Annotated in this window: 101 protein-coding genes, 2 tRNA genes, 1 pseudogene and 2 riboswitches (2 of these 106 only partly in view); of the genes and pseudogenes, 65 read left to right on the forward strand and 39 right to left on the reverse strand. The window is 72.7% G+C overall.

The window, feature by feature from the left end:
- The 4 genes from lgt to pyk form a co-directional block, all read left to right on the forward strand.
- A protein-coding gene (gene lgt / locus ACWAT2_RS00275) for a prolipoprotein diacylglyceryl transferase (protein WP_402372095.1) crosses the window boundary here: on the forward strand, positions 1-566 show its 3' portion. It extends 424 nt beyond the left edge of the window; the window shows 566 of its 990 coding nt (coding positions 425-990); its start codon lies beyond the left edge, outside the window; the stop codon is at positions 564-566.
- 122 nt (positions 567-688) lie between these two features.
- A complete protein-coding gene (gene gltB / locus ACWAT2_RS00280; protein WP_402371992.1) occupies positions 689-5,257 on the forward strand; it encodes a glutamate synthase large subunit in 4,569 nt (1,522 codons plus the stop codon).
- Positions 5,250-6,728: a glutamate synthase subunit beta gene (locus tag ACWAT2_RS00285; protein ID WP_402371991.1), complete on the forward strand. Its 1,479-nt coding sequence runs from the start codon at positions 5,250-5,252 to the stop codon at positions 6,726-6,728. The genes gltB and ACWAT2_RS00285 overlap by 8 nt, the downstream gene beginning before the upstream one ends.
- A gap of 77 nt (positions 6,729-6,805) precedes the next feature.
- Positions 6,806-8,245, forward strand: a complete 1,440-nt coding sequence (gene pyk / locus ACWAT2_RS00290) for a pyruvate kinase (RefSeq protein WP_402372094.1) — start codon at positions 6,806-6,808, stop codon at positions 8,243-8,245.
- A gap of 92 nt (positions 8,246-8,337) precedes the next feature.
- Here the strand turns inward: pyk and ACWAT2_RS00295 are convergent.
- A tRNA-Leu gene (locus ACWAT2_RS00295) sits at positions 8,338-8,411 on the reverse strand.
- Between the two features lie 132 nt (positions 8,412-8,543).
- Here ACWAT2_RS00295 and ACWAT2_RS00300 point away from each other — a divergent pair.
- The gene (locus ACWAT2_RS00300) at positions 8,544-9,209 is read left to right on the forward strand and encodes an ANTAR domain-containing response regulator (RefSeq protein WP_402371990.1); all 666 of its coding nucleotides are present in this window, start codon (positions 8,544-8,546) and stop codon (positions 9,207-9,209) included.
- 108 nt (positions 9,210-9,317) lie between these two features.
- Positions 9,318-10,022 (forward strand): GNAT family N-acetyltransferase, encoded by a 705-nt coding sequence (locus tag ACWAT2_RS00305; RefSeq protein WP_402371989.1) that lies wholly within the window; start codon positions 9,318-9,320, stop codon positions 10,020-10,022.
- Between the two features lie 36 nt (positions 10,023-10,058).
- Here ACWAT2_RS00305 and ACWAT2_RS00310 read toward each other — a convergent pair whose 3' ends face one another.
- Complete coding sequence (locus ACWAT2_RS00310) at positions 10,059-10,481, reverse strand: hotdog fold thioesterase (RefSeq protein WP_402371987.1); 423 nt, start codon at positions 10,479-10,481, stop codon at positions 10,059-10,061.
- Here ACWAT2_RS00310 and polA point away from each other — a divergent pair.
- A complete protein-coding gene (polA, locus tag ACWAT2_RS00315) occupies positions 10,480-13,194 on the forward strand; it encodes a DNA polymerase I (RefSeq protein ID WP_402371985.1) in 2,715 nt (904 codons plus the stop codon). The two genes, ACWAT2_RS00310 and polA, sit on opposite strands and share 2 nt — an antisense overlap.
- 19 nt (positions 13,195-13,213) lie before the next feature.
- Here the strand turns inward: polA and ACWAT2_RS00320 are convergent, their stop codons facing one another.
- Positions 13,214-14,005, reverse strand: a complete 792-nt coding sequence (locus tag ACWAT2_RS00320; protein ID WP_402371983.1) for a class I SAM-dependent methyltransferase — start codon at positions 14,003-14,005, stop codon at positions 13,214-13,216.
- 228 nt (positions 14,006-14,233) lie between these two features.
- On the opposite strand from ACWAT2_RS00320, the gene rpsA reads away from it, so the two are divergent.
- Positions 14,234-15,739 carry a 30S ribosomal protein S1 gene (rpsA, locus tag ACWAT2_RS00325; RefSeq protein ID WP_402371982.1) on the forward strand — a complete coding sequence of 502 codons (1,506 nt, stop codon included), beginning with the start codon at positions 14,234-14,236 and terminating at the stop codon, positions 15,737-15,739.
- Between the two features lie 93 nt (positions 15,740-15,832).
- Here the strand turns inward: rpsA and ACWAT2_RS00330 are convergent, their stop codons facing one another.
- The gene (locus ACWAT2_RS00330; protein WP_402371980.1) at positions 15,833-17,755 is read right to left on the reverse strand and encodes an ABC transporter ATP-binding protein; all 1,923 of its coding nucleotides are present in this window, start codon (positions 17,753-17,755) and stop codon (positions 15,833-15,835) included.
- Positions 17,756-17,789: 34 nt separating this feature from the next.
- Between ACWAT2_RS00330 and coaE the strand changes: the two genes are divergently transcribed.
- The 5 genes from coaE to ACWAT2_RS00355 all read left to right on the forward strand — a co-directional run bounded on the left by coaE (position 17,790) and on the right by ACWAT2_RS00355 (position 22,677).
- A complete protein-coding gene (gene coaE / locus ACWAT2_RS00335) occupies positions 17,790-18,428 on the forward strand; it encodes a dephospho-CoA kinase (RefSeq protein ID WP_402371979.1) in 639 nt (212 codons plus the stop codon).
- Complete coding sequence (locus ACWAT2_RS00340) at positions 18,425-19,054, forward strand: pyroglutamyl-peptidase I (protein WP_402371978.1); 630 nt, start codon at positions 18,425-18,427, stop codon at positions 19,052-19,054. The genes coaE and ACWAT2_RS00340 overlap by 4 nt, the downstream gene beginning before the upstream one ends.
- A 97-nt stretch (positions 19,055-19,151) precedes the next feature.
- A complete protein-coding gene (gene uvrB / locus ACWAT2_RS00345; protein WP_402371976.1) occupies positions 19,152-21,260 on the forward strand; it encodes an excinuclease ABC subunit UvrB in 2,109 nt (702 codons plus the stop codon).
- Positions 21,202-21,480, forward strand: a complete 279-nt coding sequence (locus ACWAT2_RS00350; RefSeq protein ID WP_402371974.1) for a VOC family protein — start codon at positions 21,202-21,204, stop codon at positions 21,478-21,480. Before uvrB ends, ACWAT2_RS00350 begins: the two co-directional genes overlap by 59 nt.
- 192 nt (positions 21,481-21,672) lie before the next feature.
- A complete protein-coding gene (locus ACWAT2_RS00355) occupies positions 21,673-22,677 on the forward strand; it encodes a TerC family protein (RefSeq protein WP_402371973.1) in 1,005 nt (334 codons plus the stop codon).
- Positions 22,678-22,686: 9 nt separating this feature from the next.
- Here the strand turns inward: ACWAT2_RS00355 and ACWAT2_RS00360 are convergent, their stop codons facing one another.
- The gene (locus tag ACWAT2_RS00360) at positions 22,687-22,983 is read right to left on the reverse strand and encodes a YciI family protein (protein WP_402371972.1); all 297 of its coding nucleotides are present in this window, start codon (positions 22,981-22,983) and stop codon (positions 22,687-22,689) included.
- A 115-nt stretch (positions 22,984-23,098) separates the two neighbouring features.
- Between ACWAT2_RS00360 and uvrA the strand changes: the two genes are divergently transcribed.
- The 11 genes from uvrA to ACWAT2_RS00415 all read left to right on the forward strand — a co-directional run bounded on the left by uvrA (position 23,099) and on the right by ACWAT2_RS00415 (position 35,953).
- On the forward strand, positions 23,099-26,062 hold the full coding sequence (gene uvrA, locus ACWAT2_RS00365; protein ID WP_402371970.1) for an excinuclease ABC subunit UvrA: 2,964 nt from the start codon (positions 23,099-23,101) through the stop codon (positions 26,060-26,062).
- An 18-nt stretch (positions 26,063-26,080) separates the two neighbouring features.
- Entirely contained in the window at positions 26,081-26,590 is a 510-nt protein-coding gene (locus ACWAT2_RS00370) for an OsmC family protein (RefSeq protein WP_402371969.1), read from the forward strand.
- Positions 26,591-26,631: 41 nt separating this feature from the next.
- Complete coding sequence (gene uvrC, locus ACWAT2_RS00375) at positions 26,632-28,653, forward strand: excinuclease ABC subunit UvrC (RefSeq protein ID WP_402371967.1); 2,022 nt, start codon at positions 26,632-26,634, stop codon at positions 28,651-28,653.
- Positions 28,650-29,585 (forward strand): RNase adapter RapZ, encoded by a 936-nt coding sequence (gene rapZ, locus ACWAT2_RS00380; protein WP_402371966.1) that lies wholly within the window; start codon positions 28,650-28,652, stop codon positions 29,583-29,585. Before uvrC ends, rapZ begins: the two co-directional genes overlap by 4 nt.
- A gap of 85 nt (positions 29,586-29,670) precedes the next feature.
- Positions 29,671-30,612: a gluconeogenesis factor YvcK family protein gene (locus tag ACWAT2_RS00385; RefSeq protein ID WP_402371964.1), complete on the forward strand. Its 942-nt coding sequence runs from the start codon at positions 29,671-29,673 to the stop codon at positions 30,610-30,612.
- A 35-nt stretch (positions 30,613-30,647) separates the two neighbouring features.
- Positions 30,648-31,628, forward strand: coding sequence for a DNA-binding protein WhiA (gene whiA / locus ACWAT2_RS00390; protein ID WP_402371963.1), 981 nt, complete (start codon positions 30,648-30,650; stop codon positions 31,626-31,628).
- A 242-nt stretch (positions 31,629-31,870) separates the two neighbouring features.
- Entirely contained in the window at positions 31,871-32,875 is a 1,005-nt protein-coding gene (gene gap / locus ACWAT2_RS00395) for a type I glyceraldehyde-3-phosphate dehydrogenase (RefSeq protein ID WP_402371962.1), read from the forward strand.
- A 141-nt stretch (positions 32,876-33,016) separates the two neighbouring features.
- Positions 33,017-34,216 carry a phosphoglycerate kinase gene (locus ACWAT2_RS00400; protein WP_402371960.1) on the forward strand — a complete coding sequence of 400 codons (1,200 nt, stop codon included), beginning with the start codon at positions 33,017-33,019 and terminating at the stop codon, positions 34,214-34,216.
- Between the two features lie 80 nt (positions 34,217-34,296).
- Positions 34,297-35,064 (forward strand): triose-phosphate isomerase, encoded by a 768-nt coding sequence (tpiA, locus tag ACWAT2_RS00405; RefSeq protein ID WP_402372093.1) that lies wholly within the window; start codon positions 34,297-34,299, stop codon positions 35,062-35,064.
- Between the two features lie 169 nt (positions 35,065-35,233).
- On the forward strand, positions 35,234-35,479 hold the full coding sequence (secG, locus tag ACWAT2_RS00410; RefSeq protein ID WP_402371958.1) for a preprotein translocase subunit SecG: 246 nt from the start codon (positions 35,234-35,236) through the stop codon (positions 35,477-35,479).
- Between the two features lie 108 nt (positions 35,480-35,587).
- Entirely contained in the window at positions 35,588-35,953 is a 366-nt protein-coding gene (locus ACWAT2_RS00415) for an RNA polymerase-binding protein RbpA (protein ID WP_402371956.1), read from the forward strand.
- A 58-nt stretch (positions 35,954-36,011) separates the two neighbouring features.
- Here ACWAT2_RS00415 and pgl read toward each other — a convergent pair whose 3' ends face one another.
- The 5 genes from pgl to tkt all read right to left on the reverse strand — a co-directional run bounded on the left by pgl (position 36,012) and on the right by tkt (position 42,752).
- Positions 36,012-36,776, reverse strand: a complete 765-nt coding sequence (gene pgl / locus ACWAT2_RS00420; protein WP_402371955.1) for a 6-phosphogluconolactonase — start codon at positions 36,774-36,776, stop codon at positions 36,012-36,014.
- Between the two features lie 85 nt (positions 36,777-36,861).
- Positions 36,862-37,797 carry a glucose-6-phosphate dehydrogenase assembly protein OpcA gene (locus tag ACWAT2_RS00425; protein WP_402371954.1) on the reverse strand — a complete coding sequence of 312 codons (936 nt, stop codon included), beginning with the start codon at positions 37,795-37,797 and terminating at the stop codon, positions 36,862-36,864.
- 28 nt (positions 37,798-37,825) lie between these two features.
- A complete protein-coding gene (gene zwf, locus ACWAT2_RS00430; RefSeq protein ID WP_402371953.1) occupies positions 37,826-39,367 on the reverse strand; it encodes a glucose-6-phosphate dehydrogenase in 1,542 nt (513 codons plus the stop codon).
- 59 nt (positions 39,368-39,426) lie between these two features.
- Positions 39,427-40,539 carry a transaldolase gene (tal, locus tag ACWAT2_RS00435; RefSeq protein WP_402371951.1) on the reverse strand — a complete coding sequence of 371 codons (1,113 nt, stop codon included), beginning with the start codon at positions 40,537-40,539 and terminating at the stop codon, positions 39,427-39,429.
- Between the two features lie 101 nt (positions 40,540-40,640).
- A complete protein-coding gene (tkt, locus tag ACWAT2_RS00440; RefSeq protein ID WP_402371949.1) occupies positions 40,641-42,752 on the reverse strand; it encodes a transketolase in 2,112 nt (703 codons plus the stop codon).
- A gap of 337 nt (positions 42,753-43,089) precedes the next feature.
- Here tkt and ACWAT2_RS00445 point away from each other — a divergent pair, with 337 nt between their 5' ends.
- The 13 genes from ACWAT2_RS00445 to ACWAT2_RS00505 all read left to right on the forward strand — a co-directional run bounded on the left by ACWAT2_RS00445 (position 43,090) and on the right by ACWAT2_RS00505 (position 54,849).
- Entirely contained in the window at positions 43,090-44,064 is a 975-nt protein-coding gene (locus tag ACWAT2_RS00445) for a heme o synthase (RefSeq protein WP_402371948.1), read from the forward strand.
- A 34-nt stretch (positions 44,065-44,098) separates the two neighbouring features.
- Positions 44,099-45,049, forward strand: a complete 951-nt coding sequence (gene xerD / locus ACWAT2_RS00450; protein WP_402371947.1) for a site-specific tyrosine recombinase XerD — start codon at positions 44,099-44,101, stop codon at positions 45,047-45,049.
- Positions 45,050-45,177: 128 nt separating this feature from the next.
- Complete coding sequence (locus tag ACWAT2_RS00455) at positions 45,178-46,086, forward strand: ParA family protein (protein WP_402372091.1); 909 nt, start codon at positions 45,178-45,180, stop codon at positions 46,084-46,086.
- Entirely contained in the window at positions 46,070-46,945 is an 876-nt protein-coding gene (locus ACWAT2_RS00460; protein ID WP_402371946.1) for a segregation and condensation protein A, read from the forward strand. The genes ACWAT2_RS00455 and ACWAT2_RS00460 overlap by 17 nt, the downstream gene beginning before the upstream one ends.
- Positions 46,942-47,616: an SMC-Scp complex subunit ScpB gene (scpB, locus tag ACWAT2_RS00465; protein ID WP_402371944.1), complete on the forward strand. Its 675-nt coding sequence runs from the start codon at positions 46,942-46,944 to the stop codon at positions 47,614-47,616. The genes ACWAT2_RS00460 and scpB overlap by 4 nt, the downstream gene beginning before the upstream one ends.
- 19 nt (positions 47,617-47,635) lie before the next feature.
- Positions 47,636-48,445: a pseudouridine synthase gene (locus ACWAT2_RS00470; protein ID WP_402371943.1), complete on the forward strand. Its 810-nt coding sequence runs from the start codon at positions 47,636-47,638 to the stop codon at positions 48,443-48,445.
- Positions 48,446-48,484: 39 nt separating this feature from the next.
- Positions 48,485-49,174, forward strand: coding sequence for a (d)CMP kinase (gene cmk / locus ACWAT2_RS00475; protein ID WP_402371942.1), 690 nt, complete (start codon positions 48,485-48,487; stop codon positions 49,172-49,174).
- Between the two features lie 99 nt (positions 49,175-49,273).
- Positions 49,274-50,812: a ribosome biogenesis GTPase Der gene (der, locus tag ACWAT2_RS00480; RefSeq protein ID WP_402371941.1), complete on the forward strand. Its 1,539-nt coding sequence runs from the start codon at positions 49,274-49,276 to the stop codon at positions 50,810-50,812.
- 88 nt (positions 50,813-50,900) lie between these two features.
- A riboswitch (FMN riboswitch) is annotated at positions 50,901-51,031 on the forward strand.
- Positions 51,032-51,159: 128 nt separating this feature from the next.
- Entirely contained in the window at positions 51,160-52,272 is a 1,113-nt protein-coding gene (gene ribD, locus ACWAT2_RS00485; protein WP_402371940.1) for a bifunctional diaminohydroxyphosphoribosylaminopyrimidine deaminase/5-amino-6-(5-phosphoribosylamino)uracil reductase RibD, read from the forward strand.
- A complete protein-coding gene (locus ACWAT2_RS00490) occupies positions 52,272-52,874 on the forward strand; it encodes a riboflavin synthase (RefSeq protein ID WP_402371938.1) in 603 nt (200 codons plus the stop codon). Before ribD ends, ACWAT2_RS00490 begins: the two co-directional genes overlap by 1 nt.
- Complete coding sequence (locus tag ACWAT2_RS00495; protein WP_402371936.1) at positions 52,871-54,166, forward strand: bifunctional 3,4-dihydroxy-2-butanone-4-phosphate synthase/GTP cyclohydrolase II; 1,296 nt, start codon at positions 52,871-52,873, stop codon at positions 54,164-54,166. Before ACWAT2_RS00490 ends, ACWAT2_RS00495 begins: the two co-directional genes overlap by 4 nt.
- Positions 54,163-54,657 carry a 6,7-dimethyl-8-ribityllumazine synthase gene (ribH, locus tag ACWAT2_RS00500; protein ID WP_402371935.1) on the forward strand — a complete coding sequence of 165 codons (495 nt, stop codon included), beginning with the start codon at positions 54,163-54,165 and terminating at the stop codon, positions 54,655-54,657. The genes ACWAT2_RS00495 and ribH overlap by 4 nt, the downstream gene beginning before the upstream one ends.
- Before the next feature lie 118 nt (positions 54,658-54,775).
- Positions 54,776-54,849 (forward strand) — tRNA-Pro (locus ACWAT2_RS00505).
- Between the two features lie 91 nt (positions 54,850-54,940).
- On the opposite strand, the gene ACWAT2_RS00510 is transcribed toward ACWAT2_RS00505, so the two are convergent.
- On the reverse strand, positions 54,941-55,570 hold the full coding sequence (locus tag ACWAT2_RS00510; protein ID WP_402371933.1) for a dihydrofolate reductase family protein: 630 nt from the start codon (positions 55,568-55,570) through the stop codon (positions 54,941-54,943).
- Between the two features lie 132 nt (positions 55,571-55,702).
- On the opposite strand from ACWAT2_RS00510, the gene ACWAT2_RS00515 reads away from it, so the two are divergent.
- Entirely contained in the window at positions 55,703-56,011 is a 309-nt protein-coding gene (locus tag ACWAT2_RS00515; RefSeq protein WP_402371932.1) for a DUF2249 domain-containing protein, read from the forward strand.
- Positions 56,012-56,034: 23 nt separating this feature from the next.
- Here ACWAT2_RS00515 and ACWAT2_RS00520 read toward each other — a convergent pair whose 3' ends face one another.
- From ACWAT2_RS00520 to ACWAT2_RS00540, 5 genes are all read right to left on the reverse strand, one after another.
- A complete protein-coding gene (locus ACWAT2_RS00520) occupies positions 56,035-58,587 on the reverse strand; it encodes a multicopper oxidase domain-containing protein (RefSeq protein ID WP_402371931.1) in 2,553 nt (850 codons plus the stop codon).
- The gene (locus ACWAT2_RS00525) at positions 58,584-59,705 is read right to left on the reverse strand and encodes a hypothetical protein (protein ID WP_402371930.1); all 1,122 of its coding nucleotides are present in this window, start codon (positions 59,703-59,705) and stop codon (positions 58,584-58,586) included. Before ACWAT2_RS00525 ends, ACWAT2_RS00520 begins: the two co-directional genes overlap by 4 nt.
- Before the next feature lie 111 nt (positions 59,706-59,816).
- Positions 59,817-60,575, reverse strand: coding sequence for a 5'/3'-nucleotidase SurE (gene surE / locus ACWAT2_RS00530; protein WP_402371929.1), 759 nt, complete (start codon positions 60,573-60,575; stop codon positions 59,817-59,819).
- Between the two features lie 11 nt (positions 60,576-60,586).
- Positions 60,587-61,528: a PfkB family carbohydrate kinase gene (locus tag ACWAT2_RS00535; RefSeq protein WP_402371928.1), complete on the reverse strand. Its 942-nt coding sequence runs from the start codon at positions 61,526-61,528 to the stop codon at positions 60,587-60,589.
- Positions 61,529-61,713: 185 nt separating this feature from the next.
- Complete coding sequence (locus tag ACWAT2_RS00540) at positions 61,714-63,030, reverse strand: APC family permease (protein WP_402371927.1); 1,317 nt, start codon at positions 63,028-63,030, stop codon at positions 61,714-61,716.
- 116 nt (positions 63,031-63,146) lie between these two features.
- Between ACWAT2_RS00540 and ACWAT2_RS00545 the strand changes: the two genes are divergently transcribed.
- On the forward strand, positions 63,147-63,509 hold the full coding sequence (locus ACWAT2_RS00545; RefSeq protein ID WP_402371926.1) for a DUF2200 domain-containing protein: 363 nt from the start codon (positions 63,147-63,149) through the stop codon (positions 63,507-63,509).
- Positions 63,510-63,525: 16 nt separating this feature from the next.
- Here the strand turns inward: ACWAT2_RS00545 and ACWAT2_RS00550 are convergent, their stop codons facing one another.
- Together ACWAT2_RS00550 and ACWAT2_RS00555 are read right to left on the reverse strand one after the other, a co-directional pair.
- The gene (locus ACWAT2_RS00550) at positions 63,526-63,945 is read right to left on the reverse strand and encodes a ScoMcrA-related endonuclease (RefSeq protein ID WP_402371925.1); all 420 of its coding nucleotides are present in this window, start codon (positions 63,943-63,945) and stop codon (positions 63,526-63,528) included.
- A 58-nt stretch (positions 63,946-64,003) separates the two neighbouring features.
- Positions 64,004-64,939 carry an NAD(P)-dependent oxidoreductase gene (locus ACWAT2_RS00555; RefSeq protein ID WP_402371924.1) on the reverse strand — a complete coding sequence of 312 codons (936 nt, stop codon included), beginning with the start codon at positions 64,937-64,939 and terminating at the stop codon, positions 64,004-64,006.
- 146 nt (positions 64,940-65,085) lie between these two features.
- Between ACWAT2_RS00555 and ACWAT2_RS00560 the strand changes: the two genes are divergently transcribed.
- The 3 genes and pseudogenes from ACWAT2_RS00560 (at position 65,086) to ACWAT2_RS00570 (ending at position 67,721) form a co-directional block, all read left to right on the forward strand.
- Complete coding sequence (locus ACWAT2_RS00560; RefSeq protein ID WP_402371922.1) at positions 65,086-66,132, forward strand: glucose 1-dehydrogenase; 1,047 nt, start codon at positions 65,086-65,088, stop codon at positions 66,130-66,132.
- 94 nt (positions 66,133-66,226) lie between these two features.
- Positions 66,227-66,829, forward strand: a complete 603-nt coding sequence (locus ACWAT2_RS00565) for a flavodoxin family protein (protein WP_402371921.1) — start codon at positions 66,227-66,229, stop codon at positions 66,827-66,829.
- A 30-nt stretch (positions 66,830-66,859) separates the two neighbouring features.
- Positions 66,860-67,721: pseudogene (locus ACWAT2_RS00570) on the forward strand (manganese catalase).
- Between the two features lie 549 nt (positions 67,722-68,270).
- On the opposite strand, the gene ACWAT2_RS00575 reads toward ACWAT2_RS00570, so the two are convergent.
- The gene (locus tag ACWAT2_RS00575) at positions 68,271-68,816 is read right to left on the reverse strand and encodes a DUF2231 domain-containing protein (protein WP_402371919.1); all 546 of its coding nucleotides are present in this window, start codon (positions 68,814-68,816) and stop codon (positions 68,271-68,273) included.
- A complete protein-coding gene (locus tag ACWAT2_RS00580; protein WP_402371917.1) occupies positions 68,813-69,478 on the reverse strand; it encodes a PAS and ANTAR domain-containing protein in 666 nt (221 codons plus the stop codon). Before ACWAT2_RS00580 ends, ACWAT2_RS00575 begins: the two co-directional genes overlap by 4 nt.
- 182 nt (positions 69,479-69,660) lie before the next feature.
- Between ACWAT2_RS00580 and ACWAT2_RS00585 the strand changes: the two genes are divergently transcribed.
- Positions 69,661-70,431 carry a PAS and ANTAR domain-containing protein gene (locus ACWAT2_RS00585; RefSeq protein ID WP_402371915.1) on the forward strand — a complete coding sequence of 257 codons (771 nt, stop codon included), beginning with the start codon at positions 69,661-69,663 and terminating at the stop codon, positions 70,429-70,431.
- A gap of 33 nt (positions 70,432-70,464) precedes the next feature.
- Positions 70,465-71,328 (forward strand): SDR family oxidoreductase, encoded by an 864-nt coding sequence (locus tag ACWAT2_RS00590; RefSeq protein WP_402371914.1) that lies wholly within the window; start codon positions 70,465-70,467, stop codon positions 71,326-71,328.
- A gap of 55 nt (positions 71,329-71,383) precedes the next feature.
- Here ACWAT2_RS00590 and ACWAT2_RS00595 read toward each other — a convergent pair whose 3' ends face one another.
- The 4 genes from ACWAT2_RS00595 to ACWAT2_RS00610 form a co-directional block, all read right to left on the reverse strand.
- Positions 71,384-72,577, reverse strand: a complete 1,194-nt coding sequence (locus ACWAT2_RS00595; RefSeq protein WP_402371912.1) for an alcohol dehydrogenase catalytic domain-containing protein — start codon at positions 72,575-72,577, stop codon at positions 71,384-71,386.
- 126 nt (positions 72,578-72,703) lie between these two features.
- On the reverse strand, positions 72,704-73,138 hold the full coding sequence (locus tag ACWAT2_RS00600) for an ANTAR domain-containing protein (RefSeq protein WP_402371911.1): 435 nt from the start codon (positions 73,136-73,138) through the stop codon (positions 72,704-72,706).
- Between the two features lie 62 nt (positions 73,139-73,200).
- Entirely contained in the window at positions 73,201-73,908 is a 708-nt protein-coding gene (locus ACWAT2_RS00605; RefSeq protein ID WP_402371909.1) for a GAF and ANTAR domain-containing protein, read from the reverse strand.
- A 7-nt stretch (positions 73,909-73,915) separates the two neighbouring features.
- A complete protein-coding gene (locus ACWAT2_RS00610; protein WP_402371907.1) occupies positions 73,916-74,275 on the reverse strand; it encodes an ANTAR domain-containing protein in 360 nt (119 codons plus the stop codon).
- A 552-nt stretch (positions 74,276-74,827) separates the two neighbouring features.
- Here ACWAT2_RS00610 and ACWAT2_RS00615 point away from each other — a divergent pair.
- Positions 74,828-76,615 (forward strand): ABC transporter ATP-binding protein, encoded by a 1,788-nt coding sequence (locus tag ACWAT2_RS00615; protein ID WP_402371906.1) that lies wholly within the window; start codon positions 74,828-74,830, stop codon positions 76,613-76,615.
- 34 nt (positions 76,616-76,649) lie between these two features.
- Here the strand turns inward: ACWAT2_RS00615 and ACWAT2_RS00620 are convergent, their stop codons facing one another.
- A complete protein-coding gene (locus tag ACWAT2_RS00620; protein ID WP_402371905.1) occupies positions 76,650-76,919 on the reverse strand; it encodes an acylphosphatase in 270 nt (89 codons plus the stop codon).
- 66 nt (positions 76,920-76,985) lie between these two features.
- Here ACWAT2_RS00620 and ACWAT2_RS00625 point away from each other — a divergent pair, with 66 nt between their 5' ends.
- The 3 genes from ACWAT2_RS00625 (at position 76,986) to ACWAT2_RS00635 (ending at position 81,947) form a co-directional block, all read left to right on the forward strand.
- The gene (locus ACWAT2_RS00625; protein WP_402372089.1) at positions 76,986-79,415 is read left to right on the forward strand and encodes a beta-glucosidase; all 2,430 of its coding nucleotides are present in this window, start codon (positions 76,986-76,988) and stop codon (positions 79,413-79,415) included.
- Positions 79,416-79,539: 124 nt separating this feature from the next.
- A complete protein-coding gene (locus ACWAT2_RS00630; RefSeq protein WP_402371903.1) occupies positions 79,540-80,919 on the forward strand; it encodes a hemolysin family protein in 1,380 nt (459 codons plus the stop codon).
- Positions 80,919-81,947 (forward strand): CNNM domain-containing protein, encoded by a 1,029-nt coding sequence (locus ACWAT2_RS00635; protein WP_402371901.1) that lies wholly within the window; start codon positions 80,919-80,921, stop codon positions 81,945-81,947. Before ACWAT2_RS00630 ends, ACWAT2_RS00635 begins: the two co-directional genes overlap by 1 nt.
- On the opposite strand, the gene ACWAT2_RS00640 is transcribed toward ACWAT2_RS00635, so the two are convergent.
- From ACWAT2_RS00640 to ACWAT2_RS00650, 3 genes are all read right to left on the reverse strand, one after another.
- Positions 81,938-82,723: a PucR family transcriptional regulator gene (locus tag ACWAT2_RS00640; protein ID WP_402371899.1), complete on the reverse strand. Its 786-nt coding sequence runs from the start codon at positions 82,721-82,723 to the stop codon at positions 81,938-81,940. The genes ACWAT2_RS00635 and ACWAT2_RS00640 overlap by 10 nt on opposite strands.
- A gap of 70 nt (positions 82,724-82,793) precedes the next feature.
- Positions 82,794-84,236, reverse strand: coding sequence for a LuxR C-terminal-related transcriptional regulator (locus tag ACWAT2_RS00645; protein ID WP_402371897.1), 1,443 nt, complete (start codon positions 84,234-84,236; stop codon positions 82,794-82,796).
- A gap of 167 nt (positions 84,237-84,403) precedes the next feature.
- Positions 84,404-85,300: an alpha/beta hydrolase family protein gene (locus tag ACWAT2_RS00650; protein WP_402371896.1), complete on the reverse strand. Its 897-nt coding sequence runs from the start codon at positions 85,298-85,300 to the stop codon at positions 84,404-84,406.
- Positions 85,301-85,459: 159 nt separating this feature from the next.
- Positions 85,460-85,554, forward strand: a riboswitch (TPP riboswitch).
- Here ACWAT2_RS00650 and thiD point away from each other — a divergent pair.
- Positions 85,546-86,421 (forward strand): bifunctional hydroxymethylpyrimidine kinase/phosphomethylpyrimidine kinase, encoded by an 876-nt coding sequence (thiD, locus tag ACWAT2_RS00655; RefSeq protein WP_402371894.1) that lies wholly within the window; start codon positions 85,546-85,548, stop codon positions 86,419-86,421. (Overlaps the previous riboswitch by 9 nt.)
- A gap of 75 nt (positions 86,422-86,496) precedes the next feature.
- On the opposite strand, the gene ACWAT2_RS00660 is transcribed toward thiD, so the two are convergent.
- Positions 86,497-87,888: a hypothetical protein gene (locus ACWAT2_RS00660; protein WP_402371892.1), complete on the reverse strand. Its 1,392-nt coding sequence runs from the start codon at positions 87,886-87,888 to the stop codon at positions 86,497-86,499.
- A 54-nt stretch (positions 87,889-87,942) separates the two neighbouring features.
- On the reverse strand, positions 87,943-88,557 hold the full coding sequence (locus tag ACWAT2_RS00665) for a class I SAM-dependent methyltransferase (protein WP_402371891.1): 615 nt from the start codon (positions 88,555-88,557) through the stop codon (positions 87,943-87,945).
- A gap of 54 nt (positions 88,558-88,611) precedes the next feature.
- Here ACWAT2_RS00665 and ACWAT2_RS00670 point away from each other — a divergent pair, with 54 nt between their 5' ends.
- From ACWAT2_RS00670 to ACWAT2_RS00680, 3 genes are all read left to right on the forward strand, one after another.
- Positions 88,612-90,456, forward strand: a complete 1,845-nt coding sequence (locus ACWAT2_RS00670; protein WP_402371890.1) for an ABC transporter ATP-binding protein — start codon at positions 88,612-88,614, stop codon at positions 90,454-90,456.
- Positions 90,453-92,291, forward strand: coding sequence for an ABC transporter ATP-binding protein (locus tag ACWAT2_RS00675; protein ID WP_402371889.1), 1,839 nt, complete (start codon positions 90,453-90,455; stop codon positions 92,289-92,291). Before ACWAT2_RS00670 ends, ACWAT2_RS00675 begins: the two co-directional genes overlap by 4 nt.
- A 64-nt stretch (positions 92,292-92,355) precedes the next feature.
- Positions 92,356-92,958 (forward strand): QsdR family transcriptional regulator, encoded by a 603-nt coding sequence (locus tag ACWAT2_RS00680; RefSeq protein WP_402371888.1) that lies wholly within the window; start codon positions 92,356-92,358, stop codon positions 92,956-92,958.
- A gap of 36 nt (positions 92,959-92,994) precedes the next feature.
- On the opposite strand, the gene ACWAT2_RS00685 is transcribed toward ACWAT2_RS00680, so the two are convergent.
- Positions 92,995-93,933 carry a LysR family transcriptional regulator gene (locus ACWAT2_RS00685; RefSeq protein ID WP_402371886.1) on the reverse strand — a complete coding sequence of 313 codons (939 nt, stop codon included), beginning with the start codon at positions 93,931-93,933 and terminating at the stop codon, positions 92,995-92,997.
- A 95-nt stretch (positions 93,934-94,028) separates the two neighbouring features.
- Here ACWAT2_RS00685 and ACWAT2_RS00690 point away from each other — a divergent pair, with 95 nt between their 5' ends.
- The 3 genes from ACWAT2_RS00690 (at position 94,029) to ACWAT2_RS00700 (ending at position 97,149) form a co-directional block, all read left to right on the forward strand.
- Positions 94,029-95,012 (forward strand): threonine ammonia-lyase, encoded by a 984-nt coding sequence (locus ACWAT2_RS00690; RefSeq protein WP_402371885.1) that lies wholly within the window; start codon positions 94,029-94,031, stop codon positions 95,010-95,012.
- Between the two features lie 37 nt (positions 95,013-95,049).
- Positions 95,050-95,670, forward strand: a complete 621-nt coding sequence (locus tag ACWAT2_RS00695; RefSeq protein WP_402371884.1) for an L-threonylcarbamoyladenylate synthase — start codon at positions 95,050-95,052, stop codon at positions 95,668-95,670.
- A 72-nt stretch (positions 95,671-95,742) separates the two neighbouring features.
- Entirely contained in the window at positions 95,743-97,149 is a 1,407-nt protein-coding gene (locus tag ACWAT2_RS00700; RefSeq protein ID WP_402371882.1) for a UTP--glucose-1-phosphate uridylyltransferase, read from the forward strand.
- A 3-nt stretch (positions 97,150-97,152) separates the two neighbouring features.
- Here the strand turns inward: ACWAT2_RS00700 and ACWAT2_RS00705 are convergent, their stop codons facing one another.
- Positions 97,153-97,806, reverse strand: a complete 654-nt coding sequence (locus tag ACWAT2_RS00705) for an IMPACT family protein (RefSeq protein WP_402371881.1) — start codon at positions 97,804-97,806, stop codon at positions 97,153-97,155.
- Between the two features lie 74 nt (positions 97,807-97,880).
- Between ACWAT2_RS00705 and ACWAT2_RS00710 the strand changes: the two genes are divergently transcribed.
- The gene (locus tag ACWAT2_RS00710) at positions 97,881-98,555 is read left to right on the forward strand and encodes a hypothetical protein (RefSeq protein ID WP_402371880.1); all 675 of its coding nucleotides are present in this window, start codon (positions 97,881-97,883) and stop codon (positions 98,553-98,555) included.
- A gap of 71 nt (positions 98,556-98,626) precedes the next feature.
- On the opposite strand, the gene ACWAT2_RS00715 is transcribed toward ACWAT2_RS00710, so the two are convergent.
- From ACWAT2_RS00715 to ACWAT2_RS00745, 7 genes are all read right to left on the reverse strand, one after another.
- Positions 98,627-99,295 carry a GNAT family N-acetyltransferase gene (locus tag ACWAT2_RS00715; protein ID WP_402371879.1) on the reverse strand — a complete coding sequence of 223 codons (669 nt, stop codon included), beginning with the start codon at positions 99,293-99,295 and terminating at the stop codon, positions 98,627-98,629.
- Positions 99,296-99,299: 4 nt separating this feature from the next.
- Positions 99,300-99,857, reverse strand: coding sequence for a hypothetical protein (locus ACWAT2_RS00720; protein WP_402371878.1), 558 nt, complete (start codon positions 99,855-99,857; stop codon positions 99,300-99,302).
- A 173-nt stretch (positions 99,858-100,030) separates the two neighbouring features.
- Complete coding sequence (locus ACWAT2_RS00725) at positions 100,031-101,410, reverse strand: DUF58 domain-containing protein (protein ID WP_402371877.1); 1,380 nt, start codon at positions 101,408-101,410, stop codon at positions 100,031-100,033.
- Complete coding sequence (locus ACWAT2_RS00730; protein WP_402371876.1) at positions 101,407-102,390, reverse strand: AAA family ATPase; 984 nt, start codon at positions 102,388-102,390, stop codon at positions 101,407-101,409. The genes ACWAT2_RS00725 and ACWAT2_RS00730 overlap by 4 nt, the downstream gene beginning before the upstream one ends.
- Positions 102,387-102,866, reverse strand: coding sequence for a hypothetical protein (locus tag ACWAT2_RS00735; RefSeq protein WP_402371874.1), 480 nt, complete (start codon positions 102,864-102,866; stop codon positions 102,387-102,389). Before ACWAT2_RS00735 ends, ACWAT2_RS00730 begins: the two co-directional genes overlap by 4 nt.
- Positions 102,863-103,576 carry a DUF4129 domain-containing protein gene (locus ACWAT2_RS00740; RefSeq protein ID WP_402371873.1) on the reverse strand — a complete coding sequence of 238 codons (714 nt, stop codon included), beginning with the start codon at positions 103,574-103,576 and terminating at the stop codon, positions 102,863-102,865. Before ACWAT2_RS00740 ends, ACWAT2_RS00735 begins: the two co-directional genes overlap by 4 nt.
- Positions 103,573-104,769: a DUF3866 family protein gene (locus ACWAT2_RS00745; protein ID WP_402371872.1), complete on the reverse strand. Its 1,197-nt coding sequence runs from the start codon at positions 104,767-104,769 to the stop codon at positions 103,573-103,575. Before ACWAT2_RS00745 ends, ACWAT2_RS00740 begins: the two co-directional genes overlap by 4 nt.
- A 35-nt stretch (positions 104,770-104,804) precedes the next feature.
- Here ACWAT2_RS00745 and ACWAT2_RS00750 point away from each other — a divergent pair, with 35 nt between their 5' ends.
- The 9 genes from ACWAT2_RS00750 to lnt form a co-directional block, all read left to right on the forward strand.
- Positions 104,805-105,860, forward strand: coding sequence for a helix-turn-helix transcriptional regulator (locus ACWAT2_RS00750; protein ID WP_402371870.1), 1,056 nt, complete (start codon positions 104,805-104,807; stop codon positions 105,858-105,860).
- Entirely contained in the window at positions 105,853-106,839 is a 987-nt protein-coding gene (locus ACWAT2_RS00755) for a helix-turn-helix transcriptional regulator (RefSeq protein WP_402371869.1), read from the forward strand. Before ACWAT2_RS00750 ends, ACWAT2_RS00755 begins: the two co-directional genes overlap by 8 nt.
- A gap of 4 nt (positions 106,840-106,843) precedes the next feature.
- Positions 106,844-107,218: a hypothetical protein gene (locus tag ACWAT2_RS00760; RefSeq protein WP_402371867.1), complete on the forward strand. Its 375-nt coding sequence runs from the start codon at positions 106,844-106,846 to the stop codon at positions 107,216-107,218.
- Between the two features lie 46 nt (positions 107,219-107,264).
- Positions 107,265-107,558 carry a twin-arginine translocase TatA/TatE family subunit gene (locus ACWAT2_RS00765; RefSeq protein ID WP_402371865.1) on the forward strand — a complete coding sequence of 98 codons (294 nt, stop codon included), beginning with the start codon at positions 107,265-107,267 and terminating at the stop codon, positions 107,556-107,558.
- A 10-nt stretch (positions 107,559-107,568) separates the two neighbouring features.
- Complete coding sequence (tatC, locus tag ACWAT2_RS00770; protein ID WP_402371864.1) at positions 107,569-108,342, forward strand: twin-arginine translocase subunit TatC; 774 nt, start codon at positions 107,569-107,571, stop codon at positions 108,340-108,342.
- Positions 108,339-109,361 (forward strand): diacylglycerol/lipid kinase family protein, encoded by a 1,023-nt coding sequence (locus ACWAT2_RS00775; protein WP_402371862.1) that lies wholly within the window; start codon positions 108,339-108,341, stop codon positions 109,359-109,361. Before tatC ends, ACWAT2_RS00775 begins: the two co-directional genes overlap by 4 nt.
- Before the next feature lie 73 nt (positions 109,362-109,434).
- Entirely contained in the window at positions 109,435-112,296 is a 2,862-nt protein-coding gene (locus ACWAT2_RS00780; protein WP_402371861.1) for a DEAD/DEAH box helicase, read from the forward strand.
- Between the two features lie 64 nt (positions 112,297-112,360).
- On the forward strand, positions 112,361-114,028 hold the full coding sequence (locus tag ACWAT2_RS00785; protein WP_402371860.1) for an amidohydrolase: 1,668 nt from the start codon (positions 112,361-112,363) through the stop codon (positions 114,026-114,028).
- A 7-nt stretch (positions 114,029-114,035) separates the two neighbouring features.
- Positions 114,036-114,412: the beginning of an apolipoprotein N-acyltransferase gene (gene lnt, locus ACWAT2_RS00790; RefSeq protein WP_402371858.1), read on the forward strand. The gene runs 1,378 nt beyond the window's last position; 377 of the gene's 1,755 nt are visible here — the first part of the coding sequence; its start codon is at positions 114,036-114,038; its stop codon lies beyond the right edge, outside the window.

The raw sequence follows: 114,412 nt of genomic DNA on the forward strand, positions 1-114,412 counted from the left end.
GACGCCTCGGCAACTGGTTCAACCAGGAGCTCTTCGGCGCGCCGACGGAGCTGCCCTGGGGGCTCGAGATCGACGTGGCCTATCTGCCCGTCGATCCGGCCACCGGTCTGCAGTACGCCGAGGGAACTCTGTTCCATCCCACGTTCCTGTACGAGATGCTGTGGAACCTGGCGGCCGCCGCTCTTCTCATCTGGCTCGACCGCCGGTACAGGCTCGGTCATGGGAGGGTATTCTGGGCTTACGTCGCGATCTACACCCTGGGAAGGGTGTGGATCGAGATGCTCCGCATCGACACCGCCGAGGTGGTGCTCGGGATGCGGCTGAACGTCTGGACCTCGCTCGTCGTGGGCCTCGGTGCCCTCGTCGCGTTCGTCGTCGTCGGCCGGTTGCATCCCGGTCGCGAGGACGGTGTCTCGCTGCCGGGCTCCTCCGAGGACCCGGCCGCACACGAGACCGACGGTGACCTCGGAGGCACGGCCGAGGCCGCTGCCGACGAGGACACCGACACGACCGACACGGAAGCGTCGGCCGCCGGACCTGACCAGGGTCCGGCACCGCGCGCCTGAGGCAGCGCCGACCGGGTCACCCACCCGGGGAGCGTCGCCTGGCATGTCCGACGGGCCGACGACGTCCCGAACACCTTTGAAGCAGACGCGCCCGCGTGCGGGCGCACAGGAGGACGGTGTTGATGACCACGCCGCAGCACTGGGTCGCGCCACCCGAGGCGCAGGGCCTTTACGACCCCGCGACGGAGCACGACGCGTGCGGTGTCGCGTTCGTCGCGACCCTGCGCGGGACGCCGGGACGCGACATCGTCGACGCCGGCCTCACCGCGTTGCTCAACCTCGACCACCGCGGTGCGGTGGGCGCCGAGGAGAACAGCGGTGACGGAGCCGGGATCCTCACCCAGATCCCCGACGCCTTCGTCCGGGACGTCGTGGCCGTCGAGCTGCCGCCGGCCGGCCGCTACGCCATCGGCATGGCGTTCCTTCCGCAGGACCAGGCGGAGGCGGACGCCGTCGCGCGCCGCTTCGAGGCCATCGCCGTCGAGGAGAAGCTCGACGTGCTCGCCTGGCGCGACGTGCCCGTGACCGCGGACCTCGTGGGACCGACCGCCCGGGCGTCGATGCCGACCTTCCGTCAGGTCCTCGTCGCCGACCCTGCGCGCGAGCTGGCCGGGATCGAGCTGGACCGGCGGGCGTACCGGTTGCGCAAGCGGTCCGAGAACGAGCTGGGCCTGTTCCTGGCGTCGCTGTCCGCTCGCACCGTGACGTACAAGGGCATGCTGACCACGTCGCAGCTCGAGCCCTTCTTCCCCGACCTCTCCGACCCGCGGTACGCGTCCGAGATCGCGCTGGTCCACTCCCGCTTCTCCACGAACACGTTCCCCTCGTGGCCGTTGGCCCAGCCGTTCCGCATGATCGCGCACAACGGTGAGATCAACACCGTGCGCGGCAACCGGAACTGGATGGCGGCGCGGGAGGGCACCCTCGCCAGCGAGGCCCTCGGCGACCTGAAGCCGCTCCTGCCGGTCTGCACTCCCGGTGCCAGCGACTCGGCCAGCTTCGACGAGGTCCTCGAGCTGCTGCACCTGTCCGGCCGCTCGCTGCCGCACTCCGTGCTGATGATGATCCCGGAGGCGTGGGAGAACCACGCGGAGATGGACCCGGCGCGCCGGGCGTTCTACCAGTACCACGCCAACCTCATCGAGCCGTGGGACGGACCGGCCTGCCTGACGTTCACCGACGGCACGCTGATCGGGGCAGTGCTCGACCGCAACGGGCTGCGTCCGGGCCGCTACTGGGTCACCGAGGACGGTTTGGTGGTGCTCGGCTCGGAGGCCGGTGTGCTGGACATCGACCCGGCGACGGTCGTCCGCAAGGGCCGGCTCGAGCCCGGCCGCATGTTCCTGGTCGACACCGACCAGGGCAGGATCGTCGAGGACGACGAGGTCAAGTCCCAGCTGGCCGCGCAGCGGCCCTACGCCCAGTGGGTGGCCGAGCACACGATCACACTGGACTCGCTGCCCGAGCGCGAGCACGTCGCTCACTCGCCCGCCTCGGTGCAGCGTCGCCAGCGTGCCTTCGGCTACACGGCCGAGGAGCTGAAGATCATCCTGACGCCGATGGCCGGCACGGGCACCGAACCGTTGGGCGCCATGGGGTCGGACACCCCCGTGGCCGTGCTCTCGAAGCGCCCGCGCCTGCTGTTCGACTACTTCACCCAGATGTTCGCCCAGGTGACCAACCCGCCGCTGGACTCCATCCGGGAGGAGCTGGTCACGGCGATCGACTCCACCATCGGGCCGGAGCCCAATCTGCTGGACGGCTCGTCGGTGCACGCCCGCAAGCTCGACCTGCCGTTCCCGGTGCTGGACAACGACGAGCTGGCCAAGATCGTCCGGATCGACCGCGACCCCCGCCTGGAGGGTGAGTTCCGGGCAGCCATCGTGCGTGGCCTCTACGAGGTCTCCGGCGGCGGCGCGGCACTCCAGGCGCGGCTCGACGAGATCTTCGCGGAGATCGACGCCCAGATCGAAGCCGGGGTGACGCACGTGGTGCTGTCCGACCGCGACTCGGACGCCGAGCGGGCACCGATCCCGTCGCTGCTGCTCACCAGCGCCGTGCACCACCACCTGCTGCGCCGGCACACCCGGACCCGGATCTCGCTGGTCGTGGAGGCGGGCGACGTGCGAGAGGTCCACCACGTCGCGCTGCTCATCGGCTACGGGGCGGCCGCGGTCAACCCCTACCTCGCCATGGAGACCGTCGAGGACCTCGCCCTGCGCGGCTATCTCGACGTGGGCCCGGAGCAGGCCGTGCGCAACCTCATCAGGGCGCTGGGCAAGGGCGTGCTCAAGGTCATGTCCAAGATGGGCATCTCGACGATCATGTCGTACCGCGGCGCGCAGGTCTTCGAGGCCATCGGACTGTCCCAGGAGCTCGTCGACGACTACTTCACCGGCACCACGAGCCGGCTGGGCGGGATCGGCCTCGACGTGATCGCCGCGGAGACCGCGGCTCGCCACACCGAGGCCTACCCGGCGTCCGGGAACCACACGCCGCACGAACGTCTCACCACGGGCGGCGAGTACCAGTGGCGCCGTGACGGCGAGGAGCACCTGTTCGACCCCGAGACGGTGTTCCGGCTGCAGCACGCCACCCGCACCGGCCGCATGGAGATCTTCCGGAAGTACACCCGGCGGGTCGACGAGCAGTCCGAGCGCCTGATGACCCTGCGTGGTCTGCTCCGCTTCGACCCGGACCGCGAACCGATCCCTCTCGACGAGGTCGAGCCGGTCAGCGAGATCGTCAAGCGGTTCAACACGGGTGCGATGTCGTACGGCGCGATCTCCCAGGAGATGCACGAGACGCTCGCGGTCGCGATGAACGAGCTCGAGGGCCGGTCGAACTCGGGCGAGGGTGGCGAGGACTCCGAGCGCCTCTACGACCCGCGCCGCCGGTCGCGCGTGAAGCAGATCGCCTCGGGCCGCTTCGGCGTGACGAGCGAGTACCTCACGCAGGCCGACGACATCCAGCTCAAGCTCGCGCAGGGCGCCAAGCCCGGCGAGGGCGGGCAGCTGCCGGGACCCAAGGTCTACCCGTGGGTGGCCCGGACACGGCACTCCACGCCCGGGGTCGGGCTGATCTCGCCCCCGCCGCACCACGACATCTACTCCATCGAGGACCTCGCCCAGCTGATCCACGACGCGAAGAACGCGAACCCCAGCGCGCGGGTCCACGTCAAGCTCGTCTCGGAGTTCGGCGTGGGCACGGTCGCGACGGGCGTGTCCAAGGCGCACGCCGACGTCGTCCTCATCTCGGGGCACGACGGCGGCACGGGCGCCAGCCCGCTGACCTCGCTCAAGCACGCGGGCACCCCGTGGGAGATCGGTCTCGCCGAGACCCAGCAGACGCTGGTGCTCAACAACCTGCGCGACCGGATCACCGTGCAGGTCGACGGTCAGATGAAGACCGGCCGTGACGTCGTCGTCGCCGCGCTGCTCGGCGCCGAGGAGTTCGGCTTCGCCACCGCGCCGATGGTGGTCTCGGGCTGCATCATGATGCGCGTGTGCCACCTGGACACCTGTCCGGTCGGCGTGGCCACGCAGAACCCGGAGCTGCGTCGCCGGTTCACCGGGAAACCCGAGTTCGTCGTCAACTTCTTCGAGTTCATCGCGACCGAGGTGCGTGAGCACCTCGCCTCGCTGGGCTACCGGTCCGTCGAGGAGGCGGTCGGTCAGGTCCAGACGCTCGACACGCGCAAGGCGGTCGACCACTGGAAGGCCTCGGGTCTCGACCTGGCTCCGGTGCTGGAGCGCGTCGAGCACCCGGCAGGGTCGGCCCTGCACCGCACCCGCGAGCAGGACCACGGCCTCGACAGGGCGCTGGACCGGCAGCTCATCGCGCAGGCACGGGCCGCGCTGGAGGACGCCCAGCCGGTCCGCATCGAGGTCCCGGTGCGCAACGTCAACCGGACGGTCGGCACGATGCTCGGCCACGAGGTCACCAAGCGGTACCGCGGTGAGGGACTGCCCGACGACACGATCGACGTGACCCTGACGGGCTCCGCGGGGCAGTCGTTCGGTGCGTTCGTCCCGCGCGGGGTGACGCTGCGGCTCTTCGGCGACGCCAACGACTACGTCGGCAAGGGTCTCTCCGGCGGACGGATCGTGGTGCGGCCCGACCGTGCGGCCGTGCTCGACGGGGCGGCGAACGTCATCGCCGGCAACGTGATCGGCTACGGCGCGACGAGCGGCGAGGTGCTGCTCCGAGGCCGGGTCGGCGAGCGGTTCGGCGTCCGCAACTCCGGCGCGACCCTGGTCGTCGAGGGTGTGGGCGACCATGGTTGCGAGTACATGACCGGCGGAGAGGTCGTGGTGCTCGGCCCGACCGGCCGCAACTTCGGCGCGGGGATGTCCGGGGGTGTGGCCTACGTGCTGAACCTGCGTGACGTCGCGATGAACCCGGCGGCGGTCGCGGCCGGCGAGCTGGTCGTCGGGCCGCTCGAGGACGACGACTGGGCGCGGGTGCAGGAGCTGCTGGCGAAGCATCACGAGGAGACCGGCTCGCCCGTCGCGGCCGAGCTGCTCGCGGACGAGGCCACGCGCGGACGCTTCTCGCGGGTCCTCCCGCCCGCCTGGGCGAACGTCCGCACCGCGTTGGCCGAGGCGGAGTCCGCCGGGACGCCGCTGGGCGAGGGCGACGACTTCGACCCCTCCCTCTGGGAGCACATCATGGAGGTGGCACGTGGCTGACCCGCGCGGATTCCTGAAGGTTCGAGAGCGTGAGCTCCCGCCGAACCGCCCTGTCGAGGTACGCCTGCGTGACTGGAAGGACGTGCACGAGCACCGGAAGGAAGGTGAGCCGCTCCTCGGTGGTCGGTTGTCCGAGCAGGCCGGCCGCTGCATGGACTGCGGCATACCGTTCTGCCACCAGGGGTGCCCGCTCGGAAACCTGATCCCCGAGTGGAACGACCTCGTGCGGCAGGACCAGTGGGCGGACGCGATCGAGCGGCTGCACGCCACGAACAACTTCCCGGAGTTCACGGGGCGCGTGTGCCCCGCTCCGTGCGAGACGAGCTGTGTGCTGGGCATCAACCAGCCGGCCGTGACCATCAAGAACATCGAGGTCTCGATCATCGACGAGGCCTTCGAGCGCGGGCTGGTGCACCCCCAGGTGCCTCAGCGGCTCACCGGTTCGACGGTCGCCGTCGTGGGCTCCGGCCCCGCCGGTCTGGCCGTCGCGCAGCAGCTGACCCGTGCCGGACACACCGTCGTCGTCTACGAGCGCGACGACGCGATCGGCGGCCTGCTCCGCTACGGCATCCCCGACTTCAAGCTCGAGAAGACGCACATCGACCGTCGGCTCGCCCAGATGGAGGCGGAGGGCACCCGGTTCCGCGCCGGTGTGGAGATCGGCAGGGACATCACGTGGGACGCCTTGCGTCGCCGCTTCGACGCGATCGTGGTGGCGACGGGCGCCACCGTGCCCCGCGAGCTGACGGTCCCGGGCAACGACCTGGCCGGGGTGCACCCGGCCATGGAGCTCCTCACGCCGTCGAACAAGGCCGTGGCAGGCCGGCCCGTCGAGGACGCACCCGACGCGCAGGGCAAGCACGTCGTCGTCATCGGCGGCGGCGACACCGGTTCGGACTGCGTCGGCACGTCGCTGCGGCAGGGTGCGGCAAGCGTGACGACGCTCGCGATCGGCAAGAAGCCGTCGACCGAGCGCCCGCCGCACCAGCCGTGGCCCACCGACCCGATCGTCTTCGAGGTCTCGACCTCGTACGAGGAGGGCGGTGAGCGGACGTTCCTCGCCTCGACCGTGAAGTTCCTCGGCGACGAGGACGGTGCGGTCCGGGCGCTGAGGGTCGCGGAGACGGAGTACCTGGCCGACGGACGTCGCGTGCCGAAGCCCGGCACCGAGCGCGACATCCCGGCGGACCTGGTCCTCGTCGCGATGGGCTTCACCGGTCCGGAGACGGACCTGCTGGTCGAGCAGACCGGCATCGAGACCACGAGCCGCGGCCTGGTGCGCCGCGGTGACGACTACGCGACCACACTGCCGGGCGTCTTCGTGGCCGGCGACGCCGGCCGCGGACAGTCGCTCATCGTGTGGGCGATCGCCGAGGGGCGGGCGGCCGCGGCCGCCGTGGACACGTTCCTCCAGGGGAGCACCGAGCTGCCGGCCCCGGTGGGCCCGCGCACCGTTGCCCTGAGAGAATGAGCACGAACCCGGGCGTCGTGTGGCGTCCGGGACGGCCCCGGTCGGTACCGGGGCAGTACGACGACGAGGCTGGAGACATGCGCAGAGCGAAGATCGTGTGCACCATCGGACCCGCGACAGCATCCCCGGAGAAGCTCCGGGAGCTGGTGGACGCGGGTATGGACGTGGCCCGGATCAACCGGAGCCACGGCGAGCAGTCGGAGCACGAGGCCGTCTATCACGGTGTGCGCGCGGCGGCGAAGGACGCGGGGCGCAACGTCGCCGTCCTGGTCGACCTGCAAGGCCCCAAGATCCGGCTGGGCCGGTTCGGTGGCGACGAGAAGCACTTCCTGAACGAGGGCGACACGCTCACCATCACGACCGAGGACGTCGTGGGCACCCGGGAGCTGGTCTCCACCACGCACAAGGGGCTCCCGCAGGACGCCCGGGTGGGCGACCCGATCCTCATCGACGACGGCAAGGTGCGCGTGCGCGTCACCGCGGTGGAGGGCCCTCGAGTGGTCACCACGGTCGAGGTGCCGGGTCCGGTGTCGAACAACAAGGGGCTCAACCTGCCCGGCGTCGCGGTCTCGGTCCCGGCCCTGAGCGAGAAGGACACCGACGACCTGCGGTGGGCGCTGCGCATGGGCGCGGACATCATCGCGCTGTCGTTCGTGCGCAACGCCGCGGACTACGAGGACGTCCGCAAGATCATGGACGCCGAGGGACGCGTGGTCCCGGTGGTCGCGAAGATCGAGAAGCCGCAGGCGGTGGACAACCTCGAGGAGGTCATCGCGGCGTTCGACGGCTTCATGGTGGCCCGCGGTGACCTGGCGGTCGAGATGCCGCTGGAGCAGGTACCGCTGGTCCAGAAGCGCATCGTGGAGCTGGCACGCCAGAACGCGAAGCCGGTCATCGTGGCGACGCAGGTGCTGGAGTCGATGACCACGAGCCCGCGCCCGACGCGTGCCGAGGCATCCGACTGCGCCAACGCCGTGCTGGACGGCGCCGACGCGGTCATGCTCTCGGGCGAGACGTCCGTGGGCGACTACCCGATCCTCACGGTGCAGACGATGGCCTCGATCATCGAGGCCACCGAGGAGATGGGGCGCGAGCGCATCGCCCCGCTCGGCTCCGCGCCGCACACCCGGGGCGGGATCATCACGCGCGCTGCCGCGGAGATCGGCAACTCGCTGGGGGTCAAGTACCTGGTGACGTTCACGCAGTCCGGTGACTCGGCCAAGCGGATGTCGCGCCTGCGCTCGGGCATCCCGCTGCTGGCCTTCACCCCCGAGGAGTCGGTGCGCAACGTCCTGGCGCTGACCTGGGGCACGACCACGTACGCGGTGCCGGAGGTCGGTTCGGTGGACGCGATGGTCGGTCAGGTGGACCAGACGCTGCAGGCCAACGGTCTGGCCGAGGTGGGCGACCGCGTCGTCATCGTCTCGGGTGCACCGGTGGGCGTGCCGGGAACGACGAACTCGATCCTCGTGCACAAGGTGGGTACCCACGGTGACGGTGGCGCCGTCGCCGAGTGACCCCACGGCTGTGACCAACGGCACCGGGAGACCGGTGCCGTGAGGACGACGAGAGCCCGGACCGCTCCTGCGGTCCGGGCTCTCGTGCTGCGTGCCCCGAGCGGGATTCGAACCCGCACTGGATCGGGTTTGAGCCGATTGCCTCTGCCGGTTGGGCTACCGGGGCGCGGTCGGCAGCGGCCTTATCGAACCACACGGGCACGCCCGGTGCCCAACCGGCCGCGACCGGGTAGGGTGCGCACGGTCACACCGCGGTGGGTGTGGTGAAAGCACACGGCTGGTGCTCGCGGGGTCTACGATGGTCCCTGTGACCGACGAGAAGCTGCCGCTCGACCTGCCCCCGCTGATCGACGCCGAGCCGGAGGCGTCGCCTCCCGAGCCCCCGGCGAAGCCTTCGCGGCGAGCCGTCGTCGCCGAGGACGAGGCGCTGATCCGCATGGACGTCGTCGAGACGCTGCGCGAGGCTGGCTTCGACGTCGTCGGTGAGGCCGGGGACGGCGAGACGGCTGTCAACCTGGCCACCGAGCTCAAGCCCGACGTCGTCGTCATGGACGTCAAGATGCCGGAGCTGGACGGAATCTCCGCGGCCGAGCGGATCGGCAAGGCGCACGCCGCCCCCGTCGTGCTGCTCACCGCGTTCTCCCAGACGGAGCTCGTCGAGCGCGCCCGCGACGCCGGCGCGATGGCCTACGTGGTCAAGCCGTTCACGCCGGCGGATCTGCTGCCCGCGGTGGAGATCGCGATCTCCCGCTACCAGCAGATCGGCGCGCTGGAGTCCGAGGTGGCGGACCTCCAGGAGCGTTTCGAGACCCGCAAGCGTGTGGACCGCGCCAAAGGCCTGCTCATGACGAAGATGGGCCTGAGCGAGCCGGAGTCGTTCCGCTGGATCCAGAAGACCTCCATGGACCGCCGCCTGACCATGCGCGAGGTCGCGGACGCGGTCATCGACCAGGTGGGCGCCTGAGACACGTTGTGCGACTCCCTGGTGACGGCTATGGTCACCAGGGAGTCGTGATCTTTTCGTGACCTTTGCGCAGCGAGGGGAACGTACGAAGTGTCGGAGGGAGTGTCGATGCGTGCAGCGGTCGCAGTTCGGCCCGCGACGGAGGACGATCTGCTGGAGGTCGCCGAGCTGGCGGCGAGCGTCGCCCCGGACGGTACGACCACAGCCGCCGCCGACCCCGGCCGGCTGTGCGAGCACCTCAGCGTCCTCCTGGCCGCCGGGGGAGAGGTGCTGGTGGCGGTCGAGGACGACGCCGTCGTGGGGTTCCTCCTGGTCCGTGTGCTCGGCCCGCGCTTCTACGCGCTGACGCCGAGCCTGTACATCGACGCTATCCTCGTCGCCCCCCGGACCCGGCGGCACGGTGTCGGTCGGTCGCTGCTCGTCGCGGCCCTCGACCTGGCCGCCCGCGCCGGCGCCGAGAACATCTACTGCGCGCCCGCGCCCGGTGCCCGGGAGATGCACAGGTTCCTCGCCCGTCTCGGGTTCGCCCCGGCGGCCGGCCACCGTGTCGTCGCGGTGCCGGTCTTGGAGCGCCGCCTGGCCCAGGGAGCGTCGCCGGGCGCGACCGTCGTGCGTCGCCGTGACGGCGGCCGCCGGCGCCGGGACGCGACGCGCGCGGCCATCGAGGACCTGGTGGCCAGGCGCCGACGCGCCCGCGAGGCGGGACTTCCCACCGGTCCCGTGGACCTGCGCGCCTTCCAGGTCGAGCACGCCGCGGCCGAGGCCGCCCGCCAGGCCGGACCGGCCGCCGAGCAGGCGTCCCACGTCTCCTGACGGGTCGCCCGCCGCGGCACGGCCGGACGCGCCGGTCTAGACCGTGCCGAGCAGCATGCAGGTGAGCCGCGCCGTCGCGACCCGCCGTCCGTCGTCGTCGGTGATGACGACCTCGTAGGAGGCGGTCGACCGTCCGAGGTGCGACGCCGTGGCGACACCGTGCACCTGACCGCCGCGCACGCCTCGATGGTGCGTGACGTTGAGCTCGAGGCCGACCGCCGCACGACCCGTGCCGGCATGGCTCTGCGCGGCCACCGAGCCGAGCGTCTCGGCGAGCGACGCTGTCGCACCGCCGTGCAGGAGCCCGGCCGGCTGGGTGTTCCCCGCCACCGGCATGGTGCCCCGCGCCGTCGCCGCGGTCACCTCGGTCAGGACGATGCCGGTGCGCTCGATGAGGGTGCCGGCGGCCGCCCGCTGCCAGGCGGCGGCATCCTGCGGGAAGGCGTCTGTGTCAGTCATGGAGGATAGGTTGGCACCCGTGACGACCTCAGCGCGAACCGGTGGCCGACTGCTCCTCATCGACGGCCACTCGATGGCCTACCGGGCGTTCTACGCCCTGCCCGACACGCTGGTGACCTCCAGCGGCCAGGTGACCAACGCCGTGTACGGCTTCTTCTCGATGCTCACCAACCTGCTGCGCGACGAGGAACCGACGCACGTCGCGGTCGCCTTCGACGCCGGCCGGGTGACGTTCCGCACGGAGAGGTTTGCCGAGTACAAGGGGAACCGTGACGCGACGCCCGAGGTCTTCCGGGGCCAGGTGCCGCTGATCAAGGAGGTCCTCGAGGCGCTGCGCGTCCCCGCGCTGGAGCGTGAGGGCATCGAGGCGGACGACATCCTCGCGACCCTCGCACGCCAGGGTGCGGAGGCCGGGCTCGAGGTCCTGATCTGTTCCGGCGACCGTGACGCGCTGCAGCTCGTGACCGACGGTGTCACGGTGCTCTACCCGAAGAAGGGCGTCTCGGAGCTCGCGCGGATGACCCCGACGGCGGTCGAGGAGAAGTACAAGGTCCGTCCCGAGCGCTATCCCGACCTGGCCGCTCTGGTGGGGGAGACGAGCGACAACCTGCCCGGTGTCCCCGGTGTGGGTCCCGGCGTCGCCGCCAAGTGGATCAACCAGTTCGGCGACCTCGACTCGCTGCTGGAACGCCAGGGCGAGGTGACCGGCAAGCGGGGGGAGGCGTTGCGTGAGCACGCCGTCCAGGTGCGCCTCAACCGAGAGCTCAACGCGTTGCTGACCGACGTCGCGCTGCCGCTGGCGATCGATGACCTCGCCGTCGTGGGCTTCGACCGCGAGGCGGTCCACAGCGTCTCCGACGCGTTGCAGTTCGGCGCGCTGCGCGACCGGCTGCTCGCGGTCGACCCCGCGGGCGGCGATCTCGAGGAGGTGGCCGCGCCCGGCGTCGCGGTCGCGGTGCACGAGGGCCCGTTCGCCGACTGGGTCGCGCGGCATCCCGGCAAGCTGCTGGGTCTGGACGTGACGGGGGTGGCCCGGCCCGCCCGAGCGGACGCGTGGCAGGTGGCCGTGGCGACGGGTGGCACCGACGGGACGGCGAGCGCGGTGGTCCTCGACCTGGCCGAGCTGGACACCGCCGACGAGCGCGCCCTCACAGGCTGGCTGGCTGACGAGTCGGCGCCCAAGGCGGTGCACGGGGCCAAGGCGGCCTGGCACATGCTCGCGGCGCGCGGGCTCGAGCTCGCCGGCGTGACGTGGGACACCGAGCTCGCTGCCTACCTCTGCTACCCGGACCAGCGCGGGTACGACCTGGCGGACCTGGTCGTCCGGCACCTGCACCGCGAGCTCGCGGTGGCGGACGACGCCGCGCAGGGAGCGCTCGACCTCGATCTCTCCGAGGGCTCCGGTCCGGGAAGCGAGGCTGCGGCCCGCGCGGTCGCCGTCGTGGATCTTGCGGGCGCACTCGCCGACGGGCTCGACGACCGGGGGGCGCGCAGCCTCCTGCACGACGTCGAGATGCCTCTGGCCGGCGTGCTGGCGCGGATGGAGGACACGGGGATCGCCGCGGACACGACGTTCCTCACCGAGCTCGAGCAGCACTTCGCCGACGCCGTCGCACGATCAGCCGCGGAGGCGTACGACGTCATCGGCCGCGAGGTGAACCTGGGCAGCCCGAAGCAGCTCCAAGAGGTCCTGTTCGACCAGCTGGGCATGCCGCGGACGAAGAAGATCAAGACCGGGTACACCACGGACGCCGCGTCCCTGCAAGACCTCTTCACCAAGACCGAGCACCCGTTCCTGGCGCATCTGCTGGCCCACCGGGACGCGGCGAAGCTGCGGACCACCGTGGAGGGCCTGCTCAAGTCGGTGCAGCCGGACGGGCGGATCCACACCACGTTCCAGCAGACGATCGCCGCGACCGGCCGGCTGAGCTCGATGGACCCGAACCTGCAGAACATCCCGATCCGTACGGAGTCGGGCCGGCGGATCCGTCGGGCCTTTCGGGTCGGTGAGGGGCAGGAGGTCCTCCTCACCGCTGACTACAGCCAGATCGAGATGCGGATCATGGCGCACCTGTCGGGCGACGAAGGGTTGATCGCCGCGTTCCGCTCGGGCGAGGACCTGCACCGTTACGTGGGCTCGCGCGTCTTCGACGTCGAGCCGGCCGACGTCACCGCCGAGATGCGCGCGAAGGTCAAGGCGATGAGCTACGGCCTGGCGTACGGGCTGAGCGCGTTCGGTCTGTCCCAGCAGCTCAGCATCGCCACGGGTGAGGCGCAAGGACTGATGGACGACTACTTCACCCGCTTCGGGGGCGTGCGCGACTACCTGGCGGGGATCGTGGAGGAGGCTCGTGCCACGGGATACACCGCGACGATCCTGGGCCGGCGTCGATACCTCCCGGACCTGACGAGCGACAACCGGCAGCGACGGCAGATGGCGGAGCGGATGGCCCTGAACGCGCCGATCCAAGGCAGCGCGGCCGACATCATCAAGCTCGCCATGCTCGGGGTGCAGCGCGAGCTCGACGAGCGCGACCTGCGGTCGAGGCTGCTGCTGCAGGTGCACGACGAGCTGGTGGTCGAGGTCGCGCCGGGCGAGCGTGACACCGTCGAGGACGTCCTGCGGTCGAGGATGGGGGCCGCCTACTCGTTGGACGTGCCGCTCGACGTCTCGGTCGGGGCGGGTGAGACCTGGCACGACGCCGGGCACTGACGGGCCACGGCCGCGCAGGTCAGTCCTTGGTCGTGACGAAGACCGCCGTGCCGGGCAGGTATGCGCCCCGCACCGGTCCCCATCCGCCCCACGTCTCGGTGTTCCAGGCGGGCCACTCGGGCTCGACGAGGTCGCGCAGGCGCAGCCCGGCGGCCACGACGTCCCGGACGTGGTCGCCCACGGTCCGGTGGTGCTCCGCGTAGACGACGCGGCCCGACGCGGTGGCCTCGACGTAGGGACGTCGGTCGAAGTACGAGCGGTGCGCCGTCAGCCCGTCGGGGCCGGGGTCGTCGGGGAACGCCCAGCGCAGGGGGTGCGTCACCGAGAACACCCACCGCCCGCCGGGCCGCAGCACGCGCGCCGCCTCCGCGTGCACGCGGTTCGCGTCGGCGACGAACGGGATCGCGCCGAACGAGGTGAACACGACGTCGAAGCTCACGTCGGCGAACGGCAGCGCGCGGGCGTCCGCCTCCACGACGGGGACCCGGGTGCCGGTGCGCGCGTCCAGGCGCGCCGCAGCATCCATCATGGCCGGAGCGACGTCGGTCGCGACCACGCGCGCACCCTGCCCGGCGAGCCACCGCGAGCAGTGCGCCGCACCGGCGCCCACCTCGAGGACGTCCGCGCCGCGCACCTCGCCGAGCAGGCGGGCCTCGGCCTCGGTGAGTCCCTCGGGGCCCCACCGGAACCCGGCGTCGCCGAGGAACCCGCCGTGGTCCTCGAGGTACTCGTCGGCGTGCGCGTCCCACCACTCGCGGGCCGCTCCGTCGTCGTCGGGGGCATCTCGGTAGCCGAACCAGGTCGCGGTCACGCCCTCATCGTGCCACCGGAGGACCTGTGACGGACGCGGCTCGGCCGCGGTGCCGTCCGCATTGACCCTTCCATACCGCGCGGATAAGATGGTCCGCGGTGCAGTGCGCCCGTGGGGCTGGCCCATGCGTGGCCGGCGAGTCCGTCGGCCTGGTCGACAGCCGCACGATACACCTGCACCGCGACCCCTGTCCGCACTATGCCCTGTCCGCATCGGAGCAACTACTCAATGACCATCTCCACCACGAAGTCCGCCCCGCAGGTCGCCGTCAACGACATCGGCACCGAGGAAGACTTCCTTGCCGCCGTCGACGCCACCATCAAGTACTTCAACGATGGTGACATCGTCGAAGGCACGATCGTCAAGGTCGACCGCGACGAGGTCCTCCTCGACATCGGATACAAGACGGAGGGCGTGATCCCGTCCCGGGAGCTCTCCATCAAGCACGACGTGGACCCGGGCGAGGTCGTCACCGTCGGTGACGCCGTCGAGGCTCTCGTCCTCCAGAAGGAGGACAAGGAGGGTCGTCTGATCCTGTCCAAGAAGCGCGCGCAGTACGAGCGCGCCTGGGGCACGATCGAGAAGATCAAGGAGGAGGACGGCGTCGTCACCGGCACCGTCATCGAGGTCGTCAAGGGTGGCCTCATCCTCGACATCGGCCTGCGCGGCTTCCTCCCCGCCTCGCTGGTGGAGATGCGCCGTGTCCGCGACCTCGCGCCGTACGTCGGCAAGGAGATCGAGGCCAAGATCATCGAGCTCGACAAGAACCGCAACAACGTGGTCCTGTCGCGCCGCGCCTGGCTCGAGCAGACGCAGTCCGAGGTCCGTTCCACCTTCCTGCAGACGCTGCAGAAGGGCCAGGTCCGTCCCGGTGTCGTCTCCTCGATCGTCAACTTCGGTGCGTTCGTCGACCTGGGTGGCGTGGACGGTCTCGTGCACGTCTCCGAGCTCTCCTGGAAGCACATCGACCACCCCTCCGAGGTCGTCGAGGTCGGTCAGGAGGTCACGGTCGAGGTGCTCGACGTCGACTTCGACCGCGAGCGTGTCTCCCTGTCGCTGAAGGCGACGCAGGAGGACCCGTGGCAGACCTTCGCCCGCACGCACGCCATCGGCCAGGTCGTGCCCGGCAAGGTGACGAAGCTCGTGCCGTTCGGTGCGTTCGTCCGCGTCGAGGACGGCATCGAGGGTCTCGTGCACATCTCCGAGCTGGCGGTCCGCCACGTCGAGCTGCCGGAGCAGGTCGTCCAGGTGGGCGCCGAGGTCTTCGTCAAGGTCATCGACATCGACCTCGAGCGTCGCCGCATCTCGCTGTCCCTCAAGCAGGCCAACGAGGGCATGGACCCGGAGTCCGAGGACTTCGACCCGGCGCTCTACGGCATGGCTGCCGACTACGACGAGAACGGGGAGTACAAGTACCCCGAGGGCTTCGACCCGGAGACCAACGAGTGGCTCGAGGGCTTCGAGACGCAGCGTGAGGCCTGGGAGGCGGAGTACGCCAAGGCGCACGCCCGCTGGGAGTCGCACCGCGAGCAGGTCCGGGCTGCGCTGTCGGCCGACGCCGACGCCGCGGCCGGGGACGTCGTCTCCGGTGGGTCGAGCAGCAGCTCGTCCTCCTCGTCGTCGTCCTCGTCGTCCTACTCCTCCGCGGCCCCCGTGCAGGAGGAGGAGACCGGCGGCACGCTGGCTTCCGACGAGGCGCTGGCCGCGCTCCGCGAGAAGCTGACCGGCAACTGAGCCGACGGTTGCCGACCCGCTGAGGGTCGCTGACCGAGAAGGCCCGTCACCCCGCAGGGTGACGGGCCTTCGTCGTGCTCGGCCGGCTGACGGCTACGAGGCCGGCCGGTCGTCCAGATCGGCGAACTGCGTGCGGTACAGCTCGGCATAGAGCCCGCTCGACGCCAGGAGCTCGGCGTGCGTGCCCTGCTCGACGACGGCGCCGTCGTCGAGCACCACGATGGAGTCGGCGGCGCGCACGGTCGACAGCCGGTGCGCGATCACGAGCGAGGTGCGGCCGGCCAGCGCCTCGTCGAGCGCCGCCTGCACCGCCGCCTCGGACTCGGAGTCGAGGTGGGCGGTCGCCTCGTCGAGGACGACGACGTCGGGAGCCTTGAGCAGGAGCCTGGCGATCGCCAGCCGCTGCCGCTCGCCACCGGAGAGGCGGTAGCCGCGGTCCCCGACGACCGTCTCGAGCCCTTCGGGCATGCGGGCGACGAGGTCGCCGATCCGCGCCTGCTCGAGGACGTGCCAGATCTGGTCGTCGGTCGCGTCCTGCCGTGCGTACCGCAGGTTGCCCGCGACCGTGTCGTGGAACAGGTGGGCCTCCTGCGACACGACGCCCACGGTCGCGCGCAGCGACGCGGCGGTGACGTCTCGCAGGTCCTGACCGGCGATGCGCACGGCGCCCGAGGTCGGGTCGTACATCCGGACCACGAGCTGTGAGAGGGTCGTCTTGCCGGCCCCGGAAGGCCCGACGAGCGCGACCATCGTCCCGGCGGGCACGGCGAAGGACACGTCGCGCAGGGTCGCGCCGACGGGGTCCTTGCGCACCGTGGCGACGGACTCGAGCGAGGCGAGCGAGATCTCGTCGGCTCGGGGGTACCGAAACGTGACGGCGTCCAGCTCGATGCCGGCTCCGTGCGCGGTCACGGCGTGCCGCAGGTCGCCGGCGTCCGGCTTCTCCGCCACCGTGGGCTCGAGATCGAGGACCTCGAGGACCCGCTCGAAGCTGACGAGGGCGGTCATGACGTCGATCTGGACGTTGGACATCGCGCTCAAGGGGCCGTAGAGCCTCCCGAGGTAGGCCGTCAGCGCGACGATCGTGCCGACGGTGAGCTGACCGGCGATCGCCTGCAGCCCGCCGACACCGTAGACGACGGCGATGGCGACCGACGCGAGCGTCGTCAGCCCGATCCGGAACCAGGTCGAGTACAGCGCCCTGGCGACGCCGACGTCACGCAGCGCCCGCGCGTGCTCGGCGTAGTGCGCGGCCTCGCGCTCCGGGTCGCCGAACACCTTGGCGAGGTGCGCCCCGGCGACGTTGAACCGCTCGTTCATCAGCTGGCCGGCGTCGGCGTCGAGCTCGTAGCCGCGGTGCGCCAGAGCGGCGATCCGTCGGCCGAACCAGCGTGCCGGCAGGACGAAGGCTGGCAGCAGGGCCAGCGCCAGGAGCGTGAGGCTCCACGACATCACGAACATGGCCGTGAGCGTGAAGACGATCGTGAGACCGTTGGAGACCACCGTCTGCAGGGTCGAGGTGAAGGCCTGCTGCGCACCGAGCACGTCCCCGTTGAGCCGCTGCACCAGCGCACCGGTCCGCGCCCGCGAGAAGAAGGCCAGCGGCATGCGTTGCACGTGGTCGTAGACGCTGGTGCGCAGGTCGACGATCAGCTCCTCGCCCACCACGGCAGATACCCATCGCTCGGCGAGCGCCAGCAGCGCGGTCAGGGCGGCCAGGCCGGCCGCCGCGGCCGCCATGAGGAGCACCACCTCTCGGTCGTCGCCGCCGATCCCGACGTCGATGAGGCGCCGGAACAGCAACGGGACCGCCGCGCCGGCGGCCGCCCCCACCAGGAGCAGTGCCACGAAGACGGCCAGCCGGCCGCGGTAGGGCCGGGCGAAGGCCAGGATCCGGCGCAGGGTCTCGCGGGGGAGTCGACGGCGGCGCACCGACGCGTCCTGCACGTAGGACCGCATCGGCCCGCCCATCCCGACCCCGGGCCGTCCACCAGGTGCTCGCCCGCCCATGCTCATGGCGTGAAGCCTACGGCGAGGGCAGGATGGGCCTATGTTCCGCATAGGCCTCACCGGTGGTATCGCCGCAGGCAAGTCCGTCGTCTCCCGCCGTCTCGACGAGCTGGGCGCCGTGGTGATCGATCACGACGTCCTGGCGCGCGAGGCGGTCGCCCCGGGTTCGGTGGGGCTCGCCGAGGTCGTCGAGGAGTTCGGTGACCAGGTGCTCGCCGACGACGGCGCGCTCGACCGGCCCGCGCTCGGGCGGGTGGTCTTCGGCGACACCCGGGCGAGGACCCGGCTCGAGGGGATCGTCCACCCGCAGGTCCGCCGTCTGGCGGCCGAACGCGAGGCTGCGGCGGGCGCCGCGGACCCGCGTGCCGTCGTCGTGCACGACGTCCCGCTGCTCGTCGAGACCGGTCAGGCCGACCGGTTCCACCTGTTGGCGGTCGTCGACGCGCCGGCCGCGCAGCGTGTCGAGCGGCTCGTGACCGGTCGGTCGATGACCGAGGCGGAGGCGAGGTCGCGCGTGTCGGCGCAGGCCGACGACGGCGAGCGCCTGGCCGTGGCAGACGTCGTGCTCGACGGGACGGGCACGGAGGACGGGCTGCGGGCACAGGTCGACGAGCTGTGGTCGCGCGTGACCACGGAGGTCGCGCAGGAGCTGGACGCCGAGGAGGCCGAGCGGGCGTGAACATCCTCGTCACAGGGTTCGAGCCCTTCGGCGGCGCAGCGGTCAACGAGTCGTGGCAGGCCGTGCAATGCCTCGAGGAGCGGTGGGTGGCCGAGGGGCGCCCGGAGCGTCTCGTCGTCGCCCGCCTCCCGGTCACCTTCGCCGGCGCCCCGGCGAACCTGAGCCGGCTGCTCGCGGAGCACTCGCCGCAGGTGGTGGTGTGCGTCGGGCTCGCGGCGGGCTCGCGCACCGTGCGGCTCGAACGCGTCGCGCTCAACGTGGTCGACGCGCGGATCCCCGACAACGCAGGGCGATCACCGGTCGACGAGCCCGTGGTGGCCGACGGGCCGGTCGCCCACCTGAGCTCGCTGCCCCTCAAGGCCGCCCTCGGAGCCGTGCGCGAGACCGGGGTCCCGGTCAGCGTGAGCAACACGGCCGGCACCTACGTCTGCAACGCCACGTTCTACGCCCTGGCGCACGCGCTGGCGGGCACCGACGCCCGCGCCGGGTTCGTGCACGTCCCCGGGGCCGACGCCGTCCCGCCGGCGGAGGCGGCACGGGCCCTCGCTGCGGTGGTCCGCACGGCGGCGGACCACCGCGCCGGACGGATCGAGGAGCTCGTCCTGGCGGCCGGGACCGAGCACTGACCGTGACCACCGCGCGCTGACCGTGACCACCGCGCGCTGACCGCACCGGGGCGGCGGCGGCGAAGCGGTTGTCGGTGGCCGGGCCTACCGTGGGGGGATGCGACCCGTGACCGACCTGCAGCGCACCGTTGCCCCCTTCGAGGTGATCTCCGAGTTCGAGCCCAGCGGGGACCAGCCCGCCGCGATCGGGGCGCTCGCGGAGCGTATCCAGGCGGGGGAGAAGGACGTCGTCCTGCTGGGTGCCACCGGTACGGGCAAGAGCGCCACGACCGCCTGGCTCATCGAGAAGCTGCAACGACCGACGCTCATCATGGCGCCGAACAAGACGCTCGCTGCACAGCTTGCCACGGAGTTCCGCGAGCTCCTGCCCCACAACGCCGTCGAGTACTTCGTGTCGTACTACGACTACTACCAGCCTGAGGCGTACATCGCCCAGACGGACACCTACATCGAGAAGGACTCGTCGATCAACGACGAGGTGGAACGGCTGCGGCACTCGGCGACGTCGAACCTCCTGACCCGGCGCGACACGGTCGTGGTGGCGTCCGTGTCGTGCATCTACGGGCTGGGCACGCCGCAGGAGTACGTCGACCGGATGGTGCGGCTCGCGGTCGGCGACGTCGTCGACCGCGACGAGATGCTCCGCAGGTTCGTGCAGATGCAGTACTCGCGCAACGACATGGCTTTCACCCGGGGGACGTTCCGGGTGCGGGGCGACACCGTGGAGATCATCCCGGTGTACGAGGAGCTCGCGATCCGCATCGAGATGTTCGGCGACGAGATCGAGTCCATCCAGACGCTGCACCCGCTCACCGGCGACGTGATCCGCACGGAGCAGAGCGTGTACCTCTTCCCGGCGACGCACTACGTAGCAGGTCCGGAACGGATGGAGCGGGCGATCGGAAGCATCGAGGCGGAGCTCGAGACCCGCCTGGCCGAGCTCGAGAAGCAGGACAAGCTGCTCGAGGCCCAGCGGCTGCGCATGCGCACCACCTACGACATCGAGATGATGCGCTCGATCGGGACCTGCAACGGTATCGAGAACTACTCACGGCACATCGACGGCCGCGAGGGTGGCACGCCGCCGAACACGCTGCTCGACTACTTCCCCGAGGACTTCCTGCTCGTCATCGACGAGTCGCACGTGACGGTGCCGCAGATCGGCGCGATGTTCGAGGGCGACATGTCACGCAAGCGCGCCCTCGTCGACCACGGGTTCCGGCTGCCGAGCGCGACGGACAACCGACCGCTGCGCTGGGAGGAGTTCGTCGAGCGGATCGGGCAGACGGTCTACCTCTCGGCCACGCCCGGCGACTACGAGCTGTCGATGTCCGACGGCGTGGTCGAGCAGATCATCCGACCCACCGGCCTCGTGGACCCGGAGGTGGTGGTCAAGCCCACCACCGGCCAGATCGACGACCTGCTCGGGGAGATCCGCGACCGCGTGGAGCGCAACGAGCGGGTCCTGGTCACGACGCTGACCAAGAAGATGGCCGAGGACCTCACCGACTACCTGCTGGGCAAGGACGTGCGGGTGCGTTACCTGCACTCCGAGGTGGACACCCTGCGACGCGTCGAGCTGCTCCGCGAGCTGCGCCTGGGCGAGTACGACGTCCTCGTGGGCATCAACCTCCTGCGCGAGGGTCTCGACCTGCCCGAGGTCTCGCTGGTGGCGATCCTCGACGCCGACAAGGAGGGGTTCCTGCGCTCCGAACGCTCCCTCATCCAGACCATCGGCCGTGCCGCGCGCAACGTCACCGGCCAGGTGCACATGTACGCCGACAAGGTCACACCGGCGATGCGATTCGCACTCGACGAGACGGACCGGCGCCGGGAGAAGCAGAAGGCCTACAACGCCGAGCGCGGCATCGACCCGCAGCCGCTGCGCAAGCGGATCGCGGACGTGACCGACATGCTGGCGCGCGAGGACATCGACACGGCCGAGCTGTTGGCCGGCGGCTACCGGAAGGCGCCGGGGGACGGCCGCGGAAAGGCTCCCGTGCCCGGGTCACCGAAGGAGGCCTCGACGTCGGGCAACCGGCTGGCCGGGCTGGCGGCGGAGGAGCTCGCCGAGCTGATCCAAGAGCTCAGCGACCAGATGCACGCCGCCGCCGCCGAGCTGCAGTTCGAGGTGGCGGCGCGCCTGCGTGACGAGATCGGCGGGCTCAAGAAGGAGCTGCGCCAGATGCGGGCGGCCACGGGTTGACCCGGCCCCCGGAACCACAGTTCCCCGACCAGAGGACCTGAGTACCCTCGACCTGAACGTCAGTGCCGGCCGCGCCGGCGACGAACGCCTCCCGGCCCTGACGGCGGAGGCCGAGCGTCTCACGGCCCTCGGAGCGTCCGTGCTGAGCGAGGGCGCAGAGCTCGGGGACGTCTGGATCGTGATGCAGGACCCCGAGGGCAACGACTTCTGCCTGCAGTGAGCGACGGCTCCGCGCGGGTGCCCCGCACCGTCGTCGTGCCGTATGCTTGACGCTCGTTGGAGGGGAGTATCTCCCAAGTGGTGAGGCCGTCAGTACGACCGGCACGGACGCCGGTTCGGTCTCATCCACCCGGGTTGCCCGCGGGTGAGAGAGACCTCCGGTGCCTTGTCCTGCGTACCGGAAGGATCTGTCATGGACGTACCCGTGTGGGTATGGATCGTCACTGTCGCCGCGATCCTGGCGATGCTCGTCGTCGACTACCTCGGCCACGTGCGCACGCCGCACGCGCCGACGCTCAAGGAGTCGGCGTGGTGGTCGCTCGCCTACGTGGCGGTGGCCCTCGTGTTCGGAGCGATCGTCTTCGCCGGTTGGGGCAGCCAGTACGGCGGGGAGTACTTCGCCGGCTACATCACGGAGAAGTCGCTCAGCGTCGACAACCTGTTCGTGTTCGTCCTGATCATGACGAGCTTCCGTGTGCCGAGGGAGCACCAGCAGCGCGTGCTGCTGGTCGGCATCACGATCGCGCTCGTGCTGCGGACGATCTTCATCCTGGCCGGAGCGGCGCTCATCGCGAACTTCGCCTGGATCTTCTACCTCTTCGGCGCGTTCCTCGTGTGGACCGCGATCGCCCAGGCCCGCGCGGGAACCTCCCACGACGAGGAGTTCACCGAGAACGCGGTGCTCCGCCTGACCCGGCGGCTGTTCCGGACCACCGACGACTACGTCGAGCACCGCATGACCGTCCGGATGGACGGCAAGCGATACATCACGCCGATGCTCATCGTCATGGTCGCGATCGGCAGCGCCGACCTGCTCTTCGCCGTCGACTCGATCCCGGCGATCTTCGGGCTGACCCAGGAGACGTTCCTCGTCTTCGCGGCCAACGCGTTCTCGTTGCTCGGCCTGCGGCAGCTCTACTTCCTCGTCGACGGCCTGCTCGACCGCCTCGTGTTCCTCAACTACGGGCTCGCCGCGATCCTCGGATTCATCGGGGTGAAGCTGGTCATCCACGCGCTGCACACCAACGAGCTGCCGTTCGTCAACGGCGGCGAGCACGTCGAGGTGATCCCGGAGATCCCGACGAGCTACTCGCTGGCGTTCATCGTGGTGGTGCTCGGCATCACCACCGTGACGTCACTGATGAAGACGCGCCGGGACAGGCGCATCAGCGCGACCGTCGAGAAGGGTGACGGCTGACGGCCGACCTCAGCCCGCGAACCCGCCGATGACGGGCACCCACTCCCGTACGGAGACCTCCGCGACGAGCCCTTCGCGACGGAACGGGTCGGTGCCGAGCAGCGCGTCCGCCTCCGCGGCCGACGGTGCGGTCACCACGATGAGGGCGCCGTCGGGCTCGTCGTCGGTCGCGGGCAGGGGTCCGGAGACGAGGACCGCGCCGTCGGCGCACAGCGCCTGCAGGTGGTCGCGGTGCGCGGGACGTGCCCGGTCGCGCGCAGCGACGCTGTCGGGGGCATAGACGTAGGTGACGGCGTAGACACTCATGCCGTCATCCAAGCATCTCGCGGCAGCACCCGGCCGGAGCGTCCACGGTGCGTGCCGCGGCGACGTGACATGGAACACCTGTACGAATGTCGGTGGTGGGCCGTACGATGCTGCCGTGAGCAATCGCCTCGTCGTCTCCGGTGCCCGCGAGCACAACCTGCGCAACGTCGACCTCGACCTGCCGCGGGACTCGCTCATCGTCTTCACCGGCCTGAGCGGCTCGGGCAAGTCGTCACTGGCCTTCGACACCATCTTCGCCGAGGGGCAGCGGCGCTACGTCGAGTCGTTGTCCGCCTACGCCCGGCAGTTCCTGGGCCAGATGGACAAGCCGGACGTCGACTTCATCGAAGGGTTGAGCCCGGCGGTCTCGATCGACCAGAAGTCGACGAACCGCAACCCGCGCTCGACGGTCGGCACGATCACGGAGGTCTACGACTACCTCCGTCTGCTCTTCTCGCGGGCCGGCACCCAGCACTGCCCGGTGTGCGACGAGCCGGTCCAGGCGCAGACGCCCCAGCAGATCGTGGACAAGATCCTCGACCTGCCGGAGGGGACGCGATACCAGGTGCTCGCCCCGGTGGTGCGGGGTCGTAAGGGTGAGTACACCGATCTCTTCGCCGAGCTGCAGACCCAGGGCTTCTCGCGAGCACGCGTCGACGGCGACGTCGTCCAGCTCAGCAGCCCGCCCGCGCTGGAGAAGAAGGTCAAGCACGACATCGAGGTGGTCGTCGACCGGCTGGTCGCGCGCGACGGCGTGCAGCGCCGGCTGACCGACTCCGTCGAGACAGCGCTCGGTCTGGCCGGCGGTCTGGTGATGATCGACCTCGTCGACGTCGCGGACGATGCGGAGGCCGGCGACGAGCTACCGGGTCTGCTGAAGTACTCGGAGAAGCGCTCCTGCCCCAACGACCACCCGCTGAGCCTCGACGAGATCGAGCCGCGGACCTTCTCGTTCAACGCGCCGTACGGCGCGTGCCCGGAGTGCACCGGCATCGGCTTCCGGTTGGAGGTCGACCCCGAGCTGGTCGTGCCGGACCACGAGCGGACCCTGCGCGAGGGTGCGGTCGCGCCCTGGTCGCAGACCTCCTCGGAGTACTTCGCACGAGTCCTCGGTGCGCTCGCCGAGGAGATGAAGTTCTCGATGGACGTCCCGTGGCGGGCGCTGCCGCAGCGGGCGCGTTCCGCCGTCCTGCACGGGCGCAACCATCAGGTGCACGTCAAGTACCGCAACCGGTGGGGCCGCGAACGCCAGTACTCGACCGGGTTCGAGGGTGCTGTGACGTTCATCGAGCGCCGGCACACGGAGACCGAGTCGGACTGGTCGAAGGAGCGCTACGAGGCCTACATGCGCGAGGTCCCGTGCCCCGAGTGCCACGGAGCACGCCTCAAGCCGGAGGTCCTCGCCGTCAAGGTCGGCTCGAAGTCGATCTGGGACGTGTGCCGGCTGCCGATCGGCGCCGCCAAGGAGTACCTGGACGCCCTCGAGCTCGGGTCCCGGGAGACGGCGATCGCGGGCGAGGTGCTCAAGGAGATCCACGCCCGGCTGGGCTTCCTGCTGGACGTCGGTCTGCACTACCTGACCCTGGAGCGGGCCGCGGGGACGCTGTCGGGCGGCGAGGCGCAGCGCATCCGACTGGCGACCCAGATCGGCTCCGGCCTGGTCGGGGTCCTGTACGTGCTCGACGAGCCCAGCATCGGGCTGCACCAGCGTGACAACCGGCGGCTGATCGACACCCTCACCCGCCTGCGGGACCTCGGCAACACCCTGATCGTCGTCGAGCACGACGAGGACACGATCCGCGCGGCCGACTGGATCGTCGACGTCGGTCCCGGCGCGGGCGAGCACGGCGGCGCCGTCGTGCACTCCGGCGACTACGCCGGCCTGCTCGAGGCCGAGGGTTCGATGACCGGCGCGTACCTGGCCGGCCGGCGGAGCATCGCGCTGCCCGCGGTGCGCCGCGGCGTCGATCCCGCGCGGCAGGTGTCCGTCGTCGGTGCGCGGGAGAACAACCTGCGAGACATCGACGTCTCGTTCCCGCTCGGCGTGCTCACCGCCGTGACGGGCGTCTCGGGCTCGGGCAAGTCGACCCTGGTGAACTCGATCCTGCACACCGTCCTGGCCAACGAGCTGAACGGGGCCCGCCAGGTCCCCGGACGGCACACGCGCGTGACCGGGACGGACCAGCTGGACAAGGTCGTGCACGTCGACCAGGGTCCGATCGGCCGGACGCCGCGCTCGAACCCCGCGACCTACACGGGGGTGTGGGACCGGGTGCGCAAGATCTTCGCCGAGACCGAGGAGGCGAAGGTCCGAGGCTACGGACCCGGGCGGTTCTCCTTCAACGTCAAGGGCGGCCGCTGCGAGGCGTGCTCGGGCGACGGCACGCTGAAGATCGAGATGAACTTCCTGCCCGACGTCTACGTCCCGTGCGAGGTCTGCCACGGTGCGCGGTACAACCGCGAGACCCTCGAGGTGCACTTCAAGGGCAAGACGGTCGCCGACGTGCTCGCCATGCCCATCGAGGAGGCCGCCGAGTTCTTCGCGGCGTTCCCCGCGATCTCCCGGCACCTGTCCACGCTCGTGGACGTCGGCCTGGGCTACGTGCGGCTCGGACAACCGGCCCCGACGCTCTCCGGCGGCGAGGCGCAGCGGGTGAAGCTCGCCAGCGAGCTGCAGAAGCGGTCGACCGGCCGCACGGTGTACGTGCTGGACGAGCCCACCACAGGCCTGCACTTCGAGGACATCCGCAAGCTCCTGGGCGTCCTGCAGTCGTTGGCGGACAAGGGCAACACGGTGCTCGTCATCGAGCACAACCTCGATGTCGTCAAGAGCGCCGACTGGGTCGTCGACATGGGCCCCGAGGGCGGCTCGGGCGGCGGCACGGTGGTGGCGCAGGGCACCCCCGAGCAGGTCGCGGAGGTCGAGGAGAGCCACACGGGGCGCTACCTCGCCGAGGTCCTCGCGGCACATCCAGACGTCCCGGTCGAGCCGCCGGCGCCGTCGTCCGCCGCGGCCGCGGTGCCTGCGGGACGCAAGAGCACGAAGAAGGCCCGAGCCACCAAGCGCGACGCCGCCTGAACCTCTACGGTGTTGGCCATGGGAGCTCACCACGGATACTCGGTCGCGGTCCGCTGGCCCGCTGCAGGCGTCCAGGCCGGCGGTCCGGACACGGTGACGTCGTCCTACACCGCGTACACGCGTGACCACGACGTCGTGCTGCCCGGACGCCCCGTGCTGCCCGGCTCGGCGGACCCGCAGTTCCGCGGCGACCCGGAGCGGTTCAGCCCCGAGGACCTGTTCGTCGCGAGCCTGTCCCAGTGCCACATGCTGTGGTTCCTGCACCTGGCGGCCGAGTCCGGCCTGGAGGTGCGCGAGTACAGCGACGACGCCACGGGCACGATGCGGGTCGAGGCCCGCGGCGAGGGCCAGTTCACCGACGTGACGCTGCACCCCCGGGTGGTCGTCGAGTCGGGGGAGCGGGCCACGGACGAGCACGTCGCGAACCTGCACCATCGCGCGCACGCGCTGTGCTTCCTGGCTCGCAGCGTGAACTTCAGGGTGCTGGTCGAGCCGGCGCCGCTGCACGTGGCGGACGCCGCCGCCTGAGCGTTTCGGGAGATGTCGGTGACCTGACCTAACCTGGGCCCATGGCCGACCCCGCGACATATCGACCTCGGCCGGGAGAGATCCCGACCTCGCCGGGCGTGTACCGGTTCCGCGACGCGCACGGCCGTGTGATCTACGTGGGCAAGGCGAAGAGCCTGCGCCAGCGGCTGTCCAGCTACTTCCAGGATGTCGCCAACCTGCACCACCGTACGCAGCAGATGGTCACCACGGCGGCGTCGGTCGAGTGGACGGTCGTCGGCACCGAGGTGGAGGCTCTCGCCCTGGAGTACTCCTGGATCAAGGAGTACGACCCCCGCTTCAACGTCAAGTACCGCGACGACAAGTCCTACCCGTACCTCGCGGTCACGATGGGTGACGAGGTCCCCCGCGCACAGGTGATGCGCGGCGCGAAGCGTCCGGGGACCCGCTACTTCGGCCCCTACGGTCACGCATGGGCGATCCGCGAGACCCTCGACCTCCTGCTGCGGGTGTTCCCCGTGCGGACCTGCTCGGCCGGGGTCTACCGGCGGGCGCAGCAGTCGGGACGCCCGTGCCTGCTCGGCTACATCGACAAGTGCGCGGCGCCCTGCGTCGGCCGGATCAGCGTCGAGGACCACCACGACCTGGCGAGCGACCTGTGCGACTTCATGGCAGGCGACACGGCGCGCTTCGTCCGCCGGCTCGAGGCGGAGATGTCCGCGGCTGCCGCGGACCTGGAGTACGAGCAGGCGGCCCGGCTGCGCGACGACCTGGCGGCCCTGCGGCGCGTGACGGAGAAGAACGCCGTCGTGCTCTCCGACGCGACGGACGCCGACGTCTTCTCCATGGTGGGGGACGAGCTGGAAGCGGCGGTCCAGGTGTTCCACGTCCGCGGAGGCAGGATCCGTGGCCAGCGCGGCTGGATCGTGGAGAAGGTCGAGGACGCGACCGACGCCGAGCTCGTGGAGCACCTCCTCCAGCAGGTCTACGGGGCCGTGGACGACGCGCGCGACCCGGACGCGTCCGAGCGTGAGGCGCGAGCCGTCGCGCGTGACGCGGTGCCGCGAGAGGTCCTGGTGCCGATCCTGCCCGCCGACCTCGAGCAGGTCACCGCGTGGCTGACCGGCCTGCGTGGTGCCCGGGTGGACGTCCGCGTCCCGCAGCGGGGCGACAAGCGCGAGCTCGCCGAGACGGTCCGCAAGAACGCCGAGCAGGCGCTCGCCCTGCACCGCACCCGGCGAGCCGGTGACCTCACGACGCGCAGCCAGGCGCTGGCCGAGCTGCAGGAGGCCCTCGGGCTGGACGAGGCACCGCTGCGGATCGAGTGCTACGACGTCTCGCACACCCAGGGCACCTACCAGTCGGCGTCGATGGTCGTCTTCGAGGACGGGCTGCCGCGCAAGAGCGAGTACCGGTCGTTCTCGGTGCGCGGTCCGGAGGGCGACGGGGCGGCGGACGACACCGCGGCGATGTACGAGGTGATCACCCGCCGGTTCAAGCGCTACCTGGCCGATCGCCACGCATCGGGCGAGCTCGGGTCGACCGGCGAGGTCGGGGCGGAGGTCGACCCGGAGGAACGCCGGCGATTCGCCTACCCGCCGCACCTCGTCGTCGTCGACGGCGGCCCGCCACAGGTCGCCGCGGCCGCCCGCGCGCTCGCGGATCTCGGCGTGACCGACGTCGCCCTGTGCGGGCTGGCGAAGCGGCTCGAGGAGGTGTGGGTGCCGGACGACGACTACCCCGTCATCCTGCAGCGCGCGTCCCAGGGCCTGTACCTGCTGCAGCGCGTACGGGACGAGGCGCACCGGTTCGCGATCGCCCAGCACCGCCGTCGCCGGAGCAAGGGGATGGTCTCCTCCGTGCTCGACGACGTCCCGGGCCTGGGCCCCGCACGTCAGCAGGCGCTGCTCGCGCGGTTCGGCTCGGTCAAGCGGCTGCGCTCGGCGAGCGCGGCGGAGATCGCCGAGGTCAAGGGGATGGGGGCACGGACCGCCCAGGCGGTGGTCGACGCCCTGGCGAAGAGCGACACCATCGGCCCGGCGAGCACCGTGCAGGGCTCCCGGGCTGGCATGCTTGACCCATGAGCGAACCGTCGCCCATCACCGTCCCTCAAGGCATCGCCGAGATCGAGGCCGCCACCCCCGCCCCGGACCGTTCCGACCCGGAGGTGCTCATCATCACCGGCATGTCCGGTGCGGGCCGCACCCGGGCGGCCGGCGTGCTGGAGGACCTCGACTGGTTCGTGGTCGACAACCTCCCGCCGCTGATGATCGTCCCGCTCGTCGACCTCATGACCAAGGCGGGCTCCTCCGTCGAGCGCCTCGCGGTCGTGGTCGACGTCCGCGGGCGCGAGTACTTCCCGGAGCTGACCGAGGCGCTCGGGCACCTGCGGTCGGGCGGGGTGACCTACCGGATCCTCTTCCTGAACGCCTCCGACGAGGTGCTCGTGCGGCGTTTCGAGAGCGTGCGCCGACCGCACCCGCTGCAGGGTGACGGGAGGATCCTCGACGGCATCGCGGCGGAGCGCCGGGTGCTGGCCTCGATCGCCGAACGGGCGGACGTCGTCCTCGACACCACCGGGCTCTCGGTGCACGACCTCGCCAAGGAGGTGCGCGACGCCGTCGCCGCCGGCTCCGTCGACGCCCTGCGGATCAACGTCGTGGCGTTCGGGTTCAAGTACGGGCTGCCGCTCGACGCCGACCACGTCGCGGACGTGCGGTTCCTGGCGAACCCCTACTGGATCTCCGAGCTGCGGCACCTGACCGGCCAGGACGAGGCGGTGCGGAGCTACGTCCTGGCGCGACCGGGCGCGATGGAGTTCGTCGAGCGGTACGTCGCGGCCCTGGAGCCGGTCCTGGCGGGCTACCTCGCCGAGGAGAAGCGGTACGTGACGATCGCCGTCGGCTGCACCGGCGGCAAGCACCGTTCCGTCGCCCTCGCCGGCGAGATCGCCGACCGGCTGCGGGCGACCGGGCAGCGCGTCACGGTCACCGCTCGCGACCTCGGGAAGGAATGAGACGCTGACGCCCACACCAGCGGAGGGCATCGCACGGCCCTTCCCGACGTCCCGCGACATCGGCGGCCCGGAAGGGCCGCGGACGGTGGCGCTCGGTGGCGGCCACGGCCTCGCCGCGAGCCTGGGAGCCCTGCGCCTCCTGACGGACCGGCTCACGGCCGTGGTCACGGTGGCCGACGACGGCGGTTCCTCCGGCCGGTTGCGCGACGAGCTCGACGTCCTGCCACCGGGCGACCTGCGGATGGCGCTCGCGGCCCTGTGCGACGACTCGGAGTGGGGCAGGACGTGGAGCGACCTCCTGCAGCACCGGTTCGCCTCGGGCGGTGAGCTCGACGGGCACGCGATGGGCAACCTGCTCATCGTCTCGCTGTGGGAGCGTCTCGGGGACACGGTGGCCGGGCTCGACTGGGTGGGCCGCCTGCTCGGTGCGCGCGGCCGGGTGCTGCCGATGGCGTCGGTGCCGCTCGTCGTCGAGGCCGACGTCGTGGACGGCGGGGTGTCGACCACGGTCGTGGGGCAGAGCAGCGTCGCCGTCTGCGGCAGCCGGATCGACACCCTGCGGCTCCACCCCGCGGACCCTCCGGCGTGCCCCGAGGCCGTCCGTGCGGTCATGGAGGCCGACTGGGTCGTGATGGGCCCGGGGTCATGGTACTCCTCGGTCCTGGTGCACCTGCTCGTGCCGGAGTTGGCGGCGGCCCTGCACGCCACGCCGGCACGCCGGTGCGTCACCCTCAACCTCAGTGCGGAACCGGGGGAGACGAACGGGCTGACCGCCTCGGAGCACCTCGTGGCGCTGCGTCGGCACGCGCCCGGGCTGCGGATCGACGCGGTCCTCGCGGACCCGTCCGCCGTCGAGGACGCCGCGGAGCTGCGGGCTGCCGCGCGGTCCCTCGGGGCGAGGCTCGTGGTGGGGCAGGTGGCACGTGGCGACGGCACGCTGCGGCACGACCCGTTGCGTCTCGCGGCGGCCTATCGCGACGTGTTCGAGGACCGGTCACCACGGGACGTGGACGGCGCCCACGACTGACGGCGCACGTCACGGGCGCGTGGCAGGATGACGCCATGGCGCTGACGGTAGAGGTGAAGGACGAGCTGTCCCGGCACGTGGTGACCCGGACGTCGTGCCGCAAGGCCGAGGTCTCGGCGATGCTCAGGTTCTCGGGCGGGCTGCACATCATCTCGGGCCGCGTGGTGATCGAGGCCGAGATCGACACGGAGTCGGCCGCGGCCCGCCTGCGGCGGGCGATCGTGGACCTGTACGGGCACTCCAGCGAGCTCATCGTGGTCAGGGCCGGCGGCCTGCGCAAGTACGACCGGTACGTCGTCCGGGTGGTGCGCGACGGCGAGTCGCTCGCCCGGCAGACCGGTCTGCTGGACTCGCGAGGGCGGCCCGTGCGAGGTCTGGCGCCCGAGGTCGTCTCGGGCGGCGTGGACGCGGCGGAGGCGGTGTGGCGGGGGGCGTTCCTCGCGCACGGCTCGCTGACCGAGCCCGGACGGTCCATGTCGCTCGAGGTGACGTGCCCGGGGCCGGAGGCGGCGCTGGCACTGGTGGGCGCGGCCCGGCGGATCGGGGTGCAGGCGAAGTCGCGCGAGGTCCGTGGCATCGACCGGGTCGTGGTGCGCGACGGCGACGCCATCAGCGAGGTGCTGCGCCGGATGGGGGCGGTGTCCACCCGTGCGACGTGGGAGGAACGGCGAGCCCGGCGCGAGGTGCGTGGCACGGCGAACCGGCTGGCGAACTTCGACGACGCGAACCTGCGCCGCTCGGCGCGCGCGGCGGTCGCCGCGGGCGCGCGGGTCCAGCGAGCTTTCGAGATCCTCGGCGACGAGGTGCCGGAGCATCTGCGCGAGGCCGGCGAGCTGCGCCTGGCCCACAAGCAGGCGTCGCTGGAGGAGCTCGGCCAGCTCGCGTCGCCGCAGCTCTCCAAGGACGCGGTGGCGGGGCGTATCCGGCGGCTCCTCTCGACCGCCGACAAGCGCGCCATGGACCTCGGCGTCCCCGACACCGAAGCGGGCCTTTCGCCGGACCTGCTGGACCTCTGAGCCTCGTCCGCCACTGGTCGGACCACCTGTCTCACGGGGGGCCGGAGTCAGCACCCGGCAACGGATGGGTATAGGCTCCGAGGTGTCAGGTGACGACGGTGTGACCCTGGGCTGATGTCCCGGCCATGCGTCACGGGACCTCCGGGGTGGCTTCGTACGTTCCAGCGCGCCGAGGGCGCGCGTGAGTTTGGCATCAACCGTGTGCGCCGGTCCGGATCCGGCGCGCCCTGAGGAGGGCTATCGTGACCATCCGCGTCGGCATCAACGGCTTCGGCCGCATCGGACGTAACTTCTACCGCGCTCTCGTCGAGTCGGGTGCGGACATCGAGGTCGTGGGCGTCAACGACCTGACCGACAACAAGACCCTGGCCCACCTGCTGAAGTACGACACCACGCTGGGTCGCTTCGGCAAGACGGTCGAGTTCGACGACGACAACATCATCGTCGACGGCACCAAGATCCGGGCCCTCGCCGAGCGCGACCCCGCGAACCTGCCCTGGGGCGAGCTCGGTGCGGACATCGTCATCGAGTCCACCGGCTTCTTCACGGACGCGACGAAGGCCAAGGCGCACATCGACGCCGGCGCCAAGAAGGTCATCATCTCCGCCCCGGCGAAGAACGAGGACGCGACCTTCGTGATGGGTGTGAACAGCGACCAGTACGACCCGGCCGCGCACCACATCATCTCGAACGCCTCGTGCACCACGAACTGCCTCGCCCCGCTGGCGAAGGCGCTCAACGACTCGATCGGCATCGAGCGTGGTCTGATGACCACGATCCACGCCTACACGGGTGACCAGAACCTGCAGGACGGCCCGCACAAGGACCTGCGCCGTGCCCGTGCCGCCGCGCAGAACATCGTGCCGACCACGACGGGTGCGGCCAAGGCCGTGGCGCTCGTGCTCCCGGAGCTCAAGGGCAAGCTCGACGGCTACGCCCTGCGCGTGCCGGTCATCACGGGCTCGGCCACGGACCTCACCTTCGAGGCCCCGAAGGAGGTCACGGTCGAGGAGGTCAACGCTGCGGTGAAGGCCGCCGCCGAGGGGCCCCTCAAGGGCGTGCTGTCCTACGTCGAGGACGACATCGTCTCCTCGGACATCGTGACCGACCCGCACCAGAGCATCTTCGACGCCAAGCTCACCAAGGTGATCGGCAACCAGGTCAAGGTCGTCTCCTGGTACGACAACGAGTGGGGCTACTCGAACTCCCTCGTGTCGCTGACGGAGCTCGTCGGCGAGAAGCTCTGACGAACCGTCGCTCCACAGTGTGACCACGACGTCCGCGGGTGCGCGGTCCGCCCGTCCCCGTGACGAGCGGCCCGCCGCACCCGCGGACGTCGTCGTGTCGCCAGAAGTACCCCACCCGACCTTCCTGCACGAGGTGAGCTCATGAAGACGATCGACACTCTCGGGGACCTGCGCGGCCGGCGCGTCCTCGTCCGCTCCGACTTCAACGTGCCGCTCGACGGCACGACCATCACGGACGACGGTCGCATCCGTGCGGCGCTGCCGACGCTGGAGCGCCTGGCCGACGCCGGCGCACGCGTCGTCGTCATGGCCCACCTGGGCCGACCGAAGGGCACGCCGGACCAGAAGTTCTCCCTGGCCCCCGTGGCCGCTCGCCTCGGCGAGCTGCTGGGGAAGGACGTCGCCCTCGCCACGGACCTCGTCGGCGAGTCGGCCCGGTCCACCGTCGACGGCCTGGCCGACGGTCAGGTCGCCCTCCTCGAGAACGTCCGCTTCGACGCGCGCGAGACCTCCAAGGTCGACGCCGAGCGCGCCGAGCTGGCCGGCGAGCTCGCCGGTCTCGCGGACGCGTTCGTCTCCGACGGCTTCGGGGTCGTGCACCGCAAGCAGGCCTCGGTCTACGACGTCGCGCAGCTGCTCCCGGCGGTCGCCGGGGACCTGGTCCTCAAGGAGGTCGAGTCGCTCTCGCGCGCCACGACCGACCCGGAGCGTCCCTACGCCGTCGTGCTCGGCGGGTCCAAGGTGTCCGACAAGCTGGGTGTCATCGCCAACCTGCTGACCAAGGCCGACCGTCTGCTCATCGGCGGCGGCATGGTCTTCACGTTCCTCGCGGCCAAGGGCCACCCCGTCGGCTCCTCGCTGCTGGAGGAGGACCAGGTCGAGACGGTCAAGAACTACCTCGCCCAGGCCGAGGAGAACGGCGTCGAGATCGTCCTGCCCACCGACATCGTGGCCGCGGACTCGTTCGCCGCGGACGCGCCGCACACGACGGTCCCCGCCGAGGAGATCCCCGACGGCAAGATGGGTCTGGACATCGGTCCGGACTCCGGCGAGCTCTTCGCCGCGAAGCTGGCGGACGCACGGACCATCGTCTGGAACGGCCCGATGGGGGTCTTCGAGTTCGACGCGTTCGCCGGCGGCACGCGTGCGGTCGCGCAGGGCATCGTCGACGCGACGGCCGACGGCGCGTTCTCGATCGTCGGCGGCGGAGACTCCGCGGCAGCGGTCCGCATCCTCGGCTTCGACGAGGAGGGCTTCAGCCACATCTCGACCGGCGGCGGCGCGAGCCTCGAGCTGCTCGAGGGCAAGGAGCTGCCCGGCCTGACCGTGCTGGCCGACTGAGCCCGCCGCCCGACAGCTCCACGCGACCAACCAACCACGACACGAAGGGCACGACTGTGGCCACGAACCGCACGCCGCTGATGGCGGGCAACTGGAAGATGAACCTGGACCACGCCGAGGCGATCGCCGCGGTCCAGAAGCTCGCCTGGACCCTGAAGGACGCCGGGCACGACTACTCCGCGGTGGAGGTGGCGGTGCTCGCGCCGTTCACCGACCTGCGCTCGGTCCAGACCCTCGTGGACGCCGACAAGCTCGAGGTCCGCTACGGCGCTCAGGACATCTCGCAGCACGAGTCGGGGGCCTACACCGGTGAGGTCTCCGGGGCGATGATCGCCCGCCTGGGTTGCACCTACGTCGCCGTCGGCCACTCCGAGCGCCGCGAGTACCACGCCGAGGACGACGCGGTGGTCAACGCCAAGGTCAGGGCGGCCTTCGGCAAGGGCGTCACGCCGATCCTGTGCGTCGGGGAAGGCCTGGACGTCCGCAAGGCGGGCGACCAGGTCGCGTTCACCCTCGCTCAGCTCGACGCCGCGCTCGACGGCGTGCCCGCCGAGCAGGCCAAGGACCTCGTCGTCGCCTACGAGCCCGTCTGGGCGATCGGGACCGGCGAGGTCGCGACGCCGGAGGACGCGCAGGAGGTCTGCGGCGCGGTCCGCTCCCGCCTCGCCGAGCTCTACGACGCTGCGCTGGCAGACGGCGTCCGCGTGCTCTACGGCGGTTCGGTCAAGTCGGGCAACGTCGCGCAGATCATGGCGCAGCCCGACGTCGACGGCGCTCTGGTGGGAGGCGCGAGCCTCGACCCGGAGGAGTTCGCGAAGATCGCGCGGTACCAGTCGCACGTCGCGTGACGCATCGGGCGGCGCTCCGGTGCTCGCCCTCCGGACGCCTCTCGTGGCGGTCAGCCCTCGGTCATGCCAGGGGTTCGCCACGGGAGGCGTTCGTCACCTAGTCTTGACCCCGCCGGGCAATCCCGGCGACGTCAGCCCGCCGTGAGGCGGCCGAGAACCGAGGACACCAATGTTCGACGCGTTGACCATCTTCCTGAACGTCGTGCTCGTGCTCACCAGTGCGTTCCTGATCCTGCTGATCTTGATGCACAAGGGCAAGGGTGGTGGCATGTCCGACATGTTCGGTGGTGGTATGTCGAGCGCGGCGGGCAGCTCTGGGGTCGCCGAGCGCAACCTCAACCGCATCACCGTCGGCATCGCGCTGGTGTGGACCGTCGTGGTCGTTCTCCTCGGGCTCGCCACCAAGGTGAGCTGACGGACCAAGAGCCGCTCAGTGGGGTGCGGCGTCGGGCGGTGGGGGCGCCGCCGGGCACGAGGATCGTCCGTGGGTGTGAGCCCACAGAGTCGAAGGTGAGGACGACACGTGGCATCTGGACACGCCATCCGTGGTTCGCGCGTCGGAGCCGGCCCGATGGGAGAGCAGGAACGCGGCGAGATGGCGCCGCGGACCGTGGTCTCCTACTGGTGCCTCAACGGTCATGAGACACGGCCGAGCTTCGCCGCGATCGAGCAGCTGGAGCCCCCCGAGTTCTGGGACTGTCCGCGCTGCGGGTTCCCGGCCGGGCAGGACGCGGCACACCCGCCGGCTCCGCTGCGCAACGAGCCGTACAAGACGCATCTGGCCTACGTGAAGGAGCGGCGGTCCGAGGAGGACGGCGCTGCCCTGCTGGAGGAGGCTCTCGCGACGTTGCGGGACCGGCGCTCCGGAGGGCTCGCGACGACTCGCTGACGCACGAGGGGCGGTCCCGTACTCGGGACCGCCCCTCGCGTCGTCGGGGTGAGGCCGCTCAGTCGCGCCCGGAGGCCGCCGCGGCGTCGAGCAGCCACAGCGTCCGGTCGTGCCCGACGGCGCGCACGGCGGGCACCTGGGTCACCGGGCCGTCGGCCAGCGCGGCAGCCGCCTGAGCCGCCTTCTCGGCCCCGGCGGCGACCACCCACACCTCGCGAGCCAGGCCGATGGTGGCAAAGGTCAGCGACACCCGCTCGGACGGCGGCTTGGGGGAGTCGTGGACCGCGACCACGGACCCGGCGGCGGCGAGCGCGGGATGCTCGGGGAAGAGCGACGCGACGTGCCCGTCGGGGCCCATGCCGAGCAGGAGCACGTCGAACGACGGTGCGGCGGCGCCGTCCGACGCGAAGGTGGCGAGCTCGGCGACGTAGCTCGCGGCCGCCTCCTCGGGCGTGCTCGCCTCGTCGGCGGCGTCGCCGTGCGGCAGCACGGCGTGGATGTTGCGGGCGGGCAGACCGGACGACGCGACGAGATCGTCGAGCAACGCCTCGCGTGCCTGCGTCTCGTTCCGGTCGGCGTCACCGGCAGGCAGGAAACGCTCGTCCCCCCACCACAGGTGCACGCCCGACCAGTCGACCGCGGCCCGCAACGGGCTGCTCGCCGCCGCGGCGAGAGTCTTGATGCCGACGGTGCCGCCGGTGAGGACGACGTGCACGGGGCGACGGACGGACTGGACGTCCAGGATGCGGATGAGGAGCCGGGCCGCGGCGGCTTCCGCGAGGACGGTGGGGTCCGGGTGGACGACGACCAGGCGGGTGCTCATGCGATCTCCTCCGTGCACGACCGTTGCGGTGCCTCGCTCCGGTGCACCTCGTTCCTCGACGCCCCTGCGCGGGGGCTCCTCACGCTCATGCCGCCGCCTCGACCGTGTCGACCCGGGCCAGGCCCTTGCTGAGCACCTGACCGTAGATCTCGTCCGGGTCGAGCCTGCGCAGCTCCTCGATGAGTGCCTCCGAGAGCGAGCGGATGGGCAGGGACATGCGCCGCTCGGGCTTGCCGGGCTGGCTGATCGTGACGACCCGACCGTCAGGACGGTCCAGGACGATCGGGCCGCTCTTGCGCTCCAGGGTGACCCGGGTGATCGCGTCGGTGCCCTCGGTGCGCTCGACGGTCGCCGGGCACTTCAGCTTCAGCCCGAGCCAGGCGGCCAGGAGGTCGAGCGACGTGTGCTGGGACTGTCCCTCGACCCGGACGGCGATGACCGGCTCGTACGGCGGCTGGTCGATCGCCGCCGCGATCAGGCCGCGCCACAGGGTGACACGAGCCCAGGCGAGGTCGGTGTCGCCCTCGGTGAACGACCCGGCGAGGCGCCCCAGCATCCCGACCGGGTCGCTCGCCGTCGTGGTGTCGGTGATGCGTCGCTGCGCCATCGCGCCCAGGGGGTCGGCGGTGGGGTGCTCCGGACCGCCGCTGGGCCACCAGACGACGATGGGCGCGTCCGGCAGCAGCAGCGGCATCACCAGGGTGTCGGGATGGTCCTGCAGCGGCTCGGCGCACCGCAGCACGACGACCTCGGAGGCGCCGGCGTCGCCGCCGACGCGGATCTGGGCGTCGAGGCGGCCCGCGGGCGCCCGCGTGGCGAGCGGCGCGACGACGACGACGCGGCAGGGGTGCTCGTGGCTGGCCTCGTTGGCGGCGCTCACCGCTGCCTCGATGTCGTCTTCGAGGGCGACGACGACGAGCGTCAGCACACGGCCCAGCGCGACCGCGCCGCCCTCGTCGCGCAGGTGGTCGAGCCGCTTGCTGACGGCGTTCGTCGTGGTGTCCGGCATGTCGATGATCATGGGTGTGCTCCTTCGTCGTGCCGGCGAATCAGGGACGGCGCCACGTGCGGCCGTCGCGGGCCATCATGGCGTCCGCCGACGACGGACCCCACGAGCCGGACGGGTACGGCTCGGGCCGGCCCTTGTTGCCCCAGTGCGCGATGACCGGATCGAGGATCTTCCAGGACAGCTCGACCTCCTCGCGGGTGGGGAAGAGCGGCGGGTCGCCCAGCAGGACGTCGAGGATGAGCCGCTCGTAGGCCTCGGGGGAGGACTCGGTGAAGGAGTGTCCGTAACCGAAGTCCATGGTGACGTCGCGGACCTCCATCGCGGTCCCCGGGACCTTCGCGCCGAACCGCAGCGTGACGCCCTCGTCGGGCTGGACCCTGATGACGAGGGCGTTGCTGCCCAGGTCGGAGGTGAGCGAGCTCTCGAACGGCAGGTGCGGCGCCGTCTTGAAGACGACGGCGACCTCGGTCACGCGGCGGCCCAGACGCTTGCCGCTACGCAGGTAGAACGGGACACCGGCCCAGCGGCGGTTGTCGATGTCGAGCCGGACCGCGGCGTAGGTCTCGGTGGTGGACTCGGGGTTGAAGCCTTCCTCCTCGAGGAACCCCACGACCTTCTCGCCGCCCTGCCAGGCCGAGGCGTACTGCCCGCGGGCCGTGTGCCGGGACAGGTCCCGCGGCAGGCGGACCGACGACAACGCCTTGATCTTCTCGGCGCGCAGCGCGTCGGCGTCGAAGTTGACGGGCTCCTCCATCGCGACGAGTGCGAGCAGCTGGAGCAGGTGGTTCTGGATGACGTCGCGTGCTGCGCCCACGCCGTCGTAGTACCCGGCGCGCCCGCCGATGCCGATGTCCTCGGCCATCGTGATCTGGACGTGGTCCACGTAGTTGCTGTTCCAGAGCGGCTCGAACATCTGGTTCGCGAAGCGGAGCGCCAGGATGTTCTGGACCGTCTCCTTGCCGAGATAGTGGTCGATGCGGAAGACCGACTCCGGCTCGAACACCTTCGAGACGACGCTGTCGAGCTCGCGGGCGGACTGCAGGTCGTGGCCGAACGGCTTCTCGATGACGACCCGACGCCAGGCGTCCTCCGCCGACTCCGAGAGGCCCGAGCTCGAGAGCTGCTCGCAGACGAGGGGGAACGCGCTCGGCGGCACCGAGAGGTAGAAGGCGTGGTTGCCACCGGTGCCACGTTCGGCGTCCAGCTCCTCGACCGTCTTGCGCAGCCTCTCGAACGCCTCCGGGTCGTCGAACGAGCCCTGGACGAACCGGATGCCCTCGCTGAGCTGCTGCCACGTCGCCTCACGGAACGGGGTGCGCGCGTGCTCCTTGACCGCGTCGTGGACGATCTCGCAGAAGTCCTGGTCGTCCCACTCGCGACGGGCGAACCCGGTGAGGGCGAAGCCGGGGGGCAGGAGCCCGCGGTTGGCGAGGTCGTAGACCGCCGGCATGAGCTTCTTGCGCGACAGGTCGCCGGTGACGCCGAAGATCACCAGCCCGCAGGGGCCGGCTATCCGGGGCAGCCGCAGGTCGAGAGGATCGCGCAGCGGGTTCTGCTCAGCAGTGATCTTGGCCGGTCTCACGGTGCCCCGTCTCTCTCGTGGTGCTGTTCTGTTGGTGCGTGATGGTCGTCGCCCGGCGCTCAGGCGCCGGCAGCGTCGAGCCCGGTCTTGGTCGTGGTGAGGAGCTCGTCCCAGCTCTTCTCGAACTTCGACACGCCCTCGTTCTCGAGCCGGGCCGTGACCTCGTCCATGGAGATGCCCTGCGCCTCGACGGCGGCCAGGGTCGCGAGCGCCTCGCCGGCGGTCCCGGAGACGGTGTCGCCCGAGATCTCGCCGTGGTCCGCGACGGCGTCGAGCGTCGCCTGCGGCATCGTGTTGACGACGCCGGGCGCGACGAGCTCGGTGACGTAGAGGGTGTCGGGGTATGCGGGGTCCTTGACACCGGTGGACGCCCACAGGGGGCGCTGCGGCTTCGCGCCGGCCGCCGCCAGTGCCTGCCAGCGCTCGGAGGCGAACACCTCCTCGTAGGCGGCGTAGGCCAGACGAGCGTTCGCGATCGCCGCCTTGCCGCGCAGCGCGAGCGCCTCCTCGGTGCCGACGTCGGTGAGCGCCGCGTCCACGGCGGCGTCGACGCGGGAGACGAAGAACGAGGCGACGGAGGCGATCGGCGCCAGGTCGTGGCCGGCCTCCCGGGCCCGCTCGAGCCCCGCGAGGAACGCGTCCATGACGTCGCGATAGCGGTCGATGGAGAAGATCAGCGTGACGTTGACGCTGAACCCTGCGGCGATCGTCTCGGTGATGGCCGGCAGGCCCTCGACGGTGGCGGGGATCTTGATCATGATGTTGGGCCGGTCGACGGTGGTCCACAGCCGGTGCGCCGTCTCGACGGTCGCCGCGGTGTCACGGGCCAGGCGGGGGTCGACCTCGATGGAGACCCGGCCGTCGACGGTGTCGGTGGCGTCGTAGACGCCGCGCAGCACGTCCGCCGCCGCCCGCACGTCGTCGGTGGTGATCATCTCCACCGCCGCCTCCACGTCGGTCCCGGCCAGCTCGGTCAGGGCGGAGTCGTAGGCGTTCCCCGCGGAGAGCGCAGCAGCGAAGATCGTGGGGTTGGTGGTGACGCCGACGACGTCGTGGGAGTCGATCAGCCCGGCGAGGTTGCCGGTGTCGAGCCGCTCGCGCGAGAGGTCGTCCAACCAGATGGACACGCCTGCCTCGGAGAGGCGCTGGGTGGGTCGGTTCGTCTCGGTCATCTCAGGTCTCCTGCCTCGACGTCGGTGGCCTCACCACCGCGTTGGTCACATGGTGGACGACGACGGCGGCCGACGCCTGCCGGCCGCCGTCGTCGGACGTGCTACGCGCCGCGGACCGCCGCGACGGACTCGCGGGCTGCGGCTGCCACGGCCTCGGCGGTGATGCCGAACTCGCGGTAGAGCGTCTGGTAGTCGGCGGACGCCCCGTAGTGCTCCAGCGAGACGCTGCGCCCGGCGTCGCCGACGATGTCGCGCCAGCCCTGCGCCACACCGGCCTCGACGGAGACGCGCGCCCGGACGGCCGCCGGCAGCACCGACTCGCGGTACGCGGCGTCCTGCCGGTCGAACCACTCGCGGCTCGGCAGCGACACGACGCGCGCGGCGACGCCGTCCGCCGCGAGGAGCTCGCGCGCCTCGACGGCCAGCTGGACCTCGGAACCGGTGCCCACGAGGATGACGTCCGGCGTGCCGTCGGTGTCGAGCAGGGTGTACCCGCCCTTGAGCGTGCCTTCCGCTCCGGCGAATCCCTCGGTGCCCCGCGGGAACGTGGGCACGCCCTGACGAGTCAGGACGAGCCCGGCCGGGTGGTCGCGGCCCTCGAGGATGCCGCGCCAGGCCCACGCGGTCTCGTTGGCGTCGGCGGGGCGGACGATGTCGAGGCCGGGGATGGCGCGCAGCGCGGCGAGGTGCTCGACCGGCTGGTGGGTCGGACCGTCCTCGCCGAGGCCGATCGAGTCGTGCGTCCACACGAACGTGCTGGGGATGCCCATGAGGGCGGCCAGCCGGACCGATGCGCGCATGTAGTCGGAGAACTGCAGGAAGGTGCCGCCGTACGGGCGGGTGAGCCCGTGCAGGACGATGCCGTTCAGGATCGATCCCATGGCATGCTCACGGATGCCGAAGTGCAGCGTGCGGCCGTAGGGGTCGCCCGGGAACTTCTTCGTGGCGTGCTCGATCGGGACGAACGACGTCGCACCGTCCATGGTGGTGTTGTTCGAGCCGGCGAGGTCCGCCGAACCGCCCCAGAGCTCGGGCAGGACGTCGGCCAGCGCGGAGAGCACCTTGCCGGAGGCGGCGCGGGTCGCGATGCCCTTCGTCGACTCCTCGAACTGGGGCAGCGCGTCGGCCCAGCCCTCGGGCAGCTCACCGGCGGTGAGGCGCTCGAGGAGCGCCGCGCGCTCGGGGGCGGCCGTCTTCCACGCCTCGAAGGCGGTGTCCCACGCCGCGCGCTGGTCGCTCTGACGCTCCGCGACGGCGCGGGTGTACGCGAGGACCTCGTCGTCGATGTGGAAGGACTTCTCGGGGTCGAGCTCGAGCACGGTCTTCATGCCCGCGACCTCGTCGGCGCCCATGGCGGAGCCGTGGATGCCGCCGGTGTTCTGCTTGGTGGGTGCCGGCCAACCGATGATGGTGCGCAGCGCGATGATGGAGGGCTTGCCGGTCTCGGCCTTCGCGGCGTCGAGCGCTGCGGCGAGCTCGTCGGTGTCCTCGGCGTAGCCGGTGCCGCCCTGCGTGAAGTCGACCCGCTGGGTGTGCCACCCGTAGGCCTCGTAGCGAGCGAGGACGTCCTCGGTGAACGCGATGTCCGTGTCGTCCTCGATCGAGATCTTGTTGTCGTCCCAGATCACGACGAGGTTGCCGAGCTGCTGGTGCCCGGCGAGGGAGGATGCCTCGGAGGTCACGCCCTCCTGCAGGTCGCCGTCGGAGGCGATCACGTACACGTGGTGGTCGAACGGCGAGGTCCCCGGTGCGGCGTCGGGGTCGAGCAGGCCCCGCTCGCGGCGCGCGCCGTAGGCCATGCCGACGGCGGAGGCGAGCCCCTGGCCGAGCGGCCCGGTCGTGATCTCGACGCCGGGCGTGTGGCCGTACTCGGGGTGGCCCGGGGTCTGCGAGTCCCAGGTGCGCAGCGCGGCGATGTCGTCCATCTCCATGCCGTAGCCGGCGAGGAAGAGCTGCAGGTACAGCGTCAGCGACGAGTGCCCCGCGGAGAGCACGAACCGGTCGCGTCCCACCCAGGCCGGATCGCTCGGGTCGTGGCGCATCGTCTTCTGGAAGAGCAGGTACGCGGCGGGCGCGAGAGAGATCGCGGTGCCGGGGTGGCCGGAGCCGCACTTCTCGACGGCGTCGGCGGCGAGCGCCTTGATGGACTTGACCGCGCGCGCGTCGAGTTCGTTCCACTCGAGCGGCGACAGTGCGGGGTCGAACGCGTTCACGTATGCCTCTTTCCTGCCCGAGGCGTGGCCCCGGGAGCTCTGCTGCTGTGGCCGGGCGCGGCAGGCCTCGCCTCTGGCGGCGAGGACGGTCATCGTGCACAGCGGACGAACCGGTGCGCACGACGGCACCAGTGCCCTGCGGTGTGCGTCTCCACACTAGCGGTGACGGGCGGACAACGCGCCCATGCCTCGAATCCATCCCACCATGTGGGCGCGACGAGATCGTCGGCCCACGCACTGACGTTTCTCACACCGCTCCGGCACCCGGCGAGGACGAGAGATCGCACAGGTCGGCGTACGATGGGCCCGACCGACCGACCCCCTCGCGAACGGAAGCATGAGGCGCGTGAGCACCCCGAGCCGCACGACGTCCGACTCGTCGACCACACGCGCCGCAGTGCACCGTCCCGACGGCGCTCGTGCGGCGTCCTGGCGGGACCGCGTCGGCGCCTACGTCGCCCTCACCAAGCCGCGCATCATCGAGCTGCTGCTGGTGACCACCGTGCCGACGATGATCCTCGCGCAGGGCGGGCTGCCAGACCTGTGGCTCGTCGTCAAGACGCTCGTCGGCGGCGCGCTCGCGGCCGGGTCGGCCAACGCCTTCAACTGCTATCTCGACCGGGACATCGACGAGGTGATGAACCGCACCAAGCGGCGACCCCTCGTCACCGGGGAGGTCCTGCCGCGCAGCGCGCTGATCTTCGCCACGGCGCTCGGCACGGTGTCGCTGGTGTGGTTCGCCTGGCTCGTGAACCTGCAGGCGGCATGGCTGACGGGTGGGGCGATCGCCATCTACGTCGTCGGCTACACGATGATCCTCAAGCGGCGCACCTCGCAGAACATCGTCTGGGGCGGCATCGCCGGCTGCATGCCGGTGTTCATCGGGTGGGCGGCCGTGACCGGGTCGCTGAGCTGGGCGGCGCTGGCGCTGTTCGGCGTCATCTTCTTCTGGACGCCGCCGCACTACTGGCCGCTGTCGGTCAAGTTCAAGAAGGACTACGAGAACGCGGGCGTGCCGATGCTGCCCGTGGTCGCCTCCGACCGCCGCGTCGCAGCCGAGATGGTCGGCCACACGGTGGCGATGATCGCCTGCTCGCTCGCGCTGGTGCCGCTCGCCGGCATGACGTGGGTGTACACCGCCGTCGCCGTCGTGACGGGCGGATGGTTCCTCTGGCTCACTATCGCCATGCTGCGCAAGGCCCAGGGCCGGACCCGGGGAGGCCCGGGGGCGATGAAGGTCTTCCACGCCTCGATCACGTACCTCACCGTGCTGTTCGTCGCCGTCGCGGTCGACGTCTTCCTCCCGTTCTGACCTGCCGGCGGCCGGGAACGGGCATGATGGGCGTGTGACCGCTCCCGCTGACCTGCAGCCCGCCCTCGAGGCGGCCCTGCGCGACTACCTCGCCCACGTGCGGGTCGAGCGCGGCCTGTCGGCGAACACGGTCGCGGCCTACCGGCGGGACCTGGACCGTTACGCGCGGTTCCTGGCCGGTGCCGGCCGCACCACCCTCGAGCAGGTGACCGAGCACGACGTGACGGCGTTCCTGACGGCGGTCCGCGAGGGCTCGGACGACGGGCGCGCACTCTCGGCGTCGTCGGCGGCCCGTTCTCTGGCGGCCGTGCGGGGCTGGCACCGGTTCGCCCGTGCCGAGGGGATGGCGTCCGAGGACCCGTCGGCCGAGGTGGCGGCCCCCACCCAGACGAGGCGGCTGCCGCACGCTCTGAGCATCGACGACGTCGCGCGGCTCCTCGACGCCGCGTCGTCGGGGGACACCCCTGCGGGCCTGCGCGACCGGGCGCTGCTCGAGCTGCTGTACTCCACCGGCGGGCGGATCAGCGAGGTGGTCGGACTGGACGTCGACGACGTGGGGTCCGACGCGCTCGTGCGGCTCTTCGGCAAGGGCAGCAAGGAGCGCATCGTGCCGGTCGGTTCGTACGCGCGCGACGCCGTGGACGCTTACCTCGTCCGAGCCCGACCGGTGCTGGCGGCGGCCGGCTCCGCCCGCGGCCGGAGCACCCCGGCGCTGTTCCTCAACACCCGCGGCAACCGGCTCTCGCGGCAGAGCGCCTGGGCCGTGCTGCAGGGCGCCGCCGAGCGCGCGGGCCTGACCGAGCATGTCTCGCCGCACACGCTGCGGCACTCGTTCGCGACCCACCTGCTCGCGGGCGGCGCGGACGTCCGGGTGGTCCAGGAGCTGCTGGGCCACGCGTCGGTCACGACCACGCAGATCTACACGATGGTCACTCCCGAGGCGCTCCGTGAGGTCTACGCCGCCACGCACCCGCGGGCCCGCTAGCGCGCGCCGTCACGCACCCGTGGCGACCCGAGGGCCGATGTCCACCACGCCGCGCGGCGGACCGGTGCCCGGCAGACCACCGGTGTAGCGTGACGGACGTGAGCGACGCACCCGGGGGGAGCGACACGATGACGCAGTCCGCGACGGCCGAGAGCACGTTGCCCGGGGTCCCGGGCCGGCAGCAGGACGACGGACCGGCCACCGACGTGGTTGGCCGGCCGCTGCCCGACTTCCCCGAGCCACCGCCCCGCAGCACGCACGGCCCGGCGAGGATCGTGGCGATGTGCAACCAGAAGGGCGGCGTCGGCAAGACGACGACCACGATCAACCTCGGCGCGGCCCTGGCCGAGTACGGCCGCAGGGTGCTCCTGGTCGACTTCGACCCGCAGGGCGCCGCGTCGGTCGGCGTGGGGATCAGTCCGCACGAGCTCGACCTGAGCGTCTACAACCTGATCATGGACCGTGACGTCGAGCTGTCGGACGTCGTGCGGACGACGGCCATCGAAGGGCTCGACGTGGTCCCGGCGAACATCGACCTGTCGGCGGCGGAGGTCCAGCTCGTCGGCGAGGTCGCCCGCGAGTCGATCCTGTCGCGGGCCCTGCGCCCGGCTCTCGCCGACTACGACGTGATCCTGGTCGACTGCCAGCCGTCCCTGGGGCTGCTCACGGTGAACGCCCTGACGGCAGCCCACGGCGTGCTCATCCCGCTCGAGTGCGAGTTCTTCGCGCTGCGCGGTGTCGCCCTCCTGGTCGAGACCATCGACAAGGTCAAGGATCGTCTCAACCCGGACCTCGAGGTGGACGGCATCCTGCCGACCATGTTCGACTCGCGCACGCTGCACTCGCGCGAGGTCGTGCAGCGGGTCCACGAGGCCTTCGGTGACACGCTGCTGCACACGGTCATCGGGCGGACCGTGAAGTTCCCGGACGCCTCGGTGGCTGCCGAGCCGATCACCGCCTACGCCCCCACCCACCGGGGGGCGTCCGCCTACCGGCAGCTCGCGCGCGAGCTCGTGGCCCGTGGAAGCACCTCCTGATCCCGGCCGGACCGAGACGCCGCGGGCGGGGGCGTTCACGGTCCACCTCGCCAACTTCGACGGTCCGTTCGACCTGCTGCTCTCGCTGATCAACGCACGCAAGCTCGACGTCACCGAGGTGGCGCTGGCTGAGGTGACCGACGACTTCGTGGCGCACATCCGAGCGGCGGACACGGCCTCGCGGGAGGCGGCGGGTCGCGGCGAGGAGCACCCCTCGTGGGACCTCGGTGCGGCGAGCGAGTTCCTGGTCGTCGCAGCGACCCTGCTCGACCTGAAGGCCGCCAGGCTGCTGCCGGGCATCGCCGAGGAGGACGCCGAGGACCTGGAGCTGCTGGAGGCGCGCGACCTGCTGTTCGCCCGGCTGCTGCAGTACCGCGCCTACAAGGAGGTCTCCGCCGTGCTGGCCGATCGGCTGGCCACGGAGGGGCGGCGGGTGCCGCGCTCGGTCCCGATGGAGAGCCACCTGGCGGCGATGCTGCCCGAGCTGGTCTGGACCCTCGACGCCGACCGGATCGCCGTGCTGGCGGCGAAGGCCCTCGAGCCGAGGCTGCCCCCGGTGGTCGGGCTCAGCCACCTGCACGCGCCCGCGGTGAGCGTGCGCGAGCAGGCGGTCGTCGTCGCCCGAAGGCTGCGGCGAGACCACGTCGCGACCTTCCGCGCGCTGGCGGCGGGGGAGGAGCGCCTCGTGGTGGTGGCGCGGTTCCTGGCGCTGCTGGAGCTCTTCCGCAACGGTCAGGTGGCGTTCGACCAGGTGGTGGCGCTCGGCGAGCTCACCGTGCGGTGGACCGGCGACGACGGCGGCGACGAGATCGGCGAGGAGTTCGAGGAGTTCGAGGGCGCCGTGGAGGGAGCAGCATGACGGAGACCGACATGACGGAGACCGACGCGACGGAGACCGTCGCGGTGGCCCGGTCCGAGGTCGCCGGGACGTCGTTGAGCGCTCAGAGCGCCGCGGAGCCCGTCGACGTCGATGATCTCCCCGGCGGGCTGGAGGCGGCGCTGGAGTCGATCCTCATGGTCGCCGAGGCGCCGGTGGAGACGGAACGGCTCGCCGTCGCCGTGGGGCGTCCGACGGCGGAGGTCACCGACGTGCTCGAACGCCTCGCCGCGGAGTTCCGCGGCGAGACGGGACAGCGTGCGCGCGGCTTCGAGCTGCGCCGGGGCGCGGGGGGCTGGCGCGTCTACTCCTCGCGGGAGCACGCCGACGTCGTGAGCCGGTTCGTGCTGGAGGGACAGTCGTCGCGGCTGAGCCAGGCGGCGCTCGAGACGCTGGCGGTGGTCGCCTACCGCCAGCCCGTGACGCGCGGGCAGGTGTCCGCGGTCCGTGGCGTCAACGTCGACGGCGTCGTGCGCACCCTGCTGGCTCGCGGCCTGGTGGCCGAGGTCGGGCAGGACCCGCTCTCGGGCGCGGTGCTGTTCGGCACCACGGCGGAGTTCCTGGACCGGATGGGCTGGTCGTCGCTGGAGGACCTCCCGCCGCTCGCGCCGCACCTGCCCGGTGTCGAGGCGGTCGGCGACCTCACCGACTGACGCCTGCGACAATGGACCCATGCCCACCTCACGCCGCGGCGGCCGCCGTCGCCCCCAGCAGTCGAACGCAGCACAGAATCGTCCGGTGGACGTCCACGTCGCCGACGGGGTCCGGCTGCAGAAGGTGCTCGCACAGGCCGGGCTCGGCTCGCGTCGCAAGTGCGAGGAGCTGATCTCCGAGGCACGCGTCGAGGTCGACGGCCAGATCGTCACGGAGCTCGGCGTGCGGATCGACCCGGGCAAGGCGGTCGTCCGCGTGGACGGCATGACCGTCCAGCTCGACCCGTCGAAGATCACCGTGGCGGTGAACAAGCCGCTGGGCATGATCTCCGCCATGAGCGACCCGGAGGGCCGCCCCACGGTGGCGGAGCTGGTCAAGGACCGGCCCGAGCGGCTCTTCCACGTCGGGCGGCTCGACGCGGACTCCGAGGGTCTGCTGCTCCTGACCAACGACGGCGAGCTCGGCAACCGGCTCGCGCACCCGAGCCGCGAGATTCCCAAGACGTACCTCGTCACCGTCGAGGGCGGCGAGGTCTACCCCCGGATCATGAAGCACCTCACCTCCGGGGTGGAGCTCGACGACGGCACGGCACGCATGGACAAGGTTCGTGTCGTCGACGCCGTGCCGGGGCACTCGATGCTCGAGGTGGTTCTTCACGAGGGCCGCAACCGCATCGTCCGGCGGATGTTCGAGGCCGTCGGCTTCCCCGTGACCCGCCTGGTGCGCACCCGCATCGGCCCGATCGCCCTCGGCGACCTGAAGGTCGGCCGGTCCCGCGTGCTGGGGCGCACCGAGCTCGGCACGCTCATGCGCGCCGTCGACCTCTGACCCCACTCCCACCCACCACCGACACAGAAACGAGCACCAGTGGTCACCATCGCCGTCGACGGTCCGTCCGGATCCGGCAAGTCCAGCGTCTCGAAGGCCGTCGCCGCCCGGCTCGGCCTCGCCTACCTCGACACCGGCGCGATGTACCGCGCCGCGACGCTGTGGTGCGTCCGCAGCGGGGTGGCGCTCGACGACACCGGCGCGGTGGCCGCTGCGGTGCGGGACATGCCGCTGGCGATGGGCGTCGACCCGGCCGCCCCGGGGATTCTTCTGGACGGCGACGACGTCGCGACGGCGATCCGGACCACCGACGTCACCGCGGTCGTGTCGAAGGTCGCCACGAATCTGGAGGTGCGCGACGAGCTGCGTCGCCGTCAGCGGGCGATCATCGCCGACGAGGCGGACGGAGGCTTCTCCGCCGGGCGCGGCATCGTCGCCGAGGGCCGGGACATCACGACCGTCGTCGCCCCGGACGCCGACGCCCGCGTGCTCCTCGTGGCCAGCGAGGAGGCACGCCTGCGCCGTCGCTCGCTCGAGGTCCACGGCGTCGCGGACGCCACCTCCGTCGAGGCGACGCGGGACCAGGTGCTGCGCCGCGACCGCGACGACGCGACCGTGAGCACGTTCCACGTCGCGGCCGACGGCGTGGTGACGGTCGACTCCAGCGACCTGGACTTCGAGCAGACCGTGGAGGCCGTGCTGACGGTGGTGGAGCGCGCCGCCGTCTGACCGCCCGCGGGCGGACGCCCGCCCGGCGTGACGCGCGTCTCGTCGGGCAGGACGGTACGACGTGGTGCCGACCCGTGCGCACCTGGGACAATGGCTGACATGACCACCCCCGCCGACGGCCCCGAGACCACGCCCGCCGACGCCACCGACGCTCCCTTCGAGGACGCAGCGGACGCAGCGACGGTCGCGACCGAGTTCGTGGACGACGACGCGCGCGAGCGCGCCCTGCGCGCCGGTCTGGAGGACTTCGAACTCGACGAGTCCGACCTCCTCCTGCTCTCCGACGAGTGGGACGAGGACGGCTCCGCCCCCGCGGAGCACGCCCTGCCGGTGCTGGCCGTCGTGGGGCGGCCGAACGTCGGAAAGTCGACCCTCGTCAACCGCATCCTGGGCCGGCGCGAGGCGGTCGTGGAGGACACGCCCGGCGTGACCCGCGACCGTGTCAGCTATCCCGCCGAGTGGTCCGGGCGGCACTTCATGCTGGTCGACACCGGGGGCTGGGAGGTCGACGTCGCCGGCATCGAGTCCAAGGTGGCGGAGCAGGCCGAGGTCGCGATCTCGCTGGCCGACGCGGTCGTCTTCGTGGTGGACGCGCAGGTCGGCGCGACGGCGAGCGACGAGCGCGTCGTCGAGCTCCTGCGCCGCTCGGGCAAGCCGGTGGTGCTGTGCGCCAACAAGGTCGACGGTCCCACCGGGGAGGCCGACGCGGCCTACCTGTGGGCGCTGGGGCTCGGCGAGCCGCAACCGGTCTCCGCGCTGCACGGGCGCGGGACGGGCGACCTGCTGGACGCCGTCCTGGACGCGCTGCCCGAGCACTCCGCGCACGGGACCCTGCGGCCCGAGGGTCCGCGCCGCGTCGCCCTGGTGGGCCGGCCGAACGTCGGCAAGTCGTCGCTGCTGAACAAGATCGCGGGCTCCGAGCGCGTGGTGGTGGACGAGGTGGCGGGCACGACCCGCGACCCGGTCGACGAGCTCGTCGAGATCAAGGGCATCCCGTACTGGTTCGTGGACACGGCGGGCATCCGCCGCCGGGTGCACCAGACCAGCGGCGCGGACTTCTACGCCTCCCTGCGGACCCAGGCCGCGATCGAGAAGGCGGAGGTCTCGGTGGTCCTGGTGGACGCCTCGGTCCCGCTCACCGAGCAGGACACGCGCGTCATCTCCCAGGTGGTCGACGCCGGCCGGGCGCTGGTCATCGCCTACAACAAGTGGGACCTCATGGACGAGGACCGCCGGCCGTACCTGGAGCGCGAGATCGAGCGCGACCTCGTGCAGGTCACGTGGGCGCCGCGCGTCAACGTCTCGGCCCGGACCGGCTGGCACACGGACAAGCTGGTGCGCGCCCTCGAGACATCCCTGGACTCCTGGGACACGCGCATCCCGACCGGGCGGCTCAACGGGTTCCTGGGCGAGCTCGTCGCCGCCCACCCGCACCCGGTGCGCGGCGGCAAGCAGCCGCGCATCCTGTTCGCGACGCAGGCGTCCACGCGCCCACCGCGGTTCGTGCTGTTCGCCACCGGGTTCATCGAGGCGGGGTACCGCCGGTTCATCGAGCGCCGCCTGCGCGAGACGTTCGGGTTCGAGGGCTCGCCGATCTCGATCAGCGTGCGTGTGCGCGAGAAGCGCCGCCGCCGCTGAGGCCGGGCCGGTGTGACCGGTCTCCCACCGGAGGCCGGCCGGACGCCCCCGGACGTGCGGTATCGTCGCAGCACGAACGAGCAACAGCTCGCGTGCTCTGGGGTCGGTGAAAATCCGAGCCGGCGGTGAAAGTCCGCGACCCGGTCACAGCCAGTGACCGGTTGACCAGGTGGAACTCCTGGACCGACGGTCAAAGTCCGGATGGGAAGACGCACGCGACGCCCTCGCCCGATCGCCGGTGGCGTGGACCCGTCCACACCGAGGTGCCCGAGTGCACCGCAGACCGGCGCGCGGCGACGACGCCGTGCACGCCCCAGCAGTCCGCGACCGGACGACAGGGGCAGCCCATGACCACCGCCACGGCGGGACCCGCCGCGAGACCGGCCGAGACCGACGCGCTCCGACGCGCCATGGAGCTCGCGGCCACCGACGGCCTCGTCCTCGGGCCCAACCCGCGCGTCGGCTGCGTCCTGCTGGACCCGGACGGCGTCACGATCGCCGAGGGCTACCACCGTGGCGCGGGGACCCCCCACGCCGAGGCGGTCGCGCTGGCGAACGCTCGTGCCGCCGTCGGGCCGGACGCCCTGCGCGGTGCCACCGCCGTCGTCACCCTCGAACCCTGCGCCCACACGGGCCGCACCGGGCCCTGCGCGCAGGCGCTGCTCGACGCCGGCATCGTCCGTGTCGTGTACGCCCAGCCGGACCCGAACCCGGTCGCCACCGGCGGAGGTGCGCTGCTGCGCGCTGCCGGCGTGGACGTCGTCGCCGGTGTGCTCGAGGACGAGGCCCGCGCACTCAACCCGGTCTGGACGCGGGCCATGGAGCTCGGGCGGCCCGTGGTGACCTGGAAGGTCGCCACCAGCCTCGACGGGCGCACCGGTGCGGCCGACGGCACCTCGCGGTGGATCACCTCCGCCGCGTCGCGGGCGGACGCGCACCGGCTGCGCGCCGCCTGCGACACCGTGCTCGTGGGCACCGGCACCGTGGCTGCGGACGACCCGTCGCTGACCGTCCGTGACGCCGCCCGGACCGGTCCGCAGCCGCTGCGGGCCGTGATGGGACGGCGCGACCTGCCGCCGTCGTCCCGCCTCGCGGTGCCGCCCCACGACGGGACCGAGACGCTGCACCTGCGCACGCACGACCCGCACGAGGCGCTCGACGCCCTGTGGGCCGCCGACCGCCGGCACGTGCTGCTCGAGGGCGGGGCCACCCTGGCCGCCGCGTTCTGGCGCGCGGGCCTCGTCGACGAGGTCGTGGCCTACGTGGCGCCCGTGCTCCTCGGAGCCGGCCCCGACGCCGTCGGCGACCTCGGCGTCACGACCATCACCGGGGCCGTCCGGCTCGACGTCGTGGACGTCATGGTCGTCGCCCCCAGCACCGACCACCCCGCCGACCAGGCTGACGCCGGGCCGGACGAGACGAACGTGCGGCTCACCCTGCGGCCGCGGAAGGAGTCCTGATGTTCACCGGCATCGTGACCGAGCTCGGCACCGTCCGTGCCCTGGAGGCCACCGCCGACGCGGCGCGGCTGACCGTCGCCGCCACCGACGTGCTCGACGGCGTCCGCCTCGGCGACTCGATCAGCGTCGACGGCTGCTGCCTGACCGTGGCGGCCTTCGACGGCGAGACCTGGACCGCCGACCTCATGGCCGAGACGCTGAAGCGCACCTCGCTCGGTGGTCTCGCGCCGGGCGACCGGGTCAACCTCGAACCCGCGCTGCCCGTGACGGGTCGCCTCGGCGGGCACATCGTGCAGGGGCACGTCGACGGCGTCGGGGCGGTGCTCGCCCGGACGCCGGGCGAGCGGTGGGACGTCGTGGAGATCTCGCTGCCCGCCGAGCTCGCCCGTTACGTCGTGGCCAAGGGGTCGATCGCCGTCGACGGCGTCTCGCTCACCGTGGTCGACGCCGGGGCGGACCGGTTCGCCGTGAGCCTCATCCCCGAGACGCTCGCGCGCACCACGCTCGGTGCCCGGGCCGTCGGGGACCGGGTCAACCTCGAGACGGACGTGCTCGCCCGGCACGTGGAACGGTTGCTCGCGACGGCGGAGGTGGGCTCGTGACCGGGACCACCGGGACAGCGGGGCCGGTCGAGCGCGTCGAGCGTGCGCTCGCCGCCGTGGCCGCGGGGCGCGCCGTCGTCGTCGCGGACGACGAGGGCCGCGAGAACGAGGGCGACCTCATCTTCGCCGCCGAGGCCGCTACGCCCGAGCTCATGGGCTTCCTGGTGCGGCACACGTCGGGGCTCGCCTGCGTCGCCGCGGACGGCGCCACGCTGGACCGGCTCGGGCTGCCCCTGATGGTCGCCGAGAACCGCGACGCCTTCCGGACCGCGTACACGGTCACCGTCGACGCGGCCGACGGCGTGACCACCGGGATCTCCGGCGCCGACCGGGCGCTCACCGCGCGCACGCTGGCCGCCGCGGGCACGCGTCCGGCCGACCTGACCCGCCCCGGGCACGTGCTGCCGCTGCGCGCCCGCGACGGCGGGGTGCTCGAGCGCCGCGGGCACACCGAGGCGGCCGTCGACCTGGCGCGCCTGGCGGGCCGCGGCAGCAGCGGCGTGCTCGCCGAGATCACGCACGACGACGGCACGATGATGCGCCTGCCGGCGCTGCGCGAGTTCGCCGCGCAGCACTCGCTGGAGCTGATCAGCGTGGCCGACCTCGTGGCCTACCGGCGGCTCACCGAGGTGCTCGTGGACCGCCTCGCGGTGACTCGGCTGCCGACGCGGCACGGGACGTTCACCGCCGTGGGCTACCGCGACCGGGTGACCGGCGACGAGCACGTGGGGCTCGTCGCCGGGGCGCTCGCCGACCTCGACGGCGGCGGACCGGTGCTGACCCGGGTGCACTCCGAGTGCCTCACCGGGGACGCGTTCGGCTCGCTGCGCTGCGACTGCGGACCACAGCTGGACGCCTCGCTGCGGGCGATCCAGGAGGCGGGCCGTGGCGTGGTCGTCTACCTGCGCGGGCACGAGGGCCGAGGCATCGGGCTGGTCGCCAAGCTGGCCGCGTACAGCCTGCAGGACGGCGGCCACGACACCATCGACGCCAACCTCGCGCAAGGACTGCCCGTCGACTCGCGGGAGTACACCGCCGCCGCGCACGTGCTGCGGGACCTCGGCGTCGGTGCCGTGCGCCTGCTCACCAACAACCCGGCCAAGGTCGACGGCCTGCGTGCCGGGGGAGTGGAGGTCGCCGAGCGCGTGCCGCTGGCTATCCACCCCGCACCCGACAACGTCGCCTACCTGCGGACCAAGCGGGACCGCATGGGGCACGACCTGCCGAACCTCGAACCCGACGAAGGAGCACCCGTGACCACTCACCCCACCCTGCCCGAGGCAGCCCGATGAGCGGGGCCGGCGCACCCAGCACCCAGCCGACCGACAGCTCGGACCTGCGGGTCGCCGTGATCGCGGCCTCCTGGCACGACACCGTGATGGGGGGCCTCCTGGACGGCGCGCTGCGGGCGTGCCAGGACCATTCCGTCGAACCGGAGGTGCTCCGGGTACCGGGCTCGTTCGAGCTGCCGGTGGCGGCCCAGGCTGCGGCCGCTGCCGGGTTCGACGCCGTCGTGGCCCTCGGCGTCGTCATCCGGGGTGGCACGCCGCACTTCGACTACGTGTGCGCGGCCGCCACCGACGGCCTCAACCGCGTGGCGCTGGACCACACCGTGCCCGTCGGCTTCGGCCTGCTCACCTGTGACGACGAGGCCCAGGCCCTGGACCGGGCCGGGCTGCCCGGGGCCGCGGAGGACAAGGGGTACGAAGCCACGGCCGCGGCGCTCGCGACCGCGCGGGTGGTCCGGTCGATCCGCTCGACGGTGGTGGCCGACGTCCGGTGACCCCGGCCACACCGTCCCCCGTGGGTGGACGAGCAGTGCCCGCTCTGGGGTAGTATTTCGGTCGGCCCTCCGGGGCCGAACCGGTCCGTCGCCGTGACTTCATCGCGGACGGGCCGGACGGGCTGTGGCGCAGCTTGGTAGCGCACTTGACTGGGGGTCAAGGGGTCGCAGGTTCAAATCCTGTCAGCCCGACCGTGCGATGTCTCAGGACATCGGGGTGGCCTGAACCGACGGATCGTCGGTTCAGGCCATTCGTCGTCTCCGGGCGGAGCGGCGAGGCTGGTCAGGACCGGTCGGGTGCGCTCATGTCGGCCGTCGCGGGCGTGCCGTCGGCGAGCCCGTAACGGAGCAGCACGACGCCCTTCGGTCCGGCGGCCGGCGGCTCGATGAGGATCAGGTTCGTCGGGACCTCGCCGCCGTCGAACACCTTCTTGCCGACACCCAGGACGATCGGGTGCACCCACAGGTCGAGACGGTCGAACAGCTTCTCGTACAGGAGCGTCTGCACCAGGTCGAGGCTGCCGACCACCCGGACCTGCTCGTGCCGGTCGCGGACCTCGCGCACGGCGGCGGCCAGCTCGGGCCCGAGCTGCGTGGACCCGGCCCACGGCAGGTCCGGGGTGCCGCGGGAGGCCACGTACTTGGGGACGCGGTTGAAGAGCGTGGCGATGGAGTCGTCGGCACCGCCGGTCTGGTGCGGCCAGTAGGCCGCGAAGATGTCGTAGGTGCGGCGGCCGAGCAGGAGGGCGTCGGTCCCCTCGTACGCGGCGGCGACCTGCGCGCCCGTGACCTCGTCCAGCAGGGGTGCCTGCCAGCCGCCGAACGGGAACCCCCCAGGATCCTCGTCCGGGCCGCCGGGCGCCTGCCCCACGAGGTCGAGGGTGGCGAAGAGCTCGATCTGGATCAGTCCCACGGTGACTCCAGGTGTGGTTGGCAGTGTGCGGGAGTAGTGACCGCCACCCTGCGAGGAACTCATCGAGGCGTCCCGGAGGGGCTGGGCGTCTGGTCCTGGGGAGAGGGTCGGTAGTACCGCTATGGTGGAGTGATGGCTGCCGAACCGATCGATCTCCGTACCTCCAAGCCGGGCGAGGCCGGGGCCGGCGGGTGCGCGTGCGGTCACGCCGACGAGAACGAGATCGTGCTCGACACGCGACAGATCCCCCATGCGATCCGTCATGCGACCATCTTTGGTGCGCTGGGTGCGATCGCGCCAGGGTTCAGTCTCGATCTGGTCGCGAACCACAACCCGCTCCCGCTGCTCTCGCAGCTGACGGAGCGCCGCCCCGGCGAGTTCGAGGTGGCGTACCTCGAAGACGGTCCCGAAGTCTGGAAGTTGCGCCTCACCCGTATCTGACCGGGTGGTCGTGGGCGTGCCCCTCATTCTTTGACGGCGAACAGCCCGCTGGCCCCCTTCTCCGCGTCCGACAGGATGTGGGTCACGAAGGGGTAGTTGCCCGCCTCGGCGAAGACGAGCTCGACGAATCCGCCCTGCGCGGGTTGCAGCGCGAGCGCCTGCGAGCCGCCGGCTCCCGTGCTGCCGCCGTCATGCAACAGGTAGTCGCCCTCGAGGTAGACGGTGTCGAACTGGCCCCCGATGACATGGAACGAGCTGGGCCGGTTGGGTCCGGCGTCCAGCACCCAGACACGCACGCGCTCACCGACGCGGGCTTCGAGGGGAGCGAACATGTACTGGTCGGCGTAGCCGTTGAAGACCACGAGATCTGGGTGCTGCGAGGCGATCGCGGTCGTGTCGGGTTCGCCGCCGTGCGCGCCCAGGTAGTGCTCCGACTGCACGAGCAGGTACTCGCGGTCGATGTCGGGGAGGCCCGGCGGATCGATGATGACGGCCCCGAACATGCCCGCGGCGATGTGCAGCGACATGGGCGCGGTGGCGCAGTGGTACATCCAGATGCCGGCGCGCGTCGCGGTGAAGGTATAGGTCAGCGATTCCCCCGGCGCGATCGTGCGCATGGGTTCGTCAGGGGCGAGAGCCCCGGCGTGGAAGTCGATCGAGTGTCCGATCGTGCCGTCGTTGACGAGGGTGATCTCGAAGGTGTCACCGACCTTGCCCCGCAGTGTGGGGCCGGGCACGGTGTCGCTGAAGGTCCAGGAGCTCTGGCTCGTGTCCGGGGCCACGTCACGTTCGAGATCGCTCACGACGAAGGTGTGCTCGTGCACGGTGGCGGCTGCGGCAGGGCTGAGTGCCGCGTCCGCCGCCTCGAACTCCGGTCCGGGTGTCGCTCCGGATACGGGGTGCGGGGGCGCGTCCGAGCTGTGCGCGCCGGAGCCACCGCGGTCGTGCTCCTCGCCCGGCGGAGCGCCGACCGCGATGATGTCGAGCGTCATGCCGAGCAGGCGGTGGCCCGCGACGGAGCACCACGCGTCGAGATCGCCCGCGACGACACCGGCGTCGACGACCGTCGACTCGCCGGGGGAGAGCCGATCGCCGCGCACGCCGTTGGCGATGGTGAGGTCGTGGTCCATGGTGTCGCCGTTGGTGAGATTGACGACGAGGCGGTTGCCCACGGGAACCTCGATGACGGCGGGTTCGAAGCGCATGTCGTCCATGACGACATCGACGGTCGTGGTCTCGCCCGACGCGCTCGCGCTCGCCGTGGTGCCACCGATCCCGGCAGCGGCAGGGTCGAGGGCGATGCCGCCGGTGGCGGAGAGCACGAGCACGGCGGCAGCAGCGGCGAGCGACCCGGCGGTGCCGGCGCGGTGCGGCGCGCGCTGGGGTGCGCGCCGCACCGCCAGGAGTGCCCGGGCGACGAGCCACAGGAACGACACGAAGACGGTGAAGACGACGAGCGACACGAGGACCCGCACGAGGCTCGGCACGGGGAGCACGTAGAGCACACCACCCGCGTTGACGACCGTGACCCGGAAGACGGCGGCGCGGTCGAGCTCGGCGATGGTGTGTCGGCTCGTCCGGGGTCCACCGCCGATGACCACGGGCAGCAGGTAGCTGAGCGCGCCGACGACGATCTGTGCGGCGAACCCTCCGGCGAACGGGGCGACCAGCCCTGAGAGGGCGACCGCGGCGTCCGCCGCCGTGTCGGCGGTCGAGAGGATGACGCCGAAGGCGACCGTGCATCCGGCGAACCACGCGACGGCGGCCGCGATGCTGAGGGCGGCAAAGCTCGTGGGCCGGGCCTGGCGCGCCTGCTTGGCGCCTTCGACGACGACGAGCACGAGTCCGGCGAGGTAGACGAGCACTCCGAGCGCGACGAGCGGTCCGGTGTCCGCCACGCACGCCGCCGCGACGACGAGCAAGCCCACGACGAGCAACCACAGCGAGCGCCGCGCCGTACGCTCGGCGGTGTCGGTGATGCGCGTGCGAAGGACGGTGGGCCACAGGAGCACGATGGTGCCGACGACCGTGAACCCGATCCAGCCGAGAAGGTTGAACGCGAGATGTGCGGGGTAGATGCGGTCGTACCAGCCCGGGGGCAGGTCGACGCGCGCCAGGAGCACTCCCGCACCGACGCCGATGACGAGCGCCAGCGCGGCAGCGATGTAGTAGTGCACGAGGCGTGCGAAGCGGGCAGGCAGCGCGCGGCGTGCCTGGAGCGTGACGAGTGCGACGTGGGCGAGGGCGACGACGGCGAGAACGACGCCGCCGAAGAGCACGAGGGTCCAGGTGTCGGCGACGATGCCGGTGACGACGAGCGCGGCACCGAGCGTGTGTCCGACGAGCCGGGCGCCGTGCGACACCCTCCCGCCCGGTGCCGGCCGGCGCAGGATGGCGTCGGCGAAGTGCTGGCTCCACACGAGGATCGCGGCGCTCACCGTACCGAGGAGGACGAGGTGCACCATGAGCCATCCGCCGGCGGGAAAGAAGCGGTGCACCGAGATGACGAGGACCGCGGCGACGGCCCACAGCCCCACGAAGCTGTTCATGAGGAGGTACCACGCGCGGCGGGTCATGTCGGGAGTCCCGGTCGCGCGTCGGCTTCCTCCGGGCGTCTCGCAGGTGGCCCGAGCACGGCGGTCGCGACGGCGAGAACCACGAAGAGGAGAAGAGCGACGAGGTTGCCGAGGCCACCCCACCGCACGAGGTCGAGCATCTCGCGTGCGTCACCGGCGACACGCACCGCGAGGGCGACGTGCAGCAGCACGACAGGGAGGTAGAGGAATGGGCGGTACGGCAGGGTGATGCGCAGCACGGCGGGCAGGATGTGGGGCGCGTGCGCCATGATCATCGACATCACGAAGCCGAGGAACACGGCGTGGACGACGGCGTCGTACATCCATCCCTGCGGTTCGCCGACCGCGAGCCAGATCGCACCCGCGACGACGAGCCACACGTAGCCCGCGAGGAGGCACCACGCCATGTAGCGGGGCTGAGCAGCCGCTCGCACGAGTCGGGTGGCGACGTCGAAGCGGACGGCCCACGCGACGAGCAGGAGCAGTGCGGCTCCGAGCACCGGGTAGCCGACGACCGGCAACGTCGGGGCGGCGGCGACGCAGGCGGTGAGCGTGATCGCGAGCGCGGTTCCGGCGGCTTCGACGCGCTTCGTGACGGTCGGGGAGATGCGGCCGAGCTCGAGGCGCTCACCGGAGATGGTGAGGATGAGGAAGACGCTCATGCCCGGGAGGATCTCGGGTATACCGAGCCCTCCGAGCCACAGGATGGCGGCGGCGAGCCCTGAGACGGCCCCGAGGGTCTGGACGGCGGTGGCGGTGGCGGGCTGTCGCTGCCAGATGACGGTGTAGAGGGCGACGAGGAGAGCGAAGCCGACGGCGACGGTCGACCGGCCCACGGCATCCGGGACGGGGAGCAGGAGACTCAGGGAGCCGAGCCCGAGCGCGCTGGGCGCGCCGTATCCCCACCAGCGGCGTGCGGCGACGGCGCGTTCGAGGGCGATGAGGGTACCGACGAACCCGAAGACGAGCAGCGGCGCGTGGAGCTCGCCGAGTCGATCGACGCGGAGAGGGCTGTCGAGGCCGAGAAGCTCGAGCGCCGCGGCGAGCCCGAGGAGCAGGGCGGCACCGCCGGGAACGAGGAAGAGCAGCCGCGGGCTCACGCGGCCCGGGCGGCTCACGTGGCCCGGGCGGCCGGACGGCGTGTCACGTGCGAGGTCGGCGCCTGGCGTTCGGCGGGGTGCTGCGGGGCTGCCATGCTCCCAGCGTACTCAGGCGGGTCGCGGCCGTCGTCAGTCGCCCGCCGCCCCGGCGAGGCCGGGGACCCGGACGGACTCGTCCGAGTACGGGGCGAGCAGCAGCGACGCCGTCGCCCACCCCTGGGCGAGCAGGCCGGCGTCGGACTCCGGCTCGGTCGAGCGTTCGGTGCCCTCGTAGCGCACCACCAGTGCTGCGTCGTCGTCGTGCTGCGCCACCCGGGCGTGGACGGCGCCGAACGTGGCGAGAGGTGCCTGGCGCAGCCCGCGCAGCTCGGCGCGCGGCAGGTCGGGCACGTTGACGTTGAGCGTGCGCCGGGACGGGGGACCGGTGAGCAGCCAGTCGAGGGCGTGCGCCGCCACCCACTCCGCGGTCTCCCAGTGCTGCGGGTCGCCGGCGTCCAGCGACACGGCCAGCGACCGCATGCCGAACGTCGCCCCGGACAGCGCGGCGCCCACCGTGCCGGAGTGCAGGACGGCGTTGCCGACGTTCGGGCCCCGGTTCACGCCCGAGAGCAGGACGTCGGGGACGGCCCCGAACGCGCCGTAGGCCGAGACGAAGGCGATGAGTGCAGGATCGGCGGCGACGGCGAGGGATCGCACACCGTCCGGCACGCCCGGCGCGCGGTGGTCCTCGACCATCAGACGGCCGTCCTCCTCGGCGCCGTGCAGCGCCGCCGAGGCGCCCGACGACTCCTCGTGCGGCGCGGCGACCAGCACGTCGAGGCCGGCTGCCTGCGCGCACCGCGCCAGCACCCCGAGGCCGGGGGACGCGATCCCGTCGTCGTTCGTCACCAGTGCCAGCATCATGACCTCCCGAGCTCGTCGACGGACACCTGGGCGGCGAAGGCCTCGATCTCGCCACGGCGACCCGTGCCGAGGCCGTGCCGTGCCACGTTGAGGGCGCCGGCAGCAGCGCCGAGCCGCACCGCCTCCACCAGCGGCAGTTCGCGGGCGAGGCCCACAGCGATGCCGGCCGTCATGGAGTCGCCCGCACCGCGGTGGTCGACGGTGGACACCGACGGTGTCGTGAGCGTCCATCCGCCGTCCGCCGTCACGACGATCGTCGGCTCCTCCGCCCGGGAGACGACGATGGCGGCCAGGCCCTCGGCCACCCACGCCTCGGCCGCCTGTCGCAGCCCCGCCACGGAGTCGTCGTCGGCCGCGCCGGACTCGACCATCTCCTGGTCGCTCATCTTCAGCACCGCGATCGCCTCGTGCCCGACGGCGATGGCGAGCTCGCCGCTCAGGTCGGCGACGACGGGGGTGCCCGACGACGCGACGTCGCGCGCGAGCCGCGCCAGATGGTCCGGCGGGATCCCGACGTCGTGCTGGTTGCCCGTCAGCACGCAGACGTCGGACTCCAGCGCGCCGACGAGGGCGATGCCGTAGAAGTCGTCGATCGCGTGCCGGTCGAGGGGGATGGGAGGCATCGTGAGGAGCCGGGGGTCTCCGCCGCCGCGCCGGTCGCGCAGGAGCGTCCCACCGCCGCCCTGCGCGGGTGAGCGCACCTCGAGGCCGCGCGACCGCGCCAGGTGGGCGCTGATCTCGCCGGTCTCGCCCCCGAACGGGCCGCAGACGACGACCTCCGCGTCGAGCGAGCGGGCCATGGTCGCCACCCACAGTCCTTGTCCGCCCGGGTGCAGATGGATCTCGGGGACGTCGCGGGCGCGGTCCGTCTCGATCTCGATCGTCAGCAGCGGCTCCGGCGCCACGACGCAGACGGTGGGGGGCGGATCGGATGACATGTCAGGGACCATAGGCAGGATCTCGTCCTCCCGCCGGGTGGCACGGTGGCGGCCGCGGTTGCGAGGCGACGCGAGCCTGACACGGTGGCTGTGACGCCCACGCGGGCAAGGAGGACATCGCCGCCCGGCGTCCGGACGCGGATCGGTGCGCCCCGGCCGTTGCCGTGACGGCGCGCCGGTCACGCCTACGAGCGCTGGTCGGCCCGCGACAGCCGCCGGACGAGGGCGTGCACGCCCGCGCCGATCACGAGTAGGATCCCGGCGAGCACCCAGTGCCGAAGCTCCTGCTGGGTGAGCAGGAGCAGGCAGGAGGCGATCGCGAGGACAGGCATCACCGTGGGCGAGCGGAAGTGGTCGTGCTCGACGGGGTCGCGGCGCAGCACCAGCACGGCGACGTTGGTCGAGAGGAACACGAAGAGCAGGAGCAGGACGACGGTGGCGGCCAGGTCGACGAGCTCGTTGGTGGCGGCGAGCGCGATGGCGAGGGCCGTGGTCACGAGGATCGCGACGCCCGGGGTGCGGCGGCGCGGGAGCACCTGGGCGAGCGGTGACGGCAGTAGCCCCTGCCGTGCCATGCCGTACGTCAGGCGGCTCGCCATGATCATGGTCAGCAGGGCTCCGTTGGCGATCGCGACGAGGGCGATCACGGCGAAGAGCACCGGTGGCACCGCACCGGCGACCCGGACGACCTCGAGCAGGGGGCCGGAGGACGCCGCGAGCTCCGACGGCTCGACGACCGCCGGAGCGACGAAGCCCAGCAGCACGTAGACGGCGCCCGCCGTCGCGAGCGAGCCGAACAGTGCGCGCGGGTAGACGCGGGAGACGTCACGGATCTCCTCGGCGAGGTTCGCGGAGGTCTCGAACCCGACGAAGGAGTAGAACGCCACCAGGGCGCTGCCCAGGACGGCGAGCCAGACGGACGAGTCCTCCGGCGGGCTGAAGGCGCCGCCGAGGTCGGCGTCGCCGCGCCCGATGACCCAGGCGCCCAGGATCGTGACCAGCACCAACCCGGCCGACTCGATGACGGTCATCACGACGTTCGCCTGCAGGGACTCCTTGATGCCCCACGCGTTGACGAGCGCCACCACCAGCAGGAAGACCACCGCGGCGGGCACCTGGGGGACGTCGAGGAACGCGGTGAGGTACTCGCCGGTGAAGGCCAGGGAGAGCCCGGCGGCGCTGACCACCCCGGCGGCGAGCATGCAGTACCCGACGAGGAACGCGACCAACGGGCTGCGGTACGCCTTCTCGGCGTAGACGGCCGAGCCGCCCGCGCGCGGGTACTTGGTGACGAGTTCGGCGTACGAGAAGGCCGTCAGCAGGGCGAGGCAGAGCGCGACCCCGAACGACAACCACACGAGGCCGCCCGCGTCGCCGGCCATCTCGCCGATGAGGGCGTAGACGCCGGCGCCGAGCACGTCGCCGAGGATGAACAGGAAGAGCAGAGGGCCGGTCACCGCACGGCGGAGGCCGGTCGGGCTGGAGGTTCCGGTGCCAGGCATGTGGCGATTGTGCGGGGAAAGGCCGCTTGACGCGCGACGTGATCGCGACCGGGTGCGCCGGCGTGCCACGATGGCGCCGTCCGACCGGTTGGTGAGCGCCCACGAGGAGACAGACCATGGCGGGACGCCGCATCTTCAGCATGAGCTTTGCGAGCATCTACCCGCTCTACGTCGCCAAGGCGGAGCGCAAGGGTCACACCCGGGCCGAGGTGGACCACGTCGTGCGCTGGCTCACCGGCTACGACGAGGAAGGCCTGCGGCGCGCCCTCGACGACGAGGTCGACATGGAAGAGTTCTTCGCGCGGGCACCACAGATGAACCCGAACGCCTCCCTCATCACCGGAGTCATCTGCGGGCACCGGGTGGAGGAGATCACCGACCCCCTGATGCAGAAGATCCGCTACCTGGACAAGCTGGTCGACGAGGTGGCGCGCGGCAAGAAGATGTCCTCGATCCTGCGGGGTTCCCCGGCGACCTGATGGATCGGCCGGGCGGTCACCCGCAGCTGTCGCAGACGCCCGTGCCCGGCAGGGTCATGAAGCACGTCGGGCACACCGGCGCGGGCTTCTCGGGTTCCTGCGCCTTGGCCCGCGTGGTCCGCGTGGTGCGTCGGGGGGCGCGGGACGTCGGCGCTCCGCCGCTGCCGTCGACCTCGAAGCCGTGCTTGCGCAGGAGGGTACCGACCGCGACCTTTCCACCCTCCATCTCCTCGGGCAGCGCGGCCCGTCCGGTCGCGTACCGGTGCGCGACGGCGAGGATCGCCATCGCGTCGTAGGTCGTGCCACCGAACTGGAGGGTGGTGCCCGGCGTCGGGCTGAACCCGTAGAGCTTGAGGAACGCCACGGGCCCGCGGTCGTCGTGCTCGGCGATGGCCGAGAGGACGTGCGGACGCGTGACGGAGGAGAAGGTGGCCATACCTCGAGGGTAGGTCACCGACCGGGGCGCTCCGTCCGCCCGCGGCCCGGTGCCCGGGTCAGTATCCCGCCACGGGGTCGACGACGCCGGTCAGGTCGTCCCCGGCGACGAACCGTCGCAGGTTCTCGGTGACACGTCGCCGCAGGAGCGGGTCGACCATCTCCGGGGTGTCCGCGGTGTGCGGGGTGACGAGAGCGGTCGGCAGGTCCCACAGCGGGTGCCCGTCCGGCAGCGGCTCTGGGTCGGTGACGTCGAGCGCCGCCGCGCCGAGGTGCCCCGAGGCGAGGGCGGCCACCAGGGCATCGGTGTCCACCAGCGCGCCGCGGGCGATGTTGACCAGCACGGCGCCGCGCTTCGTCGCGGCCAGCTCCGTGGCACCGATCAGCGCCCGGGTGCTGCCCGTCAGTGCGGCCGCCAGCACGACGACGTCGGCCCGCGCCAGCTCTGCGCGCAGGTGCTCGGCCGTCACGACCCGTCCGGCGCCCGGCACCGGGGCGGGACGGCGGCGCACGACGACCGTCCGTGCGCGGAACGGTGCGAGCAGCTCGAGGAACGTCCGCGCGATGCCGCCGGCACCCACCACGAGGACCTGCGCCTCGTACAGCGACCGCCCGAGCTCCGGCCCCCAGGTGCGCGCCCGGGCCCGCTCGGGCAACCGACGCAGCGCGGCGAGCGTGAGCGCGAGGGCGTGCTCGGCCACCGGCTCGGCGTAGGCGCCCTTGGCGGACGTCCACACAGTGTCGTCGTCGATCAGGCCCGCGTCCAGGTAGGCGTCCACGCCGGCCGAGGGCAGCTGCACCCACCGCGCGCTCGGCGCGGCCGCCAGGACCTCGGCCAGGCCGTCCGCGCCAAGCGGACCGAACCACAGCAGGCCGTCCGTCTCGTGGCCGACCGGGACGAGCTGCGCGCCGGCGTCGCGCACCGCTGCGGGGACCCATCCAGGCGCGTCCGGGGCGGCACTGATCGCGGGGACGTGACGGCCGTCGGTGGTCATCAGGCAGGGCCTTCCGTGGGGTGGGGCGGTGGTGCGACGCTCCGACAGGCTACGTGCTCCTCGGCGCCCGGCCCGGCCTGCGGGTTCCTGCGCCGCGTCCGACGATGGAGGGACGGCCGCGCCGGTGGCCGCGAGGAGGAGGCGTTATGAAGGCACTGACCGTCCGGCCCGGCCGGGCCGGTTCGCTCGAGGTGACCGACGTCCCGGAACCTGGCCCGGAGCTCGGCGAGATCCTCGTGGCGGGCCTCGCCCTGGGCGTGTGCGGCACCGACCGCGAGATCGTGGCTGCCGAGCACGGCGCGGCCGCCGTCGGCCGGGACCGGCTGGTGCTGGGCCACGAGTCGCTCGGCCGGGTCCTCGAGGCGCCCGAGGGCAGCGGCTGGACGGTGGGTGACCTCGTCGTCGGCGTCGTCCGGCGTCCCGACCCCGTGCCTTGCGGCGCGTGCGCGCGCGGCCGATCCGACATGTGCCGCAACGGGCGGTACACGGAGCGGGGCATCCAGGGCGTGGACGGCTTCGGCAGCGAGCGGTGGCGCATCGAGCCGGACTACGCCATCCGGGTCGACGACTCCCTGGGCATGCTCGGGGTCCTGGTCGAGCCCACGTCCGTGGTGGCCAAGGCGTGGGAGCAGGTGGAGCTGGTGGGCGGGCGCTCGTGGTTCGAGCCGGAGTCGGCGCTGGTCACCGGCGCCGGGCCGGTCGGCCTGCTCGCCGCGCTGCTGGGTGTCCAGCGCGGGCTCGACGTGCACGTGCTCGACCGGGTGACCGACGGGCCGAAGCCGGAGCTCGTGCGCGCGTTGGGAGCCACGTACCACGCCGAGCCCGTCACCGAGGTGATGACCGCACTGCGTCCCGAGATCGTGCTGGAGGCCACCGGCGCCAGCAGCGTCGTCGTGGACGTCCTGTCCGGCACGGCCCGCTACGGCGTCACCTGCCTCCTCGGCGTCTCGCCGATCGGGCGGCCCGTCCGCGTGGACGCCGGTGGCGTCAACCGGGAGTTCGTGCTCGAGAACGACGCCCTCATCGGCTCCGTCAACGCGAACCAGGAACACTTCCGCACGGCGGCGACGGCGCTCGCGGACGCCGACCGCGACTGGCTCGACCGGCTGATCACCCGACACGTGCCGTTCGACCGGGCGACCGAGGCGCTCGAGCCCGAGGACGGCGGCATCAAGACCGTGATCGACCTCTGACCGCGGCGACGGCGCCCGGGTGGGCAGGGCGTCGTCGCGCTACGGTGGTGCGCAGGTCGAGCCCAGGCCGCCGTACCCGGCGAGAAGGTGTCTCATGAAAGCTCTGTTCGTCAGCTGTACCTTGAAGAGGTCCCCGGAACGCTCCAACACCGAGACGCTCGGTGCCGTCGTCGCCGACGCCCTGACCGAGCGCGGTGTCGAGGTCGGGCACGTGCGCCTCGCCGACCTGGACGTGCCGCCGGGCGTCGCGACCGACGTCGGGGACGGTGACGAGTGGCCCGGCGTCCACGCGCGTCTGCTGGACGCCGAGATCCTGGTCGTGCTCACCCCCACCTGGCTGGGCCGACCCTCCTCGATCGCTCAGCGCATGCTCGAACGCATGGACGCCATGATGACCGATACCACCGACGACGGGACCCCGGTGGCCTACAACCGGGTGGCCGGCGTGGTGGTCACCGGCAACGAGGACGGCGCCCACCACGTCATCTCCGAGATCAGCGGAGCGCTCGTCGACCTCGGCTACACCGTGCCCGGTCAGGCGTGGACCTACTGGAACCAGGGCCCCGGGCCGGGGGAGGACTACGTCTCCACCGGGCACGGGCACGAGTGGTCGCAGAACACCGCCCGGCTCATGGCGCACAACCTGTACTCCGTGGCCGAGGCGCTCGTCGCCCGGCCGGTCCCACCGCCCGGCTGACGGTCCTCGGCGTTCTTCCACCGTCAAGAGCTGCAGCACCGGGCGAAGCCCGACCGACCAGACGCCGTCTACGCCCGCAAGCTCCAGGAGGTGCTCGGCGGGCAGTACGGCGAGATCACCGTCGCCATGCAGTACGGGTTCCAGTCCTGGAACGCTCATCTGCCCGGCAAGTACCGCGACCTGCTGTACGGCATCGGGGCGGAGGAGATGGGACACGTCGAGATGCTGGCGACGATGATCTCGCAGCTGCTCGGCGACGCGCCCGTCGGTGCCGTGGAGGGCGCCGTCCAGGACGACCCGACCGTGGCCGCGATCATCGGCGGCACGGACCCGCAGCAGGCCATCGTCTCCGGTGCCGGATCGCGTCCCGTCGACTCCAACGGCAACCCGTGGACGGCCGGGTACGTCACGGCGAGCGGCAACATGCTGGCCGACTTCACGGCGAACGCGAACGCCGAGATGCAGGGTCGCCTCCAGGTCGCCCGGCTCTACCACATGACCGACGACGCCGGCGTGCGCGACCTTCTTGCCTTCCTCCTCGCGCGCGACACCATGCACCAGAACCAGTGGATCGCCGGTCGCGCAGGAGCTGCGCGACGAAGGTGTGGAGGACCTGCCCGTGCCGAGCACGTTCCCGCAGGGCAAGGAGCACACGCAGGCCTCGTACCAGTACATCAACTTCAGCGACGGCCAGCACGCGTCGGAGGGGAGCTGGGCGAGCGGCCCGACCCCGGACGGCAGGGGCGAGTTCGACTACCTCGACGCACCGCCGCCGGGCGATCCCATGCCGGCGCCCACGACGCCGGACCCGCGCTTCCACGGCACCACCGGCAAGCCCGGCGCGTTCGAGAAGGCGGCCGGAGCGGTGAAGGACGCCCTGAACCGCGAGTGACGATGCAGGGCGCGCACGCGACGAGGCAGCGCCGAGTCCCGACGCACGAGGCGCCCACCCCGCCGGAGGAGACGGAAGGGTGGGCGCCCGGTCGTCGTTCAGTCCCGCTGCTCCGGAGACCGAGGCCCGGGGGAGCGGGGGCCCGGACCGGTGTTCGGCCCGGGGTCGTCGTGCGGACGTGGCCCGGGAGCCCTCGGGCCGGGGCCCGTGCCAGGACCGCCGGGCTCGTCGGGGCTCGTGTCGGGGTCCTCGAACGGTTCGTCGTCAGTGTGCTCGCTCATGCTCGCCTCCAGACCACGAGGCGTCCCGCGGCCGCTCTCCTGGACCTCGACGCCCCGTCCTCGAAGCCTTCCAGGTCGCGACCCGCTTGCAACCGGTGCCGGCCCCACGTCGTGCGAGCCCTGGTGACGGTGGCAGCGTGAACGATGCCGGTCCAGCAGCGGGGCCATCGGGACGCCGGCCTCGGGGCACCAGGTGGCGGCGTCCCACACCGTCACCCCGAGAAGCGGTTCTTCGCAAGGCGAACCGCTGCTGCACGCAGGACGGCCCTCAGGGCAGCTCTGCGGGCTCCTTCATGCCGAGGGCGATGTGGCCGCCGAGCAGCGCTCCCGCACCGGCAGCCGCGAGACCCACGGTCGACAGCAGGACCCCGGCACGGTGGTGCCCGGAGCGGCGCGCGGCCCACGACGAGGCCATCAGCGCGTTGCCCAGGCCGTTCGCCGCGGCGTGCACGGCGGCGACCCGACGGGCGGGTCGCGTCAGGGCGCGGTAGTCGGTGAGTCCTGTGATGACCGTCGGGACGGCGCTCACCAGGCCGAGGGCGACGAGCCGCCGGGCGGCCTCGTGGTGACCCGGCGGGCGGGTCAGGTCCAGGACCGCCGCGGAGACCCACAGGCCGACGGGCAGGTCGGTCAGGGCGGAATGCACCGGGTGACCGAGCGACCGGCCGCGCAGCTCGTCGTGGAGCGGTCCGGCGGTCGGTGTGAGCTTCTGGGCCGCCCGCAGCACGGTGGCCGCCAGCCCGTCGGCGGACTCCTGACGCTCGAGCCGCTCGAGCGGGACGAACAGTCCTGGTCGCCGCTGACTCTCGGTCATGGCACCTCCGTGATGTCGCGGTCCTTGAGGCGGGCGATGAAGTCGAGCACGGCCTCCCGCGACGGCACGTCCGCCTCGCGCGCCGTCGTCATCAACCACCCTGCCAGCACGCGCAGGGGAGTGTTCGTGTCGTTGGACAGGCGGCGCAGGATCGTGAACGCGCCGTCCTCGTCGACGCCGAGGACCATCATCAGCACGCCCTTCGCCTGCTCGATGTCGGCCCGGCTCCGCGCGGCAGCCTGGATGGACGCGTCGGCCTCCTCCGCGGCGAGGTGTCGCACGCTGCGCGTGAGGTCGATCATGTAGCCGCTCACCTCGGTCACCGCTCCGTCCGCGTCGCAGGTACCCCTGCCCACGGTCGCGACGACGTGGCCCGACCCCCGGGCGTCGACGATCCGCTGGATGATGGCGAACGGCTCGTCGCTCTGCTGAGCCTTCTCCAGGACGGCCCGTGCGACCTCCCGGTCGGCGGGGTGGACGTGGGCCAGCGCGAGGTCGGTGGTCGGCACCACGTCGCCGGGCTCGAACCCGTACATCCGGAAGGAGTCGTCGGACCACCACCACTCTCCGGTGACGACCGTGATCCGGTACTCACCCACCGAGGTCTGGTCTTGGTGGGCGATGGCCTTCGCCAGCGTCTCGTCGTGCGGGACCGTCGTCATGGCTGCTCCAAGGACTCGGTGCCGGCCGCTGCATGACCGGACCTCGAAACTACGCCCTGCTACTCGGTGCGACAACCGGTCGACCGTCCGGACGCATCTGTTGGCACGTCCCGCCGGTGGGGGCTAGCGTGACGAAGGAGGTCAAGGAGCGGCTTCGGACTTCGTCCGGACGGAGACTGACCATGGCACAGACCACGGAACCGCTGACGACCACCCCGACAGATCCCTTCGTCGCCCCCCACCCGGAGGCGACAGGCCCGGTGACCGCCGAGGAGCTGGCCGGCACCCTGGCTGTCGGGACCGGCCTGCTCGTCGGGCGCTACACGGTCGATTTGGGCACGGGCCGGTGGTGGTGGTCCGAAGAGGTCACCACGATGCACGGGTACGAGGCGGGCGAGGTCTCACCGAGCCCTGACGTGCTGCGCCGGCACCAGCACTCGGACGAACGGGAGAAGCTGGTCAAGGAGTCGCTCGCTTCCCTGCGCGCGGGGCGCGAGTTCGCCTGCTCCCACCGGATCGTTGATGCGCACGGCCGTACCAGGGATCTCCTGGTCACAGGTCAGGCACGCCGTCCGCGCGGCAAGGGCAGCGAGCAGGTCGTGGGATACATCGTCGACGTCACCCCGGTGCGCAAGCAGGCGGTCGACCAGCAGGTGAAGCGTGCCATCGACGCCGCCTACGTCTCGGCGGCCTCCATCGAACGGGCCAAGGGCGTGCTGATGGCGGTGCACGGCCTCGACGAGGACGCGGCCGAGGCCATGTTGGTGCAGCAGGCGGGCGCGACCGGTGCCGGGCTGCGGCAGACGGCCGGGCAGGTCATGGCCCAGCTGGCCGCCGGTCCGGGCCTCGGCGAGGGTGCCCGCGAGCAGGTCGACCGGACGTTCGACGCCGTCGCGCCCGACCGGCGCCCGCACATGCGCGAGGCCCAGCTGGCCAGGCGGCGCGCGAGCTGAGCGGCGCAGGACGAGACTACCGAGGAGAGGCACATGTCCGACGAGCAGCAGGCGTTCCCCCCGCAGCAGCAGGACCCTCCGGGGTGGACCGGCCAGATGACCCCACGACCCGACCACGGCGAGGAGAGCTACCGAGGCTCCGGCCGCCTGATCGGCCGGCGGGCACTCATCACCGGCGGGGACTCCGGGATCGGGCGCGCGGTGGCGATCGCGTTCGCCCGCGAGGGTGCCGACGTCGCGATCGGCTACCTGCCCGAGGAGCAGCAGGACGCGGAGGAGGCGGCACGGTGGGTCCGTGAGGCGGGGCGGACGGTCGAGCTCCTGCCCGGCGACATCACCGATGAGGACACCGCGCGAGCGCTGCCGGGACGGGCGGCCGAGGCGCTCGGCGGCCTGGACGTCGTCGTCAACAACGCGGGCTTCCAGATGGCGCGGCGGGAGTCGATCGAGGATGTCACCACGGCCGAGATGGACCGCGTCCTCAAGACCAACGTGTACGCGCTGCTGTGGGTGACCCAGTCGGCCCTGCCGTACCTGGGGGAAGGCTCGGTGGTGATCAACAACTCGTCGATCCAGGCGTACCAGCCATCGACGGCCCTGGTCGACTACGCCTCCACGAAGGCGGCCATCAACAACCTGACGGTGAACCTGGCCGCCGAGCTCGGCCCGCGAGGGATCCGCGTGAACGCCGTGGCGCCCGGCCCGATCTGGACGCCGCTGCAGCCGGCGACCCAGCCCGAGAAGAAGTTGGAGTCGTTCGGTCAGGACACCCCGCTGGGCCGGGCGGGCCAGCCGGCCGAGGTGGCGCCGGCGTTCGTGTTCCTGGCGTCCTCGTCCGAGGCGAGCTACGTGTCGGGCACGGTCCTGGGCGTGACCGGCGGCAAGCCGGTCTTCTGACGCCACGACGAGGGGCGGTTCCGGAGCGAGGGCGCCGGGGCCGCCCCTCGTCGGCTCACGCCCAGGGGTCGAGCACGACCTTGATGCAGCCGTCCTCCTTGCGCTGGAAGGTGGCGTAGGCCTCGGGAGCCCGTTCCAGCGGCATCCGGTGGGTGCGCAGGTCGAGGACGCCGAGCGGGTCCGCAGGGTCCTGGACCAACGGCAGCAGCTCGTCGGTCCAGCGCCGCACGTTCGCCTGCCCCATGCGCAGCGTCAGCTGCTTGTCGAACAGCTGCAGCATCGGCAGCGGGTCCAGGGCGCCGCCGTAGACGCCGGAGATGGAGACGGTGCCGCCCCGGCGCACCAGGTCGAACGCCGTGCGCAGCGCTGCGAGGCGGTCGGTCGCCGCGCGTTCGGTCAGGGGTGCCGCGACGGCATCGGGAAGCAGCCCGACGGCCTTCTGCGCGACCTCGGCCGCGGGTGACCCGTGCGCCTCCATCCCGACGGCGTCGATGACCGAGTCGGGTCCGCGTCCGGAGGTGAGGTCGCGGACGGCGGACGCGAGCGCGCCGCCGGTTCCCGGGTCGAGCGTGGTGACGCCGTGCCGCTCGGCCATGGCCCGGCGCTCGGGGACCGGTTCGATGCCGATGACGGTGCCCGCTCCCTGGTGGAGCGCCACCCGGGCCGCCATCTGGCCGACCGGCCCCAGCCCGACGACCACGACGCTGCCGCCCTCCGGCACGTCCGCGTACCGCACGGCCTGCCAGGCGGTGGGCAGCACGTCCGACAGGTAGAGGTAGCGCTCGTCCGGGGTGCCGTCGTCGGGCACCTTGACCGGGCCGTAGTGCGCCTGGGGGACCCGCAGGTACTGGGCCTGCCCGCCCGGCACCTGCCCGTACAGGCGGGTGTAGCCGAAGAGTGCGGCGCCCTTGTCCTGGGAGCGGACCTGCGTCGTCTCGCACTGGCTCTGCAGCCCGCGTGTGCACATCCAGCAGCGGCCGCACGAGATGGTGAACGGCACCACGACCCGGTCGCCGACCTGGAGGTCACCGGCGGCGGAGCCGACCTCCTCCACGACGCCCATGGCCTCGTGCCCCAGGACGTCGCCCGCGTCGATGAACATGCCCAGCACGCTGTAGAGGTGCAGGTCGGAGCCGCAGACGGCGGTCGACGTGACGCGGACGACCGCGTCGGTGGGTTGTTCGATCCGGGGGTCGGGGACCTCCTCGGCGGAGAGCGACTCCCGTCCTTGCCAGGTCAGTGCGCGCATCTGTCCACCTCGTGTTCTCCAGCAGCTCGTCTGTGCCGCGCTTCTCGAGCACACGACCCACCCTGGGGCCGGAGGCCGGACGTTGCCACCCGGACACCCGGCGGGCGCTGGCCGGTCGACGGGGCGTCAGGCCTCCTGCGCCTCGCGCAGCACGTCGAGCGCCGACCTCGTCAGGGCGGAGCCGTCCCGCAGAGCGCGTGCCAGCAGCGCGTCGTAGGCGTCGGCCATGTCGAGGTCGAGACGCTGGGCGAGCGCGCCCTTGGCCTGCTCGACGACGACCCGCCCTGCGAGCGCATGGTCGACACGACGACCGAGCTCGTCCTCGTCCGACGTGCCGGGCTGGGCCACCACGATCGTCAGCATGTCCGCGAACCCCTGGGCCGTCCGCAGGTCCTCGGGCGCGGCGTCGAGCTCGGCCCGCGCGAAGACGTTCAGCCCGCCCACCACGGTGCCGCGCCACGACAGCGGGAAGGCGTGCGCGCTGTGCAGCCCGGCGCCGACGATGGCCCGCCCGACGGTGGGCCAACGGTCGAGGATCTCCGAGCGGCCGACGGCGGTCACGACCGCCCCGCGGCGGCGAGGACCTCCAGGTCGCTCGACCCTGCGGACGGAATCCTGCAGCGTCAGGGCTCCTCGCTTCCTTCGTCGTCGTCCGCAGACAGGTGGTCACCGTCGTGCGAGAAGTTCATCTTCCGGGTCAGCACGTCGTCGGCCACGGTCTCCAGGTCCGTGGACCGGGCGAAGGCGTGGGCCCGGAGGACGGCCAGCGCGTCGCCGGGCGGGATCTTGAGCTGCGCGGCCACCATGCCGGTGGCCTGGTGGATGCGCGCCTTGCGCGACCAGTCGAGGGCGTCGAGGTCGTTCATCAGGGACGTGCCGACCGCGTCGGCGAGGAACTGGATGCCCTCAACGCCGCGGGACAGCCGGCCGTCGGTGAGGTAGAGGCTGAGCACACCCATGGTCTGCAGGCCCGCGTGCATCGGCACGGCGTAGACGGTGAGAGGGCCGCCGAACGCCTTCGCAGCCTCCTGGGCGAACATCGGGAAGCGGTTGGGCGAGTCCTCCACCCGTGCCACGACCAGGCTGTCGTCGTGCATGGCCTGCTGCACCGGACCTTCGCCGAGCATCTCCTGCAGTGCGTCGATCTCGGCGTAGGCGCCCGACGTGCTGACCATCAGCCTGTCGCCCGGGACGGACGCGAGGGTGAGCGTGCCGCCCTGCCCGTCGAGGATCTTGACCACGGCTCGGCACAGCCGGACGGCCAGCGGCTCCTCTGCGTCGGCCGATGCCAAAGTCTGTGCGAGCAGACCCAACAGCTCTGTAGGGCTCAACCGACCGTCACCTCGTTCCCTCGTCGGGTCCAGTGTTCCACCGAGGGCCCGGGCACACGCGACCGGGCTGGTGGGCGTGGTGACGACCGTCGCCGCACCGGTCGTCACAGGCCGGGGAGACGGTCGTCGACGATGTCCCCGTCCCCACCGCGACCGACGATCGCAGCACCGTCGTGGCGACCTCGCGCTCGGTGACCTCGCGTCGCCCGGCGGCGGACCGCAGGAGCTCTCGGGCGGCCGCCTCCGAGCAGCCGTTCGTCTCCATCACCGCACCGACGGCCTGGTCGACGATCGTGGCGCCCGACGTGTCGCGCAGGAGCGCCCCGGCGGCGTCGTCGACGTCGGCGAACTCGAGCTGCAGCCGCACCGCCGCGGCGATGAGCCGGGAGTAGGCCTCGGCGGCGCCGACCAGCCGGCTCTCCCACCGGCCCCGGCACGGGAGTAGAGGTTGAGGGCGACGGAGACGCCGGGGGCGACCTCGGACGGGACGGCGAGCGCCCGGACGAAACCCTCCTCGAGGGTCTGGGCACGCCAGGCATGCCACCGCACCTCGGCCCGGACGGACGCCACGTCCACCTTGGCCCCCGTCGCCATCGCGTCGACGCAGGGGCCTTCGTCGACCATCGCCTCGGCCTGGTCGCACCGCTCCGCCGCCCGGCTGCTGCTGCCGGCGTGGAGGGTGAGCCCGTGCTGTCGCAACGTCACGCTGGCGTCCAGGTCGTCACCGAGGACTCCGGCCGACCGGGAGGCGCACTCCTGCAGGTACCCCGAGAGGGTCATCGCTGCCTTCCTGTGACGGGCTGCGCCACTCAAGTCGGCGTCCGCGCGTGCCCGGCCGTCTGCTCCCACCGTACGCCTGCCGGCCCGGCGAGCAGGACGCCGACGGCGCTCGCGGGTTTGAATCGATACGATCGTCTGCATGCGCAGGAAAGCCCTTACCTACACCGGTGACCTCGACCGGGTCGACGGTGCCCGTCCGGTCCGGTCCGTCCTGCGCCTGCTCGGGACGCAGCCGCGCCGGCTCGTCGTCGCCCTGTCCGCGTTCACCGTCAAGGAGATCCCCCTGTGGTTCCTGCCGGTCATCACCGGCGCCGTGATCGACATCGTCGCCGAGGACGGCGCCGTCGGCACGGTCCTGCTGTGGTTCGCCCTCGCCACCGTGCTGCTCGCGCAGAACTACCCCCACCACATCGTCTACACGCGCAACTTCATGACCGTCGTGCGGGGGACCGGCGCCCGGCTGCGCAACGCGCTCGTCGAGCATCTGCAGGGTCTGTCGATCGGTTACTACGCCCGCTCGAGCGCCGCGCTGGTGCAGTCCAAGGTGGTGCGCGACGTCGAGAACGTCGAGCTGATGCTCCAGCAGGTCACCCACCCGCTGCTCTCCGCGGTCATGGTGCTCGCCGGGGCTGTGACGATGACCGCGATCAAGGTGCCGGAGTTTCTGCCGGTCTACGCGCTCGCGATCCCGACGGCGCTCGTCATCCGCCGCACCATGGCCAAGCGCTCGAGGTCCCGCAACGAGCTGTTCCGTCGCGAGATGGAGACCTTCGCGACCCAGGTGGGCGAGATGGCCTCGCTCATCCCCGTCACCCGCGCCCACGGGCTCGAGCGCACAGCGACCTCACGGGTCGCGTCCGGTGCCGACGAGGTGCGTCGCGCGGCCTTCTCGCTCGACATGCTCAACGGCCGGGTCGCCTCCGTCTCGTGGGTGGCGATGCAGTTCCTCGGCGTGTGCTGCCTGGTGCTCGCCGCCGTCGTTGCCCTGACGGGAATCATCGCGATCACCCCGGGCGAGGTGGTCCTGCTGTCCACGTACTTCGGCCTCCTGACGCAGGGACTCACCCAGGTGCTCAACCTGGTGCCGGTCACCGCGCGCGGCCTGGAGTCCATGCGGTCGATCGCCGAGGTCCTGGCCGAACCGGACCTCGAGGCCAACGAGGGCAAGCGGGTCGTGGGCGACGTCGAGGGCCACCTGCAGATCGAGCACGTCAGCCATCGCTACCCCGAGGCGGACGAGGACGCGCTGCATGACGTCGACCTCGAGGTGCGGGCGGGCGAGACCGTGGCCTTCGTCGGCTCCTCGGGATCGGGCAAGTCGACCCTGCTCAACCTCGTCCTCGGGTTCGTCCGTCCCAGCAGCGGGCGCATCCTGCTGGACGGGCAGGACATGGCCGAGCTGGACCTGCGCACCGTGCGGCGCTCGGTGTCCGTCGTGCCGCAGGAGTCGGTGCTCTTCGAGGGCACGATCCGCGACAACGTGGCGTACGGGCTCGACGAGGCGTCCGATCAGCGCGTCGTCGCCGCCCTGCGGGACGCGAACGCCTGGGAGTTCGTCAGCGCGCTGCCCGAGGGGTGGGACACCGTCGTCGGGCAGCGCGGCGCGCGGCTGTCCGGCGGCCAGCGCCAGCGTCTCGCCATCGCCCGTGCGCTCGTGCGGGACCCGCGCATGCTGTTCCTCGACGAGGCCACCAGCGCCCTCGACCCGGAGGCGGAGGCCACCGTCCGGGACGCGCTGAACCGGCTCATGCGGGGGCGGACCACCCTGGTCGTGGCCCACCGGTTGTCGACCATCCGTCAGGCGGACCGCATCGTCGTGCTCGACCGCGGCCGCGTCGTCGAGGTAGGCAGCCACGACGAGCTGCTCGCCCGCGGAGGCCGGTATGCGGCGCTGCACGCGGCGCAGGAGGATGGCGTGAGCACCTAGCCGCGGGCGGCGCGGCCCGGCGCGGCCGCGGGCCTCACCGGACGGTGAACGACCTTTCGTCCCGCAGCGGCACCTCCTGGACCTCCACGTCCGTCACGTGCGCGTCCGCGGGCCCGGTCCGCAGGGCCTCGAGGACCCGGTCGACGGCTGAGCGTTCACCCTCGAGCGCGGCCTCGAGCGTGCCGTCGGGACGGTTGCGGACGAACCCCGCGACCCCGGCCTCCTGCGCGGCGCGCTGCGTGACCCAACGGAAGCCGACGCCCTGGACCGTGCCGCGCACGAGGACGTGCACCCGGATGCTCATGGCTCCACGGTAGCGAGCGCACCGGACTGCGCCATCGGTCGTGCCGCCGCGTAGAGTACTGGCGTGATGCAACGAGACGCAGGGATCGGCGCGGCCGCGCACAGCACCGACGAGCTGGCTCAGGGACGGGTGCGGCTGCAGTCGCAGGACCGCTGGATCCCCGAGGGCATGGGGGAGACCTGTCGGCAGGCAGCGGCCGAGGGAATCGTGCTGCTGAAGAACGACGGAGGGCTTCTGCCTGTGGGTGGGAGCGCTACCATCGCCGTCTTCGGCCGGGTCCAGCACGACTACTTCACGGTCGGCTACGGCTCCGGAGGAGACGTGCGCCCGCCGTACCTGTGGAACCTCCTCGACGCGCTGCGCGCGAGCGACGACGTCGAGGTCGACGCCGAGCTCGCCGAGCGCTACGAGACGTGGTGCGCCGAGCACCCGGTGGACCCCGAGCCCGAGTGGGGCACGTGGCCGCGGTCGCACCCGGAGATGCCCCTGACGGCCGACGACGTCGCGGCGGTCGCCCGACGCACGCCGCTCGCCCTGGTGGTCGTCGGCCGGTCCGCCGGCGAGGCGCGCGAGCAGGCACTCGAGCCGGGCAGCTTCCACCTCACCGACGACGAGCGCACCCTGCTGCACGACGTGTCGACCGCGTTCGAGCGCACGGTCGTCGTCGTCGACACCGGCAACGTGGTCGACCTGGGCTGGACCCGTGAGTACGACCTCGACGCCGTGCTGCTCGCGTGGCAGGGCGGCATGGAGTCCGGTCGCGCCGTCGTCGACGTGCTCACGGGCGCCGTCCCCGCCGGCGGCAAGCTCACCGCCACGATCGCGACCTCCTACGAGCACTACCCCTCCGCGGGGCACTTCGGGGCCGAGGACTTCAACGAGTACGTCGAGGACGTGTACGTCGGGTACCGCTACTTCGAGACCTTCGCGCCCGAGCACGTGCTGTACCCCTTCGGGTACGGGCTCGCCTACACCACCTTCGACGTGCGGAGCGCCGAGGTGACGCACGACGCTGGCAGCGTCGTCGTGCCGGTGACCGTCACCAACACGGGGGCTCACGACGGAACCGAGGTCGCCCAGGTCTACGTCCGTGCGCCGCACGGCCTGCTCGGCCGTCCCGCGCGGCACCTCGCCGCGTTCGCCAAGACGCGGGTCCTGGCGCCCGGCGAGTCCCAGACGATCGAGCTGCGGTTCGACCTGGACGACGTCGCCGCCTACGACGACTCGGGCGTGACCGGCCACCGCTCGTCCTACGTCCTGGAGGCAGGCCGCTACGAGGTGCTGCTGGGTACGGACGTCCGGTCCGCCGCCGTCTGCGGCGGCGTGGAGGTGCCCGCGCTGCGGGTCGTGCGCCGACTGAGCGAGGTCGCCGGCGTCGAGCCGCAGCACGCCTTCGAGCGGTTGGTGGCGCGCGCCGGGGACGACGGCGGCACGGTCGCCGCGTACGACAAGGTGCCGACGGCGACGGTCGCCCGTCGCGAGCGGGTGCTCGGGGACCTGCCCGCGCCGCTGGAGCGCACCGGCGACCGGGGCATCACCCTGGACGACGTCGCCGGGGGCCACGCGAACCTGGACACCTTCCTCGCCCAGCTCGACGACGACGAGCTGGAGGCGTTGAGCCGCGGCGACTACGTCATGGACTCCGCCCTCGGTGCGCCCGGCAACGCCGGCGCGCTGGGCGGGACGGTCGCGTCCCTGCGGGGCAAGGGCGTGCGGCCCCTGACGACCACCGACGGCCCCGCCGGCATCCGGCTGGCCACCTACACCTCGCTGCTGCCCAGCGGGACGGCGCTGGCCTCGACCTGGAACCCCGGCCTGGTCGAGCGGCTCAACGTGCTGCTGGCGCAGGAGATGGCGGTCAAGGGATCCGACATCCTGCTCGCGCCGGGCATGAACATCCAGCGCGACCCGCTGTGCGGACGCAACTTCGAGTACTTCTCCGAGGACCCGCTGCTGACAGGGATCATGGGTGCGGCGACCGTGCGGGGCATCCAGCACGCCGGGCTGGCAGCCTGCCCGAAGCACTTCGCCGCCAACAACCAGGAGACGAACCGCGAGCACAACGACTCGCGCGTCTCCGAGCGGGCGTTGCGTGAGATCTACCTGCGCGGATTCGAGATCTGCGTCACGACCGCCGCACCGCGGACCGTCATGACCTCCTACAACAAGATCAACGGCACGTGGGGCCACTACCACCACGACCTGGTGACCACGGTCCTGCGCGGCGAGTGGGGGTTCACCGGGGCGGTGATGACCGACTGGTGGCTGCGCGAGAGCACGGACCCGGACTTCCCGTCCCTGCGCAACGACGCCTACCGGGTGCGCGCCCAGGTCGACGTCAACATGCCCGGAGCGTGGGGGCGGGACGTCCAGACCGGGGACGGGTCGCTGCTGGAGTCGTTCGCCGCGCCGGACGGGATCACGCTCGGTGAGCTGCAGCGCACGGCGCGCAACGTGCTGCGCCTCGTGCTGTCGGCCGCACCGCGGGAGCGTTGAGCTAAGATCCTGCCCGGACAGCATCGCTGGGAGGCGTGGGACGACTCGTGAGAAAAGCTGCGGCATCCGCAGACAGTGACGATAGGCCGGGCACCGCCGGCAACCGGGCAGAAGGCGGTGCCCGGTGCTGATCACCGTGGCCACCCTGCTCCTGGGCTTCGTGGTCATCGCCGTGGTGATCGCGGCGAACGGCTACTTCGTGGCCCAGGAGTTCGCCTACATGTCGGTCGACCGTTCGCGGCTCGGCGCGCAGGCCGAGGCGGGCGACACCACCGCGGCCCGTGCCCTGGCGGTGACCCGCCGCACCTCGTTCATGCTCTCGGGCGCCCAGCTCGGCATCACCGTGACGGGCCTGATGGTCGGGTACGTCGCCGAGCCGCTGGTCGGCGAGAGCCTGGCCGAGATCCTCGGCGTGGTGGGCGTTCCCGCGGGCGTGAGCATCGCGGTCGGGACCGTGCTGGCGCTCGCCGCCTCGACGGTGCTGCAGATGATCTTCGGCGAGCTGTTCCCGAAGAACCTCGCCATCGCGGACCCCGAGCCACTGGCGCGTCGCCTCGCACGGTCGACGCAGGTCTATCTCGCGGCGTTCGGGTGGCTGATCACCGTGTTCGACCACGCCGCCAACGCGCTGCTGCGCCTGATCCGCATCGAGCCGGTGGAGGACGTCGACTCCAGCGCGACGCCGAGCGACCTCGCTCACATCGTCGCCGACTCGCGCGAGAGCGGGGACCTGCCCGAGGACCTGTCGATGATGCTCGACCGCATTCTCGACTTCCCCCGGCGAGACGTCGAGCACGCGATGGTGCCGCGCTCGCGGGTGGACACCGTCGACGCCGACACCAGCGTGGGCCAGGTGCGCGAACTCATGGCGGCCGCCCACACGCGGTACCCGGTCACCTCCGCCGAGGACCAGCCGGTCGGCGTCGTCCACCTGCTGGACGTGCTGGCGGCCACCGCCGAGGACGTGCCGGTCTCGCAGATCATGCGCCCGGTGACGGTCGTCCCGACGCTGATGCTGCTGCCGGACGCACTGGCGCAGCTCTCCGCGGAGCACGACGAGCTGGCGTGCGTCATCGACGAGTACGGCGGGTTCGCGGGGATCCTCACGCTCGAGGACCTCGGCGAGGAGATCGTCGGCGAGCTCACCGACGAGCACGACGACGATGCGGACGAGGTCGTCGAGGCCGACGGTGTGGACGCCTGGCGCATGGACGGTGACGTCCACCTCGACGAGGTCGCGCGCGCCATCGGCCACGACCTGCCCCGCGGGGACTACGAGACGCTCGCCGGCCTGGTGATCGCCGGCTGCGGGACCCTCCCCGAGGTGGGCCAGTCGGTCGACGTGGAGCTGCCGGTCGACCCGGCGGACCTCGCGACGGACGAGCCCGTCCGGCGGCTGCTGCGTGCGGAGGTCCTCGAGGTGGAACGCCGGGTGCCCGCCGTGGTGCGGGTCTCGGTGGAGACGGTCGACGCCGACGTGCGCGACGACGAGGGGACGGACTGATGAACGACGCCTGGGTCGTCGTGGCCGCGACGACGGGACTCATCGCGCTCAGCGCGTTCTTCGTCGTCATCGAGTTCGGGCTCCTCGGCGCCCGCCGGCACCGCCTGGAGGAGGCCGCGGTGTCGAGCCGTGGCGCCCGCTCCGCGCTGCGCGCCGCCAACGAGCTGACCGTGATGCTCGCGGGCGCCCAGCTGGGCATCACGGCCTGCACGTTCGCGCTCGGTGCCGTGACCAAGCCGGCGGTGGACCACTGGCTGGCGCCGATCCTGTCGTCCTGGGGGCTGCCCGGCTGGCTGGCGGGCACGCTGTCCTTCGCGCTCTCGTTGCTCTTCGTCACCTTCCTGCACCTGGTGGTGGGGGAGATGGCGCCCAAGTCGTGGGCGATCGCGCACCCGGAGCGTTCGGCGATCCTCGTCTCGCCGCCGGCGCGGGCGTTCGTATGGGCCTTCCGGCCCCTGCTGCTGTGGATCAACGCCGTCGCGAACCGGCTGGTGGCCGCGACCGGCGTGCAGCCGGTGGACCGCGCCGCCGTCGGGGGGCATGACGCGGCGACCATCCGCCACCTCGTGGAGCACTCGGCGGAGGTCGGCACGATCGACGCGTCGATCCGTAGCCCGCTGGCCGGTGCCCTCGACCTGACGACCCGACAGGTGTCGTCGTTCGTGGGCACCGGTGCCCGGCCGACGGCGGTGGCCACGACGGCGACCGTGGCCGACGTGCAGGCGATGTCTCGCCGCTCGGGCCACCTGCGCATCCTCGTCGAGTCCGACGACGGCGCGCCAGGGGTCGTGCACGTGCGGGACACGCTCCTCGAGCCGCTCGACCGGCCGGCACGTGAGCTGGCCCGGCCGGCCTACGTGGCCCCGACGGACCAGCCCGTGCACGAGGCGCTGTCCGGGATGCGCCGGGCCAGCGAGCAGCTGGCCGTCGTGATGGACGGGTCGCGCTTCGTCGGCGTGGTCACCCTCGGTGACGCGCTGCGGCAGGTCACCCCCGGCTCCACGCCAGGAGCCGCGGGTCAGGTGTGACGGCCGCCGTGAGTCGTCGGGCTGCGGTGGGCGTGCAGCGCGAGCGTCAGGTCGACGAGGTCGCGGGGCCGGTCCACGCGGCGTCCGGTGAGACGCTCCAGCCGGCGCAGCCGGTTGGTCACGGTGTTGCGGTGGCAGCCGAGCCGCCTCGCGGTCTCCCTGGCCGACCCGTCGGTGGCCAACCACGTCGCGAACGTCTCCAGCAGCATCTCCTGGTCGGGCTGCACCGCGTCGAGGAGCACGCCCAGGACCTGGTCGCGGATCTGGCGCGCCAGGGTGGGGTCGGCGCCCAGCAGCGCGGCGGGCAGATGCTCGGCCAGCCGTGCTGCACCGCCGTCGGGCGGGCACAGGTCCAGCGCGGTCTCGGCCTGCCGACGGCTGTCGGCGAGCGCGGCCAGCCCGTCCACGGGCAGCCCGATCCCGAGGCGGACGCCGGCCGGCAGGCGGTCGTGCGTCGTCGGGACGGTCGTCGCGTCGTCGAGCCGCACGATCCCGAGCTCGACGGGACGCGAGCTGTGCCAGTGCACCTGGGCGGCACGACGGCCGACGACGGCGCGTCCGGTCGCGAGCCCGGCCTGTCCGGGCGCTTCGAGGGCTACCACCTGGTAGCGCCCCGTGACCGGCATCGCGAGGGCCATCGCCGCCGGCCGCAGCTCGGCCAGCAGGCAGGAACCGTCCAGCAGCGAGGCGACGGCCCGGTGCCGCGACCAGGCGGTGCCGCCGAGCGCGCCCGTTCGCGGAGCAGGGGCCGCGGTCAGGGTCGTGACGTCGGGCATGAATCCTCCTCGCGGACGACGCCGGTGTCGTCCCGCCACGTCACAGCATGACATACCGCCCGGTCGGTCTCTAGTGCGCCGCCGCGCCGGTGCTCGGTGGCACCTGCAGCGCGAGCTCCACACGCGAACGGATGCCGAGCAGCACGAAGATGTTGCGCAGGTGGCAGTCCACCGTGCGCACGCTCACCGAGAGATGTTCAGCGATCTCCCGGTTGGTCTCCCCGGCGGCGACACGACGAGCGATCCGCAGCTGGTGCGGGGTGAGGTCGGTGAGCACGTCGGGGACCGACGTCGCCAGGGCGGCCTCGGCAGCCCGTAGCTCGGTGCGGGTGCGGTCCGCCCACGGGTCCGCGCCGCCGCGCTCGAAGAGCAGCAGCGCGTCGCGCAGACGCTCCCGGGCGTCGCTCGGTCGGCCGTGGCGACCGAGCCGCCGGCCGTGCAGCAGGAAGGTCACAGCGCTCTCGAAGAGGCCGCCGGCCTCGAGGTGAGCGGCATGAGCCTGGCGGAACAGGGCGTCCGCCTCGGCCTCGGTGGAACAGAGCAGGGCACGGCAGCGCAGGAGCAGGGCCGGGCCCTGCGGGTCGGACGCCGTGCGGCTCCACCCGGCGAGCTCCGACAGTGCGGCACGAGCCGTGGCGTGGTCGCCGGCGCTGACAGCGGCCTCGACGAGCGTCGGCAGCACCAGGCCGCGCAGCGCGAAGTGTGCGCCTTCGGCCGACGCCAGCAGCGAGACCAGCCGGCCTGCCGCGTCGGCAGGCCGGCCCTCGACGAGCTCGGTCCGGGCGAGCGCCCACTCGGCCAGCGTGACCGGCTGGGCGAGTCCGTGGCGACGGGCGGTCGCCAGGGCCGCCGTGGCATGGTCGACGACGTGCCCCGGCGGGCCCTGCACGGCCGCCGTGAGGGCCAGCACCGCGTGATGGTGCGCCGCCGTGTTGGCCCGGCGCGACTGCTCCGCGGCGCGCAGCCCGGTCAGCGCGTGCTCGCGCGCCTGCGCGTGGCGTCCGGCGCGTAGCTCGGCGTAGGCCACGTACTCGGTGGCGCGGGCGACGAGCGCGGAGTCACCGGCCGCACGAGCGGCGGCCAGCGCACGGGCCCCCGCGCGGCAACCGTCCTGGACGTCTCCGGTGAGCAGTGCGGCGGCCGCGCCACGCAGGAGCGCCTCGGGATCGTGCCCGGCGAGCGCGCCGCGCACCACCCGACGCAGTGGTCCGGCAGCCTCCGACGTCCGGCCGTGCAGCAGTGCGAGCATCCCGGTCAGGTAGTCCCGGGGAGCGCCGTCGAGAGCGGCCTGACCCAGGGCCGTGGTCAGCGCCTCCACGCACGCGACATGGTCGCCCGCGCTCCACGCGGCGTTGACGGCGGCCAGCGTGGCGGTCAGCGCGGCCCCGGGCTGCTCGCCGAGCTCGGACCGGGCGAGGCTGAGGCTGGCGTAGGCGTCGTGCACGGGACCGTCGGCATGGAGCCGGAGCCCGCGGGCGAGCTCGGTGTGCCCTCGCATCGCGGTGGTCTGCATGCCGAGAGGCTAGGTCGACCGCACGGTCGCGCCACTCGTCCTTGTGCCGGGACACGGGTGCCCGGTCCCCGCGGTGTGCCACCGCACACGACGGCGGGCGGACGCATCGGGTGCGCCCGCCCGCCGTCGAGGTCCGCCGTCCCGGTCGGGACGAGGTCAGGCCCGGGTCAGAACGGGCACGAGCTCTCGTACTTCTCCACGTCCGAGAACCACCCGGTCGAGGGTCCCGGGCAGAGGAACTGCGTGTACCGCGTGTCGTCGTCGACGAACCGCTTGAGCCAGGAGATCGAGTACTTCGCGATCGTCGTGTTGGAGCTGTTGGGAGCGAAGTGGCTGGCCCCGTCCAGCTCCAGGTAGGCCTTCTGAAGGTCTCGGTCGAAGGACTCGTAGAACGGCTCGGCGTGCGTCTCGTGCCGGGCGACGGAGTCGTACTCGGCGCCGAAGATCAGCGTGGGGGTGCTGACCGACGACCAGTTCTTCTTCACGTGCCACGGGGTCATGGGGATGGCGGCCTTGATGTCCGGGTTGTCGTCCACCGCGCGCAGCGTGCCGCCGCCGCCCATCGAGTGGCCCATGAGCGCGAGCCGGTCGGCGTCGATCCGGTCGGCGACCGGGCTCGAGTCGGTGAGGTAGTCGAGGGCCGCCTGGAGCTGGCGGGCTCGGGAGTCGGGCTGGTCGTAGATCGAGTTCGTGGCCATCGTCAGGACGACGAAGCCCTGGGACGCGAGCCGCGGACCCAGCCACGAGATGGTCCGCTCGGTGCCGGTGTAGCCGGGCGAGATGACGACGGCGCCAAAGTCGCCGTCGCGCGTCGTGGTCGGGTAGTAGATCGTGCCGCCACCGAAGCCCGAGACGAGGCTGGAGACGTTCTGCTCGGAGATCGAGTAGCTGCCGCGCGATGCCTCGATGCTCGACTCGGTCGGGTCCGGACCGCGCTCGTGGGGGTTGTCCGCGCCCTGGGCGGCGGGGCCGGCGGCGATGCCGACGCCCACGGCGACGGCGAGCGAGGCCAGGATGCCGGTCACCCGCTGGCGGGTCCGGGAGGTGCTCGGTGAGTGCTGCATCGTACGTCCTCTCTGACGGGGCCCCCGGCGGGAGCCGTTGCTGCCCAAATAGCGTGTGGTGCCGGCCCGCCGGGTGGCATCGGCAAGATCGCCGGTCCGGTGCCGGCGGCGCGACCCCGAGACACCGTCTCAGGCCGTGGTGGCGGCAGGCTACGGTGGTCCCACGACACGGGGTGCGCCCACCGGGAGCTGAGATCACACCCGTCGAACCTGATGCAGTCCGCACTGACGAAGGGATGTCGCCCATGCCGTCGACCCTGCCCACCCGCCACGGATCGCCGTGGCGCCCGCGCCCCGTCCCGCGGGTGCTGTCCGTCGCGGGCTCGGACCCGTCCGGGGGGGCCGGCATCCAGGCAGACCTGAAGGCGATCGCGGCAGCCGGTGGCTACGGCATGGCTGCGCTGACGGCGCTGACGGCGCAGAGCACCCGAGGGGTGAGCGCCGTGCACGTACCGCCCCCGTCGTTCCTCGCCGCGCAGCTCGACACGCTGCGTGCCGACGTCGCGCTCGACGGGATCAAGGTGGGGATGCTGGCGTCGTCGGCGGTCGCCGACGTCGTCACCCGGTGGTTGGACGACGGCGCGGGAGTCGACGGTCCCCCCGTCGTCGTCGACCCGGTCATGGTCGCGACCTCGGGGGACCGTCTGCTGGACCGCGCCGCCGAGGACGCGGTGCGCCGGCTGCTCGACCGGGCGGACGTCGTGACGCCCAACGTCCCCGAGCTGGCCGTCCTGCTGGGCACGCCCGCCGCGACGACCTGGACGGGTGTCCTCGGTCAGGCTGCCCGGCTGGCCGCCCGGCACGACGTGCTCGTGGTGGCCAAGGGCGGTCACCTGCCCGGCGACGAGGTGCCGGACGCGCTCGTCGGGCCGGGCGGCGTCGTCGCCGAGCTGCCGGGCCGGCGCGTCCCCACGACCAGCACGCACGGTACCGGGTGCTCGCTGTCCAGCGGGCTGGTCACGCGCTACGCCCGACACGGCGAGTGGGAGCGAGCGCTGCGGGAGACCAAGGCCTGGCTGACGGACGCCGTCGTCGCGGGAACGGCGCTCGAGGTCGGCAGCGGCTGCGGCCCGGTCGACCACTTCTGGGCGCTGCGCGGGGTGCTCGTCGAGAGTCCTTAGCAACGCCGAACGTCGTGGTCCGGACCGTTCTCACCGGCCAAAGCGGGCGTGACCATGACGTTCGGCACGGGAGGGTCAGTCGAACAGGTCGCCGAGGTCGCCGATCTCGTCCAGGATGCCGCCGAGCACCATGCCACCCAGGACGGCGCCGAACGCTCCGGAGCCGGCGCGGCCGGACGCGGGCCGACGGTGTCCTTCCCACGGCTGCGGGCCAGGACGCGCGACGTCTCGGCGTGCCAGGTCGGCGGCCTCGGTGGCCAGGGCGGACGCGCGGCGCGCTCCGTCGACCGCTGCCTCGGCGTCGGTGACGTCCCGCGCCGCGGCGAGCTCGCGCTCGGCCGCGGCGAGCCGGGTGCGGGCGTCGGGGCCGACCGGCGCGCGGTAGTCGTCCACGACGGAGCGTGCCGCCGCGACCTGGCGCGCCGCGTCGTCGAGCGCGGGCCCGCGCTGCGCTGCTGCTCGCCGGGAGCGTTCGTCGCGCTCGATCCGGTCACGGACGGCGTCGTCCAAGGCGGTGTTGGCCTCACGGAGCCGGGTCAGGGTGGCGATCGGGTCGGTCGGCTCGCCGGGCGCGGGCAGGGTCCGCAACGTCTCGGACAGGGCGTCCGCCGCGAGGTCGACGGCGCCCTCGCGGCGGGTCGCCGGCATGGCGCGGGCCTGGGCGAGCTCGGTGCGGGACTCGGCGACCAGTGCGCCGAGGGCAGCCTCGGCACGCAGTGCCTCCGACTCGAAGTCATGGACGGCGGACAGCAGGCCCTCGGCGCGGTGGAGGGCGTCCTCGGCCGCGCGCGTCCCCGCTGCCGCCTCGGCGACCTGCTGGGAGGTGAGCCTGCGCCGCGCGGCGGCCGCGCTCCGGGCGGCGAAGTCGAGCAGGCGGCCGGCCTGGGCCGGGTTGTCGGCCACGGGTGCGAGCGCGTGCTCCGTGTAGTCGGTGCGGAGCCGCTCGACGTCCTCACGCGCCGGGCCGATCGCGCCCCGTATCGTCTCGATGCGTTCCTCGACGCGGTCGATCGCCTGCGGGGTGGCCCGGGCGGAGCTGCGCCGGGCCGCCAGCGTGGCGTCGAGGTCGTCGAGCGCCGCACCGGCGGCGCGGCACAGCTCGGCGATGCGGCCCGACCACTCGCGGCGCTCGGCGTCGGTGTCCGGCACGTGGTCGTGCAGCAGCTGGTTGAGGTGGAACGCCTCGCGCAGGTGCTCCCTGGCCTGCTGGAGGGCAGGTCGGGCCTCGGCGGTGGCGGGCTCGCCGAGCTCGGCCACGGCGAAGGACAGCTCGTCCTCGGCCAGACGGGCGCGCTCGTCGGTGCGGACCAGCGCCGACCCGGCGGCCGTCGTCAGCCGGGCGAGCTCTGACTCAGCGGTCTCCCGCCGACGCTGACGCCGTCGGCGGCCCCGGAGCACGAGCGCGAACCCTGCGACGACCACCAGCACCAAGCCCGTCACCACACCGACCAGCTGCACGCCATCCATGCCGGGAATCGTACGGGCATCCGGGAGCGGCCGGGACGGTCGGCCACGGGTGGCTCAGGCCGGCCTGCGCGCGACGACCTCGAAGGTGTGCCAGTGCTTGGGGCCGCCGAACGAGGGACCGTCGTGCTCGCGCTCGTCGACCACCAGCACGTCCAGGCCGTCGATCAGCTCACCGACGTCCTCCTCGTGGTGGAAGGTCAGCGCGTCCGCCGTCGCAGGGTCGGTAGCCCACTCGTCGCGCTCGCCGAAGAGCGTGACGCCGACCCAGCCGCCCGGCGCGAGGGCGCCGCGGACGCCCTCCCAGACGCGCGCGAAGTCCGACGGCGGGACGAAGGGCAGCGCGTAGGAGGCGTGGACGAGGTGGGCGCTCGGCAGCGGGAGCGCCTCCTGGACGGTGGCCACGCGCACCTCGAGACCGGCGCGCAGCGCCGGAGGCACCAGGCGGGGCACCAGGTCGGCCGTGCCCGGGGCCGGGTCGACCGCGAGCACGTGCCAGCCCGCACGCACGAGAGCCGTGGCCTCGACCCCGCTTCCCGCACCGAGGTCGACGGCCTGGCGGCCCGCCCCCTCCCCGGCCCGGGTGAGCAGGTCGCGGCAGAGCTGCCGCGGAGCGCGTCCCGTCTGGCGGGCGTTGTAGAGATCCCAGTGCGCGAGGTCGAAGCGGGTCACCCGCAGATCATGCCCCGGGCAAGCATGTCGGTGCTCGGTGGGATGATGTGAGCGATGCCACCCGACTCTCCTGAACGCCCCGCGCCCGCCGGCTCCCAGCTCGGCACGGTCGCCTCGGTGCTGCGGCTGCTGCCCTACGTCCGTCCGGCGCTACCACGCCTCGTCGGCGGTCTGGTCGCGTCGCTCGGGGCGGGCCTCGCGGCCCTCGCCATCCCCCGGGTGCTCCAGCGCCTCGTCGAGGGGCCCCTGGCACAGGGCGTCGCCGCCCACGACTACACGGCGCTCCTCTGGCCGACGCTGGCCGTCCTCGGCCTCGGGGTCACCGAGGCAGGCCTGATCCTCCTGCGCCGCAACCTCGTCATGTACCCGGGCACGCGGGTCGAGGCGGCCCTGCGCACCGAGCTCTTCCGCCACCTGCAGCAGCTCCCGGCCGCGTTCCACGACCGGTGGTCGGGCGGCCAGCTGCTGAGCCGCTCCATGGGCGACCTGGGACTCCTGCGGCGGTGGCTCGTCTTCGGTCTGCTGCAGCTCGTGGTCAGCACGATCACCATCGCCGTCGGCGTAGCGCTCCTGCTCGCCACCGCCGGCTGGCTGGGCCTCGTCTACCTCGCCGGCGCCATCCCGGTGACGATCATCGCGTTCCGGTTCTCGCGCCGCTACCGCGTCATCGCCCGGCTCTCGCAGGACCAGTCCGGCGACCTCGCCAACACCGTCGAGGAGTCCGTGCACGGGATCCGCGTGCTCAAGGCCTTCGGTCGCGGGGAGGATGCGCTCGAGTCGTTCTCCGGGCAGGCCGAGGAGCTGCGTCGCACGGAGATCCGCAAGGCTGGCAACCAGGCCACGGTCACCACCTCGCTGCAGCTCATCCCCGAGCTCACCCTCGCCGTGTGCCTGATGCTCGGCGTCTGGCTCGCGGCCGAGGGCCAGGTCACCGTCGGCGCCCTCGTCGCGTTCTTCCTCACGGCCGCCGTCATCAACGGGCCGGTGGTCGACCTGGGCATGACGCTGTCCATGACGCTCAACGCCCGCACCGCCGTCGACCGGTTCTTCGAGGTGGTCGACACCCCGAACCCGCTGACCGACCCGGCCGACCCTGTCGAGCTCGGCGAGGGTGAGGGCCGCGTCGTGCTGCGCGACGTCGGTTTCCGGTACGCCGACGCCCCGGCGCCCGTGCTCGACGGCGTCGACCTCGAGCTGCCGGCAGGCACGACGACGGCGCTGGTCGGCTTGACCGGGTCCGGCAAGTCCACCCTCGCCCTGCTGGTCCCGCGGCTCGCCGACGTGACCGCCGGCGCCGTCGAGATCGACGGCCACGACGTGCGCGACCTGTCCCGGCACGACGTGCGACGTGCGGTCGCCGTCGCCTTCGAGGACCCGACCCTGTTCTCGGCGACCGTGCGGGACAACGTGCTCCTCGGCGTCGACGACGACCTGCCGTCCGAGACGCGCGAACGACTGCTGCACGAGGCCGTCGAGGTCGCCCAGGCCGGCTTCGTCCACGACCTGCCCCAGGGGGTCGACACCCGCATCGGTGAGGAAGGCCTCTCGCTGTCCGGCGGCCAGCGCCAACGCCTCGCGCTCGCCCGGGCGATCGCCGCCCGGCCCCGCGTGCTCGTCCTCGACGACCCGCTCTCCGCCCTCGACGTCACGACCGAGGAGGCCGTCACCGCCCGGCTGCGCGAGGTGCTCGAGGGCACCACCAGCCTCATCATCGCCCACCGGCCGTCCACGGTGGCGCTCGCGGACCGGGTCGCCGTCCTGTCCGAGGGCCGCATCACGGCGGTGGGCACGCACCGCGAGCTCCTCGCCTCCGACGACCACTACCGCTACGTCATCGCCTCGCTCGAGGCGGACTGGAAGAGCGGAGAGCACGACCACGACACGGAGGCGACCCGATGACCCCGAGGACCACCGCACCGCCGCCGCGCCGGGACCCCCGCGACGTCCACGCCGACGACGCCTCCCTCCTCGACCGGACGACGTCGCGCGCGGTGCGGCGCCGTTCGCTGCGCCTCCTCGGCGAGCTGCTGCGTCCCCGGTGGCGACCTCTTGCCTGGGCAGGGCTCCTGATCGTCGTCGGCACGCTCGGCCAGGTGGCGGGCCCCCTCCTGGTCCAGGCGGGGATCGACACCGCGCTGCCCGCCCTGCGCGACGGCGACCCCGGTCGGCTCGCGACGATCGGCGGCGCCTACCTCGCGGCCGCCGTGCTGGGTGGGATCTGCGCCGGCGCCTACGTCCGGGCGGCCGCCCGGGTCGCGCAGAGCGTGCTGCTGGAGCTGCGTCGCCGGGTCTTCCGGCACACGCAGCGGCTCTCGCTCGAGTTCCACGAGTCCTACACCTCGGGTCGCGTCATCAGCCGCCAGACCTCGGACCTGGAGGCGCTCCGCGAGCTCTTCGACGGCGGGCTGACGGGCGTGGTGTCCTCGCTGATGCTCATGGTGTTCACCGGAGCGGCGCTGTTCGTCGTCGACTGGCGGTCGGGGCTGGTGCTGACGGTCGCCCTCGTGCCCGCCTGGTTGCTGACCCGCTGGTTCCAGCGGCGCTCGCAGCTCCACTACCGCGAGCAGCGCGGCGCGTCGGCACGGCTCATCGTGAAGTTCGTCGAGACCATGACGGGGATGCGGGCGGTGCAGGCGTTCCGGCGCGAGCCCACCACCCAGGCCGAGTACGCACGGCTCGGCGAGGAGTACCGCGACGCGAACCTGCGCATCTTCGGCGTCAACGGCCGCTACCAGCCAGGGCTCGTGCTGATCGGCAACGTCACCGTGGCGGCAGCGCTCGCCTACGGCGGGTGGCGGGTCTTCGAGGGGCAGCTCGAGCTCGGTGCGCTCGTCGCCGTGCTGCTGTACGTCAAGCGCTTCTTCCAGCCGATCCAACAGCTCGGCATGTTCTACAACGCGCTGCAGTCCGCGGTGGCCGCGCTCGAGAAGGTGTCCGGGCTGCTCGCGGAGGAACCGACGGTGGTCGAGCCGCAGCGCCCGACGCCGTTGCGCAGGGCTCGCGGCGAGCTGCGGCTCGAGGACGTCACGTTCGGCTACGGCAAGGGCCCGGTGGTGCTCCCCGAGCTCGACCTGACGATCCCGGCTGGGCAGACGGTCGCGCTCGTCGGCTCGACCGGGGCGGGCAAGTCGACGCTGGCCAAGCTCGTCACCCGGTTCTACGACGCGAGCGAGGGGCGGGTGCTCCTCGACGGTGTGGACGTGCGCGACCTGTCCACCCGGGACCTGCGGCGTGCGGTGGTGATGGTGACGCAGGAGGCGTACCTCTTCAGCGGCACGGTGCGCGAGAACATCGCTCTGGGTCGCCCGGACGCCACCGACGAGCAGATCGAGGCGGCGGCTCGGGCGGTCGGGGTGCACGACTTCGTGACCGGTCTGCCCGACGGGTACGGCACCGAGGTGAACAAGCGGGGCGGTCGGGTCTCGTCGGGGCAGCGCCAGCTGCTCAGCTTTGCCCGCGCCTTCCTCGCCGACCCGGCGGTCCTGGTGCTGGACGAGGCGACGAGCTCGCTCGACGTCCCGGGGGAGCGGTTGGTGCAGGCCGGCCTCCAGACGCTGCTCGCCGACCGGACGGCGATCATCATCGCCCACCGGCTCTCGACGGTCGCGATCGCGGACCGCGTGCTCGTGATGGAGGGCGGTCGCGTCGTCGAGGACGGCACGCCGCAGGAACTGGTGATGCAGCAGGGGCGGTTCGCGGCGCTGGATGCCGCGTGGCGGGACTCGGTCGTCTGACCTCCTTGCGGCCGACCGACCGGACGGTATGCTGACGGTCCGGCGACAGGAGAGGTGCGACATCGTGGTCGACGTCCGAGAGCGAGACAGCGGTACCCGGGGCCGCGTCATCACCTACCCGGTCGCGCTGCGCGCCGCCCGCCGGCGGTTCGTGGCATCCGGCGGGCTGGCGATGGACCAGCTCACCGAGGACCTGTGGGTGAGCAGGGCGACGCTGTACCGGGTCGTCGGCAGTCGCGACCGCCTGCTGGGCGACGTGCTGTGGCAGCTCGCGGCACGGACCCTCGACCGGGCGCGCCACGACGCCGACGACGCGGCGATGGGCGGCGTCGACCGCCTCCTGGCGGTCGCGCAGCGTTTCGACGACGAGGTCGGCCTCTACGAGCCGTTGCAGAAGTATCTGGCCGTCGATCCCGTGGACGCGACCCGGGTGCTGTTCGGCGCGACCGCCCGGGTCCACGTCCGCAACGTCGAGGCGTGGGCGGAGCTCATCCGCCGGGAGCAGGAGACCGGCGACCTGGGCCCGCTGCAGTTCTCGGTGGCCGAGACGGCGTTCGCCTTCGTCCGGATCGGGGAGTCGGTCCTCTTCGGCTCGATGCTCGCGGGGATCGAGCCGGACAGACGGCTCGGCGAGCACCTGCGCCGGACGGTCCTGCCGATGGACTAGGGCCGGTCGCTGAGATCCCAGACCGTCCGGAACGGGTCAGGAGCGGCCGGTCGCGACCAGTCGCTCCACCAGTGCGGCCGCCGGGGGAGTGGGTGCGCCCACGGTGAGCGCGAGCACCGACCGCCCGGCGCCCGGCAGCGGAACGGTGACCACGTCAGGGTTGCGGTGCGCGCGCAGAGCGAGACCGGGCAGCAGGCTCACGCCTGCGCCGGCCGCGACGAGCGCCTGCACGGCGACGTAGTCGTCGGTCTCGAAGGCCAACCGGGGGGCGAACCCGGCCACGGCACACCGTGCGACGAGGTCCGCACGACATCGTTCGCAGCCGGCGATCCAGGCGTCGTCCTCGTGGGCGCGCAGCAGTGCGCTTCCCGTGCGGCCGGAGCCCCCGGCCGGCCCCCGCCCGCCGTGCGCCGTGACGAGGTGCACCGTGTCGTCGAGCACCCGCGTGGTCTGGAAGCGGGAGAGGTCGTCGACGCTGCGGGTGTGGCGCACGTCGGAGTGCTCGAAGACGAGGGCGACGTCGACCTCACCGGCCTGGAGCGCCGCGACCGCCTCCGGCGGCTCCGCTTCGACGAGGCTGACACCGATCCCCGGGTGGTCCCGACGCAACCGGGTGACCGCCTCGGGCACGATCGTGGCGAGGGCCGACGGGAAGGCGGCGAGGCGCGCCCTGCCGGCGCGCAGGCCGGCGAGCGCGTCGAGCTCACGCTGCGCCCCCTCGACGCGGGCGATGATCTCACCGGCACGATCGGCGAGGAGGCGACCGGCCTCGGTGAGGCGCACGCCGCGCCCTGCGCGCTGCAGCAGGGGGATCCCCGCCTCGGTCTCGAGCCGCGCGAGGTGGTGGCTCACGGACGGCTGGGCGTAGTGCAGCTCGCGGGCCGCGGCCGTCACCGACCCGGTCCGGGCCACGGCGGCCAGCACGCGCAGCCGGGTCAGGTCGAGCTGGGCGGCGGGGGGCGGGACGTCCGTCATCGCACCAGGATACGAACCATCCATCGACGTCGGCGATGGTTCAGGTCACAAGATGGCATTGGACCGATGGATCATGCGCGACCGATGGTGGAGGCATGGATATCCCCCCGCCGACCGTCGCCGACGTCCTGGCCGCCCAGCGCCGTATCGAGGGTCTCGTCGAGCGCACGCCGGCATCGACCTACACCGAGCTCGACCGCCTGGCCGACGACGCCGGCGCGTCCGGAGCGCGCCTCGTCATCAAGCACGAGAACCTGCAGCGCACGGGCGCGTTCAAGGCGCGCGGGGCGCTCAACCTGCTCCTGCAGATGTCCGACGACGCCCGTCGGCGCGGCATCGTCGGCTACTCCACGGGCAACCATGCGCAGGCGCTCGCGTACGCCGCCCGGCACGTGGGTGCGCCGTGCACGATCGTCATGCCGATGGCGCCGAACCCTGTCAAGGAGCGGGCCGTCCGGTCGCTCGGCGCGGACGTCGTCCTGCACGGCGACCGGCTGGAGGACGCCTGCGCGCACGCCGAGCGGCTCGCAGCCGACCGCTCCGCGCGCCTGGTGAGCGCCGCCGACGAGCCGGACCTCGTCGCCGGGGTGGCCACCGCGACCCTCGAGCTGCTGCAGCAGCGGCCCGACCTGGACGTCCTGGTCGTGCCTGTCGGTGGCGGATCCGGCGCGGGTGCCGCCTGCCTCGTGGCAGCAGCGGTCGCTCCCCGCGTCCGCGTCGTCGGCGTGCAGGCGGCAGCGTCCTCGGCCGCGCACGACTCGTGGCGCGCCGGCGAGCTCCTCACGCGGCCCAACGCCACGCGCGCCGAGGGCCTCGCCGTCGGGCGCGGGTTCGCCCTCACCCAGAGGATCCTGCGTGCTCACCTGAGCGACTTCCTGCTGGTGGACGACGACGCGATCACCCGCGCTCAGCGCGCCTACCTCACGGCCGCCCGCACCGTGGCCGAGGGGGCGGGCGCCGCCGCCCTGGCGGCCGTGCTGACACATCCCGCACTGTTCGCCGGCGCGCGGACCGGCGTCGTCTGCTCCGGTGGCAACGCGAGCGAGGCCGAGCTGCGCCGCGCCCTGGCGAGCACCTGACCAGCGAGGGTGCCTCGTCCCGGCGTAGCCTGGCGAGATGGCTCGTCTCGTGGACATCCATCCCGTCGACCCGCAGCCACGCCTGGTGGGCCAGGTCGTGGCGGCCCTCCGGGACGGTGCGCTCGTCGCCTACCCGACGGACTCCGGCTACGCCCTCGGCTGCCGCATCGGGCTGCACGACGGCACCGAGCGGATCCGGCAGATCCGGCGTCTGGACGCCAAGCACCACTTCACGCTGGTGTGCTGCGACTTCGCCCAGCTCGGCCAGCTCGTGCGGCTGGACAACTCGGCCTTCCGGGCGATCAAGGCGGCCATACCCGGTCCGTACACGTTCATCCTGCCGGCCACCTCCGAGGTGCCGCGCCGGCTCGCCCACCCGAAGAAGAAGACCGTCGGCGTGCGCATCCCGGACTCGCGCGTGGTCCACGCCCTGCTGAGCGAGCTCGGCGAGCCGCTGCTCAGCTCGACGCTCATCATGCCGGGGGACGCCGAGCCTCTCACCGAGGCGTGGCAGGTCTCCGAGGCGCTGGACCGATCGGTCGACGTGATCGTCGACTCCGGGGACGTCTCGGCGGAGCCGACCACCGTGGTCGACTGGTCCGCCGGCTACCCGGAGGTCGTCCGGGCCGGGGCGGGGGATCCCGCGCCGTTCGAGTAGGGGGCCGATGCCGCACGCTCACGTCGCGGCCCGTTCACCGTTCGGCGACCTGATCGGGCTAGGGTGCTGGTCATGAGCGATCGTGGACTCGAGCTGGCCCGGGACAAGATGCACGGTGCGGGGGTGGCATCCGCCGCCGTCGACGTGTTCAGCCGATTCTACCGGCTGCTGGAGGGCGGACAGAGCGGTTACGTGCGGGAGGACGACGTCGAGCCCTTGACGGGCCTGACCCGGCACGCCGACCTCGACATCGACGCGGCCGATGCGTCTGCGGCCCTGGCGAGGACGGCCATCATCAAGCTCAACGGGGGCCTCGGCACCTCGATGGGGATGGACCGGGCGAAGTCGTTGCTCGAGGTACGCCGGTCGGCCGAGGGCGAGTCGCTGAGCTTCCTCGACGTGATCGTCGGCCAGGTGCGTGCCGCGCGCCAGGCCACGGGCGCGCGGCTGCCGCTGGTGCTGATGAACTCCTTCCGCACGCAGGACGACACGCTCGCCGCCCTGTCGGGGTACGGCGACCTCGCTGTGGAAGGGCTGCCGCTCGACTTCCTGCAGAACCGGGAGCCGAAGCTGCGGGCGGACACGCTGGAACCGGTCGAGTGGCCGGACGACCCATCGTTGGAGTGGTGCCCGCCGGGGCACGGTGACCTCTACCCGGCGTTGCACGCCAACGGCGTGGTGCGGGCACTCCTCGACGCCGGTTTCCGCTACGCCTGCGTCTCCAACTCGGACAACCTCGGTGCGGCGCCCGACGGCGAGATCGCGGCCTGGTTCGCCGGCACCGGTGCCCCCTACGCGGCCGAGATGTGCCTCAAGACGCCGGCCGACGTCAAGGGCGGCCAGCTCGTGGTCCGCCGGTCGGACGGTCGGATCATCCAGCGCGAGACGGCGCAGACGCACCCGGAGGACGTGGACGTCTCGCTCGACCCGGAGCGCCACCGCTACTTCCACACGAACAACCTGTGGTTCGACCTGGAGGTCCTGGCGGCCGAGCTGGACCGCACCGGCGGGGTCCTCGAGCTGCCGCTGATCCGCAACGCCAAGACCGTCGACCCGTCGGACCCGAGCTCACCCGAGGTGATCCAGATCGAGTCGGCGATGGGCGCCGCGGTGGCGGTCTTCGAGGGGGCGACGGCGATCGAGGTGGGTCGCGAGCGGTTCCTGCCGGTCAAGACCACCGACGACCTGCTGCTGCTGCGTTCGGACGTGTACGACCTCACCGACGACTACCGGCTGGTCTCGCAGGTCGAGGCGCCGCTCGTGCGGCTGTCGAAGGCGTACAAGACCATCGGCGCGTTCGACGCCCGGTTCCCGGCCGGGCCGCCGTCGCTGCGGGCGGCGACCGGTCTCTCGGTCGCGGGGGACTGGACCTTCGGTCGTGGCGTGCGCGCCGAGGGGGCGGCCGAGCTGCCCGAGCCGGAGGAGGGGACGGGGACGGTCCCCGACGGAGCCACCATCACCCGCGACGGGATTGCCTGAGACTCACCGCGGCACGTCGACGACCCGCTCAGCGCCCACGGTGGGGCGGAGCCGGCCTGCGGTGGCTGCCGCGACGTCGTCGTGCAGCCGGGCCACCTCGTCCGGCGGGACCAGCAGGGTGAGCCGCGCGACCTCCGCGTAGACGGTCTCGCCGACGACGGCGTCCCGGTGCGCGGCCCACTCGCGCAGGAGGTGCTCAAGCCGGCCGGCCTCGGCGTGCGGGGCGTCGAGCGTCACCTCGACCAGGTGGCGGCGCCCGATCACCAGACCGCGGCGCTCCGCGTCGTCGAGCGCCGCGGTCACGGCTCCGGAGTAGGCCCGGACGAGCCCGCCCGCGCCGAGCAGCACCCCGCCGAAGTACCGCGTGACGACGGCGACGACGTCGGTCGTACGACGGTGCCGCAGCACCTCGAGCATCGGGACGCCCGCCGTGCCGGACGGTTCGCCGTCGTCGGAGGAGCGCTGGGTGTCCGCATGGACGCCGAGCACCACGGCGACGCAGTGGTGCCGCGCGTCCCAGTGCTGCTTGCGCAGACGGGCGACGACCACGTCCGCCTCGGTGCCGTCGGCGACGGGAGCCACGTGGGCGAGGAAGCGGGACCGCTTGATCACGAGATCGTGGTCGACGGGCGCCGAGAGGGTGCGGGGCAGGGGCATCCGTCGATCCTACGAGCGCCGACACGCCGATCGATCATCCGACGAAATAGTGTGCCAAGCGCCATCATCGACCCATGGCGAACTCGCACGAGACGACGGACGGACTACCGAGCACGGACGACAGTGCTGCCGTGGGAGAGGTCGGACGCTACCCCCGACCCACGGTCTCGCTCGACGAGGCGGAGTGGGTCTGGCGCCAGCTCTCGGTGGAGGCGCTGCGGCCCGACGGCAAGCCCGAGATCGTGCGCCTCGCGGTGATCGCCGGGCTGACCCGCGCGACCGGGGCGAGGTACGGCGACCTGCTGCGAGTGCGGGCGGAGGACCTCGACCTGGGGCCGGACGGGACCGGACGCGTCGGTGGTGCGCGGCCGACGGGGGAGGGGAGGGTCCTCGTGCGTCACGGCAAGCACCGGACCCTCCGCCGGCACCGCGTCCCGGGGGAGGTCGTGATCGTCCTGAGGCACTGGATGGTGGTCCGCACCGAGCTGGCGGCCGAGCTGGAGGGCTCCGTCCCCCGTGCCTTGCTCCTGACGGTGCACCACACGCACGACAACGGCACGACCGTCTCCAGCGGGCTGCCGATCACGCGGCAGGGGCTGGTGCTGTCCTGGCGGAGGTTCGTCCACCGCACGAACGCTCGCTACGGGGCGACCAGGCCGCCGCTGCCCACCCGGTTCGAGCAGGTGCGTCGCGCCTGGCGGGATGCAGGGCTGACCGATCCCGGTACAGAGGTGACCGAAGAGAAATAGTGTGCCAAGCACCTCCTCCCACCACAGGGCCACCAGGCAGGTCCCCACCCAGCCCCGAGGGCCCCGGGGCCTCAGCCCGTCGAGATGCCCAGCAGAGGCCTGGTGGGGGTGTGCGAAGCGAGCTCCTCGAAGCCCATCCGGTCGTAGAACGCCCGGGCTGACGTGTTGGCCGGGTCGTACCCGAGGTGCACGCCCGGGACACCACGGGCGGCGAGCGCGGCACGCAGCGTGTCCACGAGCCGGCGGCCCAGGCCTCGACCCTGCGCCTCGGGGATCAGGTCGATGTGCAGGTGCGCCGGGTGGGTCTCGAGCTCTCCGTGCTGCAGCCCGCGCACCATGCGCTGCGGGTCGCGGCCGTCGTACAGCAGGGCGTCCTCGGAGTAGCCAGGGTCGGCAGCCGTCGGCGGACCGGCTGCGGGGTGCCGGTCGACGAAGCCCGGCGTCCACTCCCGTTCCCACCACGCCGCGAACTCCGCCGTGTCGGCCACGGCGATGATGTAGCCGAGCAGTCGCCCGTCGTCGACCGACAGCGGCCCGCTGGGTCCGTCGTCGTGCCGGACCACGACGAACGCGAGGTCGGGAGCGTGATCGACGTACGGCAGGGCGTACACCTCGGGCATGAGGTCGTCGTCGGAGTAGACGCCGCGGGCGTCGCCGCCGCCCGCGGCGGTCCGGACGCACACCTCGGCGACGGCGGGACGGTCTGACGGGCGATACGGACGGATCGTGATCTCGCTCATCGGGTCATCGTGGCAGCAGCCACCACGCCAGGGCGAGGAGCGCCCCACCGCCGAGCAGCACGAGGCCGGCGAGCGCAGCACCCGACACCGCCCAGGCGAGCGCTCCGACGGCGCTCGTCACGCCAGCGACGACGAGGTCCCGCGAGCCGCTGCGCCCCAGCACCGCCACCTCGACCCGCGTCCGCCACCCGACATGACCCGCCCACCAGCTCAGGCGCACCGCGAGGTAGGCCAACGGAGCGAGCCAGAGCACAGCGGGATCGAAGGGAGTGGAAGCCGAACCCAGCAGGAGCAGGGCGGACAGGACGACGGCGACGTGCGCGGGGAGCTGTCCCGGGCGTAGCAGCGCCCAGAGGGCCGCACCCGCCACCAACGTCAGCACGAGCCCGGTCATCAGCGACGTGCGCGAGGCGGCCGCCCACACCAGTGCGGCCACGGCGACGGCCGCGGCCGCCCGCAGCACGAGACCCGGTACCGCCGGCCCGTGCTCGACCCGCACGACCGGCAGTGCTCGGGCGCGGCGTCGCCGCACCCAGTCGTGGAGCTCCGCGGTCAGGCTCATCCTGCGACGTCCGGCTGGCGTCCGAACGTCTCGGCCGAGGCGGGTCGTCCAGGCTGCAGCAGCGGTGTCGGGTGCACGCCCCCGAGGATCCCACGCCCGGGCGACCGTGTCAGCCTCGTCCGGGCCCAGGACCGGAACGCCGCAGCCGTCCGTCGACGCCGGTGCGGGCCCCGTCAGCCCGGGTGCCGGACCGACGGGGCGCGGTGCTGCTCCGCAGCCCGCACGAGCGCCTCGAACCGGGCGGGGGCCCCGGTCCGGGCGTCGCCGGCCCACGCCACCACCGGCACGCCCTCGCTCGTCAGCTGCCGCAGCCGGTCCTCGCGCTCCATGCGGGTGACGCGCCAGGCCAGCCGCAGATGAACCTCGTGGACGGGGTGCACTGCCGGCAGCGTGTCGACGACGACGACCTGGTGTCCCTGGTCGCGCCACGTGCGCACCATGTGGAGCGACTCGTCGTCCAGGGCCGTGGTGAACAGGTAGACGATCGCGTCGGCCGGGAGGCGAGGCGGTCGCAGCCGCCGCGCCGGGCTGCCCAGGGGGCTGCTCGTCGCGAGCCCGTGCAGCACCCGCCGCAGGTGCCGCTGGCCCGCGGCGGGCGGCAGGGGGCGTCGGCGCCGGCCCAGGTCCTCGAGACCCACCCGGTCGCCGGACGCGACGACGGCCCGCGCCACCGAGGCGGCGGCGTGCCGGGCCAGGTCCAGCGAGGTCGGCTCGTCGACACGCAGGTCTCCGTTGCCGCGCCACGTCCGCAGGTCCGGCCCGACGTCGTCGCGTGAGTCGAGCACGAGGATCGTGGTGGCCTCCGCCGTGGCGTAGGTGCGCCGGACGTAGAGCTCGTCGAGGGCCGGCGAGCGGCGTGCCGTCGTCCGCCAGTCGATCCGGCGCAACCGATCGCCCGGCGTGAACAGGTGGACGTCGCGCAGCTCGCTGCCGTCCCCGAGCCGCGGGGAGGTGTGCGGACCGGTCAGCCCACGCAGACGTGACGGGAGCGGCACACGCCCCAGCGGCATCGCGGCGGGCAGGACGAGCCGGTCCGGTGCCGTCGAGCGCTCGACGTCCTCCGCCGTCGCGCCCCCTGCTCCATGACCTCGGACGTCGACGACGAACGTGGGCTGCGGTCCCGTGCGCACCGACGCGAGGCCGAGCTCGAGCTCGCGGCGACCCGGTGCGAGCAGGACGTCCAGCGTGCGGTGGCCCGGCGCCGCCACCCGGGAGTGCACGACCTCGACCCCAGCGGGAGGGTCGATCGCGAGCACCGCTGTCAGCTCGCCCGGAGCGGCCGTCTCGTCGGCCGTCGAGATGGCGTGCCGCGTGGGTCGCTCGGGCGTGCGACCCGTCAGCGCGCCAGGCGCACCGCTCCATGCCACCCCGAGCAGCAGAGGAACACCCACCAGCGCGACGTCCGCTCGACCCGTCACCAGACCGACCGCGAGCAGGACCACGGCGACGACGGTTCCCGCGACCCCGTGTGGCGTGCGCCGCCAGACCGGATCGTCGGGGCCCCGCAGGCCGCGCTCCCGTGCGCCGTCCCGCTCGCTCGACGTGAAGCTCACCGACCGGGTCCCACGGTCGCAGGCCCGGGCACCGACGCGAGGAGCTCGCCGACCACCTGCTCAGGGCGCACCGCGGCGGCCCACGCGGTCGGGTTCAGCGTCAGCCGGTGGGCCAGGACGGGGACGGCGACCCGCTTCACGTCCTCGGGCAGCAGGTGGTCGCGCCCGTCGAGCACGGCGACCGCACGTCCCAGCAGCAGCAGGTTCTGCGAGCCGCGGGGCGAGGCCCCGACCTCCAGCGCGGAGTGCGCGCGGGTGGCGGCGGCGAGGTCGACGCAGTAGGTCGCGACGTCGGGGTCGACCTCGACGGCCTCCACGCCCGCCTGCATGGCCAGCACCGTCTCCGCGTCGACGACCCGTCGCACCGGTGCCGCCTCCTGCCGCCGGGCGACACGACGCAGCAGCACGTCGCGCTCCTGGTCGCGGTCCGGGTAGCCGACGGCGAGCCGCACCATGAACCGGTCGAGCTGCGCCTCCGGGAGCGGGTAGGTGCCCTCGTACTCGACCGGGTTCGACGTCGCCACGACGTGGAACGGTCGCGGCAGCGGTCGGGTGACCCCCTCGGCCGACACCTGACGTTCCGCCATGGCCTCCAGGAGCGCGGACTGCGTCTTGGGCGCCGTCCGGTTGATCTCGTCGGCGAGGAACAGGCCCGTGAAGACGGGCCCGGGTCGGAACACGAACTCACGGGTGGCCGGGTCGAAGATGCTGGACCCGGTGACGTCGCTGGGCAGCAGGTCGGGCGTGCACTGCAACCGGGCGAAGTCGAGCCCGAGCGCCGTGGCCAGCGACCGGGCGGCCAGCGTCTTGCCGAGACCGGGCACGTCCTCGAACAGCACGTGCCCCCCGGCGAGCACGGCCGCGAGCGCCAGCTCGAGCGAGTCGCGCATGCCGACGACGGCGGTGCCGATCTCGTCGAGGACGGCGTGTCCGTGCTCGGCGACGTCGGCGACGGGCATCGGGGTGGCGGGGTGGTTCATGCGGGTGGCCTTCCGGTTCGCCGGGCGTCGGTCGGGATGCGTTCGATGGCGTCGAGCCAGCGGTGCAGGCTGCGGGGTGTGGGGGGTCTGCGGGAGCGGATCTGGTCGAGGACGTCGGCGCCGAGGAGCGCGGCGGCGTCGTCGTGGTGGCGCGGGTCGGTCAGGTCGATGCCGTGGGGTGCGAGGCGGTGCTGGGCGAGTGCGGTGACCCGGCGGGTGATGCGGGCGGAGACGTGGCCGTCGCGGGTCAGGGCGGCCCAGCCGAGGTCGGTGACGTCGTGGCGCGCTCCGTGGCGCTGTTCGGTGGGTGGTGCGGGCCAGGCGGACTCGGCGCCGTCGTCGAGCGTGGTCCAGGCGTGCCAGACGGCGAGGGCGCCGGTGGGCAGGAGGAGGGCGTGGACGGGGTCGAGGGTCCCGGTCACGGCGAGCAGGAGGGCGGTCAGGAGGGCGACGGCCCAGGGCAGATGTCGGGTCATGGTGCGGTGGCGCCGGTGTCGAGGCTGCGGGCGATGCGGGTGAGAGCGGTGCGGGCGCTGGTGACGTCGTCGGTGCTGGTGGGGTGGGTGGTGAAGCGGGCGCGCTGGTACAGGGTGCGCAGGGTGGCGACGTCTGCCGGTGGGGCGGGGGTGGTGGCCAGGATGGTCTGGGTGAACTCGGTGGGGGTCTGGGCGGGGTGGCGGGTGGTGCCGTGCTCGGCGGCGGCGTCCTCGAGGGCGATCCAGGCGGCGACGACGGCGTCGTCCGGGGTGCCGACGTCGTCGAGGTGCTGCAGGGCTCGGGTGACGGCGTCGGCGAGCTCGGGCAGCGGGACGGTGGGGGCGTCGGCGGTGGCGAGGTCGCCACTGGTGTCGAGGGTGTCGGGTTCGGGTGCGTCGCGGGGGACGTCCTGCAGGGCGGCGAGGATCTTGCGGCCGGCGGTCCACAGCAGGAGCACGATGATGACGGATCCCAGCACGACGAGGAGGGTCAGGAGGGTGTCGTCGGGGTCGTTGGGGGTGGTGTCGGTGGGGGGCGACGGGGCGGGTGGGGAGGGTTCGGCGGGCGGGGGATCCTGGCCGAGGCCCACCTCGAGGACGGCGGCGGGCACGGAGACCTGCCAGGGGGTGGCGGTGGCGGCGCCGAGGACGACGAGCCCGGTGAGGAGGAGCAGGGCCGCCGGGTGGGTGCGTCGTCCGGGCGGCGTCATGCGAGCAGGTCGTGGGCGTGCTGCCCGGCGACGGCGGCGGCGACGAACGCGGCGGGGTCGGTGTCCAGGCCGCGGCCCATGGTGGACAGCCGGACGGGGGCACGGTGGAGCGCCTCGAGAAGCTCGGTGGTGGCGGGGACGTCGACGAGGCGGTGCCGGGCGCCGAGCGTGGCGGCCTGGTCGTGGACGCGCCGGGTCAGTTCTGCTCCCCAGCCCGGGCGGTCCTGCAGGGCGGCCTCGGGGTGGGGCACGACGACGTCGGCGGGGGCGAGCGCCACCCGCCCGTAGGCGGTCAGGGAGTGGTGCGAGATGCCGAGGTGCCGGTCGCGCGCGTCGGCGCCGGAGACCCGCAGGGAGGCGACGGGCCGGCCGGCAAGGGTGGCGGCGGCGTTGACCGCCTCGCCGGCGGTGACGCCGGAGAAGCCCCAGCGGGTCCCGGTGCCGAGGTTGCCCGGGCCTTGCGCCACGACGACGAGGTCGGCACCGAGGACGTGGTGCGCGGCGAGCAGACCGGTGTGCACGGTGACGGCCTCGTGGTCGCCGCCGAACGCCTGGCCGACGGTGATGGTGGACTCGAGCCAGCCGTGCTCGCGCAGCGCGGCGACGGTGCGCGAGAACGCGGCGGGCAGCGCACCGCCGTCGGTCATGACGTAGGCGACCCGTGGCGCCGGGGTGCCGGCGAGCTCCGCGGCGTGCCGGGCTCCGGCGATGATCGCGGGGACGGCGGAGTGCAGGTCGGCGACGATGACGGGTGTGGCGGCCAGGTCGTCGGCGTCACGCAGCACGCCGTGATGCTCGGACTCCTGCTCGTCCACGCCGAGCACCATCGCCTGCAGCGGCGTGTAGCGGGCCTTGACGAGGTGGCCGGGTCCGGGGGGCGGGTCGGCCGGGACGGCGCGGGGGTCCGCGGGAGCCACGACGAGGCCGTACCCGCCGGTGCCGAGGCCGCGGGCGAGCGCCGAGACGTTCAGCGCGAGCCGGTCGCCGACGTCGGGGTCTCCGACGAGGCCGGTGTAGGCCAGGGCGCGGATCTCGCTGGTCCCGGCGTGGCCGTCGGGGGCGGGCAGCGGTTCGCCGAGCCGGACGGTGAGCTCGCGCGCGCCGGGCCAGGTACGGCCGCGGGCGGTCACTGTGCCGGTGCGCCAGGTCACGTGGTCGGCGGCAGTTCGTCGGTGGGTCGGCCCTGTCGTCACCCGTGGAAGCGTACCTGGGACTACCGTGGTGGCCGATGGCAGGTGATGACGCGGCGGGCGACCCGCCGACCCGACCGGACGAGCGTCTGCTGAACCTCGTCATCGCCCTGGTGAACACCTCGGCGGCCATGACGAAGCAGCAGGTGCGCTCGGGCGTGCACGGATACGACGGCGCTCCCTCCACGGAGGCGTTCGAGCGGATGTTCGAGCGTGACAAGGACACGTTGCGTGCGCTCGGTGTGCCGATCGTCACGGTCGAGGGCTCCGGGCACAGCGAGGAGGTCGGCTACCGGATCGACAACGAGGCCTACGCGCTGCCCCCGGTCGACCTGACCCCGGCGGAGCTGGGCGTGGTCTCCCTGGCGGCACAGCTGTGGTCGGACAAGACCCTGCGCACGGACATGTCTCGCGCGATGACGAAGCTGGCGGCCGCCGGGGCGGCGGACGCCGCGGGCGACGCGGTCGCCGGGCTGACGCCACGGCTGCGGGCCGCGGGCGACGCCTACGGTCCGCTGCTCGAGGCGGTCTCGGAGCGCCGGGTGGCCACGTTCCGCTACCGCGCGGCGAACACCGGTCAGGTGCGCACGCGCACGGTCGAGCCGTGGCGGATCGCCGCCCGCGGTGGCGCCTGGTACGTCATCGGTCACGACCGGGACCGGGAGGCCACCAGGGTGTTCCGGCTGTCCCGCATCGACGGCCGGGTCCGCGTGGGCGCCGCGCCCGGTGCGTTCACCATCCCCGACCGCGTCGACGTCGACGCCGCGCTGGGCGCGCACGTCGGGGCGGAGCGCACGGCGCTGCTCGCCGTCGTGCCCGAGCGCGCCCCCGCGTTGCGAGCGCGCGCCGGCGAGCCGGCCGGAGCGGTGCCGCGAGCGCCGCAGGGCCGTGACGTCGTGGCGGTGCGGTTCCGGTCGATGACGGCTCTGGCGGACGAGGTCGCCGGTTACGGCGCGGCGGTGGTGGCCCTGGAGCCGGCCGAGCTGCGCGCGGAGGTGCGGCGCCGGTTGACGGCCGCGGCGGGCCTGGACGGTAGGAGCCTGGACGGGGCCGAGACCGGCTCCACGGACCGGGCGGGGGAGCGTCATGGCTGAGCGGGCGGACGACCGGCTGGTACGGCTGCTGGGCATCGTGGCCTACCTGGACGGGGCCGGGCCGGTAGGCGTGGACGAGCTCGCACGGCAGTTCGGCGTGACGTCGGAACGCATCCGTCAGGACATCGACGCGCTGTGGGTCTCTGGCACGCCGGGGTACATGCCGGACGACCTGATCGACTTCGACGCCTACTCCCTGGAGGAGGGCCTGGTCTCGCTGACCCAGGGCCGCGGTCTGACGCGGCCGCTGCGGCTGGGCACGCGCGAGGCGGTGGCGCTGGTGGCGGCGCTGCGGGCGATGCACACCACCCCGGCGGTGCAGGCGGACACGGAGCGTGCCGCGGTGGTGGCCTCGGCGCTGGACAAGCTGACGGCGGCCACGGGAGAGGCGGCCCAGGCGGTGGACGTGCGCCTGGGCGGCGTGGGGGACGCGCGGCTGCTGGGGGTCCTGGCGCACGCGGTCGCGGCGGGCCGGCGGGTGCGGCTGCGGTACGTCGACGCGGCGGACACCGTCAGCGAGCGTGACGTCGACCCGGTACGCCTGGTGACGCAGGACGACGCGACCTACCTGGTGGGCTGGTGCTACCGGGCGGTGGGTCGGCGCACGTTCCGGGTCGATCGGGTGCTGGCGGCCGTGCCGACGGGCGAGGCGGTGCAGGTTCGCGACGTGGACGGCGACGTGGACGTGTTCGCCCACGTGGCGGCCGAGGCGGGGCAGTCGGCCCAGGTGGCGGTGCTGCGGCTGGCCTCGCCCGCCCGCTGGGTCGCCGAGGAGGTGCCGGTCGAGTCGGTCACCGATCTGCCCGACGGCTCGTTCGAGGTGCGGCTGCGGGTGACGAACCCGGCGTGGCTGCGCCGACTGCTGCTGACGAACGCGCCGGACGTCCTGGCCGTGGAGCCGCGCGACGTCGCCGCGGACGTGGCCGGCGCGGCCCGTGAGGCCCTCGCCGCCTCCGACGACCTGCCGGAGCTAGGCTGAGCGCATGCCAGGTTGGGGATGGGTTCTGCTCGTGGTGTGCGCACTGGCGTTCCTGGGCTGGATCGCCTGGGGCGTGGTGCGATCAGGGCTGGCGCTGCTGCGCGAGGCGGCCGCCGCGGGCCGGACGTTCGGCGACGCCTCCGAGCGGGTCTCCGACGCCGTCGCGCGGGCCGAGGCGCAGCGGGCCGACACCTCCGCGACGATGTTCGACCCGCCCGCGAGCCTGCACGCACGCGTCGAGGGACGCCGTCGTGCCCGGGCCCGACGCCGCGGCGAGCGCCGCGCCCGCCAGAGCGCCACCTGGCAGGTCTGGCGTTCCGGCACCTGGCTGGAACGTCGCCGTGCGGTTCCACCGCCGCGCGAGGTGGGCATAGACTGATCGGGCGCCTGCATGGCCCGCACCGAACGCTTGGGAGTTGAAGTCCGTGGGTATCTTCCGAAACCCCGCCGTCATCATCACGCTCATCCTGCTCGTCGTGGTGCTCTTCGGTGCGCGACGTCTGCCGGACGTCGCCAGGAGCGTCGGTTCCTCCCTGAAGATCTTCAAGAAGGAGGTGCGTGAGCTGCGGGACGACGACGAGGACGAGCCGGGGCGCAGCACCCCCGAGCAGGGCGGGACGGGCACCGGCACGGACAGCACCACCACGGCGGCCTCGCGGGCCTCCACCACCAGCGCGAGCGACCCGGTTCCCGGCTCGGGCGAGCACCGGAACGCCTGAGGGGTCCACCGTGCCCCGCACCCCCCGGGACCCCGAGGGGCGCATGCCGCTGCGCGAGCACCTGGTCGAGGTCCGCAAGCGCGTCGTGCGCATCGCGCTGGGCCTGCTCGCCGGCGCCGTCCTCGGCTGGATCCTCTACGACCCGCTCCTGGCGGCGCTCGTCCAGCCGCTGCACGAGGCCGCCGAGCGCCGCGGCGCCCTCATCGGGCTCAACTTCGACGGCGTGGCGACCGCGATCGACATGCAGGTCAAGGTCTCACTGTTCCTCGGTGTCCTGGTCTCCAGCCCTTGGTGGCTCTACCAGGTCTTCGCCTTCATCAACCCCGGTCTGACCCGCACCGAGCGGCGGTACGTGTACGGCTTCCTGTTCGCCGCCGTGCCGATGTTCCTCGCCGGGGCAGCCCTGGCCTGGTACGTCCTGCCCATGGTCGTGACGGTGCTCAACGACTTCGTGCCGGAGGGCAGCTCCAACCTCGTCGGCGCGCAGCTGTACCTGAGCTTCGTCATGCGCCTCATCCTGGCCTGCGGCATCGCGTTCCTCGTGCCGGTGTTCATGGTGGTGCTGAACCTCATGGGCACCGTGCGCGCCCGCACCTGGCTCGCCGGCTGGCGGTGGGCGATCCTCGTGTCGTTCATCTTCTCGGCGATCGTCACCCCCACCATGGACGTGCTGAGCATGTTCGCGATCGCCGGCCCCATCTGCGCCCTGTACTTCATCGCGACCGGCATCTGCTTCCTGCACGACCGGCGCGTCGACCGGCGCCGCGTCGCACCGACCGGGTGACACGGGCCGACCGCGGACGACGGCTGGGCGTCGTGGTCAACCCGGTCGCCGGCGGCGGACGCGGCGCCCGCGCAGGCCGGGAGATCCTCGGCCTCCTGCGAGCCGGCGGGCACACGGTGACCGACCTGTCCGGCAGCGACGTCGTCCAGGCCGCGGCGCACGCCCGCCGTGCGGTCGCCGCCGGGGACGTGGACGCGCTGGTCGTCGTCGGCGGCGACGGCATGGTCCACCTGGGCGCGCAGGCCGTCGCCGGCACGGGCACCCCGCTCGGGATCGTGGCGGTCGGCACCGGCAACGACTTCGCGACCTGCCTCGGTCTGCCCGTGCGCGACCACGCCGCCGCCGGCGCCGGACTGCTGTCCGCGCTGGCCGCCGGGACCGAGCGCGCCGTCGACGCGATCCACGTCACGGTGCCGGGACGAGCCGACCGTTGGGTCGCGGGCGCCGTGTCCGCGGGCCTGGACGCCGCCGTGAACGCTCGCGCCAACGCCATGCGCCGTCCCCGCGGACCCTCGCGCTACACCCTGGCCGCGCTGGCCGAGCTTGCCGCCTTCCGCGCCTGGGCCTACACCCTGCACCTGGAGGGCGTGACCGACGACGACGGTCTGCCCCTGAGCGGGTCGGGCGACGGCGGGCCCGGAGCCACCTGGACCGGCCGTGCGGCGATGGTGACCGCCGCGAACACCGACCGGATCGGCGGTGGCATCCGGGTCGCGCCCCACGCCAGCACCGACGACGGCCTCCTCGACGTGCTCGTGGCGCCCGTGCTCACCCGCGCCGGCGCCGCGATCGCCTTTGCGCTGATGTTCTCCGGACGCCACGTGCGCCGCCGTGACGTGCACCTGCTGCGGGCCCGCGCCGTCACGATCGCCCCCGCGCCGCCGCCCGCACGAGACCTGCCGGCCGGGACCGGCGCGCTGCCCGAGGCCCACGGCGACGGCGAACGGCTCGGACCGTTGCCCGTGACCGCCCGGGCCGTGCGCGGAGCACTGCGGGTGCTGACCGACGGGCGCTCCTGAACCGTCGCTCGCGGCGCTCCGCGCAGAGCGCCGAGCAGCGGGAGGACGGCAGATGCGCCGTAAGGTGGCGAGCATGACGGCCGACCTCAGCCCCGCCGAGCGGTATGCCGCCGCTCGAGCCCGCTCCGCCCGCGACAAGGCCGACGCCGTCGGCGAGCTCGGCCGGTTCCGCACGGCGCTCGACTTCGAGCTCGACCCGTTCCAGGCCGACGCGTGCGCCGCCCTGGAGGCCGGCCGTGGCGTGCTGGTCGCGGCACCGACCGGCGCCGGCAAGACCGTCGTGGGCGAGTTCGCCGTGCACCTGGCGCTGGCGTCCGGCACCAAGGCCTTCTACACCACGCCCATCAAGGCGCTGAGCAACCAGAAGTTCAACGACCTGGCGCGGCGCCACGGCGCCCAGAACGTCGGCCTGCTCACCGGCGACACCTCCATCAACGCCGACGCCCCGGTGGTCGTGATGACCACCGAGGTGCTGCGCAACATGCTGTACGCAGGCTCGACGGCGCTCGAAGGGCTGTCCTACGTCGTCATGGACGAGGTGCACTACCTTGCCGACCGGTTCCGCGGCCCGGTGTGGGAAGAGGTGATCATCCACCTTCCCGGCCACGTCCAGCTGGTCTCGCTGTCCGCGACCGTGTCCAACGCCGAGGAGTTCGGCGACTGGCTGGCCACCGTGCGCGGCGACACCGCCGTCGTGGTCAGCGAGCGCCGTCCGGTGCCCCTGTGGCAGCACGTCATCACCGCACCCACGGAGCCGCGTGGTGTGCCGCGCCTGTTCGACCTGTACGCCGGGCACGTCGACCCGACCGCCCCGGGCACGAACCCGCCGATCGACCCTGACCTGGCACGGCTGTTCCGCACCCACGGACGGTCCGACGGCGGCTCCCCGCGCGGGCGTCGGAGTCGCGGCGACCGGGGCTACCGGGGTCGCGGCGGGGCGCGTCCGGCCGGGGGTGCGGTGCCGCAGCGTCGCACGCCGCGGCGCTTCGGCGTGGTCGAGGCGCTCGACTCCGACGCGCTGCTGCCGGCGATCTACTTCATCTTCTCCCGGGCGGGGTGCGAGGGGGCGGTCGAGCAGTGCCTCGGCGCGGGCCTGCGCCTGACGGACGCGGAGGAGGAGGCGGAGATCCGGCGCGTGATCGACGAGCGCACGGTGACGATCCCGCCGGAGGACCTGGAGGTGCTCGGGTTCTGGTCCTGGCAGCACGCGCTGTGCCGGGGGATCGCCGCGCACCACGCGGGCCTGCTGCCGGTGTTCAAGGAGACGGTCGAGGAGCTGTTCGCCCGCGGGCTGGTCAAGGTGGTCTTCGCCACCGAGACGCTGGCGCTGGGCATCAACATGCCTGCCCGCTCGGTCGTGCTCGAGAAGCTCGTCAAGTGGGACGGCACCGCCCACCAGCCGGTCACGCCGGGGGAGTACACCCAGCTGACCGGGCGTGCCGGGCGTCGCGGCATCGACGTCGAGGGGCACGCGGTGGTGGTGGACCACCTGGGCCTGGACCCGGTGGCGCTGGCCGGGCTGGCGTCCCGGCGTCTGTACCCGCTGCGCTCGAGCTTTCGCCCCACCTACAACATGGCGGTCAACCTGGTCAGCCAGGTCGGCGCCGAGCGGGCGCGCGAGGTCCTCGAGACGAGCTTCGCGCAGTTCCAGGCCGACCGTGGCGTGGTGGGGCTGGCCAAGCAGGCCCAGGCGCACGCCGAGGCGTTGGAGGGGTACTTCGAGGCCATGACGTGCGAGCGCGGCGACTTCGCGCAGTACATGGCGATCCGCCGAGCCCTGAGCGACCGTGAGAAGGAGCTCTCGCGCGCCGAGCAGGGTGCCCGGCGTGCCGACGCGGTCGCCTCGCTGGAGAAGCTGCGCCGTGGCGACGTCGTCGAGGTGCCCACGGGGCGCCGTCGCGGGTACGTGGTGGTGCTGGACCCCGGCCGCGGCGAGGGCGGGTTCGACGGACCGCGCCCCACGGTGCTCACCCAGGAGAAGCAGGTCAAGAAGCTCACGCTGGCCGACGTGCCCGACGGGGTGCGTACCGTGACGAGGGTCAAGATCCCGTCGGGGTTCAACCCGCGCAAGCCGGACTCGCGGCGCGACCTGGCCTCCTCGATGCGCAGCGCCCTGGGCGCGTTCTCTGACGACGGCGGCAGCGGGCGGGCACCCGGGCGCCCCGGACGGCGGGGCGACGCCGCCTCGGACGCGCGCGTGCAGCGGCTGCGCACCGAGCTGCGCGAGCATCCCTGCCACGGCTGCCCCGAGCGCGACGACCACGCCCGGTGGGCGCAGCGGGCCGAGAAGCTGCGCCGCGAGCACGCCACCCTCGTGCGACGCATCGAGGGCCGGACGGGTTCCATCGCGCGCACGTTCGACCGCACCTGCGCCCTGCTCAGCGAGCTCGGCTACCTGGGCCGCGACGAGTCCGGCGCCCTGGCGGTGACCGACGAGGGACGCTGGCTGCGCCGGCTGTACGCGGAGGACGACCTGCTGCTGGCCGAGTGCCTGCGCCAGGGCACGTGGGACGGGCTGCATCCCGCCGAGCTCGCCGCGGCGGTCTCCGCGGTGGTCTACTCGGGCCGCCGCGACGAGGTGGGCGAGCCGTACCTGCCGGGCGGCCCTCAGGGCCGGCTCGCCACGGCGCTGGACGCCACGGCGCACGTCTGGGCGCAGATCACCGCGCTGGAGGCCACCCACCACCTGGAGGCCACCGGGCCGCTGGACCCCGGCCTGGCCGGGGCCGTGCACCGGTGGGCCTCGGGCAAGAGCCTGGACGCGGTGCTGCGCGGCACCGACGTCGCCGCCGGGGACTTCGTGCGGTGGTGCAAGCAGGTCGTCGACGTCCTCGACCAGCTCGCCGTCGCCGCGCCGCGGCCCGCGGTGCGGGCGTCTGCCCGCAAGGCGCAGGACGGCGTCCTGCGCGGGGTGGTGGCCTACTCGAGCCTGTGATCGTGACGGCATCGTGAACCGGCGCATGACGGTCGGGCCGACCGGGTGCTCTAGGCTTTCGGCCGTGACCTCCACCCTGTACCGCAACGGTGTCGTCCACTCGGCCGCGGACCCGTTCGCCGAGGCGATCCTCGTCGACGACGGGGTCGTGGCCTGGCTCGGCGCCGAGGACACCGCGGCGGGCCTGGCCGCCCGCGCCGACCACGTGGTCGACCTCGACGGGGCGCTGGTGACACCCGGGTTCGTCGACTCCCACCTGCACACCCTGGAGACGGGACTCGCGCTGGAGTCGGTGGACCTGACACCCGGCGCGGTCGGAGACCTGCCCGACGCCCTCGACGCCCTGGCGGCCGGGGCCCGCCGCCTGGAGGCCCGCGACCCGGGCGGCACCCAGGTCCTGCTCGCCTTCGGCTGGGACGAGCACGCCTGGCCCGCCGGTCGCGCCCCCCACCTGGGCGAGCTCGACGCCGCCACCGGCGGGCGCCCGACGCTGGCAGTCCGCGTGGACGGCCACACGGCGCTCGTGTCCACCACGTTCGCGGCCGCCACCGGCCTCGACCACGACCTGTCGTGGGACGGTTCCGGCGTCGTCACGGGCGAGAGCTACGTCCGTGCCCGCGCCGCCGCCCACGACGTCGACCCGGCACGCCGCACCCGTGCCTACCGGCAGGCCCTGCGCCAGGCGGCCTCGCACGGCATCGTGTCCCTGCACGAGATGAGCGCGCCGCACGTGGACACCCGTGCCGGGCTGACCGAGCTGATGGCCCTCGCGGCCGACCCCGCCGAGCCGCTGCCGCACGTCGTCGCCTACCGCGGCGAGCTGTGCGAGTCGGCCGACGACGCCCGCAGCCTGCGGGCGCAGCTGCCGTTCCTGACCGGCGTCGGTGGGGACCTGGCGGTCGACGGCTCGATCGGCTCGCGCACCGCCGCCATGCGTTCGGCGTACGCCGACCTGCCGTACCCCACGGCGTCCGGCACCTCGACGAACGGTCGGCTCTTCCTCTCGGCGGAGCAGGTCGCCACCCACCTGGTCGCCTGCTCCGAGGCCGGGCTGCAGGGCGGTTTCCACGTCATCGGCGACCGCGCGATGGACGAGGTCGTGCGCGGCCTGGAGCTCGCCGCCGACCGCGCCGGCGCCGGGCCGGTGCGCAGCGGCCACCACCGCGTGGAGCACGCCATGCTGGTCGACGCCGGTGCCCTGGCCGCGCTGCTCCTGTACGGGGTGGCGCTGTCGATCCAGCCCGCGTACGACGCCACGTGGGGCGGACCGCGCGGGATGTACGCCAGCCGGCTGGGCGGGCCGCGCGCGTCGAGCCTGTCGCCGTTCGCCGACCTGGCCGGTGCGGGGGTGCCCCTGGCGTTCGGCTCCGACTCGCCGGTGACGCGGGTGGACCCCTGGGCCGCGGTGCGCGGCGCCATCAGCCATGCCGACCCCGCGCAGCGGATCAGCGCACGCGCTGCGTTCCGCGCCCACTCGCGCGGCGGGTGGCGGCTCGCGGGCCTCGACCACACCGGCGCCGGAGAGCTGCGGGTGGGCGCGCCCGCCCACCTCGCGGTCTGGCGTGCCGACTCCCTGGCCGTGCAGTCCGCGCCCGGCCGGCTGTCCCAGTGGAACCCCGAGGCGCGTTCGGGTCAGCCGCTGCTGCCCGACCTGTCACCAGGCATGCCGACGCCGCAGTGCCTGCGTACCGTGCGCGACGGCGTCGTCCTGTTCGACGCGATCGACGCCTGAGCCCGTGGTGACCATCCTGACCCCCGACAGCGACCGCGCGGCCACCGCACCGCCGTCGACCGCGGCTCGAAGCGGCCTGTGGACCTCCCGACCGGCCACCCTGCTCCTCGCGGTGGCGGCCGGGTGCGCCTGGTGGGCCGCGTTCCCCGACGTCGGCGCCTGGCCGCTGGCGTTCGTCGGCGTCGGCCTGCTGTACGCCGCACTGCGCCGTGACGGTCGCCGCGCTGCCGGGTGGAACGCCCTGGTCGGGTTCGTCGCGATGCTGACGTTCTGGCTCCCGCACATCTGGTGGGCCAACTTCGCCACCGACACCGTCCCGTGGCTTGCCCTGTCGATGCTGCAGGCGAGCTTCGGGGCGCTGCTCGGCGCGCTGTGGACGTGGGC

Source organism: Isoptericola sp. GX10416 (assembly GCF_056590155.1).

Bases quoted from the DNA above. Each gene is read 5' to 3' on its own strand.
- ACWAT2_RS00625 (WP_402372089.1), top strand. From the start codon at position 76,986: ATGCAACGAGACGCAGGGATCGGCGCGGCCGCGCACAGCACCGACGAG.
- ACWAT2_RS00490 (WP_402371938.1), top strand. From the start codon at position 52,272: ATGTTCACCGGCATCGTGACCGAGCTCGGCACCGTCCGTGCCCTGGAG.
- ACWAT2_RS00580 (WP_402371917.1), bottom strand. From the start codon at position 69,478: ATGACGACGGTCCCGCACGACGAGACGCTGGCGAAGGCCATCGCCCAC.
- ACWAT2_RS00560 (WP_402371922.1), top strand. From the start codon at position 65,086: ATGAAGGCACTGACCGTCCGGCCCGGCCGGGCCGGTTCGCTCGAGGTG.
- ACWAT2_RS00590 (WP_402371914.1), top strand. From the start codon at position 70,465: ATGTCCGACGAGCAGCAGGCGTTCCCCCCGCAGCAGCAGGACCCTCCG.
- ACWAT2_RS00755 (WP_402371869.1), top strand. From the start codon at position 105,853: ATGGCTGAGCGGGCGGACGACCGGCTGGTACGGCTGCTGGGCATCGTG.
- ACWAT2_RS00400 (WP_402371960.1), top strand. From the start codon at position 33,017: ATGAAGACGATCGACACTCTCGGGGACCTGCGCGGCCGGCGCGTCCTC.
- ACWAT2_RS00470 (WP_402371943.1), top strand. From the start codon at position 47,636: ATGCCCACCTCACGCCGCGGCGGCCGCCGTCGCCCCCAGCAGTCGAAC.
- gltB (WP_402371992.1), top strand. From the start codon at position 689: ATGACCACGCCGCAGCACTGGGTCGCGCCACCCGAGGCGCAGGGCCTT.
- ACWAT2_RS00780 (WP_402371861.1), top strand. From the start codon at position 109,435: ATGACGGCCGACCTCAGCCCCGCCGAGCGGTATGCCGCCGCTCGAGCC.
- pyk (WP_402372094.1), top strand. From the start codon at position 6,806: ATGCGCAGAGCGAAGATCGTGTGCACCATCGGACCCGCGACAGCATCC.
- rpsA (WP_402371982.1), top strand. From the start codon at position 14,234: ATGACCATCTCCACCACGAAGTCCGCCCCGCAGGTCGCCGTCAACGAC.
- ACWAT2_RS00720 (WP_402371878.1), bottom strand. From the start codon at position 99,857: ATGAGCCTGACCGCGGAGCTCCACGACTGGGTGCGGCGACGCCGCGCC.
- ACWAT2_RS00730 (WP_402371876.1), bottom strand. From the start codon at position 102,390: ATGAACCACCCCGCCACCCCGATGCCCGTCGCCGACGTCGCCGAGCAC.
- tal (WP_402371951.1), bottom strand. From the start codon at position 40,539: ATGACCGAGACGAACCGACCCACCCAGCGCCTCTCCGAGGCAGGCGTG.
- ACWAT2_RS00565 (WP_402371921.1), top strand. From the start codon at position 66,227: ATGAAAGCTCTGTTCGTCAGCTGTACCTTGAAGAGGTCCCCGGAACGC.
- ACWAT2_RS00595 (WP_402371912.1), bottom strand. From the start codon at position 72,577: ATGCGCGCACTGACCTGGCAAGGACGGGAGTCGCTCTCCGCCGAGGAG.
- ACWAT2_RS00575 (WP_402371919.1), bottom strand. From the start codon at position 68,816: ATGACCGAGAGTCAGCGGCGACCAGGACTGTTCGTCCCGCTCGAGCGG.
- ACWAT2_RS00620 (WP_402371905.1), bottom strand. From the start codon at position 76,919: ATGAGCATCCGGGTGCACGTCCTCGTGCGCGGCACGGTCCAGGGCGTC.
- uvrB (WP_402371976.1), top strand. From the start codon at position 19,152: ATGCGACCCGTGACCGACCTGCAGCGCACCGTTGCCCCCTTCGAGGTG.
- ACWAT2_RS00305 (WP_402371989.1), top strand. From the start codon at position 9,318: ATGCGTGCAGCGGTCGCAGTTCGGCCCGCGACGGAGGACGATCTGCTG.
- ACWAT2_RS00615 (WP_402371906.1), top strand. From the start codon at position 74,828: ATGCGCAGGAAAGCCCTTACCTACACCGGTGACCTCGACCGGGTCGAC.
- tpiA (WP_402372093.1), top strand. From the start codon at position 34,297: ATGGCGGGCAACTGGAAGATGAACCTGGACCACGCCGAGGCGATCGCC.
- ACWAT2_RS00645 (WP_402371897.1), bottom strand. From the start codon at position 84,236: ATGCAGACCACCGCGATGCGAGGGCACACCGAGCTCGCCCGCGGGCTC.
- ACWAT2_RS00735 (WP_402371874.1), bottom strand. From the start codon at position 102,866: ATGACCCGACATCTGCCCTGGGCCGTCGCCCTCCTGACCGCCCTCCTG.
- polA (WP_402371985.1), top strand. From the start codon at position 10,480: ATGGAGGATAGGTTGGCACCCGTGACGACCTCAGCGCGAACCGGTGGC.
- ACWAT2_RS00690 (WP_402371885.1), top strand. From the start codon at position 94,029: ATGGATATCCCCCCGCCGACCGTCGCCGACGTCCTGGCCGCCCAGCGC.
- ACWAT2_RS00635 (WP_402371901.1), top strand. From the start codon at position 80,919: ATGAACGACGCCTGGGTCGTCGTGGCCGCGACGACGGGACTCATCGCG.
- whiA (WP_402371963.1), top strand. From the start codon at position 30,648: ATGGCGCTGACGGTAGAGGTGAAGGACGAGCTGTCCCGGCACGTGGTG.
- ACWAT2_RS00695 (WP_402371884.1), top strand. From the start codon at position 95,050: ATGGCTCGTCTCGTGGACATCCATCCCGTCGACCCGCAGCCACGCCTG.
- ACWAT2_RS00750 (WP_402371870.1), top strand. From the start codon at position 104,805: ATGGCAGGTGATGACGCGGCGGGCGACCCGCCGACCCGACCGGACGAG.
- ACWAT2_RS00650 (WP_402371896.1), bottom strand. From the start codon at position 85,300: ATGCAGCACTCACCGAGCACCTCCCGGACCCGCCAGCGGGTGACCGGC.
- uvrC (WP_402371967.1), top strand. From the start codon at position 26,632: ATGGCCGACCCCGCGACATATCGACCTCGGCCGGGAGAGATCCCGACC.
- ACWAT2_RS00355 (WP_402371973.1), top strand. From the start codon at position 21,673: ATGGACGTACCCGTGTGGGTATGGATCGTCACTGTCGCCGCGATCCTG.
- ACWAT2_RS00740 (WP_402371873.1), bottom strand. From the start codon at position 103,576: ATGACGCCGCCCGGACGACGCACCCACCCGGCGGCCCTGCTCCTCCTC.
- ACWAT2_RS00705 (WP_402371881.1), bottom strand. From the start codon at position 97,806: ATGCCCCTGCCCCGCACCCTCTCGGCGCCCGTCGACCACGATCTCGTG.
- scpB (WP_402371944.1), top strand. From the start codon at position 46,942: ATGACGGAGACCGACATGACGGAGACCGACGCGACGGAGACCGTCGCG.
- ACWAT2_RS00640 (WP_402371899.1), bottom strand. From the start codon at position 82,723: ATGCCCGACGTCACGACCCTGACCGCGGCCCCTGCTCCGCGAACGGGC.
- ACWAT2_RS00670 (WP_402371890.1), top strand. From the start codon at position 88,612: ATGCCACCCGACTCTCCTGAACGCCCCGCGCCCGCCGGCTCCCAGCTC.
- ACWAT2_RS00710 (WP_402371880.1), top strand. From the start codon at position 97,881: ATGGCGAACTCGCACGAGACGACGGACGGACTACCGAGCACGGACGAC.
- ACWAT2_RS00300 (WP_402371990.1), top strand. From the start codon at position 8,544: ATGGTCCCTGTGACCGACGAGAAGCTGCCGCTCGACCTGCCCCCGCTG.
- ACWAT2_RS00760 (WP_402371867.1), top strand. From the start codon at position 106,844: ATGCCAGGTTGGGGATGGGTTCTGCTCGTGGTGTGCGCACTGGCGTTC.
- ACWAT2_RS00515 (WP_402371932.1), top strand. From the start codon at position 55,703: ATGGCTGCCGAACCGATCGATCTCCGTACCTCCAAGCCGGGCGAGGCC.
- thiD (WP_402371894.1), top strand. From the start codon at position 85,546: ATGCCGTCGACCCTGCCCACCCGCCACGGATCGCCGTGGCGCCCGCGC.
- ACWAT2_RS00685 (WP_402371886.1), bottom strand. From the start codon at position 93,933: ATGACGGACGTCCCGCCCCCCGCCGCCCAGCTCGACCTGACCCGGCTG.
- ACWAT2_RS00555 (WP_402371924.1), bottom strand. From the start codon at position 64,939: ATGACCACCGACGGCCGTCACGTCCCCGCGATCAGTGCCGCCCCGGAC.
- coaE (WP_402371979.1), top strand. From the start codon at position 17,790: ATGTTCCGCATAGGCCTCACCGGTGGTATCGCCGCAGGCAAGTCCGTC.
- ACWAT2_RS00330 (WP_402371980.1), bottom strand. From the start codon at position 17,755: ATGAGCATGGGCGGGCGAGCACCTGGTGGACGGCCCGGGGTCGGGATG.
- ACWAT2_RS00445 (WP_402371948.1), top strand. From the start codon at position 43,090: ATGAGGCGCGTGAGCACCCCGAGCCGCACGACGTCCGACTCGTCGACC.
- ribH (WP_402371935.1), top strand. From the start codon at position 54,163: ATGAGCGGGGCCGGCGCACCCAGCACCCAGCCGACCGACAGCTCGGAC.
- rapZ (WP_402371966.1), top strand. From the start codon at position 28,650: ATGAGCGAACCGTCGCCCATCACCGTCCCTCAAGGCATCGCCGAGATC.
- ACWAT2_RS00675 (WP_402371889.1), top strand. From the start codon at position 90,453: ATGACCCCGAGGACCACCGCACCGCCGCCGCGCCGGGACCCCCGCGAC.
- ACWAT2_RS00425 (WP_402371954.1), bottom strand. From the start codon at position 37,797: ATGATCATCGACATGCCGGACACCACGACGAACGCCGTCAGCAAGCGG.
- ACWAT2_RS00370 (WP_402371969.1), top strand. From the start codon at position 26,081: ATGGGAGCTCACCACGGATACTCGGTCGCGGTCCGCTGGCCCGCTGCA.
- ACWAT2_RS00455 (WP_402372091.1), top strand. From the start codon at position 45,178: ATGACGCAGTCCGCGACGGCCGAGAGCACGTTGCCCGGGGTCCCGGGC.
- ACWAT2_RS00700 (WP_402371882.1), top strand. From the start codon at position 95,743: ATGAGCGATCGTGGACTCGAGCTGGCCCGGGACAAGATGCACGGTGCG.
- secG (WP_402371958.1), top strand. From the start codon at position 35,234: ATGTTCGACGCGTTGACCATCTTCCTGAACGTCGTGCTCGTGCTCACC.
- pgl (WP_402371955.1), bottom strand. From the start codon at position 36,776: ATGAGCACCCGCCTGGTCGTCGTCCACCCGGACCCCACCGTCCTCGCG.
- ACWAT2_RS00360 (WP_402371972.1), bottom strand. From the start codon at position 22,983: ATGAGTGTCTACGCCGTCACCTACGTCTATGCCCCCGACAGCGTCGCT.
- der (WP_402371941.1), top strand. From the start codon at position 49,274: ATGACCACCCCCGCCGACGGCCCCGAGACCACGCCCGCCGACGCCACC.
- ACWAT2_RS00715 (WP_402371879.1), bottom strand. From the start codon at position 99,295: ATGAGCGAGATCACGATCCGTCCGTATCGCCCGTCAGACCGTCCCGCC.
- ACWAT2_RS00310 (WP_402371987.1), bottom strand. From the start codon at position 10,481: ATGACTGACACAGACGCCTTCCCGCAGGATGCCGCCGCCTGGCAGCGG.
- ACWAT2_RS00550 (WP_402371925.1), bottom strand. From the start codon at position 63,945: ATGGCCACCTTCTCCTCCGTCACGCGTCCGCACGTCCTCTCGGCCATC.
- ACWAT2_RS00540 (WP_402371927.1), bottom strand. From the start codon at position 63,030: ATGCCTGGCACCGGAACCTCCAGCCCGACCGGCCTCCGCCGTGCGGTG.
- ACWAT2_RS00660 (WP_402371892.1), bottom strand. From the start codon at position 87,888: ATGGATGGCGTGCAGCTGGTCGGTGTGGTGACGGGCTTGGTGCTGGTG.
- ACWAT2_RS00535 (WP_402371928.1), bottom strand. From the start codon at position 61,528: ATGTCATCCGATCCGCCCCCCACCGTCTGCGTCGTGGCGCCGGAGCCG.
- ACWAT2_RS00585 (WP_402371915.1), top strand. From the start codon at position 69,661: ATGGCACAGACCACGGAACCGCTGACGACCACCCCGACAGATCCCTTC.
- ACWAT2_RS00520 (WP_402371931.1), bottom strand. From the start codon at position 58,587: ATGACCCGCCGCGCGTGGTACCTCCTCATGAACAGCTTCGTGGGGCTG.
- ribD (WP_402371940.1), top strand. From the start codon at position 51,160: ATGACCACCGCCACGGCGGGACCCGCCGCGAGACCGGCCGAGACCGAC.
- ACWAT2_RS00545 (WP_402371926.1), top strand. From the start codon at position 63,147: ATGGCGGGACGCCGCATCTTCAGCATGAGCTTTGCGAGCATCTACCCG.